At 45.2% G+C, this 115,343-nt stretch carries 101 protein-coding genes and 5 pseudogenes (2 of these 106 only partly in view); 37 read left to right on the plus strand and 69 right to left on the minus strand.

What is annotated here, in order from left to right; translation table 11 throughout:
- The 24 genes from fliP to LIX84_RS07515 form a co-directional block, all read right to left on the minus strand.
- Nucleotides 1–208 carry the 5' portion of a flagellar type III secretion system pore protein FliP gene (fliP, locus tag LIX84_RS07400; protein ID WP_006741704.1) on the minus strand. Its footprint begins 662 nt before the window's first position, so only the first 208 of its 870 coding nucleotides appear in the window; its start codon is at nt 206–208; its stop codon lies off the left edge, out of view.
- The gene (fliO, locus tag LIX84_RS07405) at nt 195–608 is read right to left on the minus strand and encodes a flagellar biosynthetic protein FliO (RefSeq protein WP_226421006.1); all 414 of its coding nucleotides are present in this window, start codon (nt 606–608) and stop codon (nt 195–197) included. Before fliO ends, fliP begins: the two co-directional genes overlap by 14 nt.
- 1 nt (nt 609) lies before the next feature.
- On the minus strand, nt 610–1,020 hold the full coding sequence (fliN, locus tag LIX84_RS07410; RefSeq protein WP_012841530.1) for a flagellar motor switch protein FliN: 411 nt from the start codon (nt 1,018–1,020) through the stop codon (nt 610–612).
- A gap of 59 nt (nt 1,021–1,079) precedes the next feature.
- Nucleotides 1,080–2,126, minus strand: a complete 1,047-nt coding sequence (fliM, locus tag LIX84_RS07415; RefSeq protein WP_006741703.1) for a flagellar motor switch protein FliM — start codon at nt 2,124–2,126, stop codon at nt 1,080–1,082.
- Between the two features lie 7 nt (nt 2,127–2,133).
- The gene (gene fliL, locus LIX84_RS07420; protein ID WP_012841529.1) at nt 2,134–2,637 is read right to left on the minus strand and encodes a flagellar basal body-associated protein FliL; all 504 of its coding nucleotides are present in this window, start codon (nt 2,635–2,637) and stop codon (nt 2,134–2,136) included.
- A gap of 85 nt (nt 2,638–2,722) precedes the next feature.
- Nucleotides 2,723–4,606, minus strand: a complete 1,884-nt coding sequence (locus tag LIX84_RS07425) for a flagellar hook-length control protein FliK (RefSeq protein ID WP_226421007.1) — start codon at nt 4,604–4,606, stop codon at nt 2,723–2,725.
- A gap of 182 nt (nt 4,607–4,788) precedes the next feature.
- A complete protein-coding gene (gene fliJ / locus LIX84_RS07430; protein WP_012841527.1) occupies nt 4,789–5,232 on the minus strand; it encodes a flagellar export protein FliJ in 444 nt (147 codons plus the stop codon).
- A 6-nt stretch (nt 5,233–5,238) separates the two neighbouring features.
- Nucleotides 5,239–6,558, minus strand: coding sequence for a flagellar protein export ATPase FliI (fliI, locus tag LIX84_RS07435; RefSeq protein ID WP_006741701.1), 1,320 nt, complete (start codon nt 6,556–6,558; stop codon nt 5,239–5,241).
- Nucleotides 6,559–6,561: 3 nt separating this feature from the next.
- On the minus strand, nt 6,562–7,362 hold the full coding sequence (gene fliH / locus LIX84_RS07440; protein ID WP_065645190.1) for a flagellar assembly protein FliH: 801 nt from the start codon (nt 7,360–7,362) through the stop codon (nt 6,562–6,564).
- 71 nt (nt 7,363–7,433) lie between these two features.
- Entirely contained in the window at nt 7,434–8,489 is a 1,056-nt protein-coding gene (gene fliG / locus LIX84_RS07445) for a flagellar motor switch protein FliG (protein ID WP_012841526.1), read from the minus strand.
- Nucleotides 8,482–10,224: a flagellar basal-body MS-ring/collar protein FliF gene (gene fliF, locus LIX84_RS07450; protein ID WP_006741698.1), complete on the minus strand. Its 1,743-nt coding sequence runs from the start codon at nt 10,222–10,224 to the stop codon at nt 8,482–8,484. Before fliF ends, fliG begins: the two co-directional genes overlap by 8 nt.
- Before the next feature lie 14 nt (nt 10,225–10,238).
- Nucleotides 10,239–10,550, minus strand: coding sequence for a flagellar hook-basal body complex protein FliE (gene fliE / locus LIX84_RS07455; protein ID WP_012841525.1), 312 nt, complete (start codon nt 10,548–10,550; stop codon nt 10,239–10,241).
- Nucleotides 10,551–10,672: 122 nt separating this feature from the next.
- Nucleotides 10,673–12,082: a sigma-54-dependent transcriptional regulator gene (locus LIX84_RS07460; protein ID WP_226421008.1), complete on the minus strand. Its 1,410-nt coding sequence runs from the start codon at nt 12,080–12,082 to the stop codon at nt 10,673–10,675.
- A 36-nt stretch (nt 12,083–12,118) separates the two neighbouring features.
- Nucleotides 12,119–13,150, minus strand: a complete 1,032-nt coding sequence (locus tag LIX84_RS07465) for a sensor histidine kinase (RefSeq protein ID WP_226421009.1) — start codon at nt 13,148–13,150, stop codon at nt 12,119–12,121.
- Nucleotides 13,151–13,346: 196 nt separating this feature from the next.
- Nucleotides 13,347–14,813, minus strand: a complete 1,467-nt coding sequence (locus LIX84_RS07470; RefSeq protein WP_226421010.1) for a sigma-54 dependent transcriptional regulator — start codon at nt 14,811–14,813, stop codon at nt 13,347–13,349.
- A 289-nt stretch (nt 14,814–15,102) separates the two neighbouring features.
- The gene (gene fliS, locus LIX84_RS07475) at nt 15,103–15,513 is read right to left on the minus strand and encodes a flagellar export chaperone FliS (RefSeq protein ID WP_012841524.1); all 411 of its coding nucleotides are present in this window, start codon (nt 15,511–15,513) and stop codon (nt 15,103–15,105) included.
- A 12-nt stretch (nt 15,514–15,525) separates the two neighbouring features.
- The gene (locus tag LIX84_RS07480; protein ID WP_226421011.1) at nt 15,526–15,831 is read right to left on the minus strand and encodes a flagellar protein FliT; all 306 of its coding nucleotides are present in this window, start codon (nt 15,829–15,831) and stop codon (nt 15,526–15,528) included.
- Between the two features lie 3 nt (nt 15,832–15,834).
- Nucleotides 15,835–17,826: a flagellar filament capping protein FliD gene (fliD, locus tag LIX84_RS07485; RefSeq protein WP_170903164.1), complete on the minus strand. Its 1,992-nt coding sequence runs from the start codon at nt 17,824–17,826 to the stop codon at nt 15,835–15,837.
- 21 nt (nt 17,827–17,847) lie between these two features.
- Nucleotides 17,848–18,282, minus strand: coding sequence for a flagellar protein FlaG (gene flaG, locus LIX84_RS07490; protein ID WP_047008849.1), 435 nt, complete (start codon nt 18,280–18,282; stop codon nt 17,848–17,850).
- A gap of 92 nt (nt 18,283–18,374) precedes the next feature.
- Nucleotides 18,375–19,505 carry a flagellin gene (locus tag LIX84_RS07495; RefSeq protein WP_006741693.1) on the minus strand — a complete coding sequence of 377 codons (1,131 nt, stop codon included), beginning with the start codon at nt 19,503–19,505 and terminating at the stop codon, nt 18,375–18,377.
- A gap of 288 nt (nt 19,506–19,793) precedes the next feature.
- Nucleotides 19,794–20,927, minus strand: coding sequence for a flagellin (locus LIX84_RS07500; protein WP_005393103.1), 1,134 nt, complete (start codon nt 20,925–20,927; stop codon nt 19,794–19,796).
- 263 nt (nt 20,928–21,190) lie between these two features.
- Entirely contained in the window at nt 21,191–22,324 is a 1,134-nt protein-coding gene (locus tag LIX84_RS07505; RefSeq protein WP_226421012.1) for a flagellin, read from the minus strand.
- Between the two features lie 149 nt (nt 22,325–22,473).
- Nucleotides 22,474–23,376 carry a Dyp-type peroxidase gene (locus LIX84_RS07510; RefSeq protein WP_226421013.1) on the minus strand — a complete coding sequence of 301 codons (903 nt, stop codon included), beginning with the start codon at nt 23,374–23,376 and terminating at the stop codon, nt 22,474–22,476.
- Nucleotides 23,377–23,421: 45 nt separating this feature from the next.
- A complete protein-coding gene (locus LIX84_RS07515) occupies nt 23,422–23,907 on the minus strand; it encodes a DUF2919 domain-containing protein (protein ID WP_012841521.1) in 486 nt (161 codons plus the stop codon).
- A gap of 143 nt (nt 23,908–24,050) precedes the next feature.
- Between LIX84_RS07515 and LIX84_RS07520 the strand changes: the two genes are divergently transcribed.
- Together LIX84_RS07520 and LIX84_RS07525 are read left to right on the plus strand one after the other, a co-directional pair.
- Nucleotides 24,051–24,404 (plus strand): DUF2956 domain-containing protein, encoded by a 354-nt coding sequence (locus LIX84_RS07520; RefSeq protein WP_226421014.1) that lies wholly within the window; start codon nt 24,051–24,053, stop codon nt 24,402–24,404.
- A 3-nt stretch (nt 24,405–24,407) separates the two neighbouring features.
- Nucleotides 24,408–24,740: a DUF4156 domain-containing protein gene (locus LIX84_RS07525; RefSeq protein ID WP_081441201.1), complete on the plus strand. Its 333-nt coding sequence runs from the start codon at nt 24,408–24,410 to the stop codon at nt 24,738–24,740.
- Nucleotides 24,741–24,774: 34 nt separating this feature from the next.
- Here LIX84_RS07525 and LIX84_RS07530 read toward each other — a convergent pair whose 3' ends face one another.
- Nucleotides 24,775–25,062 carry a winged helix-turn-helix domain-containing protein gene (locus LIX84_RS07530; RefSeq protein WP_005380433.1) on the minus strand — a complete coding sequence of 96 codons (288 nt, stop codon included), beginning with the start codon at nt 25,060–25,062 and terminating at the stop codon, nt 24,775–24,777.
- Between the two features lie 292 nt (nt 25,063–25,354).
- Between LIX84_RS07530 and LIX84_RS07535 the strand changes: the two genes are divergently transcribed.
- Genes LIX84_RS07535 through LIX84_RS07550 form a run of 4 tightly spaced genes read left to right on the plus strand, consistent with a single transcriptional unit; the run spans nt 25,355 to nt 27,773 of the window.
- Nucleotides 25,355–25,705 carry an ArsC family reductase gene (locus tag LIX84_RS07535; RefSeq protein ID WP_048625863.1) on the plus strand — a complete coding sequence of 117 codons (351 nt, stop codon included), beginning with the start codon at nt 25,355–25,357 and terminating at the stop codon, nt 25,703–25,705.
- Nucleotides 25,706–25,723: 18 nt separating this feature from the next.
- Nucleotides 25,724–26,860: a succinyl-diaminopimelate desuccinylase gene (dapE, locus tag LIX84_RS07540; protein WP_182037251.1), complete on the plus strand. Its 1,137-nt coding sequence runs from the start codon at nt 25,724–25,726 to the stop codon at nt 26,858–26,860.
- A 14-nt stretch (nt 26,861–26,874) separates the two neighbouring features.
- The gene (locus LIX84_RS07545) at nt 26,875–27,573 is read left to right on the plus strand and encodes a M15 family metallopeptidase (RefSeq protein WP_226421015.1); all 699 of its coding nucleotides are present in this window, start codon (nt 26,875–26,877) and stop codon (nt 27,571–27,573) included.
- Entirely contained in the window at nt 27,570–27,773 is a 204-nt protein-coding gene (locus LIX84_RS07550) for a DUF2897 family protein (RefSeq protein ID WP_012841517.1), read from the plus strand. The genes LIX84_RS07545 and LIX84_RS07550 overlap by 4 nt, the downstream gene beginning before the upstream one ends.
- Before the next feature lie 105 nt (nt 27,774–27,878).
- Here LIX84_RS07550 and bamC read toward each other — a convergent pair whose 3' ends face one another.
- Together bamC and dapA are read right to left on the minus strand one after the other, a co-directional pair.
- Nucleotides 27,879–28,898, minus strand: a complete 1,020-nt coding sequence (bamC, locus tag LIX84_RS07555; protein WP_006741687.1) for an outer membrane protein assembly factor BamC — start codon at nt 28,896–28,898, stop codon at nt 27,879–27,881.
- A gap of 80 nt (nt 28,899–28,978) precedes the next feature.
- The gene (dapA, locus tag LIX84_RS07560; RefSeq protein ID WP_012841516.1) at nt 28,979–29,857 is read right to left on the minus strand and encodes a 4-hydroxy-tetrahydrodipicolinate synthase; all 879 of its coding nucleotides are present in this window, start codon (nt 29,855–29,857) and stop codon (nt 28,979–28,981) included.
- A gap of 477 nt (nt 29,858–30,334) precedes the next feature.
- On the opposite strand from dapA, the gene LIX84_RS07565 reads away from it, so the two are divergent.
- The 8 genes and pseudogenes from LIX84_RS07565 (at nt 30,335) to LIX84_RS07600 (ending at nt 39,074) form a co-directional block, all read left to right on the plus strand.
- The gene (locus tag LIX84_RS07565; RefSeq protein WP_012841515.1) at nt 30,335–30,877 is read left to right on the plus strand and encodes a glycine cleavage system protein R; all 543 of its coding nucleotides are present in this window, start codon (nt 30,335–30,337) and stop codon (nt 30,875–30,877) included.
- Nucleotides 30,878–30,893: 16 nt separating this feature from the next.
- Nucleotides 30,894–31,226: pseudogene (bcp, locus tag LIX84_RS07570) on the plus strand (thioredoxin-dependent thiol peroxidase); the annotation flags it as partial.
- Nucleotides 31,227–31,317: 91 nt separating this feature from the next.
- Nucleotides 31,318–32,721: a tyrosine-type recombinase/integrase gene (locus LIX84_RS07575; protein WP_226421016.1), complete on the plus strand. Its 1,404-nt coding sequence runs from the start codon at nt 31,318–31,320 to the stop codon at nt 32,719–32,721.
- Complete coding sequence (locus tag LIX84_RS07580) at nt 32,721–35,048, plus strand: hypothetical protein (RefSeq protein ID WP_226421017.1); 2,328 nt, start codon at nt 32,721–32,723, stop codon at nt 35,046–35,048. The genes LIX84_RS07575 and LIX84_RS07580 overlap by 1 nt, the downstream gene beginning before the upstream one ends.
- Before the next feature lie 14 nt (nt 35,049–35,062).
- Nucleotides 35,063–37,220, plus strand: a pseudogene (locus LIX84_RS07585) (site-specific integrase).
- A 38-nt stretch (nt 37,221–37,258) separates the two neighbouring features.
- Nucleotides 37,259–37,762 carry a bacterioferritin comigratory protein gene (locus tag LIX84_RS07590; RefSeq protein ID WP_226421018.1) on the plus strand — a complete coding sequence of 168 codons (504 nt, stop codon included), beginning with the start codon at nt 37,259–37,261 and terminating at the stop codon, nt 37,760–37,762.
- A gap of 164 nt (nt 37,763–37,926) precedes the next feature.
- Nucleotides 37,927–38,391 carry a thioredoxin-dependent thiol peroxidase gene (bcp, locus tag LIX84_RS07595; RefSeq protein ID WP_226421019.1) on the plus strand — a complete coding sequence of 155 codons (465 nt, stop codon included), beginning with the start codon at nt 37,927–37,929 and terminating at the stop codon, nt 38,389–38,391.
- A gap of 38 nt (nt 38,392–38,429) precedes the next feature.
- Nucleotides 38,430–39,074 carry a recombinase family protein gene (locus tag LIX84_RS07600; protein WP_226421020.1) on the plus strand — a complete coding sequence of 215 codons (645 nt, stop codon included), beginning with the start codon at nt 38,430–38,432 and terminating at the stop codon, nt 39,072–39,074.
- A gap of 417 nt (nt 39,075–39,491) precedes the next feature.
- Here LIX84_RS07600 and LIX84_RS07605 read toward each other — a convergent pair whose 3' ends face one another.
- Nucleotides 39,492–40,226 carry a Crp/Fnr family transcriptional regulator gene (locus tag LIX84_RS07605; protein ID WP_053307296.1) on the minus strand — a complete coding sequence of 245 codons (735 nt, stop codon included), beginning with the start codon at nt 40,224–40,226 and terminating at the stop codon, nt 39,492–39,494.
- 1,041 nt (nt 40,227–41,267) lie between these two features.
- Between LIX84_RS07605 and LIX84_RS07610 the strand changes: the two genes are divergently transcribed.
- Together LIX84_RS07610 and LIX84_RS07615 are read left to right on the plus strand one after the other, a co-directional pair.
- Nucleotides 41,268–49,859 carry a GH36-type glycosyl hydrolase domain-containing protein gene (locus LIX84_RS07610; RefSeq protein ID WP_226421021.1) on the plus strand — a complete coding sequence of 2,864 codons (8,592 nt, stop codon included), beginning with the start codon at nt 41,268–41,270 and terminating at the stop codon, nt 49,857–49,859.
- A 65-nt stretch (nt 49,860–49,924) separates the two neighbouring features.
- A pseudogene (locus tag LIX84_RS07615) lies at nt 49,925–50,864 on the plus strand (IS5 family transposase).
- 633 nt (nt 50,865–51,497) lie between these two features.
- On the opposite strand, the pseudogene LIX84_RS07620 reads toward LIX84_RS07615, so the two are convergent.
- A pseudogene (locus tag LIX84_RS07620) lies at nt 51,498–51,792 on the minus strand (IS21 family transposase); the annotation flags it as partial.
- Nucleotides 51,793–51,999: 207 nt separating this feature from the next.
- Between LIX84_RS07620 and LIX84_RS07625 the strand changes: the two are divergent.
- The gene (locus tag LIX84_RS07625; RefSeq protein WP_170902622.1) at nt 52,000–53,556 is read left to right on the plus strand and encodes an EAL domain-containing protein; all 1,557 of its coding nucleotides are present in this window, start codon (nt 52,000–52,002) and stop codon (nt 53,554–53,556) included.
- Nucleotides 53,557–54,078: 522 nt separating this feature from the next.
- Here LIX84_RS07625 and LIX84_RS07630 read toward each other — a convergent pair.
- From LIX84_RS07630 to LIX84_RS07645, 4 genes are all read right to left on the minus strand, one after another.
- Nucleotides 54,079–54,303 carry a hypothetical protein gene (locus LIX84_RS07630; RefSeq protein ID WP_226421022.1) on the minus strand — a complete coding sequence of 75 codons (225 nt, stop codon included), beginning with the start codon at nt 54,301–54,303 and terminating at the stop codon, nt 54,079–54,081.
- A 111-nt stretch (nt 54,304–54,414) separates the two neighbouring features.
- On the minus strand, nt 54,415–54,651 hold the full coding sequence (locus LIX84_RS07635; protein WP_031812766.1) for a hypothetical protein: 237 nt from the start codon (nt 54,649–54,651) through the stop codon (nt 54,415–54,417).
- A 2-nt stretch (nt 54,652–54,653) separates the two neighbouring features.
- The gene (locus LIX84_RS07640) at nt 54,654–57,200 is read right to left on the minus strand and encodes an S-type pyocin domain-containing protein (RefSeq protein ID WP_226421023.1); all 2,547 of its coding nucleotides are present in this window, start codon (nt 57,198–57,200) and stop codon (nt 54,654–54,656) included.
- A gap of 537 nt (nt 57,201–57,737) precedes the next feature.
- Complete coding sequence (locus tag LIX84_RS07645; protein ID WP_102508044.1) at nt 57,738–58,046, minus strand: ArsR/SmtB family transcription factor; 309 nt, start codon at nt 58,044–58,046, stop codon at nt 57,738–57,740.
- Between the two features lie 252 nt (nt 58,047–58,298).
- On the opposite strand from LIX84_RS07645, the gene LIX84_RS07650 reads away from it, so the two are divergent.
- Nucleotides 58,299–59,348 carry a permease gene (locus LIX84_RS07650; RefSeq protein WP_226421024.1) on the plus strand — a complete coding sequence of 350 codons (1,050 nt, stop codon included), beginning with the start codon at nt 58,299–58,301 and terminating at the stop codon, nt 59,346–59,348.
- Nucleotides 59,349–59,839: 491 nt separating this feature from the next.
- Nucleotides 59,840–59,977, plus strand: a pseudogene (locus LIX84_RS07655) (thioredoxin-dependent thiol peroxidase); the annotation flags it as partial.
- Between the two features lie 76 nt (nt 59,978–60,053).
- Here LIX84_RS07655 and LIX84_RS07660 read toward each other — a convergent pair.
- Nucleotides 60,054–61,127, minus strand: a complete 1,074-nt coding sequence (locus LIX84_RS07660) for an AI-2E family transporter (protein ID WP_006741685.1) — start codon at nt 61,125–61,127, stop codon at nt 60,054–60,056.
- Nucleotide 61,128: 1 nt separating this feature from the next.
- Entirely contained in the window at nt 61,129–61,365 is a 237-nt protein-coding gene (locus LIX84_RS07665; RefSeq protein ID WP_046875522.1) for a sulfurtransferase TusA family protein, read from the minus strand.
- Nucleotides 61,366–61,622: 257 nt separating this feature from the next.
- On the opposite strand from LIX84_RS07665, the gene LIX84_RS07670 reads away from it, so the two are divergent.
- The 4 genes from LIX84_RS07670 to LIX84_RS07685 are packed head-to-tail and all read left to right on the plus strand — an operon-like array spanning nt 61,623 to nt 64,474.
- Nucleotides 61,623–63,074 carry a beta-barrel assembly-enhancing protease gene (locus LIX84_RS07670; RefSeq protein ID WP_012841513.1) on the plus strand — a complete coding sequence of 484 codons (1,452 nt, stop codon included), beginning with the start codon at nt 61,623–61,625 and terminating at the stop codon, nt 63,072–63,074.
- A gap of 16 nt (nt 63,075–63,090) precedes the next feature.
- On the plus strand, nt 63,091–63,441 hold the full coding sequence (gene arsC, locus LIX84_RS07675) for an arsenate reductase (glutaredoxin) (RefSeq protein ID WP_005380410.1): 351 nt from the start codon (nt 63,091–63,093) through the stop codon (nt 63,439–63,441).
- The gene (gene wrbA / locus LIX84_RS07680) at nt 63,442–64,011 is read left to right on the plus strand and encodes an NAD(P)H:quinone oxidoreductase (RefSeq protein WP_012841512.1); all 570 of its coding nucleotides are present in this window, start codon (nt 63,442–63,444) and stop codon (nt 64,009–64,011) included.
- Between the two features lie 22 nt (nt 64,012–64,033).
- The gene (locus tag LIX84_RS07685) at nt 64,034–64,474 is read left to right on the plus strand and encodes a DUF2069 domain-containing protein (RefSeq protein ID WP_012841511.1); all 441 of its coding nucleotides are present in this window, start codon (nt 64,034–64,036) and stop codon (nt 64,472–64,474) included.
- A gap of 140 nt (nt 64,475–64,614) precedes the next feature.
- Here the strand turns inward: LIX84_RS07685 and LIX84_RS07690 are convergent, their stop codons facing one another.
- Nucleotides 64,615–65,823 carry a DUF2066 domain-containing protein gene (locus LIX84_RS07690; protein WP_226421025.1) on the minus strand — a complete coding sequence of 403 codons (1,209 nt, stop codon included), beginning with the start codon at nt 65,821–65,823 and terminating at the stop codon, nt 64,615–64,617.
- Between the two features lie 365 nt (nt 65,824–66,188).
- Here LIX84_RS07690 and LIX84_RS07695 point away from each other — a divergent pair, with 365 nt between their 5' ends.
- Nucleotides 66,189–67,442 carry a uracil-xanthine permease family protein gene (locus tag LIX84_RS07695; protein WP_226421026.1) on the plus strand — a complete coding sequence of 418 codons (1,254 nt, stop codon included), beginning with the start codon at nt 66,189–66,191 and terminating at the stop codon, nt 67,440–67,442.
- A 121-nt stretch (nt 67,443–67,563) separates the two neighbouring features.
- Here the strand turns inward: LIX84_RS07695 and upp are convergent, their stop codons facing one another.
- Nucleotides 67,564–68,190 (minus strand): uracil phosphoribosyltransferase, encoded by a 627-nt coding sequence (gene upp, locus LIX84_RS07700; protein WP_041852906.1) that lies wholly within the window; start codon nt 68,188–68,190, stop codon nt 67,564–67,566.
- 179 nt (nt 68,191–68,369) lie between these two features.
- Here upp and purM point away from each other — a divergent pair, with 179 nt between their 5' ends.
- Both purM and purN read left to right on the plus strand, forming a co-directional pair.
- Complete coding sequence (gene purM, locus LIX84_RS07705) at nt 68,370–69,410, plus strand: phosphoribosylformylglycinamidine cyclo-ligase (RefSeq protein ID WP_109169633.1); 1,041 nt, start codon at nt 68,370–68,372, stop codon at nt 69,408–69,410.
- Between the two features lie 151 nt (nt 69,411–69,561).
- Complete coding sequence (gene purN / locus LIX84_RS07710; RefSeq protein WP_226421027.1) at nt 69,562–70,218, plus strand: phosphoribosylglycinamide formyltransferase; 657 nt, start codon at nt 69,562–69,564, stop codon at nt 70,216–70,218.
- A gap of 370 nt (nt 70,219–70,588) precedes the next feature.
- Here purN and LIX84_RS07715 read toward each other — a convergent pair whose 3' ends face one another.
- Both LIX84_RS07715 and lpcA read right to left on the minus strand, forming a co-directional pair.
- Nucleotides 70,589–71,434, minus strand: coding sequence for a class II glutamine amidotransferase (locus tag LIX84_RS07715; protein ID WP_006741678.1), 846 nt, complete (start codon nt 71,432–71,434; stop codon nt 70,589–70,591).
- A gap of 51 nt (nt 71,435–71,485) precedes the next feature.
- A complete protein-coding gene (gene lpcA, locus LIX84_RS07720) occupies nt 71,486–72,061 on the minus strand; it encodes a D-sedoheptulose 7-phosphate isomerase (RefSeq protein ID WP_005380392.1) in 576 nt (191 codons plus the stop codon).
- A 376-nt stretch (nt 72,062–72,437) separates the two neighbouring features.
- On the opposite strand from lpcA, the gene fadE reads away from it, so the two are divergent.
- Both fadE and LIX84_RS07730 read left to right on the plus strand, forming a co-directional pair.
- Nucleotides 72,438–74,882: an acyl-CoA dehydrogenase FadE gene (gene fadE / locus LIX84_RS07725; RefSeq protein ID WP_226421028.1), complete on the plus strand. Its 2,445-nt coding sequence runs from the start codon at nt 72,438–72,440 to the stop codon at nt 74,880–74,882.
- 212 nt (nt 74,883–75,094) lie between these two features.
- On the plus strand, nt 75,095–76,870 hold the full coding sequence (locus LIX84_RS07730; protein ID WP_226421029.1) for a SulP family inorganic anion transporter: 1,776 nt from the start codon (nt 75,095–75,097) through the stop codon (nt 76,868–76,870).
- A 73-nt stretch (nt 76,871–76,943) separates the two neighbouring features.
- Here LIX84_RS07730 and LIX84_RS07735 read toward each other — a convergent pair whose 3' ends face one another.
- The 5 genes from LIX84_RS07735 to dnaQ form a co-directional block, all read right to left on the minus strand.
- Nucleotides 76,944–77,354, minus strand: coding sequence for a GNAT family N-acetyltransferase (locus LIX84_RS07735; RefSeq protein ID WP_226421030.1), 411 nt, complete (start codon nt 77,352–77,354; stop codon nt 76,944–76,946).
- 83 nt (nt 77,355–77,437) lie between these two features.
- Nucleotides 77,438–77,830: a DUF1353 domain-containing protein gene (locus LIX84_RS07740; RefSeq protein ID WP_226421031.1), complete on the minus strand. Its 393-nt coding sequence runs from the start codon at nt 77,828–77,830 to the stop codon at nt 77,438–77,440.
- Nucleotides 77,831–77,881: 51 nt separating this feature from the next.
- Complete coding sequence (locus tag LIX84_RS07745) at nt 77,882–78,439, minus strand: hypothetical protein (RefSeq protein ID WP_226421032.1); 558 nt, start codon at nt 78,437–78,439, stop codon at nt 77,882–77,884.
- A 203-nt stretch (nt 78,440–78,642) separates the two neighbouring features.
- On the minus strand, nt 78,643–79,893 hold the full coding sequence (locus LIX84_RS07750; RefSeq protein ID WP_226421033.1) for a TIGR03503 family protein: 1,251 nt from the start codon (nt 79,891–79,893) through the stop codon (nt 78,643–78,645).
- A gap of 8 nt (nt 79,894–79,901) precedes the next feature.
- A complete protein-coding gene (dnaQ, locus tag LIX84_RS07755) occupies nt 79,902–80,624 on the minus strand; it encodes a DNA polymerase III subunit epsilon (RefSeq protein WP_005380385.1) in 723 nt (240 codons plus the stop codon).
- A gap of 59 nt (nt 80,625–80,683) precedes the next feature.
- Between dnaQ and rnhA the strand changes: the two genes are divergently transcribed.
- Nucleotides 80,684–81,148, plus strand: coding sequence for a ribonuclease HI (rnhA, locus tag LIX84_RS07760; RefSeq protein WP_170903185.1), 465 nt, complete (start codon nt 80,684–80,686; stop codon nt 81,146–81,148).
- Here the strand turns inward: rnhA and LIX84_RS07765 are convergent.
- A complete protein-coding gene (locus LIX84_RS07765; protein ID WP_012841508.1) occupies nt 81,145–81,891 on the minus strand; it encodes a class I SAM-dependent methyltransferase in 747 nt (248 codons plus the stop codon). The two genes, rnhA and LIX84_RS07765, sit on opposite strands and share 4 nt — an antisense overlap.
- Nucleotides 81,892–81,928: 37 nt before the next feature.
- Between LIX84_RS07765 and gloB the strand changes: the two genes are divergently transcribed.
- The 3 genes from gloB (at nt 81,929) to LIX84_RS07780 (ending at nt 85,210) form a co-directional block, all read left to right on the plus strand.
- A complete protein-coding gene (gloB, locus tag LIX84_RS07770) occupies nt 81,929–82,687 on the plus strand; it encodes a hydroxyacylglutathione hydrolase (RefSeq protein WP_006741673.1) in 759 nt (252 codons plus the stop codon).
- Nucleotides 82,688–82,943: 256 nt separating this feature from the next.
- Entirely contained in the window at nt 82,944–84,527 is a 1,584-nt protein-coding gene (locus LIX84_RS07775; protein WP_226421034.1) for a lytic transglycosylase, read from the plus strand.
- Nucleotides 84,524–85,210 (plus strand): YIP1 family protein, encoded by a 687-nt coding sequence (locus LIX84_RS07780; protein ID WP_226421035.1) that lies wholly within the window; start codon nt 84,524–84,526, stop codon nt 85,208–85,210. The genes LIX84_RS07775 and LIX84_RS07780 overlap by 4 nt, the downstream gene beginning before the upstream one ends.
- A gap of 1 nt (nt 85,211) precedes the next feature.
- Here the strand turns inward: LIX84_RS07780 and LIX84_RS07785 are convergent, their stop codons facing one another.
- The 21 genes from LIX84_RS07785 to rpsB form a co-directional block, all read right to left on the minus strand.
- On the minus strand, nt 85,212–86,057 hold the full coding sequence (locus tag LIX84_RS07785) for an endonuclease/exonuclease/phosphatase family protein (protein WP_226421036.1): 846 nt from the start codon (nt 86,055–86,057) through the stop codon (nt 85,212–85,214).
- A 141-nt stretch (nt 86,058–86,198) separates the two neighbouring features.
- Nucleotides 86,199–86,537, minus strand: a complete 339-nt coding sequence (glnB, locus tag LIX84_RS07790) for a nitrogen regulatory protein P-II (protein WP_005436810.1) — start codon at nt 86,535–86,537, stop codon at nt 86,199–86,201.
- A 187-nt stretch (nt 86,538–86,724) separates the two neighbouring features.
- On the minus strand, nt 86,725–87,039 hold the full coding sequence (locus LIX84_RS07795; protein WP_012841507.1) for a c-type cytochrome: 315 nt from the start codon (nt 87,037–87,039) through the stop codon (nt 86,725–86,727).
- Between the two features lie 70 nt (nt 87,040–87,109).
- Nucleotides 87,110–88,420, minus strand: coding sequence for a tRNA lysidine(34) synthetase TilS (gene tilS / locus LIX84_RS07800; protein ID WP_167426316.1), 1,311 nt, complete (start codon nt 88,418–88,420; stop codon nt 87,110–87,112).
- Between the two features lie 106 nt (nt 88,421–88,526).
- The gene (gene accA, locus LIX84_RS07805; RefSeq protein WP_005380365.1) at nt 88,527–89,486 is read right to left on the minus strand and encodes an acetyl-CoA carboxylase carboxyl transferase subunit alpha; all 960 of its coding nucleotides are present in this window, start codon (nt 89,484–89,486) and stop codon (nt 88,527–88,529) included.
- 46 nt (nt 89,487–89,532) lie between these two features.
- Nucleotides 89,533–93,012 (minus strand): DNA polymerase III subunit alpha, encoded by a 3,480-nt coding sequence (gene dnaE / locus LIX84_RS07810; protein ID WP_145532695.1) that lies wholly within the window; start codon nt 93,010–93,012, stop codon nt 89,533–89,535.
- Between the two features lie 81 nt (nt 93,013–93,093).
- Nucleotides 93,094–93,729, minus strand: coding sequence for a ribonuclease HII (gene rnhB / locus LIX84_RS07815; RefSeq protein WP_053809796.1), 636 nt, complete (start codon nt 93,727–93,729; stop codon nt 93,094–93,096).
- A gap of 9 nt (nt 93,730–93,738) precedes the next feature.
- The gene (gene lpxB / locus LIX84_RS07820) at nt 93,739–94,878 is read right to left on the minus strand and encodes a lipid-A-disaccharide synthase (RefSeq protein ID WP_226421037.1); all 1,140 of its coding nucleotides are present in this window, start codon (nt 94,876–94,878) and stop codon (nt 93,739–93,741) included.
- A 119-nt stretch (nt 94,879–94,997) separates the two neighbouring features.
- A complete protein-coding gene (lpxA, locus tag LIX84_RS07825; RefSeq protein ID WP_145473568.1) occupies nt 94,998–95,786 on the minus strand; it encodes an acyl-ACP--UDP-N-acetylglucosamine O-acyltransferase in 789 nt (262 codons plus the stop codon).
- A gap of 1 nt (nt 95,787) precedes the next feature.
- Nucleotides 95,788–96,240: a 3-hydroxyacyl-ACP dehydratase FabZ gene (fabZ, locus tag LIX84_RS07830; RefSeq protein WP_005380349.1), complete on the minus strand. Its 453-nt coding sequence runs from the start codon at nt 96,238–96,240 to the stop codon at nt 95,788–95,790.
- Nucleotides 96,241–96,472: 232 nt separating this feature from the next.
- The gene (gene lpxD / locus LIX84_RS07835; RefSeq protein WP_226421038.1) at nt 96,473–97,504 is read right to left on the minus strand and encodes a UDP-3-O-(3-hydroxymyristoyl)glucosamine N-acyltransferase; all 1,032 of its coding nucleotides are present in this window, start codon (nt 97,502–97,504) and stop codon (nt 96,473–96,475) included.
- 6 nt (nt 97,505–97,510) lie between these two features.
- Nucleotides 97,511–98,020 (minus strand): OmpH family outer membrane protein, encoded by a 510-nt coding sequence (locus tag LIX84_RS07840; RefSeq protein ID WP_046875560.1) that lies wholly within the window; start codon nt 98,018–98,020, stop codon nt 97,511–97,513.
- 13 nt (nt 98,021–98,033) lie between these two features.
- The gene (gene bamA, locus LIX84_RS07845; protein ID WP_226421039.1) at nt 98,034–100,448 is read right to left on the minus strand and encodes an outer membrane protein assembly factor BamA; all 2,415 of its coding nucleotides are present in this window, start codon (nt 100,446–100,448) and stop codon (nt 98,034–98,036) included.
- A gap of 44 nt (nt 100,449–100,492) precedes the next feature.
- The gene (rseP, locus tag LIX84_RS07850; protein ID WP_226421040.1) at nt 100,493–101,851 is read right to left on the minus strand and encodes a sigma E protease regulator RseP; all 1,359 of its coding nucleotides are present in this window, start codon (nt 101,849–101,851) and stop codon (nt 100,493–100,495) included.
- Complete coding sequence (gene ispC / locus LIX84_RS07855; protein WP_047008882.1) at nt 101,851–103,056, minus strand: 1-deoxy-D-xylulose-5-phosphate reductoisomerase; 1,206 nt, start codon at nt 103,054–103,056, stop codon at nt 101,851–101,853. The genes rseP and ispC overlap by 1 nt, the downstream gene beginning before the upstream one ends.
- A 50-nt stretch (nt 103,057–103,106) precedes the next feature.
- A complete protein-coding gene (locus tag LIX84_RS07860; RefSeq protein ID WP_226421041.1) occupies nt 103,107–103,949 on the minus strand; it encodes a phosphatidate cytidylyltransferase in 843 nt (280 codons plus the stop codon).
- 12 nt (nt 103,950–103,961) lie between these two features.
- Complete coding sequence (locus LIX84_RS07865; RefSeq protein WP_006741661.1) at nt 103,962–104,717, minus strand: isoprenyl transferase; 756 nt, start codon at nt 104,715–104,717, stop codon at nt 103,962–103,964.
- Nucleotides 104,718–104,813: 96 nt separating this feature from the next.
- Nucleotides 104,814–105,371 (minus strand): ribosome recycling factor, encoded by a 558-nt coding sequence (gene frr / locus LIX84_RS07870; RefSeq protein ID WP_005380330.1) that lies wholly within the window; start codon nt 105,369–105,371, stop codon nt 104,814–104,816.
- 99 nt (nt 105,372–105,470) lie between these two features.
- A complete protein-coding gene (pyrH, locus tag LIX84_RS07875; protein WP_005380329.1) occupies nt 105,471–106,196 on the minus strand; it encodes a UMP kinase in 726 nt (241 codons plus the stop codon).
- Between the two features lie 147 nt (nt 106,197–106,343).
- Nucleotides 106,344–107,189: a translation elongation factor Ts gene (gene tsf / locus LIX84_RS07880; RefSeq protein ID WP_012841502.1), complete on the minus strand. Its 846-nt coding sequence runs from the start codon at nt 107,187–107,189 to the stop codon at nt 106,344–106,346.
- Between the two features lie 132 nt (nt 107,190–107,321).
- Nucleotides 107,322–108,050 (minus strand): 30S ribosomal protein S2, encoded by a 729-nt coding sequence (gene rpsB, locus LIX84_RS07885; protein ID WP_012841501.1) that lies wholly within the window; start codon nt 108,048–108,050, stop codon nt 107,322–107,324.
- Nucleotides 108,051–108,434: 384 nt separating this feature from the next.
- On the opposite strand from rpsB, the gene map reads away from it, so the two are divergent.
- From map to LIX84_RS07900, 3 genes are all read left to right on the plus strand, one after another.
- Complete coding sequence (gene map, locus LIX84_RS07890) at nt 108,435–109,313, plus strand: type I methionyl aminopeptidase (RefSeq protein WP_226421042.1); 879 nt, start codon at nt 108,435–108,437, stop codon at nt 109,311–109,313.
- Nucleotides 109,314–109,421: 108 nt separating this feature from the next.
- Entirely contained in the window at nt 109,422–112,046 is a 2,625-nt protein-coding gene (gene glnD / locus LIX84_RS07895) for a bifunctional uridylyltransferase/uridylyl-removing protein GlnD (protein WP_012841500.1), read from the plus strand.
- A gap of 142 nt (nt 112,047–112,188) precedes the next feature.
- Entirely contained in the window at nt 112,189–112,572 is a 384-nt protein-coding gene (locus LIX84_RS07900; protein ID WP_005380322.1) for a DUF3461 family protein, read from the plus strand.
- Between the two features lie 91 nt (nt 112,573–112,663).
- On the opposite strand, the gene truC is transcribed toward LIX84_RS07900, so the two are convergent.
- Both truC and LIX84_RS07910 read right to left on the minus strand, forming a co-directional pair.
- Entirely contained in the window at nt 112,664–113,434 is a 771-nt protein-coding gene (truC, locus tag LIX84_RS07905) for a tRNA pseudouridine(65) synthase TruC (RefSeq protein ID WP_046874970.1), read from the minus strand.
- Between the two features lie 4 nt (nt 113,435–113,438).
- Nucleotides 113,439–113,753 (minus strand): YqcC family protein, encoded by a 315-nt coding sequence (locus LIX84_RS07910; protein WP_005391784.1) that lies wholly within the window; start codon nt 113,751–113,753, stop codon nt 113,439–113,441.
- 76 nt (nt 113,754–113,829) lie between these two features.
- Here LIX84_RS07910 and LIX84_RS07915 point away from each other — a divergent pair, with 76 nt between their 5' ends.
- The gene (locus LIX84_RS07915; RefSeq protein ID WP_226421043.1) at nt 113,830–114,867 is read left to right on the plus strand and encodes a DUF3549 family protein; all 1,038 of its coding nucleotides are present in this window, start codon (nt 113,830–113,832) and stop codon (nt 114,865–114,867) included.
- Nucleotides 114,868–114,880: 13 nt separating this feature from the next.
- Nucleotides 114,881–115,180 carry a DUF3301 domain-containing protein gene (locus LIX84_RS07920; protein WP_012841498.1) on the plus strand — a complete coding sequence of 100 codons (300 nt, stop codon included), beginning with the start codon at nt 114,881–114,883 and terminating at the stop codon, nt 115,178–115,180.
- Here LIX84_RS07920 and LIX84_RS07925 read toward each other — a convergent pair.
- Nucleotides 115,140–115,343: the 3' end of a GNAT family N-acetyltransferase gene (locus LIX84_RS07925; RefSeq protein ID WP_080936742.1), read on the minus strand. The gene runs 282 nt beyond the window's last position; 204 of the gene's 486 nt are visible here — the last part of the coding sequence; the start codon falls outside the window, past its right edge — the gene reads right to left on this strand; it ends in the stop codon at nt 115,140–115,142. The two genes, LIX84_RS07920 and LIX84_RS07925, sit on opposite strands and share 41 nt — an antisense overlap.

The following is a 115,343-nucleotide window of genomic DNA, read 5'->3' on the forward strand; positions in this document are numbered from 1 at the left end:
CAGGGATGCCACCACCACTAGAAACGGACATAGCACGACTGGCGCCAGTATCACTTTGCATCGCCTGAACAGTGACGCTACTTCCATCAGCCAAGTTGTCAGGCAGAGCAGACTCCTCTGCCTCAGCAAACGAAAATGAAGAAAACAGCACGCCGACGAAAAGCAACAACGTGCTCAGGAGCAAACGAATCGGGTTACCCTTTGTCATGTTTTTTGATCAGTTGGCTAAATTGAGTCGCAAAAGCATTGGTCGCCAACTCTTCCTCTTTCAGTGGCTTATCTAACTTGGCTAACGTTTGGATTGATTGGCTGGTAATTCCAACCAAAAACTGCTCTTCACACACTTGAACTACGGCGATTCTTTCTTTGGTGCCCACTGGCAACTGACTCACAATACGCAAGCCTTTTTGTTGTCCCATCGCCGGCACTTGCATACGTTTAAGTAGCCAAGCCAACAAAAGAATCACGCCGATCACAAGCACAAGCGAGCCCAGTGTCGTCGCAAGATCCAGATTATTTGGTGCGGCAGCAAATGCATAAGGAGCACTCAGCATTAAGCTCAGTGCTCCAGTGATTTGCGTCAATCGCGTTTTGATTGAGCGGCTCATCTTAACGTAGCTTCTTAATTCGTTCAGTTTGGCTGATCACATCCGTCAAACGGATACCAAACTTATCGTTCACGACCACGACTTCGCCATGTGCAATCAGTGTACCGTTGACTAATACGTCCAATGACTCGCCCGCTAGACGATCCAACTCAACAACCGAACCTTGGTTCAACTGCAATAAGTTCCGAATGCTGATTTGTGAACGACCGACTTCCATCGAAATCGTCACCGGAATATCCATGATGGTGTCGAGTTTACGGCGCTCATCTTCGGTAATTGGGCTTGAAGTGTCTTTTAGCTCTTCCAGTGGCGCGGCCAATACTTCATCTACATCAACAGAAGGTGCAGACGGGTCTTCGCCAAGAGCGGCTGCCCATTCATCTGCTAGCTTTTGATCGTCACTTGGTTCCATTTTTCTATCCTGTGTTAAGCCTTATTTAATGCCAAAGCATGTCTGTTCAATAAGGTATCTTAATCGTCTATATCGTCTTCATTCTCAAGCTCAGACATGATGTCTTTGCCCAAGAAAGCTAAATCTGTTTTGACTACATGTGGGCGCTCAATTTCCTCAGAAATTTGCACCGCTAATTTGTCTTCCGAACGGCCCATTTTTACGCGATAGGTCGGCAGGTCTTCCACAAACATTGTCGCATGTTCTGGCATTTCAATCGGAATGATGTCACCCGGTTGCAATTCCATGAGGTCACGCAAAGAGATGTCTTTTTCAAGCAAGTTAACGCGAAAGTTAACCGGACAATCCATAATCTCTTCACGTAATGCTGAGCTCCAACGGACGTCTGTCTCCATCTTGTCGGACTGAACACCTGCATCCAACAGTTCACGGATCGGCTCAACCATGGAGTAAGGCATAACGACATGAAAATCGCCGCCGCCACCATCGACCTCAATGTGGAAAGAACTCACGACAATCACTTCTGTCGGGCTGACAATGTTAGCCATACTTGGGTTTACTTCAGAGTCGAGATATTCGAACTCCACCCCCATCACTGGCGACCACGCTTCTTTGTAGTCTTCAAATACAATCTTCAGCAGCAGCTGAATGATGCGGCGTTCCGTTGGGGTAAATTCGCGCCCTTCGATTTTGGCATGGAATCGACCATCCCCACCAAAGAAGTTTTCTACTAGAATAAAGACTAAGCGAGCCTCCATGGTGATCAACGCTGTACCTTTTAACGGACGAAAACGCACCATGTTCAAACTGGTTGGCACGTACAATGTGTTTTGGTATTCGCCAAACTTCATCATCTGCACGCCATTGATCGACACTTCTGCCGTTTTACGCAGCATATTAAACAGACTAATACGCATGTGTCGTGCAAAGCGCTCGTTGATAAGTTCGAGCGTCGGCATTCGACCACGTACAATCCTGTCTTGCGACGAGAAATCAAAATTGACGGCACCTTCGTTGTCGTTTTCTATCGGTTCATCGACGTCATCAACATCGTCAACCCCGTGCAATAGCGCATCAATTTCGTCTTGGCTTAATAGATCGGTCACGTTTTACCTATTGAATAACAAAATCTGTAAACAGTACTTTTTCAATCACTGGCTTACCGACCGCAGCGTTTAGCGCTGCTTTGATATCTTCGGAAGCACGATCGCGCAATTCCACTCGTCCCGTTGGAGAACGCAACTGATCAACCGTCGCCGAAGCAAACGTTGATAACAAAGAGCTCTCAATCAGTGGCGAATGGTACCGCGCCAACTCTTCATTCTCTGCGCCGCGAACCATTAACTGCGCTTTAATTTGTACCAGTCTGTCGCGACGGTCCCCAGTAACGTTAAATACAAATGCCTGAGGAAGATTCACGTAGGCAATGGGCGAGGCATCTGATGCCTTCGCTTGAACCTGTTGAGACGCTTCAGCCTGAGCTGGTTCATCAGAGCCCATGAGAAAGAATGCTGCTGCACCACCGCCAAGTAGCAATACCACAACAGCGATTATGATGATAAGTAACTTACCTTTTCCTTTCGGCGCATCGGCCCCTTGTAACTGTTCTTCTGCCATTGTTGTCTCTTATTGTTCTTTTAGGTTACCGAGATGCTTAAGGAAGTCGTTTGGTAACCTTGTATTATTGCCTTTAAACGGCCTGTTATGCGTAAAAACTAATTCCATCACGCTTTGAAGCCACATTCAAATCCAGATTGACGTCAGCATCAAAGCTCTCTTCTGATTGTCCAGAAAAACCGCTGCCTTGAGCACTTTGACCATGTTGCTCAGCAGTATACCTACCTTGCTGCTGCCCGCTGTTTTGTTGCTGAACAGAAGAATCAGCCAGTTGCATGCCCTGCTGCGCCAACATCTCTCTCAAGCGAGGAAGCGTCTGTTCAATGATGTCACGCGCTTGCGGGTTGTTCACCGTAAAATGCACATTAGCCACATCGTTGTTCATCGTCATACGAATTTGCATACGACCTAATTCTGGTGGATCAAGACGAATATCGAGGTTTTTTAGGTTCTTCGACATCATCATTTGCACTTTTTCCGCCACTTGCTCATTGGCCAACTCTTTGGTCAGTTGCAACGGAAGCTGAGCTTGCTGCGCGGCATCAATACGCGCTTGTTGCTGCACGTTTGTTCCTTGTTGACCCGCCATCGCCTGAAGCTGCCCTGCTAAACCATGTTGAAGTTCTGGTTTATCTTGCTTATCCGCTGTCGCTTTAAGTGCACCAGCAGTCAATGCGGCATTCACAACTTTCTGGTTAACCTCTCCGTCCTTTACGCCTTGAAGCGCCGTCGGAAAATGAGCTGCGGCCAACGCATCTGGCATCGGAGACAATGCGACTTTATCTGTACTCTGAACAGCTTGTGGCTGAGCTGATTGAGGCGCAAAATTAAGGGCTTGCTGAGACATCCCCATAGGTGTAGCCTGGCGAGCCAAATGCTGTTGTCCTTGCTGTTCGGCGAGAACCTGTTTAACGTCAGTAGGAAGCGCAACAAACTGGGCAAGATCTTGCTCAGGAATATCGGCAATGACCGTCCCTTTTTTCAACCCTTCTATGATCTCAGTTTCTTGCTGAGTCAGTGGTTTTCCCTGCGCCAGTTTGGTATCTATGAGTTCGAGTTCATCCAAGGAAACACGCTGAAGCGCATCAATTTTAGAGCCATCCAAACCCACCTCCAGTGGCGATAGTTCATTGGCAACGTCACCACTGACCATGCCCTTCTCGGTTGGGTGACTGACTTGTTTAGCCATACCTTGCCAAGTAGCAAACTCAGACGAGAGCTTATCGACATCGATAGGTTGACCATTCTTATCTAAAATTGGCTCTAAGCCTTGCCCAGCCATTGCCTGCACTTGTTCAAGCGATTGAGCTAATGGCATGTCATTCAAAGCAAGTTCATCAATGTCTGTTGTTTGCCCGTTGAACGAGTGTTCTAAACCCGCTCGTTGAGGCAAAACTTTGCCACTATCGATGGATGCATTATTCGCTTTCAAGGTTTGACTCGCTTGTTCAATACGACCAAGCAGCTGTTGTCCTTCACCCATCGCGCTTTTTGCGCCATTAGCAGCTGAAGGGGCGTTCGAGAGTGAACCGACTTTCTCAGTAACATCAGCATCATTTTGCGAGTGCGCGCCTTGTTTGGCTTCCAGTAGGCTTGCTTCATCACTTTGAATGGTGTTCGCATGCTCTGTCAGCATGTCACCAGAGCGGCTTTGCTCTTGAATAGCAGTTTCTTGGCTTTCTTGCGCCAGCAACTCCTCGGCATCGTTACTGCTCGCTTGAGCCACGTCTGTGACCGCTTCTTGACTATCAGCTTTGCCAGACGAAAGCTTGTTAATCTCGGCACTGTTTTGGTCTTCACCGTTTAGTGATTTCGTTGCTACTTTTTCTGACTTTTGTGAACCTGAAAACGCATCCGTCAAGGTTTCTAAAAATCCCTTGTTCTCCGCGTTTTCTGTAGGTGCTTGTGCGGCAGAGTCAGACACTGACGTCTTGCTCGTCGCAGAAACATTGGACAAATTCACATTCATATAGAAATTCTCATTATCAGCAGCTTCGAGCGCTAGGCCGCTGCTAATTGCACACGGTGGCAAATTTAGGTTATTGGGATGATCATCTACAGAGTTATCTGCAAAAATTACGCCAATAACAAGCTCATTGCTGCAGTGACAAAACGAGTGTTATAAGTGGAAGCAACATCAACTTTTAAACATTAAAAAGGCTTCGCTCGACGGCTGTAAAGCAACGTTGAAAACTCGTCCATTTGCTTTTGTTCCCGTTTGGCTTCAGCAAGCTGTTTCTCTTTCTCACGCTTTTCGATCATCCACTCATAGGATTTGCGTTCTTTGCGTACTGTTAACCAGTATTCTTGACAGTTTTCTACCTGTTCTTTGAAATGACTTTCTGCTTGTTTCTGCTTAGATAACGTTTCGTCTAGCTGAGTGAGAAAGCGATTTAAATGCCCATATTCGCTTGCCGTTAAGCCCGCCTGCCCACGGTCGATAAGCTGTTGGCAATAATCAAGGCGATACTTTTCGATTTGCTCAACCTGACGGTAATAATCTTCAAGTTCAGAGCGCGCTTTGTTCAGTGCAAGTACGGCTTGATCTTCACGCTCTTTAGTCTGCTCAAGTAGGAACTCCATCGCATTGTTCATGCGCTATCACCCGCCTAAAATGTTTCTAAGCATGTTGACGCACATATCGTATGGCACCGATTCTTTCATGCTCTGCTGTAAGTATTCGTCTAACTTTGGCTTCAATGTAAACGCGCCATCGATAGCAGGATCGGTGCCCGGCTTGTACGCCCCAATCGACACCAAATCTTGGTTCTTGCGGCAAATCGACAAGACCTGACGTACCGCTTTCGACATCAGAACATGTTCTTCAGTGGTGATTTGCGGCATAACACGGCTAACCGACTTTTCGACGTCAATCGCAGGATAATGGCCTGCATCCGCCATTTCACGGGACAGCACAATGTGACCATCAAGAATTGCCCGCGATGCATCCGCAATCGGGTCTTGTAAATCATCGCCCTCGGTCAACACGGTAAAGAACGCCGTAATTGAGCCTTGTTCGGCGCTTCCGTTACCCGCACGCTCAACCAAAGCAGGTAGCTTGGCGAACACAGATGGCGGATAGCCTTTTGTCGCTGGCGGCTCACCAACAGAAAGGGCGATTTCACGCTGTGCTTGCGCAAAACGCGTCAAGGAATCCATCAATAACAGAACGTCCAAACCTTGATCGCGAAAGTACTCTGCAATGGTTAAGGCGGTTTGACAGCCTTTCAAACGCATCAATGGTGAAGCATCGGCAGGCGCAGCCACCACGACAGAGCGACGTCGTCCATCCTCACCTAAAATCTCTTCGATAAACTCTTTAACTTCGCGTCCACGCTCACCTATCAGACCGACCACAACAACTTGTGCGGTTGTACCTCGCGTCATCATGCCAAGCGTGACCGATTTACCCACACCAGAGCCGGCAAACAGACCGATACGCTGACCTTTACCTACCGTCAATAATCCGTTAATCGCTTTCAAGCCCACATCAAGTGGCTCTGAAATTGGCTTTCGAGCCAGCGGGTTGATTGGCTCAGCATTAAAAGAGGCGCGATGATCGGTATACAACGGGCCAAGTCCATCAAGCGGATTACCAACCCCGTCAATCACTCGACCAAGCAACTCCATGCCAACAGGCAAGCCAGCGTCACTGGTTAATGGCGTCACTCTAGCGCCAGGCAAAATGCCCGTAATTTGCTCGCTTGGCATCAAAAATAGGTTATCACCTGAAAAACCGACGACCTCGGCTTCCATCTGACCGGACATGGTTTCCACTAAGCATAAACTGCCAATTGGCGCGCGACAGCCTGTCGCTTCCAACGTTAACCCAACCACTCGAACCAGTTTGCCAGAGGCAACTGGGCGCGTCGTTAAGCCTTCAACTTTGTAGTTTCTTAAACGGTCAGCCAATGCTTGCATGGACTACTCACCCTCTTGATGACGGTTTGCACCACAAAAACTGTGCAACACGCTTTTGACGCGCTCTTCCATACGGTAGTTAATGCTTGATTCACCTGCCTCAATCTGGACGTCGCCTCGATTGAGTGATGGCTCAGCAACCAACGTCCAGTTGCGGCAATCAAGGTCTGCTTCGCCGTAAGCTGAGCGAATAATCGCAACGTCTTCTGGATTCAGGTGCAAGGTAATGGGATGACCTGATATTGGCAGCGCTTCAACCGACTGCTTAACCGTGTCCAAAATAATTTGAGGGTTGGTTTGTACTTCGACATGCACGACTTCTTTTACTAAACAGAGCACCATGTCTACCAGCTGCTTTTCAACCTGAGCATTCATTAGCTCTAACGGCTGAGCAAACTGGTTCGCTAAGTTCATAAAGGTTTCGACTTGCTGTTGAATATATTCTTGACCTGCGGTCACGCCTTCGGCTTTTCCAAGCTCCAGCCCTTCAGCATGGCCCGCTTGCAGGCCTTCTTCTTTGCCTTTGTCGTAACCTTGCTTAAAGCCGGCTTCTTGACCTTGATACAAACCTTCCTGATAAGCGCCTTGCTTGATCAGCTCTATCTGCTCTTCGGTTAGCTCAAGTGCTTGCTCTTCTTCTGGCTCTTCAAGATTCGGTACCCAACCCGGGTCATAGTTAAACGCGGTTTGTTTTGCTTGCTTGGCTTTGGGCTCGCCGTAATCAGGCAACCCCCAACGTTGTGGTTCGATCATCGAATCATCTTCATCAGGACGGATAAATCCACGTTTTCTTTCGCCAGCCATGGGTTACCTATTATGTATTCGATTAAGAAGTGAGGGCGCTCCGCAATAGGATAATCGCGGAGCAATAGAGATTATAAGAATTCGTCCGCACCGCCAGACAACATGAGTTCGCCTGCATCGGCCATGCGACGAGCGATCGCCAGGATTTCTTTCTGTGCCGCTTCGACATCCGCCACGCGAACTGGCGGCATCGCTTCGATGTCATCACGCATCATCTCAGCCGCTCGTTTCGACATGTTCTTAAATACCTTCTCACGCAGAGAATCGTCGGCACCTTTAAGTGCTTTTTGCAACACGTCTTGTGGTACATCACGCAGCAATTTCTGAATACCTTGATCGTCCACTTCGACTAAGTTTTCGAAGACAAACATCAAGTCTTGAATTTGCGTCGCCATGTCTTCGTCTTGATCGCGAATCTGTTCCATCAACAAACCTTCGACGTTGTTGTCTAGATAGTTCATGATCTCCGCTGCCGCTTTCAGGCCACCAATCTTGGCTGCTTGAGCGCCAGCTTGACCCGCGAACTGTTTCTCCATGATTTCGTTCAGCTCTGCCAGTGCCGATGGCTGAACTTCTTCAAGGTTGGCAATACGCATCATCAGATCCAAACGCACGCGCTCAGGGAACTGAGACAAAATCTCCGCGGATTGGTCTGCTTCTAAATAAGACAATACGATGGTTTGGATCTGCGGGTGTTCGTTGACAATGATGCTCGCCACTTGTCGTGGGTCCATCCATTTCAAAGAATCCAGGCCTTTTGAACCCGTACCAAGTAGGATCTGGTCAACCAAGTTGTTGGCTTTGTCTTCCCCAAGAGCCGCCACCAGCGCATTACGCATGAAGTCTTCGCTGCCCATGCCGATGTTGGTGTATTTCTGGATGTCCTCCAAAAACGCACGGTGAACGGCTGACACCTTGTCTTGGCTGAGATCTTTCGCCTTAGCCATCGCACTACCCACACGCTGGACCTGTTTTGGCTCTAGGTGACGAATAATGCCAGCGGCATCTTGTTCATTGAGGCTCAGTAGCAAAATTGCTGCTTTTTCTTCGCCAGTAATGGTTGAGACATCCAGCTCAACTGGCATTCCCGCGGCGTTGTCATCTTGAGGTACGATATCGTTAGCCATTGTCATTCATCCAGTTTTTCACTACTTGAGCAGCAAGTTCAGGTTCATTCGCAACCAGAGCGCGAACCGCTTTCAATACATCTTCATCTTTATGAAGGTTTGGCAAATCAATACTTGAACCAAACTCAAACAGTTCGCTGCTTTCAATGTCGCTGCCAATCAGGCTAGTTTCACCATCCGCACCAATCGGCAAGCCGTCTGGTCCGTACATTTCGTCTTCGTCATCACTGGTAGGGTTAAGCAATTTCTTCATTGCTGGGCGAACCAGAACCAACACAACAACGATGATCACTAATGCACTTGCGAACCAACGAACCCAGTCGCTGAAGTTAGGGTGCTCCCAAATTGGTGGTTCTTCCAGCTGTTCAGCCTCAGGCTCTGCAAACTTCACACTCAGTACATTCAACAAATCACCACGGCCTTGGTCAAAACCGACCGTACCAATTAAGACTTGGCGAATAGCATTAATTTCCGATTCGGACATCGGGGTATAGGTCACTTCTCCCGTATCTGGGTTGACCTGACGACGGTCCTTAATCGCAACAGAAACTGTCTGACGAGCAACCGTCCCCGTCTGCTTACGCTCATGGCTGATGGTGGTATCAAGCTCAAAGTTACGCGTGGATTCTTTACGCACCGAACCCTGTCCCATGACAGAACCGTCTTTCATCTGAGCCACATCTTGCGGAATAGAGGCATCCGCTGGAGGCTGATTACTTAACGCCCCCGGAATACCCGCTACCATATTGCCGTTATTGTAATCTTCTAATGCGTACTCACTGCGGGTTGCAGGGGTATTGGGATCAAAGCGTTTGCGAGTTTGTTCAACCGCGCTGAAATCCATTTGGATATCGACCTGCGCCGTGTAGTTGCCATAACCTAAAATAGGTAATAGCACTGAATCAATTTTTTCACGCAGCGCTTGTTCCTGGCTACGCTCTAATTCTTGTTCTTTGCGTCGCGCAGCAGAAGCAGGGTCTTGAGAGCCTGAACTGAGCAAACGACCATGCTGATCTGTGACGGTAATGCGGGAAGTTTTCATTCCCGGAACGGCACTCGCCACCATGTCGACGATAGAATCAACTTCTTGCTGTTTGAGGTTCGTACCAGTCGACAGTGTCAAAAATACGGAGGCTGATGCTTCTTGGTTATGACGCACAAAAACACTGTGCTTTGGTAGCGCCAATAAGACTCGCGCTTTACGAACTTGCTTCATTTCCTCAATCGCTTGAGCCAATTGACGTTCTCGACTGAGTTTAAGGCGCTCTTGCTCTAAACGTTGTGATACGCCAAAGCCCATATCTTGCAGCAAAATATCATCGCCCGCTTCTGTGGCTTGGTTTACGCCTGAGCGAACCATGCCAAGTTTGATCGAGTTGTATTCGCTCGATTCAACAGAAATGGTATTACCATCAAGCTTGTAATTGATTTTTTGCTGGTCCAGATAATCCAAAACGGGGATCAACTCTTCGGTCTCATACGCTCCAAGCGGGCGCATCTCCGGCTCTTTGACCCAAAAGAACAGCATCACGATCAATGCAACACAGATGGAGATTGACAGCACAAGTACAACTTGACGAAGTAAATCAAGGTCACCCACTGCCATATCAAATTTTGACGCACTGCGCTCCTCTAGATCTGGATTTTGACTCTCCACATCTACGTCGGAACTTGCTACCAGTGCACCATCTGAGCCGCCTTCAGTGACGGTTAAATCTGTAGACTTGTCTGCCACACTTATTACCTAAATTACACTGGCATGTTCATGAGGTCTTTATACGCCTCAACGAGTTTATTGCGAATTTGAACCGTCGCATCAAAAGCGACACTAGACTTGTTACGAGCAATCATAACGTCAGAAAGGGAAACATCGGCATCACCACGATCAAAACGGGTTTGTAAATCACCGGATGCTTTTTGAAGTGTGTTCACGTTATTGATGGCTTTAGTTAGGAGATCATTAAAATCTGCTCCAACTTTCGCCCCACTTGCAGTAGGAGCAGTATTGGTTGCTTCTACCATCATGGCGCGCATTTCTGCCTGAATACCATCAACTTTCATTAGCACCTCTAAGCCAAAAGATTGACTATTAACAAAACTGATTATTAACACAGCAATTAACGTGCCATAAGACATTAGTTAGCGGTTTGCTTACACTTTTTGTCTTATGGCGATTGCACATGTTAATTTGGGATATCTATACCAGCATCACGCATTTTGGCAAGTTTGTAGCGCAAGGTTCGTGGGCTTATGCCCAGTTTCTCCGCCATTTCTTTGCGTCGGCCGTTACACTCCACCAAGGTTTCCAAAATAATGGCGTATTCTTGGTCACGCAGCTCGCTGCCCAAGCCTTCCCCGCCAGATACCGGACGGTTCACACTCTCAGGTTGAGCGACTGGCTTAACACTAGGTACCACCATCTCTGTATTTTGCACCACATGCTGCAAGCTGTTGGCATCTTGCCAATCCACCCCTTCTAGCAAGATGTGCTCAGCGTCGATATCACCATTCTCACTTAAAATAAGAGCTCGTTGCACCACGTTATCCAGCTCACGAACGTTACCTGGCCAAGGGTATTGCAGCAGTTTTTCTACCGCAACGGCTGAAAATTGAGGCACTGGCATCCCCATCTTGCTGCAATGACGCTCAGCAAGATGCTTGGCAAGTGGCGCAATATCGCCTTTGCGTTCGTTCAGTGCTGGCCACGCAATTGGGAACACATTCAGGCGGTAGTATAAATCTTCACGGAAGTTGCCTTCTGAGACGTACTGCTTGAGATCACGGTTACTGGTCGCGAGCACGCGTACATCCAGCTTGATGCTCTTACGACTGCCAAGGCGCTCCACTTCCCGCTCTTGCAAAACACGTAATAGTTTCGCTTGCAGGTTTAAGTCCATTTCGCTGATTTCATCCAGCAAGATTGTGCCGCCTTGCGCTTGTTCAAACTTACCCGGACACGCTTGAACAGCGCCAGTGAACGCGCCTTTCTCATAACCAAATAGTGTCGCTTCCAGCATGTTGTCTGGAATCGCCGCACAGTTGATCGCAACGAATGGACCATCTTTACGGTTTGATGCGTTGTGAATATAACGCGACATCACTTCTTTACCTGAGCCACTCGGACCTAGCACCATGACATTCGCATCTGTACGTGCCACTTTATCGGCCAAAGCAAGTAGACGCAGACTTTTTTCATCTGCCACGACCGCGTCACCATTGTCATCGCTTTTGATCGGTGCATATCGACTGACCATATTTAGCAATACTTCTGGTGCAAATGGTTTCGCCATGTAGTCAATCGCGCCGTCTTTCATTGCCGACACGGCATCTTCAATGTTGGCGTACGCCGTCATTAACAGTACTGGTAAGTTAGGCCAATTCTGCTTGATGTTTTTGAGCAGAGCCAACCCGCCCATACCTGCCATTTGCACGTCAGAAACGACGATATCGACAGTATTCGATTTGAGTTTTAGTAGTGCGTCTTCCGCACAGTCAGCTTCTAACCACTCATACCCTGCCAGAGCCAGAGTATCCACTAGGGCTTCACGAAGACCTTCATCGTCTTCTACGATCAGCACTTTGCTTTGCGCCATTCTGATTCTCCAGTAATTGTTATTACCAGAAGCTGCTTATTGCGCTTCTGGTTGCACTCGCTCTAGCGGAATGCACATGGTAAAGCAGGCTCCATCACCCTGCTCTGAAATAAGTTCCAATCGACCGTCATGGGCACGGCAAACCATTTGAACAACAGCCAGCCCTAACCCGGTTCCTTGAGAACGCGTGGTAAAAAATGGCTCCATAATTTTGGCTTGTTGTTCTTCAGGTACACCCGGTCCGCTGTCTTGCACTGAAATGCGCAACTCGCCATTTACCGGGCGGAAAAAAATATCGACTTGCGACTCTTTACCAGACATCTGAATCGCATTCATGACAAGGTTGCTCAACGCGGATGCAATCGCATTCGCATTGCCTAGCAACTCAGTTTGTTCTTCTTCCACTTCTAGGCAGTAATCAATACCGTTATTTTTTAGCGCGGTTTCGACCATCGGCTGATATTCCGCCACCAACTGAGCAATCGTAAATGGCTTAATGACTTTATTATCACCACCTTTAGCAAAAAGCAGCATATCATTAACCTGCTTTTCCAAATCGTGCAGTCGATCCATTAATTTGGTTTGAAAGCGATCCCTTGTCGCTGGTGGAAGGTTTGGCGCTCCCAAATTGGATGCATATAGCATGGCGCTCGATAGCGGCGTTCTTACCTGATGAGCAAGCGACGCTACCATACGCCCTAACGACGACAAGCGTTGTAAATCACTCACACGAGCTTGAAGTAAGCGAGTTTCGGTTAAATCGGTAATCAGGATCAATTGACCTGTCGTAGAAGCCGAAATGGCTAATCGAACTTTACGACCATTCCGCAGGGAAACTTCGTGACCATCATCCTCACGAGGATCAAACACCGCCTGAATAATGTTGAACCATTTTTCATTAACCAGTGGAATCTCAAGAATTCGGTGCGCCTCTGGGTTTGCTTCACGCACTATGCCGTACGTGTCGAGCAGAATCACTCCGGCAGGCATCACATCAAGCACCTGCTTATAGCGCTCAACCTGATTTTCTACGGAATCTAAATGGGATTGGTTGGTGTTGTTATCCATTACTGCCTGTCGAAATATCGCCGCTAAAACTAAAATAGCTTGGTAAGCAATTAGCGTACCAAGCTATTTTTTATATTTATCATGACGTTAAGTCATTGACAATAAGTTGACACCCTCAGATAACGGTTTTTGGTGTCAGAAAAACGATGCTAAATAGCCCAAATGATTTAGATATCGTCTTAAATCTCAACGTTGCCTAGCGTTGTAAGTTGTACTTACGCATTTTTTCCACCAACGTTGTGCGTCGCATACCCAGCATATCAGCGGCTCGTGCCACGACCCCACCTTGTGCTTCTAACGCTTGGCTGATCATATTAACTTCTAAATCAGCCAACAGCTCTTTCAGATTTACACCTTCAGGCGGCAGCGCTTGCGGAGCGTTCATGCTGTGGTCAAGATCGTCTTGATCATCAAAGCTAAAGTCTTCTGAGAAGATGTCTTGGAACACATCACGCTCTTGTTCTTCAACCGAAATAAACGGATTACTTTCTGGTTGGAACTCCGGGATATCACTGTAGCGATATTTGGTTGGTAAGTGGTTTACATCGACCAAGCTATTTGGGTACAGAATGATCATTCGCTCAACAAGGTTCGCTAACTCACGCACGTTACCCGGCCAGTTGTGCTCCATCAATGAATTGATCGCACGAGGGGTAAAACAGATAGGCTGGCCACCCTCCGCTTCCAGACGCGTCATCAACTCTTGCAGCAGCAATGGAATATCTTGTTTGCGCTCTTTCAGCGCAGGCATCTCGATTGGAAACACGTTCAAACGATAGAACAAGTCTTCTCGGAACGTGCCTTCTTCAATCATACTTTCTAGATTACGGTGTGTTGCCGCGACAACTCGAACATTGACCTTGATGGTGCTATTGCCACCCACACGTTCGAAACAGCGCTCTTGCAATACGCGAAGCAACTTTACTTGCATCGACATCGGCATATCGCCAATCTCATCAAGAAAGATCGTGCCACCGTCTGCGAGCTCAAATCGACCTTTACGTGCCGTTAACGCACCAGTAAACGCGCCTTTTTCGTGGCCAAACAATTCACTTTCTAGAAGCTCCGGTGGAATGGCACCACAGTTAATGGGCACAAAGGCACCACTGCTGTACGACGAATGATAGTGAATGTTACGCGCAACGACTTCTTTACCGGTACCAGATTCACCCAAGATCAACACGTTTGCCTCAGTGTCTGAGACTTGCTCGATCAGGTGACGAACTTCTTGAATACCTCTGCTTTGACCAACTAAGCTGCGAAAAAGCGTGTTTTTTCGTGCACTGGCAACGACATTGACCCCTTTTCGACCCAGAAAATCTTTGCAGTGGCGTAATGCCTCACTAAGCTGTGGGTAATTAAGAGGTAGTTCTAGCTCACCTACAAAATTTGGAAGATCATCCACGGGCAACGGAAATCGGCCCATGACTAAAAGTGGGATGTGGTAGGCGCTGTTTAAATGAGAGATAACCGTATTCGCCGCTTGACCTGCTGGAATGTTACCAACAATACAGCACGACCATACGCTAGACCAATCAATATCGCTGAGCTGATCAGAACTGACCGCTTCGCAATTTTCTCCAACAAATTCCAATATATTGCTTAAATTTAAACGACTTGATGCGTCATCATCAATTACAAGCAGCTTTGCCAAACCTTGCATAAGTAAGAATGATTGCCTTTATTTTAGGTGCGTTGCGGCCAAACCTTGATTTGCGCAATTGGGTGCTAAAAGAAGGCAGAACCACCACACTCAATTTACGATAGACAAAATAGGAAAATCAGCAACAAAAAAAGCCATTAGGGCTACTAATGGCTTCTATTTTATTTGAATATAAAAATAAGGCAACCAAGCAATAAAGAGGTGTGAGCTTGATAGAAACTTTGCTACACAACTCGTTGCGCAATTGACAAATATATTCCTCTAATATCTTAACGCGTTGTTTTGGTTATTAAATACCGACTTCAGCTGCTGTAAGATTATGAAACTCTGTCGGGATTTGGTCCCAAGCGGATTTGATCTCACGGATAATGTCGATAACGTCGTCGATCAGTTGAGGATCATTTTGATGGTTAGCAGCTGAAATTTGCGTGATCATAAACTCATAGAGTGAATCTAAGTTTGAAGCAATATCACCACCGTCATCCATCGATAGACAGCTACGTAGCGCAATGATGATGTCTAGCGCTTTACCTAAACGCTCACCTTTTGCTGGAATATTGCCTGCTTGCATGGCCGCTTTACCTTGAATAAGGCGCTCAATCGCACCAGCCATAAGCATTTGAATGACTTTGTGCGGAGAAGCCGCGCTTAGCTGGCTGTCGACTGATACCTTTTTGTATGCTTGCAAAGAACCGCGCATAGTAATCCTCTTTTAAATAAATTTTTTGTACTGCTGAAGCGAACGCTGGCCATAACGAAACTTATGAAGTTCTTTTCCGACCTTTGACGTTTCCGATTGCATCAGCTCGACAATTCTTTTGGTACGAGTAAGCAACGCTTGCCACTCTGCATCCTGCTTAACCAAAGGATTTTGATGAATAATTGGTAACAGGTTTTGCAATAACCGTTCCCTGATATCGACCAAGCGAAGAATTTCTTCAGTACTAAAGTCGACTTTTTCCAATTCTTGCGTAATTAGTTGATCTATATCATTAATATCTATGAGTTCTTTTTGCATTTATTAACCCAACGCACTCATTAAGGCACCTAACTGACCTTGCATTTTGCCAGTCGCATCTTGCATGGCGGTAAACTTCGCGTGAGTGCGTTTTTCTAGGCTTTCCATGCGGCGATCTAATGCCGCTTGATCATCACTCAAACGATAATTTTGTTCTGTGAGACTTTTTTCTCGAGTACGAATGCTGCCTGTAATGCCTGTAATACCATGAATCGCATCTTCGACTCGTTTAGCAAAACCTGTGTTGCCACCGAAGAACTTTTCTAGCTCGTTGAAGTTGTTGTTCAACTGACGATCTAACATGTCATAGTTGATTTCTAAGGTACCTTGACGCGTGGTAGTAATGCCAAATTCAGTTAATGACTTTAGGTTTTCAGGCGCTTTATCAATTTGAGTGGAAAATACCGATTTTAATCGTGAGTCTGCGCTGCGTACGGTACTGTCACCCGACAACGGTCCTTTTTGACCAGTGACCGGATCCACACTCGCCAACGCTTGAGACGTTTGATAAAACGAGTTGTACGCCGCAACAAAGTTTTCGATGTCGTTACGCACACTCTGACGGTCGTATTCGACGCCAATTTCAGCAGGTGGCTTGTTCGGTTCTGATTTGCCTTTAAGTGTTAAATCAACACCTTCTATGGCATCTTCAATCACATTGTTGTGACTAGATAGCTTTGCTACTCCATCAAGCAGAACTTCTGAATCTTGCCCTGCTTGTACCTCTGTCATACCAAGGTATTCTTCAAAAGCAGATTGCGCTTTTGCGATTTTCGCTTCTGCTTCATCAATTTTTTCTAAACGTTCACGCTCTTGAGGATCCAGCTTAGCGCGATGAATTTGTTTCGCTTGCTCTTCGGTCAATTCACCACGTTCAACTTTTGCGTCTAGCGCTTGTTTTTCACTCGCAATTTTTTGCTCAATTTCAGCTTTTTCTTGCTCAAGAAGCTGCTTGGCCTCTTTCGTCGTAACGTAAGAGTCGGTTAATGTGCCTGATGCCGCATTACTCCAACCCGGTACATCTGGTGCCTTCTCTATTGCTTTCTCGTCGAGTTCGAGCTCTGGCTCTTCATAAGAATCCAGCAAAGTGCCTGACGCAGTTTCTGTCCATCCTGGAATTCGGTCTTCAGGGCGTAAACTCGCACGTCGGTTGGCTTCATCAATCGCTTCCTGCCCAGCTTTAGCAGCTTCTGCACCCGCAGCATAGATTGGCTCTTGGGAGCCATCATCTTGTCCATTTTCTGCCGCTTTTTGCTCTTCTGGAGGTAGAGGATTGCCGTTTGCATCCAGTTCCACTGGTTGCTCGGGGAATTGAAGAGGACCTAACACTTCTTCCGCCGCTGAACGAGCTTCTTCAAGCGCGTTAACACGGTCTTCAAGTGTTTGATATTCGAAATATTTTAGAGGGTTGCCTTTGTCGGCCTCCACACTGACTCTGATTTGATGATCCTTACCAGAGAGGTTAGAAGCAAGGATAAGGCGTGGACCTTCAACGTCGTTAATGAGAGATGCTCGAACACCGGGATTGTCTTTTGAGCCGTTGATGCCGCGTACGACATCTGCGAGCTTGGAGCTCGAACGAACGTTCACGTTGAAGGTGTCATCACCAAGCGAAATCTGCAGCTTACCAGGGCCAAACTTTGCCTCTTCTGGCAGTACGTCAGAAGCGACTTTGTGGCTCTGGGCAAGCTGCAACACATCGATAGCATATTTGCCAGCGATAGCATCTGTAGTTGCAGTAGCAGATACGATATTGTCGTCTGTCGTTTCAACAGTACGAACGGCAAACGCTTTCTCTTGACGAAAGTTCGCCATGAGATTTTTCATCGTATCCAGTGACTCTCTGAGTCGCCCATAGGCACTGATACTGGCATTAATTGTCGTGCGCTCGTTGTCAATGCGTTGCTGCTTTGGTACGCGTTCGGCATCCACAATTTTGCTGACCATGGAATTGATATCCATGCCGCCAGACATCCCCAAAGGGCCTAAACTCATCAAATCACCTCTAAAAACGACTTACACTTTTTCAGTCAACAACCCGCTGTTGGCTGTGTGCTCAGCTAGGCGACGCAATACCACTAGCATCTCTTCATCAGGAATTTGACGAATCACGTCGCCCGTTTTGGCTTCGTAAATCGTCACCACATCTCTCCCGGATTCCTCATCCACTCGAAACGCGACTCCTTTGTTTATGGACGTCACAAACTCATTCATTTGCGCGACCAATTTTTCACGTTCTTCTTTGTTCAGCTCTTGACGGCTTTCTGCCATCTCGATCGCTGCTTGAACAGAGAAGTCGTATTCGGTGTCTTTCGCTTTTTGCGGCGAAACCTCACCATTTGAATTTGCTGGGCTAGACGTGCCTATATCATTGCCATTTTTATTTGCAAACTTTGTGCCACTTGGCGTGCCGTAAGGCTGGATGTTCGATGCGTAGGAGGATATATCCATTACAATCTCCCTTCCACCTTATGGGCTAACGATAGAACCTATCGCTTTGGTGCCCCAGCACTAAGGTGTTTACCTCAGGCTGGGTCAACCACTTAGCCCAACAAGCTTAGCGCTGCAGATGGAGACTGCTTCGCTTGAGCCAGGATTGAAGTACTTGCTTGCTGAAGAATTTGCGACTTAGTCATCGCAGTGGTTTCTTTCGCGTAATCAGTATCTTTAATACGGCTGTTAGACGCATTAACGTTCTCGTTAATGTTGTCTAGGTTGCTGATTGCGTGGTTGAAGCGGTTTTGGAAAGCACCAAGTGACGCACGTTGGCTGTCTACTGACTTAAGCGCACCGTCGATAACAGCCACGGCTTCTTGAGAGCCTGCTACTGTTGTTACGTCGATGTCTTTCACTGTTACGTCTTTCGGGCCGCCAAAGCCGATCTCGTCCGCTAGGTTGCCAGAGAACTCAACATCACCTTGAACTTTTTGAGAAGAAGCAAATACTTGTAGCTTGCCATCTTCACCAACAGACGCTTTTACATCATCGTTTTGACCGTTGATGTACGTTGCTAGCTGCTCAATGTCGTCGCCTTGTTTTGCGCTGATCGATAGCTCTTTCTCTTCACCTTGTTTGTTGGTGTAGCTCATTTTGAACTCAGTTTTCTCACCAACAGTCCAAGATGCATCTTTACCCTCTTCTGCTGCGTAGCTTTTGCCACCCATTGCAGAAGTGTCTGAGCGCAAGCTACCCATAGAAAGCATCACTGCTTCACCTGAATCTGCACCGATTTGGAAAGATTGCGTACCGTATGTACCGTTCAGCAACTTGTTACCACCGAAAGAGGTAGTTTCAGCAATACGGTTTAGCTCGTCATTTAGCGCTGTTACTTCTTCTTGGATCGCAACACGTTCTGCTTTTGAGTTAGAACCGTTCGCAGATTGAAGCGATAGGTCACGCATACGTTGTAGGATGTTGGTAGATTCATTCATTGCACCTTCAGCAACCTGTGCAATAGAAATACCGTCGTTTGCGTTTTTCACCGCCATGTCTAGGCCACGGCTTTGTGCATTCAAGCGGTTTGAAATCTGTAGACCTGCAGCATCGTCTTTCGCGCTATTGATTTTATAACCCGAAGACAAACGCTCCATTGATTTTTGTTGACCGTCAGCTGCCTGGTTTAGGTAACGCTGTGCAGTCATCGCAGAAACGTTAGTATTAACGTTAATCGCCATAATTGATCTCCTTAAGGCTTTAGTGAATGTACCGTCGTGTCTCTCACCTCACTTAGGTACATCTCATTTCTCTCAGTCCCTTTAACGGCGACCGATGAATATCCTTTAGAAGAAATTTTCAATTTTTTGCGATTATTTTCTTTGGCTTACTGAAATGTGATGAAGCTCTAATGTCGTGATTCGCAGAAATCCTGAGTCCCCAAAAGACAGAAAAAAACCCAGCCGAAGCTGGGTTTACTCGCTCATCTCTCACCACGAGCCAATGAGGTTCTCGTCTTAGGTTTGAAATTAACCTAGCAGACTTAGCGCTGAGTTTGGCGCTTGTTTCGCTTGCGCAAGGATTGAGCTTGACGCTTGCGATAGAATTTGTGACTTGGTCATTTGAGTCGTTTCTTTCGCGAAGTCAGTATCTTTGATACGGCTCTTCGACGCATTCACGTTCTCGTTGATGTTGTCCAAGTTGCTGATTGCATGGTTGAAACGGTTCTGGAATGCCCCCAGCTCTGCGCGGTGGCTGTCGACGTATTTCAGTGCCGCATCGATGATAGCAACAGATTCTTGTGCGCCACCAACTGAGGTTACGTCGATAGTATCTACCGTTACTTTTTTACCTTCGCCCAAACCTAGCTCGCCAGATAGGCCGCCTGAAAACTCGACTTCGCCTTCGACTTTGTTGTTGCCAGCAAAGATTTGCAGTTTACCGTCTTGGTCTACTGAGGCTTTCACGAGGTCAGTTTGACCGTTAATGTAAGTCGCAAGCTCTTCGATATCATCACCCGCTTTTGCGCTGATGTTGATTTCTTGCTCTTGGCCGTAGCTGTCCGTTAGGTTGATTTTTAGGTCGTTCTTACCTTCAGCAACGTTCCAGTCTTTACCTTTACCACTTTCAGCTTGGTAGCTCACACCGCCCATCATTTTATTGTCTGAACGCATGTCTTTTAGCTCAAGCATCACGGCTTCACCGTTATCCGCACCGATTTGGAACGATTTCGCACCGTGTGTGCCGTTTAGTAGCTTGTTACCACCGAAAGAAGTGGTTTCTGCGATACGGTTTAGTTCGTCATTTAGCGCGGTCACTTCTTCTTGAATTGCCACACGCTCTGACTTCGAGTTTGAACCGTTTGCTGATTGTAGAGACAAATCACGCATACGTTGAAGAATGTTAGTGGTCTCGTTCATTGCACCTTCAGCGGTTTGTGCAATTGAGATACCGTCGTTCGCGTTGCGAACCGCCACATCCAAACCACGGCTTTGTACGTTCAAACGGTTCGAAATTTGCAGACCCGCAGCGTCATCTTTTGCGCTGTTGATTTTGAAACCCGAAGACAAACGCTCCATAGAAGTTTGTTGAGCTGAGTTTGCGTTGTTTAGGTAACGCTGAGCGGTCATCGCTGATACGTTAGTGTTTACATTCACTGCCATGGTGATTTCTCCAATTGATTTTCCGGTATAGCGGTTTCCGACGTCTCGGAAAACCAAGTAGTTCTCTCAAAGTTACTTTTATTAACGGCGCTCAAACTGATTTCTTTAGGGAATTCTTTGGATTTTTTTGAAAAAAGTTCATTTGGAGAAGGAATCGTGATGAAGCAGATAAAAAAGCAAAAAAACGTCAAACTTTCGCTAAAGCTTCTTTTCGAGCTGTCGATACAGGCAGGTTTTGCGTTAAATTCGAGCGAGGTCGATCATTAGCCAAGTAAGGTTAATGCTAGGTTTGGCGCTTGTTTTGCTTGTGCAAGAATAGAAGTACTGACCTGCTGCAAGATCTGCTGCTTCACCATTTGCGTGGTTTCTTTCGCGTAGTCAGTATCTTGGATACGACTGTTGGAAGCGGCTAAATTTTCGTGGATGTTATCGAGATTATTGATCGCGTGATTAAAGCGGTTTTGATACGCGCCTAACTCAGCACGATGGCTATCAACGTACTTCATCGCAGTATCTAGGACGGCCACGGCTTGTTGCGCACCACCGACAGACGTAATGTCGATGTTATCAACCGCATCGTAACCTTTTAGCTGTAACCCCAGTTCACTCGCTAAGTCACCTGAAAACGATAAAGTGCCTGAAGTTTCTTCTCCAGCCATAAATAGCTGTAACTGACCTTCTTCATTCACCGATGCCGTGACTTTGTCAGTTTGACCATTGATATAAGTCGCAAGCTCTTCGATATCATCGCCAGCTTTGGCATTAATTTGAATGGTTTCCATCTCACCAAAACGATTCGTAAATGACATACTAAGATCATTCGCACCGTCTTTTACTTTCCAATCAGAGCTTGCACGTCCGTTTGCAATGTAACTAAAACCACCCATATCAATGCCATCACTGCGCATCGACTTTAATTCAACTTGCACAGCTTCACCTGACGCTGCACCGATTTGAAATGCCGACTTACCAAAGCTGCCATTGAGCAGTTTACGCCCACCAAAGGAGGTCGTTTCGGCAATGCGGTTTAGCTCATCGTTAAGTGCCGTCACTTCTTCTTGCAGTGCAGTGCGTTCCGCTTTGCTGTTTGAACCATTGGCTGACTGTAGCGACAAATCACGCATACGTTGCATGATATTGGTCACCTCATTCATCGCGCCTTCCGCAGTTTGCATGATGGAAATGCCGTCATTCGCGTTGCGAACCGCAACATCTAAACCACGCATTTGTGATTGCAAGCGGTTGGAGATTTGCAGACCCGCAGCGTCATCCTTTGCGCTGTTAATACGCTTCCCTGAAGACAAACGCTCCATGGATTGGTTCAGCATATCCGTTGCACTGGTCAAATGACGTTGTGCGACAAGTGCTGCCACATTGGTATTAACGGTGATAGCCAAGAGACACAGACTCCAAATAAATTAAGGCTTTGGATACTTATCGACCAAATAATCGAAAGGTTTAGTCTTTTTTGAAAAAGTCTGTGGAATAGAAAAGAAGAAAATAAAAGCCCTCCAATTGGAGGGCTTAAGAAATGAAGTCTGAGAACTTACTTGATGGCTAGCTCTGCGAGCATTTCTTGCGAAGGCGCGAAGAAGTACGCACCAGTTACCGCTGTTGTGAAACGAAGCATTTGGTCTGTTTTACCATCTGTCACGCCGTACATACTTTCTAGCATCACTTTAATGTTATGAAGTGTATTGCAGTAAGAAATAAACAGCAGGCCATGAGGCCCTGTCACCGTCCCGTATGGCAAGCTATGACGAACAATCTTGAGACCTTTTCCTTCTTCTTTAATATCAACGCGACCAACGTGTGATGCAACAGGAACGTCTTCTAGCTCGATAGAATCTGGTTTGGTACGACCAATCACTTTTTCTTGCGCTTTGACATTCAAGCGATTCCAAGCGGCAAGGTTATGTTCAAAGCGTTGAGCCATGACATAACTACCTCCAGCAAATGGGCCCTCTTTTACTAGAGCCACATCAGCGCGAGCCTCCCCTTTCGGGTTTTCTGTCCCATCAATAAAGTCTGTCATATCACGAGCATCAAGGTAACGGTACCCATACGTTTCGTCCACAATGGTGACATCTTGTGCCGTCTCTTCTAGAAACTTACGCAGAACATAAAAGTGCAAGTCGTGACGAGTAGAGTGACAGTGAATCAGCACATCAACATCCGTTGCAGGCGCTACGATGTCTCCTTCGCCAAGTTGAGTAAAATCAATAAGCTCTTCTGGCGCGTCTACATTGAGGTGTTGCCAAAACGATTTTGTGAATGCGATAGAAAGGGTCAGCGCCGCGCCTGGCTGGGTAATATTTAACTCTTCCACTAACTTTGGTAGTGCTTTCAGCTTATCCAATACGTTTTCACGGTTTTGGTTCACTTTAAGTTGAGTGTACAGTGCAAATGGCCCTGCTTCTGGCACGATCGCCGTTTGAGCTTGTGACATTGAGGTTTCCTCTATACTTTGCCCCGGTGTGGGAAGTTATTGTTTTTAATTCTTCGAAGGCTGCTCTTCATTGCGCTCCAATTGTGGCACATGAAAACAGTCTTTTACCCATCTTCCATTTAGAAGATAGATCATAAACCAAGCTAATAAGGTAATGGTAAGGGCGTTTGCCCAGTTGAATACACCATGTTCCAGATACACATGATACATGGTCTGAGCCAGTTGGATACCGCACAAGATCAAAGTGATCTCTCGACCATAGCGAGTAATTCTGTTTACCCATCCTCTATCGGGGTGACGGAGCCCCATCAACCACATGAGAAGCAGGCTTGGAATGCCCATCGCCAAACCCAAATACAGCGTACTTGAGTCTGGATAAACAATAGCGAGTAGCTTACTGCCACTATCACGACTTACGCCTGCCATCGCAAACACAACCCATGAACGTACAAGAAACATCCATCCAAACCATAAAATAATCGGCGCTTTTAAAAATCCATGGGCGTCATATTGGTCAAACGAGTAGCGCACAACATCTTCTTCTTAATGTGATAAAGCGCCACTTTAACCTATCATTTCAGAGTTGCAAGCCAGCAAAGATGAGAACTAAAGTTCATTTCATCATCTTACACAGGTAAACTAAACAAAGAATTACAATGACGTTGATGAGAAACATGAAAAAAAGAACTCCAGCTACCCCAGCGCCTTCTCAAGAAACTCAAGCCGAAGCGATGAGAATTGCCAAATCCACACAGAAACCGGGGCAAACCAAAGAGCAAACCAAGCTGGTCGCTCAAGGTATCGAAAAAGGCATCGCTCAATATAAGAAGCAGCAAAAAGAGCGCAATCGTCAAGCCGATAAAGCGAAGAAAAAACAGCAACGTGAAAAGCAACGTCAGCATGAAGAGACTATCGAACAAGACAACATCACCGACGATGCGCCAAACCATGTATCAAGCAAACTGCCTTGGATACTGCTCGCTCTGAGCTGGATTGGCTTTGCTGCTTACATAGTATTGGGGAAATAGCTGATGAGACGCCTGTTACTTGGACTTTTTGTCGTACTTCTCTCTGGTTGCACGATGCCTTCTCACCTTACTCATGCTCAAAGCCAAGATGTTCATATTCGCATTGACGCTCAGTTCAACCCTGATCGATGCGAATACAAAGGCGAAGTCACCGGAAGCGAGGGTCATTGGTATAACTACATTTTCATGACCAATGACGCGATGATGCAAGGCGCGATGAATGATTTAAAAAACAATGCAGCGGCTATCGATGCGGATACCGTTTTTATGGTCTCCCCGCAAGATTTTATCACCTCATTTAGCGTGCTGGGCTCCGCTTACCGCTGCAATGGATGACGCCTGAATATGAAAAAAGCCAGCAATTGCTGGCTTATGCACGAAATCCAAGACTGCTAGCGATATCTCTCTCCCGCTCTAGAACCCATTGGCTATCAAAAGGCCCCCAATCTGAAAGTTGATAATAGCCGTCATTATGACGTCGGCCATCTTGAACGAATATGAGTTCAATGCCGATCCCAGGTAACGCCTTGAGTACATCTTGAATTGTACGACGAGGCCACCCCGTTTTTTCGATCAACTTTGGCACATTCGGCCTTTCTAGGTTTTCCACCAACAAGGCCAAATATAGCCGCCTTGCAAAAACAGGACTCAATTCCATTGACACCTCCTAAAATTGTGCTGATTCATTATTTCGTTTTTGCTCAGCGAGATGTTGCGTTTGATCAATAACTCGACTTTTCCATTTGATTTAGACGATTTTTTATTCGATTTATAGTGCATTCATCGTAAATAAGTTACGTAACATCAGTTATCTCAATCTATCTGAAAATATTTTCCACCGCATTTTGTCAGTTTGATTGCTTCTTGATAGGATGCTATAGCAGCCCAAATCACTTAAGTGCGTCTTAACCGCGCCAGTGAAAAATAGAACAAAGAAAAAAGGAAACACTATGTCGATTACCATGTTTGGTATTCCCAACTGCGATACGATCAAAAAAGCCAAAAAATGGTTAGAAGCTGAGGATATTACTTACGACTTCCATGACTACCGTAAGCAAGGCGTTGATGTAGCTATGGTAAGCGAATTTTGTCGCGCTTTAGGTTGGGAACAGGTGCTCAACAAACGTGGCACGACCTACCGCCAACTGACACAAGAACAGAAAGACACGCTTAACGAAGAAAACGCGATCGCTCTTTTGGTAGAAAATCCGGCGATGATCAAGCGCCCAATTTTAAAAGTGAATGATCAACTTCATATCGGTTTTAAAGCTGATCAATACGCTACCATTTTCAACTCTTAAATAAAGGAATACTCAAGGATGACAGACAGTCCAGTATTGGCACTTGCTAAAGATCTGATCAGTAGACAATCTGTAACGCCGGAAGACGCAGGTTGTCAGGATTTGATGATCGAGCGCTTAAAAGCACTCGGGTTTGAAATTGAAGTGATGGTGTTTGAAGATACCACGAACTTCTGGGCTCGACGTGGTTCAGAAGCGCCACTATTTGCGTTTGCTGGCCACACCGATGTGGTACCTGCTGGCAAACTGGAGCACTGGGATACACATCCGTTTGAACCAACGATTATTGATGGTTACCTACACGGTCGCGGTGCAGCGGACATGAAAGGGTCGCTAGCTGCTATGGTCGTTGCTGTCGAACGCTTCATTGCAGAGAACCCAGACCACAAAGGCTCAATCGGCTTTCTAATTACGTCGGATGAAGAAGGACCATTTATCAATGGTACCGTTCGTGTTGTAGAAACGTTGATGGCACGTGGCGAAAATATCGACATGTGTATCGTTGGTGAACCATCCAGCACCGAAGTGGTTGGCGATGTGGTGAAAAATGGACGTCGCGGCTCTATCACGGGCGATTTGACGGTAAAAGGAACACAAGGCCACGTGGCCTATCCTCACCTAGCCAATAACCCTGTGCACGAGTCTCTACTCGCGATTCATGAACTCGCAACAACCGAGTGGGACAAAGGAAATGATTATTTCCCACCAACCAGCTTCCAGATCCCGAACGTATCGGCTGGCACTGGTGCGTCTAACGTCATTCCTGGCGAGTTTCATGTTCAGTTCAACCTACGTTTTAGTACTGAGCTGAACAATGACGCAATTGTTCAGCGTGTTACCGAAACATTGGACAAGCATGAGCTGGACTACGAACTAAAATGGACATTCAACGGCGACCCATTCCTGACCGATACAGGCGCGCTGCTAGATGCAGTTGTTGCTGCTGTTGCCGAAGTGAATGATACGAAGCCAGCACTACTTACAACTGGCGGTACGTCTGATGGTCGCTTTATCGCTCGAATGGGTGGCCAAGTAGTAGAGTTAGGCCCTGTTAATGCTACGATTCATAAAGTGAACGAATGCGTGAAAGTGGACGATCTAGAAAAGTTGACTGACATGTACGAGAACACGTTGAAACACCTGTTAGCGAAGTAATCAGCGAGAACACCATGACACCAGAGCAACTCACCGGCACCACAGATTCTCATCTGCAATCCACTTTAGTGGGTCAAAAAGCGTTTCTACTCCACCCTGAAGTAGCTGACGATCTGCTAAAGATGATTGAAGCGGCAACAGAAGCAGGTTTTAAAATGGAAATCGCCAGTGGTTTTCGTGACTTCAACCGCCAAAAAGCGATCTGGAACGGGAAGTTTTCTGGTGAGTTGCCAATTCTCGACGTCAACTCCCGCCCTTTAAACAAAGCAGAGTTAAATGACGAAGAGAAGTTGATGGCCATTTTGCGCTGGTCGGCACTGCCTGGAGGAAGTCGTCATCATTGGGGTTGTGATTTTGATGTCTATGCGCGCAATTTATTGCCTACTGACACCAAACTCAAGCTGGAACCTTGGGAGTACATTGAAGGCCACCAGCAAGCGTTCTACCAATGGTTAAAAGCCAACCTTGGTCGATTCGGCTTCTTCTTCCCTTATCAGCAAGATTTAGGTGGCGTTTCGATTGAGCCTTGGCACATTAGCCACCGCACTGTCGGGCAACAGTGCCTCGAGCAGTTGACGCTTGATGTACTCAGAAGCCAGTTGATTCAGCAGAATCAGACCGACAACATTGCAGGGATTGACGTCATACTGAATAATTTAGATAACGTCGTTGCCAAATTTATTCACAATATCACGCCGCCGGAGGCTCTATGATAGAAATACTCACCAATCCTTGGGTCATTATCATTGTAGTGTTGAGCGTGGTCATTGGTAACATTGCCGCACTCAAATACACCGCAAAAATGAAGTTTGGTCAGATGGATAAAAGCCGTAAGAACGATTTAGATAAGCTGAACACGTTGGATAAACAACGCTCCGCTGACGAGGAGAGTAACAAAGACGAGCCTCGTTAGTTAAACACCTACTTTATCTCGACACGCCGAATATAAGCATCAAAAAGGGACCACTGGGTCCCTTTTCAATTATTGTGTAAACGTATCGCGTTAAGTTCGCTTTGGTTACTGCTTCACCGTCGCAGCCAATACAGGCGCTAGTGATTTCAAAAACTCTTCTTCTACTGGCTTACCAGAGGAATCCGTAATATTGATAGACGTACGGTTGCCTAAATCGCCAAGTAAGAATGTGTACTTACCAGCGTCTAACTCCACTGGTTTAACGCCGATATCGTTCCAGAATTCATCATCCGGAGACGCATATTTCGCAGTGATTGTGCCCTGAGACTGGCTACGCTCTTCAATCTTAAAGCCCATCTTAGGTAGAATATTAGGCAGACGTTGCCAAAGCATGTTGTATTGCGCGCGCGCGACAATCACAGGAAGCCCACTACGGTCTTTACCCATTGTAATTGGGATCTGTTTAACCAACTCTTGCGCTTTACGTTGTGCTTCTTCACGTACTTCTTGATCGTAGCGAGCGGTTACCAAGTTCGTCATGAACACATTGTAGCGCTCACGGTTGGTCGCCGTTACTTCTTTCACTTGATTGCCTTCACGCCAGTCAATAAGACTCACTTTAAAGCCGTGTCGACCATTTGCTTCAGCACGTACGATCTCATATCGGCTACCAATTTCTAGCTCTTCGTCTGGCGAATCCCACGTCACCCAACCTGTCTCGATACGAGAATCTGTTTGGCTTTCAACTGGAATCTCGTTGGCCGCGACCATGTTTTGTACCGTTTGCCAAACTTTATCTAGTTCATCTTTACGAAGTAGCCAAAGGGTCACTTCACCATCACTACTACGGTCAAGACGTGCACCAGGAATAAGCTCTAGGACTTGTTGAGGTGGACGAATGTCGACATCTTTACCTACACCACCAGCGTAGTTACCCTGAGGGATCTCATAGTTCGGGTAAAACTGTGGCTGTGCGCCTTGTGGGACATTCCACTCACCCAAATTGGGGGAGTTCAAATACTCGAAGTCATCTTTTGCTTGACGACGTTGATTGGCACCACCTGAACAGGCAGTCAATACGAATACAGCTAATGAACTTAACACTAACTGGCTTGAAAGCTTCATCTATACTCCTAAAACACCGAGGGCGCTTTGGCCCCCAGTATGAACTTCAATCCTAGTAACTCAATCTTAATAGCTCAATTTTAATAAATACCGGCGTCGGTTAACGCCTGTTCAACGATCGGCTGCGATTTTTCAGAAAGTGTGGTTAAAGGAAGACGCAAACCACCTTCTTCAATCAAACCAAGCTTTTGCGCTGCCCATTTTACTGGGATAGGGCTTGCTTCAATGAAAAGGTTTTTGTGTAGAGTCATCAAGCGTTGGTTAATCGCTTCTGCTTCTTCATACTTACCTTCACTTGCCAAATGGAACATGTCTGCCATGTCTTTAGCTGCAATATTGTTCGTTACCGAGATAACACCATTGCCACCAAGTTTCACAAAATCGAGACCCGTCGCATCATCGCCACTTAGTAAGATAAAATCTTCGCCACAAAGTTCACGGTGAATTGCAATTCGGTCCAAATCGCCCGTTGCATCTTTTAAAGCCACGATATTATCAAGCTTTGACAAGCGTGCCACTGTTTCTGGCTGCATATCAACAGCAGTACGGCCTGGTACGTTGTATAAAATTAGAGGCACATCACTCGCTTCAGCAATTGCCTTGTAGTGCAAGAACAAACCTTCTTGAGTTGGTTTGTTGTAATACGGTGTCACACTCAGGAAGCCAGCAATACCAGAATCAGCCAGTAATTTGCTAAATGTTACTGCCTCGTGGGTTGCATTTGCACCCGTGCCAGCAATCACAGGGATGCGACCGTCGGCAAACTCAACAGTTTTATTAACGACCTTTACATGCTCTTCAATGGTCAGTGTCGCTGACTCACCTGTTGTGCCTACCGCCACAATACCGTCTGTACCCGCTTCAACGTGGTACTCTACTAGCTTTTGCAGACTGTCAAAGTCTACTTCGCCATCTGCTTTGAATGGCGTAATCAGCGCTACGATACTTCCTGAAAACATGTTTATCTCCCTCATTTAACTCTTTCTGCATGGTACTGTAATGCGATTGAAAAACACAAGAGCGTAAACTCGCTTACAAAGTACAAATGAATGAATAATTATCAGTTGTTAGAGGTCTAGCAACTTAATTGCTCTATTTGGTTTGATTAGCGGCAATATTGATAATCGTGTTGGGCTTTCGAGTGACTTTAGAATCTATCAGTGATTTGGAAAATACTGAAGTGCACAAGCCAGGAAAATATACTCTTTGGTCGTGCTCACCAAGTCAGACCTGAGTGAATAAAAAGACCAAACAACACGCAAGCACATCATGCAAACGTTTTATTCCCTCAACTCCCTCGTTTACTGCTTGCCTCCAATCGTTCACCTCAAGAGCCAACCTGCTTTTTTGTAAACTAAAAAAAGAACTGACTCGATATTTCTCCACAATATCTGTGCTAACATCTCTCTATTGAAGAAAGGACAAGAAGCTCATTTATGAAGCAACATCTGGTACTTACAGCAGTTGGAACGGACCGTCCAGGCATTTGTAACCAAGTCGTACACCTCGTTACTCAAGCCGGTTGTAACATAGTCGATAGCCGTATCGCTATCTTTGGAAGTGAATTTACGCTGATCATGCTCCTAACTGGGAACGCCAGTAGCGTGACTCGAGTAGAAACGCAATTGCCTCTACTTGGCCAAGAGCATGACCTGATTACGATTATGAAGCGTACGTCGGCGCACGAATTGCTCGACAACAGCTACACAATGGAAGTGTTTATTGAGTCTGAAGACCGCCCAGGTCTGACTGAAAAGTTTACTAAGTTCTTCGCGGATCAACAGATTGGTTTGGACTCTCTTAGCGCCCAAACTATCAGTAAGTCGAAAATTCAACTTGATGCGGACCAATTCCACATTGCGATTACCGCATCAGTAAGTGCGGATTGTAACTTAATGCAATTACAAGAAGATTTCGATGAACTTTGTCAGTCGCTCAACGTACAAGGTTCTCTGAATTTCATTAAAAACACACTATAAAGTAAAGGAAATCACCATGAATACGCTGACAGCAGGCTCGCCAGCGCCAGCCTTCTCTTTGCTCGACCAAGACGGAAATACAGTTTCTCTCGAAGACTTTAAAGGCAAGAAAGTACTTTTCTACTTTTACCCTAAGGCGATGACGCCGGGTTGTACTACACAAGCAAAAGGTCTACGTGACATCAAAGCTGAATTAGATGCGCACAACGTGGTTGTACTTGGCGTAAGCATCGACCCTGTAAAACGCCTAGGCAAATTCATCGAGCGTGATGATTTAAACTTCACCCTACTTTCTGACGAAGATCATGCCGTTGCAGACCAATTTGGCGTTTGGGGCGAAAAGAAATTTACCCTTAGAAATTTTTTATGACAAAAACCCTTGGTGTATTTTTATGACTAATCTATCTTTGATATGTGGGTAACATATCGAGGGTTGCTTTGTGATAGAAACACATGAAGAAAAATATTCTGATGTTTATGATGACTACCGACTGCTTTCCGTCGAAGTCGATACATTAGCAAAGCTGAAAATTTCAGAGAGTACCGATACCGAATCTGGAGAGGTGACACATTCTCCCAACCTTTCCCCTTCCAATCTGGAATCACGCCTAAAGAAAACAGGTATTATTATTGCCCCTGATGGTACGGTTGTTTATCCACAGTCTCTATACCTCGTATCCAAGTTGCGTGGCAAAGACGCTGTCAAAGACACAGGTTCAATCGCAAAAGGTTTGCTAGCTTTCACTCGTTATTTGGATTCGACTCACCACTCTCAAGTTGATGAAGATGGTCATGAAATACCATGTGAATACCTAACGTATAAAACCCTATCGAAGTACGAAGAAGAAGGTGCTCCTTGGCGATTTGCTGAGTTCCTGCTTGCGAACTGCAATGATATTGAAGGCTCTAATGGCAGCGAGGCTTTTAGTTTATCTACAGCTCGCACCTATATGGGTGTGGTTATTGGATTCTATAAGTGGATGCAAAAAAACGGCTACGTCAAAAATAATGATGAAAATATCGTTACGCACTACACCACAGAAACAGTGCATCAGGAGTTAAACCAACACGATATGCTGGCTCACACAAAATCTGGCTCTCAGTGTACTTATGAAACTTCCAATATCATGAAGAAGTTTCCTAAAAAGCAAAATACGCCAGCCCACAAAAAACTCAAGCCCATGCACCCCGAGCACAAAGCTTTATTCAATGAGCATATAACATCACTCCCAAAGACAACAAAACTCATATTTCAGCTATGTGCAGAAGCAGGACTTAGAATAGATGAAGCCATTCACTTCCCCGCTCATGACATCGGAAACGCTGACTACAGTGATTTAGATGCTGTACCAATCAAAATCACTCACACTAAAGGCAGTAAAGAGCGTACCGTAGAAATCCCTATCGAGCTGTACGAAGAGCTAGAGATACATAAAGAAAGTTACACGCAACTTAAATACCTAAGTAAGCGCAATGTTCTTATTCAGGCAGGCAACGAAATGGATACCGTTGCGTACCTATTTCTCTCAAACAAAGGTGTGCCTTACTCCGTCAATACTTTAGAAACGCACTTTTCAAACCTTAGAAAGCAGATTCGGGAAGTCGACTCTTCTTGGTATTACCGAATTCATGATTTACGTTCTACCTTTGCTACTCACTGGCTTTGGGAAGAGTCAAAAGAGCGTAATGTTAGCTATGACTACCTTATGGGTGACTTAGCGGTATTGATGGGGCACGCCAGTACATCGACCACTGAAAAATACATTCAATACATGAATAAACTGGACGACCAAATCAACACGGCTAAAGCCAAAAACCGCAAAATAAACGGAGGTTGGTCGTAATGGCGAAAAGTAAAATCGCAAAACAGTCCAAAGCCGTCAAGCATGTGCGGAACAATCAAAATGTTGTTCCTTTGAATCTAGATATTCCTTATAAAGACGCTAGTTCAACTCAAGCAAAGCCATTCGATGTTTCTCACCTATTGTATTTTGGGACTAACAAAGGAAGTGAAAAAATAAGCAGCCGAACCGTATTTATTAGGTCTTTTTGCAAAAAAGCTCATCAATATGTCAGCAATGGCAAGTCTGCCCAAAGCGTCACAAGATACTATGAGACCTTACGCGCTTACCTTGCTTTTTGTGATGCACTAAATGTTGACCCATTCTCCGAAAGTGGCTATTTGAAGTATGCAGGCAACGATGGCGAATTAAGGCATCGTATCAAGATGCTTAACCCTTCAAAACGCCTATGGGAATTCAATCATGGCGATGAGTTAGGCATTAAAGAATCGACTGCTGCGAAAGCGCGTTCAAGCATTCGTACTGCACTTGAATGGTGTGGCCTGCCTATTTCCGATTGGGCTAGGCATCACCGAGGGTTTGCAGGAGAAAAAATGCCATTTAAGGGCTACTCAGATGAAGAAGAAAAACTTCTGGTCACACGATTAGAGGCATTGTTTTTCACTCTTGCGCCACAGCTCATTGCTGCTAAAGAAAACAACACGCCTTTACCCGAAACTCTGCCTCTTGTCATTAATCTTGGTTTACATGAGGAAACAATTCAAATTCCGACATCATTGGAAACGCGAGTTGCAGGCACAAGCAAAAATGGCACCGCTGTTAATGCTGGCGCAGCCTTTAACCTTACAATGGGTGCCGCCTATCATTTAATGTGCTTTTTTACCTCACTGAACGACACCAACATTCGACATATCGCCCACCCAATTGATGTTAAAACAGGGGAGCGAGATAAGAGTATGCAAGTGGTCAAGGTCTTAAGCTATAAGCCTCGCTCAAGCAGCGAAGTCGATGCTCTGCTCGTAGGTGAGCCGTTTGACGTTGATAAGCGCGATGGCGTAAAGTTTATAAAGCTACTAGAACGATTATCCAAACTCTACGGCAATGGTGAAGATGGCTCTGTGCTGCTTTTTACTCTCAATAATTACTCAGAAGTCAGTGATACCTTTCATTTGAGAGAGCTAAATAAAACCCTCGTTAACAAACTACACCTGTTATCTCCCCATCGGGCGGGTAATCTACCTTGGTTTAAAGAGCTGTTTTACACCTACCGAAACCAACAAATCATCACGTTAAAAAAGGTCACTAACCATTTAGGTCGCACGGTTGTTCATAAAGAAGTGCAGGAAACGTCCAAAACTAAGGCAGGACAAGGAGCGACCAACAGTGCCTACTGCATTTTATCTTGTTACACAGACCTTCCACTTAAAGGGATTTTACTTCCGATCACCTATTCCGAAGTTGATAGCGATGGCAATGTTACCGTTTCTTATAACTATAGAAGTGGCGAAACAGGATACTTCAAATTCCCTGCTTGTGATTTAACGCTTATTAAAGATATAGAGCAATATGCGAAAGAAAAAGCAGACAAACAGCCGAAGAAATACGAACGACTGCTTTTAACAAGAACCTCCCAACATGGTCCTTCTGATTGGGAAGGTGTTAGCCCTATTTCAGCCAATCTCATGAGACCATGGTCTGTTCAACCCAACCATTACTACCTCTCTCTTCAATCAAGTCGCTGGCGAGAAATGAGCAGTAATCAAGCCTATGCGGAGGGAGGGATTCAAGGCGTTCAAAGCTTGCTCCAAAACAAGCGAGACACAATAGAGAGAAGTTACATAAACGGATTTCCATCACTTAATAAAGTCATCCTTTCTCAGGGTATCGAAGTCATCGAAAACCTCTTTGATAATGACTTAGAGCAAGCAAAAGATGCTGTTGCTAAAAGGCGCGGTATTCCGATGCTGACATACGAGGAAGGTGATAAAAAGCGTAAAACCAATCCCAACGGAATAGCTTGTGATGGGAAGCAAGTCATGATTGATGGTAAGAACACACAACGTGAAACGAACTATGCGCTAGGCGTAGACTTACCTTGCGCCGAGTTTGATGTGTGCCACAAGTGCCAATCTGCCAAAGCGGTAGATGAAGTTGATGCTGTTTATAAGCTTATTTCATACATCGATGTTTTTAAGGAAGGGCTTGATATGTTCCCTGATTCGAAAGGGGGTGCTCTAGAAAAAATCGAAGCATTTGAGTGTACGCTGGATAGTGCAAGTGATGATGTATTCGATGAAGCCATGAAAAAATTCAATACCCAAGGTCGTCACCCAAGAGTGTCCATCGACCATGCAATTCTATCTATGTAGTTACGGGGGCTCACATGATAAAACTCTCTGACCTAGAGCACCAAAACAAGCTTCTTAAAGCGCAACAAAACGTTGGCGCTCATACTAATTACTTAATGGATGTATTAAAACCAGCGATTGAGCGCGGCGATTGGGATGAACTCGAAGCTCTTGATATAGGCTTTACGGTAACAGGTGAATCATTAGGTAAAATTGCCGATGATGAGGCTTGGAGAAATTTGCAGCCTCATACAGAGCCACAAGCAAAGGAGGTCTACACCCTAGAGTTTACTAACGATGGTAGAGTGATTGAGCGCAACCTTAAGAATGAGCTTAAAGCGCTCATACTTAAAATGATGTGGCTTTCACCTCATGACCAATCCTTTGCCACTCTTTATAAGACGATAACTGTCCTTAAAAAAACTCATCAACCCGCTTTTAAATGAAGGACTTAACACTTTATCAGCGCTTAACTTTGACCGACTCGAAACTTGGGTGCTAACGGACTTTACCGATATCGATTTTGAAAGAGGGAGAACTTACAGCGGGTTAAATCGCCTTTATTTAGAAGCTAGGGGGTTGCCCTTTAAGGTAAACCTAAATAAAAAACTTAACGCCTCGGATTTTGGTTTAACTCTTAAAGAAGCTGAGCAATTTACTGTCGTTCCACAAAGGCTCTACTACATGGGGCTTCAAAAGTCGGAAGAGGTGATTGATGAAGCTTACGCTCTTCGTCATGAACTAGAGCAACTGATAGATTACATTACCACCTATTTTGAAAAAGCCTATGTCGGTTATGCTAAGTATCTGATCAGTGGTGACGGTAGAAAAAAAAACGGTGGTATTAAATGGTACTTAGGCAAGACAACTAAAGGAAATAAAAAGCGCACCATTGCTTTTCAACAAGCTTTCACAGCACTTCACTCTCCAAATGAAGAAGAGGCACTGGCTCTCGCACGCCTCCATAAACCAGAGATACACGCCGAATATTTAGATAAATACCACACCGAGCGAAAACTGACGATTGGGCAGTGGACAATTAGTAATCTAAGAGAGGCTTATTCACTTTTTAAAATGCTTAATGGTGCCTGCTTATGGGGATTAATGGCTCGTACAGGAATGAGAAGCGATGAAATGTATAGTCTGAACACTGCTCAGGGCTGCACCGAAGATATCATTGACCGCCAGAATATATACGTTATCCATGCCAACCTCTCAAAGACAACAAAAGGCTCTCAATCAATACAAGATGAGTTTGTCACTACCGAGACTGGTATGAAAGCTTATAAAGTCCTTCAAGTGCTGCATACACCACTTAGAAAAAGGCACCCTAGCTCACAATCCTTCTTCCATAAAATAAAAGAGGATTTCAGTGAAATAAGCAAAAAAGTAATAGGAGCACACTCTATAGCTTGGTTCAGAGGGGCCATGGGTGAAGAGCTTGCGCTGACCAATGAAGACCTAATTAACCTAAAAGTATCTGATCCCAATTTATCTTTTGAATTGGGTAGTAATTATGAGTTTACGCCACACCAACTTCGCCGCTCTTTTGCTTACTACTTAATTGGTTACGAGCTTTGTAACTTCCCACAACTCAAACAACAATTCAGTCATGTGTCTATGGCAATGACACGACACTACGCTAAAAATGCCAGTAAATTTCAAAAAATCAGGCACAAGAAAAAAACACTTGCGAACGAAATTGATGAAGAGCGAATCAACCAAAAAGCCCGTGTCTATTTGAATATCTATGAGAAATTGGCAAACAAGGAAAGAGTTGCAGGCGGTAAAGGCAAAGAGTTTGCTAAAAGCATGACCAAAGCAGACCGTAACTTATTCACAGACAAAGTGGATAATGACATGCTTTCTCTTAATTTCTGGAAAAAGCAAATTCGATATAAAAAACGACACCTTCATGCGGTTGCACCTGGGATATATTGCACGTCAACCAGTTGTGGCTTAAGAACACTTGTTAACCTCATTGAATGCGTAGATTGCAAGAATGACTACATCGTGGATACCGTATTTGCTGAAGCAAAACGTAAAGAAGCTGAAATTCACATGCTTTACGATATTGAAAATAATGAACTCTCCCCTCAAACTGCCTCTGAATCTTACATTAAAATTCAAGCGGCAGAACGTATTATGAATGATTTAGGTATCGACTATGAGCCTGTCGTTTTTCCTAATTAAGTTAGGGGTTTACTCATCCCATTTGGAGTTATTTCATAATGTCACAGACAACAAAAAAGAAGCTAATTGACGCATTAGAAAGGCTGCTGAGCGGTGATGTAGCAAAGTTAACATCGAGAGAGCTGCGTAATAAAGCGCGAAAAGGCAAGCTCAAAATCAACAACAGTAGCGTTGAAAAAGAAGCGGGGCTTTCTGCTGGCGCACTCAGAAGGCACAACGATGTCGTTCTGATGATAAAAAACAAATCATTAGAGGTACAAGTTGCTCAAGATGAGAATACAGACTCCCCTATTGAGGTGCTTCAAAAAGAAATAAAGGCGCTCAAAGGTGAACGAACGCAAGCCAATAAGAAGAAAAAAGAATATTACGATGAGGCTCAAAGCCATAAGGAGGCGTTGGCTACTCAAGCAGCCATTCATGTAAAAGTAGTTCAAGAGCTTATGGATATGCTGCATGAGAGTCAGCGAGAAAAAGCTATGGATAAAATCGTCTCGACTCGTTTAGACAATGTGGTTACACACCCATTTAGAAAACCAAAGTAGTTAGTACTGCCATTTAAATTTGTCCTGTTTGGAGTAAATCACTAGACAGGACTCTAAATTAACGATGAAAACGCACACTCAAACGTAATAAAAATACACTAAAAAGGACGTAGCGAATAACGCTACGCCACATACCATTAATTGAGAAAGTAAGGACAAAACCAATGGCAATCGAAGCTGGACAAATCGCACCAGATTTTACCCTAAATGACCAAGACAATAACCCAGTGACGCTATCTGAGTTTCAGGGAAAAAAGGTACTGCTCTATTTCTACCCACGCGCTTCAACACCCGGCTGCACAGTTCAGGCTAAAGGGTTACGAGATACTAAAGCTGAGTTAGGTGCCCACAATGTTGTTGTTCTTGGTGTCAGCCCAGACACACCACAAAAATTAACTAACTTTATCAACAAGCAAGAGCTTAACTTCACTTTGCTAGCCGATGAAGACCACACAGTTTGTGAAAAGTACAATGTTTGGCAACTCAAGAAATTTATGGGCCGCGAAAATATGGGGGTAGTACGAACAAGCTTCCTGATTGATGAGTCTGGTAACCTTGAGCATGTATTTAACAAGTTCAAGACCAAAGATCACCATGAAGTCGTATTGGACTACCTAAACAGCAAATAAGCTTCCATGAGCAATTAACTCTTAACTTGGGGACAGGCATGATTGGCTGCATTCGAGTATCAGATTCACAAAGAGCCGATGGCGAATCACAAAGAGAAGCTATCAAGGCGTACGCTGCTAAACGTGGCATACAAATAACGGATTGGATAGAAGAGCACGTGTCTGCCACCAAGACAGAGTTGAGTGAGCGGAAGTTATTTTCTCTCATCACCTCTCAACAAAGTATCATTGTATCGGATATCACTCGGTTGGGCCGCCATAAAGTTATGGAGCTAGTAGGTGCCATTGGTCAAATAGCCTCATACGGTGAGCTATATTTAGCATACTACGACACCATCATAAGCTCAGAGAACGTTGATAATGCTGAAATCATTTTTACAGTTATTGGGCAGTCTTTTGCCAGTGCTGTAGAAGCCCAGAAGCGCTCTGAGCGAGCTAAAGGTGGTCACGAGACCAAAGGGCTATCATTTGGCCGTCAGAGGGGGCAGAAGGTGAAATCAAGGCTTGATGAGCATACAGCGTTTATATTGAACCTTCTCGACACCAAGACCACCAAAGCTGAAATTCTTAGGCAACTAAGCGAACGTGGTGTATCGCTTTCTCGAAGTCGATTCTACTCTTGGTTGGAAGCCCGTGGGCTTCATAACAAAAAAGCTGAATTTCAGGTGGACATGTTCTCATAGCAAGCCTAGTTTGCCTGACGTCCCTCACTTCTTGCAAACTCGTTTTTGCCCCATTGTTACTTGGGGCTAGTACTAATCCAGTTATGGTCAGTATGACTTTTCCTTAATCAATCTTATTTAAACTTCCCCCCAAACTGGTGAGTTTATCGATGCAACTCTGCAACACTCATCGTGAAAACTAAATCCGAATCAGCATGATTTGAGTAGCTATGAGGGACATACGTTTTAGCTATAGCGGATTGACCTTCAAGTAGTTCTATTGCTTGCCCATAAATATCATCCAGATATTTATGAGCAGTCCTTGTTCAAAGAAATTACTGAAGCCTATGCGGTGCTCAAACAAGCAAACCATAGCCGCTTGCTAATGAATGATAATGTCATCACGTTAAAACACCATTTTAGATGAGTGAATCAGGCCTACTTTTTTAGTAACATATAAGGCAACAAGCGATCTGTCTCTGTTTTCACCACGGCGTAACATTCACAGCTCAATTCTTCGAGTTTCGACCTGTCTAGTACAGTGATATGACCACGGTGATAATCAATCACGCCGAGCTTTTGTAATTTACCAGCCGCTTCGGTGACACCTTCACGGCGCACGCCCAACATGTTGGCAATCAGTTCTTGGGTCATGATGATATGGTTATCGGGCAAACGATCAAGTGACAATAACAACCAACGGCATAATTGCTGGTCAATCGAATGATGACGATTACACACAGCGGTTTGCGACATTTGTGTGATCAAGGATTGTGTATAACGCAGCATCAACTCCAGTAGTTTACCGTGTCGATTAAATTCTTCCGTTAATTTGCTACCCTTTAGGCGATACGCATGTCCCGCGCTTTGCACTACGGCTCGGCTAGACGTACTTTCGCCGCCCATAAACAAGGCAACGCCAACCAAACCTTCGTAGCCAACCACAGAAATTTCGGCTGACGCGCCACTTTCCATCACGTAAAGCAGAGACACAATGGCATCGACAGGAAAGTGCACATAAGCCAACTTGTCTCCTGCTTCATATATTATATGCCCTAATTCCAGTTTTTCTAACTCAACAAAAGGAAATATACGGGTTTGCACTTCCTTAGGTAAGGCTGCTAAGAGATGGTTTTGGAATGGTGAAAAAGTCGTATCTATTGCATCATGCATAGGACAATCCTTAAATGTTTTCAAGTGAAAATCAGGTCGCAATAAGGCGATAGAAAAGCATACTTATCACTTAATTACTCAAAGTTCCGTATTACTCAAAGTTCCGTGCGCTAACGAACCACCAATCTTTATTTGGCAATTTACTCACTTAAATCATGGCCTAGATTCTAATTTAACGCATTAAATCCAGATAACTCTTCATCGATATCGCTTTGACCGTGCCAGCATCGAAGGTACAAAGATTTCTCTTATCGAGCGTTAAAGCTTAACGCGATATTTTTATCTCGTACTTATATTTAAGGCAGATGCAAAGAAGTGCACAAATGGCTGTCAGATTCAGGAATCAAAACACATAACAGTAATAGCCAAGACGATCCATTTCATTATGTCGAGAAACAGGCCTGTCGGCATTAATATCAGGGCTGTTTCAAACCAGTTCTTTGGTAATGGAAACCGACAATACTTTCTTTTAACACTTCACTTATAGTCGCACACTAGATGATATCTTCCCTTGGGGCTTGTCAGTTAACTAACTGCCTTAGCATAAATAACGTATGCCTCATCTCTCGATATCAATCAAAAAATAGATCATCTCGCCAATATTGCTACCTGTGCGGCAACTGTATATCTCTCTTAGTCGGTCATGCTGCGTAACATAATGAATCGTCCTATTTCTGCGTCGGTTTTGTAGAGCTCATCGTCACCTTGATCTTCCTGCTTCTGTATGTCTGTTCGCTTGCGCACAGACACCTATCCCAAGGCTTTACTAGTATAAAGCATAACTAAGAGGGTTGATTACAAGATTCCCTACCTAAGGGGCAGATGCTTATGTTACATACCGTTACTTCCTTATTTGGACGACTTGGGCAACAACACTCCCAAACAATATGGCGTAGCACTTCGCCCGTTCGCGAGGCTTTATTTGGTATAGCGCGGCTTGAAGAGCATGCAAAAAGTTTGGCTAAGGCTCAGCAGGTTCTCGACAAAAAAACGTCGGTCTTATCGTTACAAGTGAGGTTGGATGATAATGCTAGATCGTTGTTGAAGTCTTATCGAGGCTGTGCAACGGAGCTAGAACAAGGACGTAGTGTTGTTCCCGCAGCAGAATGGCTACTAGATAACTATCATTTAGTGGAAGAACAAATCCGCGAAATTCGAGACGATCTACCAGACAGTTATTATCGTCAATTACCCCAATTGGCTAGCGGACCTTTTGTCGGATATCCGCGAGTATTTGGGCTAGCCTGGGCGTTTGTAGCCCACACAGATAGTCATATTGATCCAGAGGCTCTCGTGCGTTTTATTCATGCTTATCAGACTGTGCAACCGCTTACCATCGGTGAATTATGGGCGGTGGCGATCACGCTGCGTATTGTATTGATTGAAAACTTGCGACGTTTAGCCGATCAAATTGCCGTTGGTAGAAAAGCACGCCAAGACGCAGATCATTTAGCAGCACGACTTTTAGTGGAAGGTTGTGCTTATTCGGCGTTACAAGAAGATATCGCCGCACGTTCATCGGGGCCTTTATCGGAAGTGTTTGCTGCGCAACTGGCAAAGAGATTACGTGACCAAGACCCGAAAACTACGCCCGCGCTTGACTGGCTAGAACAGCGTTTGCAGCTACAAGGTCTTTCTGTAGAAGAAGTGGTGCAGCATGCCCAGCAACGCCAAGGTGCATCGAACGTCACCATCCGCAATGTGATCACCAGTATGCGCTTGATTTCTGATGTTGATTGGTCGGAATTGTTTGAGAAAGTCAGTCTGGTCGATCAAGAATTTTACCGTTATGACCTATATGCCCAAATGGATTTTTCGACGCGTAACTTGTATCGCAGTGCCGTAGAGGAACTGGCACGAGGCTGTGATTATTCGGAAATAGACATTGCCCAGCGCGCCGTAGAAATGGCGAAAGACAGCGTAAAGTCTTTTGAGTCAAAGAGTGTTGAATCAAAGAATGAAGAGTCAGAGCAAGAAGCACTTTCTGAAGAAGCCAAGGTAGAAAGAAACCGCCTTGGGGACCCAGGTTATTATCTGATTGAACAAGGGCGTTTGGCTTTCGAAAAATCCATCGCCTATACACCGACCATGCAGTTAAGAGTTAGGCGTTTTCACGTACGCCTTGGCGTCGCGGGTTACTGCGGTACGATTGCCATTGCCGCCTTGGCTTTTCTTGCCATTAGTATTTTCTTCGCTGGATTCCTAGCGTTTCATGCACAACCTTGGTTGCTGTGGGCAGTGGTGGCCTTTATTCCTGCCACAGAAGTGGCGTTTGCCATCGTCAATCGTTTAGTGACATGGCGATTTGGTGCGGTGATGTTACCGGGGCTTGAGCTAAAAGCTGGCGTCCCGAGCTCGTTACGAACCTTAATCGCCGTGCCGACTTTGCTCACTTCAGAAGAGGATTTATTAGAACAAATTGAACGTCTAGAAGTGCATTATCTTAGCGGCATCGGCGGTGATGTGAGCTTTGCCTTATTAACTGATGGCAAAGATGCTGATTTGGAAGAATTAGAAAGCGATACGGTGTGGTTGGAACGGGCGGCATTTGAAATAGAGCAATTAAACCAGCGCTACGAAGAGGGTCCATCTGGTCCACGTTTTATCTTGCTGCATCGCCGTCGACTGTTTAATCCGAGTGAAAATGTATGGATGGGTTGGGAGCGAAAACGCGGTAAGTTGCATGAGCTTAATCGATTATTACGCGGCGCAACGGACACCACTTTTATTGCTATTCAGGGCAAAGCGCCTAGTGTGCCGAGTGATGTTCGTTACGTGATTACCCTTGATGCTGACACGCGTTTGCCACGAGAAACAGCGTTGCGATTGATCGGGAAAATGGCGCATCCGTTGAATCGTCCACGTTTGGATAAAGTCAAACAGCGAGTTGTCGCGGGTTACGGGATTCTTCAACCTCGTGTCACACCGTCTTTATCAGTCGGTACGGAAGGTTCTTTGTTCCAGCGTATATTTTCTGCTCCTGGCGGTATAGACCCATATGCGGCTGCGATTTCAGATGTGTATCAAGATCTTTTCGGCGAAGGCTCTTTTACTGGCAAAGGCATTTACGATGTCGATATGTTCGAAGCCGCGCTGGCGGATCGTGTGCCGAATAACACCATGCTGAGCCACGATTTGTTCGAAGGTATTTTTGCTCGTGCTGGTTTGGTCTCAGATGTGGAAGTGGTGGAAGAGTTTCCGGCCCGATACGATGTCGCCGCGAAACGCCAGCATCGTTGGATGCGAGGCGATTGGCAGCTGTTGCCGTGGATTATGAGTAAGCCAACAGATAAGGGGGTTTCCAGTCTGGGGCGTTGGAAGCTACTCGATAATTTAAGGCGGTCGCTGGTGGCTCCAACAACCTTGTTGTCCTTGGTGTTAAGTTGGCTGTTATTTCCGTCGTCGGTGCTGTTTTTTACGGCTGTGTTATTGGCTGTCATGGCTATTCCGCCTTTGCTGCCTTGTGTTTTTTCGATGATTCCTCATCGTTCTGGCGTGGACACCAGCAACCATTTTCGACTTTGGTTAGGGGATTTACGTCTTGCTTTGAGTCAGACTTTTTTGTCTATCACTTTTCTTCCTGATCAAAGCTGGCGCTCCTTGGATGCGATCGCACGCACCTTGTTGCGTTTAGGTGTGACGCATCGACGTTGTTTGGAATGGGAAACCGCGGCGCAGAGTCATGCGAGTCCGCGACTCAAGGTGACGGGTTTTTATCAAAGTATGGCCTGTGGCACCTTGCTTGCTTTGGCGGTTTGCTTGTTTGTCATCGTGGTGAATCCGGCAGTGTGGCTGCTGGTGTTCCCGTTTGCTTTGCTTTGGTGTCTTGCGCCTTTGGTCGCCCTGTTTGTTAGTCGATCACCGGAAGTGTTGCGACCAGATGAACTCGATGTTGGCGCGGTCACTTTACGCCTTACTGCGCGCAAAACGTGGCGCTATTTTGAAACCTTTGTGACAGAGGAAGACAATTTTTTACCGCCTGATAATTACCAAGAAGACCCAGAGCCTATGGTGGCGCATCGTACTTCGCCGACCAATATTGGTTTGTATCTGTTGTCTTCAGTGGCGGCGCGAGATTTTGGTTGGGCTGGGTTATTCGAAACGATTGACAGACTCGAAACGACCTTTGTTACACTGGAAAAACTACCAAAACACAACGGCCATTTTTTCAATTGGTACGGCACACAAAGCTTGCATACTTTGTTGCCGGAATACATTTCATCGGTGGACAGCGGCAATCTTGCTGGGCATTTGATAACGCTGGCAAATAGCTGCAAGCAATGGCGCGAAGAATTCGTGGCTGGGCCATCTCAAGACACTTTAACCGCTAATCTAAACTCAATGGTGCGCTCAGGTTTTATGGATAATATTGCGTTGGCTAGACAATCCTTAGTAGCTGAATCAAAACCACTAACTAACCCTGTTAGTCCGGATGTTAGAGATATTAGCATCTCCATAACGGATAGCTCGCATCCATTGCTTGCGACTTTGGACGATATAGAGAGTAAATTAAACAGCCGCCAGACTATCGAGACCTTAACGCCAATTTTAATTCGATTGACTAATAAAGCTACCAAGCTTGCACGTGAGCGACCATTAGGTTCTGGCGAAGAAATTGCACAGGGTCGTCATGCTGATTTCATTTATTGGATCGAAGCCGCAAATAAGCTGATGGTTGAGCAGGAGCGCGATACGCTTGAGCTGCGCAATTCTTCCGACTCTTTGCTGGCTAGATTAAATGTGCTCGCGAGCATAGCTCGTGACATGGCGTTAGCGATGGATTTTGCTTTTCTCATCGACCCTGAACGCAAACTTTTGTCGATTGGTTATTCTCTTGCCGAAAACTGTCTCGATCCAAGTTGCTACGATTTATTGGCTTCGGAAGCACGATTGGCGAGTTTGTTTGCTATCGCCAAAGGCGATGTGGCGACCAAGCATTGGTTTCGTCTTGGTCGCGCAGCAACACCCATGGGCAACGGCTCGGTTCTAATTTCTTGGTCGGGTTCCATGTTCGAATATTTGATGCCGTCGCTGGTTATGCGAGCGCCAACAGGCAGTTTACTTGAACAGACCAATCGGCTGATCGTTGGGCGTCAGCAGGAATACGGTAAACAACTTGGAATCCCTTGGGGCGTGTCGGAATCTTCTTATAATGCGCGTGATATCGAGTTTACTTATCAATATGCCAATTTTGGTGTGCCGGGACTTGGTCTAAAACGCGGCTTGGCGGAAAATAGAGTGATCGCACCTTATGCAACGGGGCTTGCCACCATGATTGACCCTCAGGCGGCGGTTGATAATTACGATCGCTTAACCAGCATGGGTGCTTGTGGCCGTTATGGTTTTTACGAGGCGTTGGACTTTACGCCAGCACGTTTGCCTACGGAAAGCCAAGTTGCCATTGTACGCAGTTTCATGGCACATCATCAGGGCATGACTATTGTGGCCATTGCCAATGCCTTACTGGAAGGCGTGTTTAGACAGCGTTTTCATCAAGAACCCATGATTCAGGCATGTGAGCTCTTATTACAAGAACGTATGCCAAGGGATGTTTGCATTAGTCATTCTAGGGCAGAAGAAGTGAAAACCTACGCGTCTTCTCTAATGGTGATTGCGCCGATAGTACGATGCCTAAGTCCAACAGCCGAAGGCTCGCCCATTACACATTTGTTATCGAATGGTCGATATGTGGTGATGTTAACCGCCACTGGCGCGGGCTACAGTCGTTGGCGCGACATTGCTGTGACGCGCTGGCAGGAGGACTCCACATGTGATGATTACGGTAGTTTCATTTTCTTGAGGGATAAAAATACAGGTCGGCTTTGGTCGAGTTCTGCTCAACCTCTGCAAGATGAAGGTCATTATCCGGCGGGAGTGTTTGAAGAAGATCATGCGGAATTTGTGCGCCATGATGGCGATTTCACCACGACGATGGATGTTTTGGTATCTGGTGAAGACGATGGTGAAGTGCGTCGTATCTCATTGAGCAATAATGGTCGCACAGCGCATGACATTGAACTAACGTCTTATCTTGAATTGGTGTTAACAACGCCAGCTACTGACAATGCTCATCCGGCCTTTGCTAAGCTGTTTGTGCAAACGGAATATGTCCCTGAATACAATGCGCTAATTGCGACCCGACGCAAACGTGCTCCACAAGAACCTTCAATTTGGGCTGCGCATTTTGCCATTGTCGAAGGGGAAGTGACAGCCGCTCCTCAATATGAGACTAACCGAGCCTTGTTTATTGGGCGAGGTAATTCCATTGCCACTGCGGCGGCGTTTGATTGTGACGATTCGTCGGTTGAGAGTGTCGTTCTCAATAATTCAATCGGAACTGTTCTAGATCCTATTTTCTCGTTGCGCTATGCCGTACATGTGCCAGCAGGCAGTGTGGTGAGAGTGTCGTTTTGGACAGTCGTTGCGTCTTCTCGTGAAGAATTAATGGATCTTGTTGATCGACATCATGACCGCAGCGCTTATGATCGAGCGAAAACCTTGGCGTGGACGTTGGCGCAAGTGCAATTGCGTCATTTGGATATTAGTCCAACCGAGGCGGATGATTTTCAACGACTAGCGGCACCGATTATTTACGCAGATCCGCGTTTTCGTGTTTCACCCGAATTCATTCATCGTGGCATGGCGGGTCAGTCTGTGTTGTGGCCGCACTCGATTAGTGGTGATTTACCCATTGTGCTGCTGCGTATTGATGACGTCAAAGATATTGAACAAGTGAAGCAATTATTGTGCGCCTATGAATACTGGCGTATGAAAAGGCTGGCGGTGGACCTTGTAATAATCAACGAGCACGCGTGTTCTTATTTACAAGACTTGCAAAGCGCCATTGAAGCCGCAGTGCGAAGTAGCCAGTCTCGTCCTCAGCATGTTGATAAATTCAATGGCGATCATGTGCAAGGTAATGTACATGTTCTGCGTGCAGATTTAGTGGATGTGTCGGTTTGCGATTTACTTAAATCTGTTGCTCGAGTCGTGCTTGTTGCACGTCGTGGCTCCATCAGTAAGCATATCCAACGCCTACCTTCATCGCCGATTTGGCCGCCTGCTTTGAAAGTCCCGTATGACGTCATTGATGGTGACAATATGTCGCTTGAATCGCGTAAATCAAGCGTAAAAGAACAGTTAGCTGAGCTGAAAGAAGGGCTCGAGTTTTTTAATGGTTTAGGTGGGTTTAGTTTAGGTGGGTGCGAGTATACTGTTATTCTCGAAAAAGGCGCGTTTACCCCTGTTCCTTGGATTAATGTTATTGCTAACCAACACTTTGGTTTTCATGTGGCAGCGGAAGGAGGGGGTTATACATGGGCAGAAAATAGCCGAGAGAATCAGCTAACTCCATGGAGCAATGATCCTGTTACTAATGCATCGGGCGAAGCGATTTACGTACGCGACGAAGACAGCTTAGCGTTGTTTAGCGCTACGGCAGACCCACTTCGATCGCATCTGAATGATCAGGAGGCGTATATTGCCCATCATGGATATGGTTACAGTCGCTTTGAACATCAAATCGATGGCTTGGGCTTAACGTTATTACAATATGTACCGCTCTCAGACCCTATTAAAATATCTCGCCTAACGCTACATAACCAATCAGGAAAGCACCGTCGTTTGTCGGTGACGTCCTATATCGAATGGGTATTAGGCACCGCCCGCGGAGCAACCGCACCTTTTATTACCACAGATTTAGATACAGCAGGGTCAAATGCATTATTCGCTTGCAATCGTTGGAGTGTAGCGTTCCCAGGGCGTGTTGCATTTACTGATATGAGCGGGATGCAATCGTCGTGGACGACTGATCGTTCGGAGTTTTTAGGACGTAATGGTCGGATGAGTGCGCCTGCCGCTTTGCTAAGAGATTCGCCGTTATCTGGTAGCACGGGCGGAGGGCAGGACCCCTGTAGTGCGCAACAATGTGTCGTTGAGCTAAAACCAAATGAATCGGTGGAGGTGGTGATCTTGATGGGGCAATGTGATTCGGTCGGCAAAGCTCGAGAGTTGATAGAGCAATATCGAAATGCTGATTTGGATCAGGTTCTGGCGGAAGTAACCGGGTACTGGGAAACCTTGTTAGGCGCGGTTCAGGTGAAAACACCAGATCGAGCGATGGATATCATGCTCAATGGTTGGCTGCTATATCAAACAGTCGCATGCCGTATGTGGGCTCGTTCGGCGTTTTACCAAGCCAGTGGGTCTTATGGATTTAGGGATCAATTGCAAGATGGTATGTCGATGACTTTTCGTCGCCCCGATATGACTCGAGAACATATTTTGCGTGCAGCGGGCCGTCAATTTATTGAAGGGGATGTACAGCATTGGTGGTTGCCTCACACAGGTCAGGGCGTACGTACGCATATATCTGACGATAGAGTCTGGCTAGCGTATGCCACCGCGATTTACATTGAAACTTCGGGTGATATGTCCATCTTGGATGAGAGAATAGCCTTTATAGAAGGGCCAATATTGGCTGCGAATCAGCATGATGCGTATTTCCATCCTGTTGAATCGGACGCGTCGGCAACCTTGTTTGAGCATTGTGCTCGCGGGTTGGATCAATGTATTGAACTGACGGGCGAAAATGGTCTGCCACTGATAGGCACAGGCGATTGGAATGATGGCATGAATCGTGTCGGCGAAGGCGGTAAAGGGGAAAGTGTTTGGTTAGGCTGGTTGCTGATTCGTACTATTAAGTTATTCTCACCTCTGGCGCAAATTCGTGACGAAGGAGAACGAGAACAACGCTGGGTGACGCATGCAACTAGAGTCAAAGAAGCTATTGAAGAAAAAGCGTGGGATGGTGAATGGTATCGCCGAGCGAGCTACGACGACAGCAGTTGGCTAGGATCTAAAGATAGTGATGAATGTCAAATCGACTCTATTGTGCAATCTTGGGCCGTGTTGTCTGAAGAGGGCGAACCAGAACGCGCAGAAAAAGCCATGGATTCGGTCGATCAATATTTGATTCAACCCGAGTCAAAATTATCTCTATTGTTTACACCGCCTTTTGATAAAACCAGTCACGACCCAGGTTATATCAAAGGCTATCCAATGGGGGTAAGGGAAAACGGTGGTCAATATACTCATGCTGCCATGTGGGCGATTCTAGCTTATGCAAAATTGGGGGATGGCAATAAAGCTAGCAGGTTGTTTAATTTACTAAACCCAATTAATCACACCCTGAATGCCGAAGGTACAGAGTGTTATAAAGTCGAACCTTATGTGGTTGCAGCGGATGTATATGCCGTCGCACCTCACACAGGGCGAGGCGGTTGGACTTGGTACACAGGATCAGCTGGATGGATGTATCAAGCAGGAATGGAAGGTATTCTGGGTATTAATCGAGAAGGCAAAGAACTGACTATTCAACCTTGCATTCCGTTGGATTGGCCGTGCTTTGAAGTCAGCGTAAAAATAGACAAGACCGAATACTTTATTGCCGTCGTGCAAGTGGTTGATCTTGTTGATTCCTCTAACGCTGGAGTTTCTGTAGAAGACTCTTTAATAGCGGAAAAAAATATCAGAGCAGTGATTGATGGCATGGATATTCAAATAACCAATAATATAGTGCGTGTGCCTCTGGATGGAAAGATTCATAAACTAAATATTAGTATTTGGATCTAGGGATGGCTTTGTTGCTTAAATCGATGGAACTAAATTAAGAAGCTACGATATGTTCGGCTACATCCATTAAACATCGTAGTCTCAGGCCGAAACCTCGTTACAAAACAACTAACTGGAAACAGTACAAAAAAGCGCTAATCAACCGTGGCTCTCTGACCTTTTTGGATTGATGAGGAAGCGATAGCCGAGTGAAAACAAAACAAACAAGGCAATCGAGGTAGACCGCGTCGATTCAGCGACTTGGTCATTACTACTGCATTGATGGTGAAACGAGTATTCTCTATGCCATTGAGAGCGCTGCAAGGATTTATTGACTCATTATTTAAACTGGCTAACATCCCGCTAGTTTGTGCGCATTACACCTGTATAAGTCGTCGAGCTAAAGAAGTTGAGGTTTCATTCAAAACGAAAACCAGAGGCGTGATACAGCATCTAGCTATTGATACCACTGGTCTTAAGGTCTATGGCGAAGGTGAATGGAAGGTCAAGAAGCATCGTACTGACGGGAAGCGTAGAGTTTGGCGTAAGCTACATTTAGCAGTAGATACCAGCACCCACGAAATAGTCGCAACAGAGTTGAGTTTATCAAACGTAACTGATGCTGAAGTGCTTCCTAACTTACTTAGGCAGACACGTCGTAAAATCATTGAGGTATCAGGTGACGGAGCTTATGACACAAGGCTGTATTACGAAGATATCCGCATCAAACAAGCGGTTGCGCTCATTCCGCCAAGGGAAGGGGCAGCCTTCTGGGAGAGAGGTCATCCCCGCAATTTAGCTGTAGGTTGTCAGAAGCTCAACTGGCCAAACAAGAAATGGAAAAAGCGGTATGGCTACCATAAGCGCTCTCTATCAGAAATAGCCATGTACCGAGTAAAGCAGTTACTAGGTGGGAAACTGCGTTTGAGAAACTACAATGCTCAGGTTGGTGAGACTTATACAATGATCAAAGTGCTGAACAAGCTTACAGTGCTTGGTATGCCTGAAATCCAGCACTTTGCATAAGAATTAATCAATATGGACAGTCAGGTCTTCTTACCGAATGAATTAAGCAACAAAGCCTAGCTGTATTGTTGAACTAGGATTTGACTTAATTCATTTGGGTTAGGTTTAAGTAACTGCAAGACATAAAAATGAATGAGACTAGTTCCTGTTGGCACAGCGGCGAACAAAGCTTACATTTGGCCGAAAGGACAGCTTGGAAGGTAGTAAGTGTCAGCCAGAACTTCTTGGAACATTCCTGCCCCAAGACGTGTTTAGTGCGCATGAAACCAACATGAGATTTATTTGTGCAACAAGCTGCTGCACAATTAGGAAATTGCCTGCTTCATCGAATGTCCAACAGGCTGTTGGACAAACTCCAACCCCAATTTTGCAACAGCCTGTTGCAAAAATCACTATGAAGCACTTCTGCCCCTTTTCGCTTTATGGGCAAACACCTACAGCACGCACTAGTTAACAGATTTTGCCCTATAAATTGTAATCCTCATCAGAAGTAAATGTGATTCCCAATGTGTTTCTATATCGAATGTCACCAATAACTTGGGTTATCTATTGCTTTCAAGCATGTTGGTTTGCCGACAACGTGAGGGAGCGCCTTCCAGAATAAAGATTGCATAATCCAGCCTTCATCCCCCAGAACTGAGTGTAAGCGTATGCTTGATCTCGTGATATCCCTTCCAGAGTAGCATCTTCGTCATGCCTTTACGTCTGAGTACGATAGCGTATTGCGTGAACTCTGGCATGACTTTATCCCGACTGGCTTTCTTGCCGTGATACAGTGCCTGAGTGAGTTCTGTGTCACTGCAACCTAAAGGCCAGCCAGCTTTGCTGAAAGCTAGTCAGGAGTTCCGAGTTTAAGGCAAAAAGCGATGCTGCGATTTGATAGGTCGCAGTTGTACCTAAGGCGTAATACCTCTTTGATTTTGTTCATTGGAGTTCTCTTTTAGCCATTGTCGCTTTCTTACGTTCTTGTTTAAGTAGTAAAAAATAGTGATTGATTTAAAAGAGATAAAGGAATGCTCCGAAATGTGCAGGTATGTAAGAAAATTAGGAGCAACAGAACAATTCAGATAATATTACAAACATTGCTACAACAAGTAACTAGATTAACTCGGATAGTAAGGGGTGAGGCAGCCAAATGATAGACTTCAGTAGAGTAAGACCACTGTTCGTTACTCTGGCGAGTGTCGCTCTTAGTTTAATAGTTTTGCAATTTTCGTATAAATATTTTGTGAGTTTGTTGCAAGAACAAGCGCTGAATAGGGCTGATAGTATCGTCCATAAGATTGACACCATATTCTTTTACGCTGAAAAAGCAAATGAGAAAACTTTAAGCTTAGCACTGAGTGGGAATAACTGTGATGAGGCATCTTATGAGCTAAGAAAGATTGCAGCATCAATGCCTTATGTTAGAACAACAAATATATCAGTTGACGGTTATATAAACTGCACTTCCCTTTGGGGAGACAGGATATTTGAGGATGATGACGAGAGGTATGTCTCGGATAAGTTACTGTTAATGCCTGGAAGTCAAGTGGCACAAAACCACCCACTTATCGTCCTGCGTACCAGTAAGGATAAGATAGCGGCATTAAGTGGAATTGACGCGCTTCATCTTAGACAAACTCTCTTTAGCTCAACAGTTGATTCTCACCTTACCTATTTCTCTTTGGGTAAGATATGGCTAGATCAAAACGGTGCTCTTTTAAATAGCGACCCAACGAAACAGCTTGTTGGGGTGGAGAGTTCTAAATCTGACTTTTTTCCCTATAGCGTCTCTGTTGGCTTTTCATACTCTTCACTACAGGAAGCGTTTTGGCACGAAAAAAAATTCTACATTCTATTAATTCTGTTAATACAACTTTCCTTCCTAGTTTACTATTGGTGGCATACAACTCGTCCCCAAAGTCTTGATGAAGAGTTAAAGAGAGCCATAAAAAAAGAGGAGTTTGTTCCTTATGCTCAGGCCGTTGTTAATGCTAAAACACGAGAAATAGAGGGAGTGGAAATCTTAATGCGTTGGCTGCATCCTATTCAAGGAGTGGTACGTCCAGACTTATTTATCCCCCAAGCTGAAGAATCAGGTCTAATAGTACCAATGACTCAGTTGCTGTTAAAGGAAACGGCAAAGCAACTATGTGCCTATAGTAGTCATCTAACGAAGCCATTTCACGTCGGCGTGAATATATCACCCCAGCATTGTCGTGGTATGGGTTTGGCGAATGAGTGTAAAGAATTTATTCAAACTGTAAATCAAGAAAATATCATGCTTGTTTTGGAGTTAACTGAGCGAGAAGTATTGGATTTTTCTGAGTCAACCGAAGTGCTGTTTAGCAACCTCAAAAAATTGGGGTGCAAAATCGCGATAGACGATTTTGGTACTGGGCATTCTAGTCTTGCTAACCTTCAAAAATTTCAAGTCAACTACATAAAAATAGACCAAATGTTTGTTCAAGGAGTTGAAAGTAACCCTACCTCCAGGCACTTAGTTGAAAATACGATAGAGTTAGCGAATCGACTATCTCTCGAGATTGTTGCTGAAGGTGTTGAAACGGAAGAACAGCAAGAATATTTGGCTAACTATCATGTCAAATACTTACAGGGTTTTCTTTTTTCCAAACCCATACCATTAGAAGAATTTTTGCAAGAGTACGGTAAAAAGAAAGGGCTTAAATTTGCAAGTTGTTTAAACTGACCTTAAGCCTCAACGAAGGAAGTATTCAAAAGATACTTGGTATGATTGTGGAGTGTCGATATTAAGTGGCATCGCCCACGGGGCTTGGACCTCTTTGCCTATGTATTGAATAACGTTCGCTTTGTCGATGGAGTGAGTTCAACTAACAAAGCGTTTAAGAATGATTCCCAACGCTTGGCACGTTGGGTTCAGTATTTACGGTGCTATAGTCAAGTTTGTGGTAGCGTAGCTCATACCTTAACACGGCGTTAATTTCCCATATATCAGCTAATCCGTTACATTCTAATTTAGTAATATAACTGACAAGGTTTTGTGTCCAAGGACTTCTCAGCGCGATCCGAGCTAACAAATTTCTGCCCCATTATAAGACAGAGTAAATACTCATTCATATCCTGTTAATTGGGTTTTGCCTTACTAAAAGTAATCCATTCTTCTAATGCTATTCGTTGTTAATCCTCGTGTTGTATTACGGGGGCTCTTAAGTTGTCAACATCGTACACAGAACCACCATGTTGTATTTATTCAACATGGTGCATTTAGAAAGAACGTCTTCCCCCCAACGGTATCCTTAAACCTTGCTCGAGGAGCTTTGCCACCCATCGTCCGTTTAAGGTTCGCAGGTATAAATTGACTTGAATCGGGAGTTTGCCAACTTGCTTCACCGTTTTTTTCTGGCGTCCAATTGATGGTTGGTACGTTATCTTCAATCGCGATGGACAAAATATTGAGTTCACCGAGAGCAGCCATAAGGTTCTGACAGAAGAGGACTTTGAGCGGTTTTTAGAACCGGTTGAGAAATGGGAATGAGAAAAGGCGTCCTTGTAACGCCTTATGTTTATAAGCAAAGTAAAGCTTATATTAAGCATCATCTTGAGCGTATTTGATGACTCGCTCGACAGTGATCTCGGGAACATCTTCAAATAATTCTTGCAGTATAAATACCTCTAAAAAGTAGTCATACCCTTCCGGTGAGCTTCCATCCTCTGGCTCTGCGCAAAGTAAAATATGGGATTCAGGATTCCATGCACTGTCAATGTAAATGGTTAAATCAGGATCCAAGCTTGCAACATCAAGCATTAACTCTCTTAATTTCATTTTTATTTCCCCCATATCGAGTAGCCCCCCTTGTTATCTGGATGAAGTACTTTCCACTCTTCACTACCAATTGTGTGTTGTTCTCTTGGGACTAAAACCATGCTGCCTTTTTCTCTTTCATGATGCCATGTCCAACCTTTTGGAGGTCGTCTAGGAGCTAGGCCTGTAGCTGTTCTCTCTAGTTTTATATTCAAGGATTCCATCTGAGATGCAAATTCTGGATCTGTTTCCATCATCTTCAAGAGGTTCTCATTAGCTTCTTGAAAGTGACGAGCTCTCGAAACACCAGGATATGAATTCGGTGACAAAAACGTTTTAAATCCTGATGAGTAAGCATTTTCACTATATACAATATAAAGAGGAACGATACCTGAGCTTTCAGGGAATACCAAGATCGCATCACGCCAGTCTTTCTCTTCAGGCGCAGGCGTAACGGTGACGTTCGCATCGCTATCCGAGTGGATTGGCGTGACCAGTATATCGTCTTTTTCAAACCCATCACTATGATCGGGGGTAGTTTGCCAACTTGCTTCACCGTTTTCTTCTGGAGTCCAATATATGGTTGGTCCGTTCTCTTCAATCGCAACGGACAACTGACCATTGTTCCCTTGTTTCACATATTTGATGGGGATTCGTGTGTCATCTACATGATAGCCCTGTACGTGCGGATAAAACTCACCATCTTGGGGCTCGGTAATGTGGACACGAACGCGGCTTTGCGCCGTGGTTACTTGGCGTAAATCTTGGTCTGTGTATTGGGTGTTATCGCCAAATAAGCTTTGCTGCATGGCAAACAAAGCGCCAATACCTTCGACCTGCCAGCAGTAGCCCTCGACGATTTTGTCTTTCAATGTGCCGGCCAGTTTATCTAACTGCATCGCTGCGGTTTGGGTTTGCTGCATTTGCTCTGGGGAACCGGCGACAGCTGCGGAACTGCCCATAGCCATTTGTGCTTGTGTCGCTTGAATGGCGGGTATGACAGCAGCTGGGTTTGCATTGGCTTGTGCAAAGAAGAATGACCAAGGACCAAAGTTACTTATTGACTCTTGTTGGTCGCCAATTTCAATACATCCCTCTGGTCTGGTGCAGGATTTAGCGAACACGAGCGAGCTTGTGGCGTCTTTTAAATTGAGGATTACCACATCGCCTTCTATACAATCGGCAGTGTTAATGGCTCTATATTTGGTCAACCCGAGCAATGGATCACTGTGCTGATAATGACTGTTGCGGATGTTGTTGTAAGTTTGTGGGCGCAGCGGCGGAAAGGTATTCTTTTTGTCCGGTGCTTGTTGTTGCTGTTTCTCAGAAACAATAATTTCATCACCTACCGCAAGTGACAGAGGGTCGGCCTCAAACACTGGGTTAAGCAAGAGCAAGGCTTTAGCTCCCATACCATATAGTTCAGCGATGCTTTGCCAGTTTTCCCCTACCGTTACGGTGTGCGTCGCTGCGGTTTGTTCCGCTTGCGTCTCATCGTTGTTACCTTCTGAGCGCGCTTCTTCCGGCTGTTTGACCGCATCAAACAATGCGGGGATATCCAACTTTATCCCGTTTTCACACAGCCAATCTTCACTGAGATTATCGAGCTCTTCACGCGTGATTTGTCGCTCAAGATAAATGATGTATTGATTTTCGATGATTTGATCGGCTAATTTCCAATACACCAAAATAGCGCTTTGGTCTTTAGTAAAACCACGCTCGTCATTGAGCTTGTCTTGTGTCGATTGCGTAGCGTAAAACGCCCATTTTTCTTCCCCAAGAATTTTGTATTCTTGGACAAGTTCACCATCATTAAAGTGGTAGTAATAGCCTTCTGTAGGCAAACCTAAACGTTCACCCAATCGCACTGCAGGGACAACAGGTATAAAACCTTCCTCAGCTTTATGGCTGCCGGCTTTTTGTAATGTGACGGCTTCCAATGGTGTCAGTCCGAGATTGTCATCAGCGATGTGGATATTTAAACGCTTTGGCTCATCAAACACACATAACGCTGTGTAGCGGGTGCCTTGCTCGGTATTGGCTTGCTCCCAACGGGTCACCGCGTTCTCTTTTTCAGTTTTCGCTAAAGCAAAGTCACTGTGCACCATTTTCTTTATGGTGGTATCCGAGCATCCGACTTCGAAGCTGTACTCAAACTCCTTGATTAGTTCCTCTTCACTTTCGGTTGCGATTGGCGGCAACGTGTAAACTTGTTCGGGCGTCGAGGTTTCCAAGATACAAGAGCGGTAACCTCCCGTTGTTCTGGTGGTTTTCGTTATTGCTAACAAATTATTAGCCGCATCATCCGAAAGTTCAGAGATAACCTCAGAATTCAGCCGCCAAGTTTTAGGACCTATTGGGTCGTTGTAACTAAGTAGAGCGGGAATTTGAGGCGTATCACTCACGAGTGCGAGATTACCTTCGTAGAGATGCTGCTTTAGCTGTTCAAAAGTAAGATGTGAAGGAATAGCAGAGGCGATATCCGCTTCCGAAATATTATGGAAGTTGCCCTCTATCAATCCAAATTCATGAGACATTACTTCCGACAGTGGAAGAACTTTATAGGACACACAAATACCTAAAGTGAATACTAGTTATCACGGCAATAAGCAGTAAGCATGCCATTAACTTTCTTCTGCAAAATCAGCTAGGTAGGATGATAGTAGTGTATGCCGATACAATTTTTTGTTTATCGAGCCAAAAAGTTGGGTATAAATCCAAAAAGTTGGTCGGTGTTGGCTGTAGTCTTTGTGTACGGTAGCTGTTTAGCTGAAGCGATACATATGGTGTTTTTACCCGTGAATACATTCGTAGTGGGCACGTTGTGGATGTAATAGTTCTAAGAAGGCTTTGCCCCGAAGTTTGCCAGCAAGATTTGAAGCCGATAAATTTTGTCCCTGATTTATCGGTACTGCCCGAGCGAACGGAAGCAAAGATTCGGTGAAAGGTTTCTCCCAGAAACAGTCACTTCTTAACATTTCTAGCCACCATTCATATTTGCATATCTATGCAAACCAGAAACACTAAGATATATCGAATAGATTTTATAGAGTCGCAGCGGTGTTCATCAGGTGTTTGATAGACTGGTAAACACTAACAATGTGCTATCAGGATTCATTATCGTATTGCCCCTCATTGAGACAACACTCATCGCGTAAGAAGCTAATTACAGTATTCAGGCATTCGTATTCCGCCACGCAGTACAAAGTACGACCTTCACGTCGCTGACTGATCAGCCCTGCTGAAGAAAGGCTCGAAACATGATGAGAAAGGGTTGATGCTGGAATACCGAGTATATTTTGAATACTACCTACGGCAATTCCCTGGTATCCAGCTTTCACCACCTCTTTATAGATGCACAAACGGGTAGGATGCCCAAGTTCTTTTAGCGCTTTTGCTATAGTTTCAAGTTCCATAAAGGCCACTTAGAATTACACTTGATAAATTTATTTCGATAATAATGGAAATAAACACAAATGGCAAATAATGAACCAGTAAGGCCGTAACATGTTGATAAATAGTGGAATTCTATTTATTTTGAATAATTTCGAAATATTTTCATTGACTCGATAAACTTTATTTCTATAATTCGAGAATAATGGAAATGAGGTGTTCAACCTCATTACGGTATTCACAGTTAGTGATAAAGCATCAATCGGAGAATCAATATGAACCCAGAAATCTTGAGCATGGCAAAGGAAACGCTTGATATGTTTGCTTTTCTGGCAACAGAGCTAATCATCCTGTTCCTAGCAATCAGCTATATTGTCGGTGTGTTACAAGACTTTCTTACACCAGAAAAAATTCAATCTATCCTGAGCTCGAAAAATGGTAAAGGATACTTTATCGCGGCTTTATTAGGCTCGATTACACCTTTCTGCTCATGTTCAACCATTCCTTTCCTTAAAGGTTTGTTGCGTGCAAAAGCGGGTTTTGGCCCAATGATGGTGTTCCTGTTTGCAAGCCCACTACTTAATCCAGTAATCATTGGTTTGTTTGTGGTGACCTTCGGATGGAAAATAGCAATATTCTATTTTTCTATCGCGATGACAGTATCAGTAGTTGCGGGCTACGTGCTTGAAAAACTTGGCTTTGAGCGTTACGTAAAACCAGAAGCGTACGAAGCAGTAGGCGCGTCTGCTTGCGGCACATCTTGTAGTGATTCAAGTGAGAAAAAAGCAGTAGATAAATCAGCACCATTAGCGGCAAAAAACTCTTGCTGTGGTGATAGTGAACCAAAAGTTGAAGTATCCTGCTGCTCAGCAGATGGCAGTGCGGCAGCGACGATCGTTGAGGAGAAGGAATCAGGCCGTTGGTTACGTATTTGGCATTCAACGTGGAAAGACTTCAAACAAGTATTCCCATATCTAATGCTAGGCATTGCAATCGGGTCTTTCATCTACGGATTTATCCCGACAGATCTGATTGCTGAATATGCAGGTGAAGCAACATGGTATGCGATTCCAGTCGCAGCAATCATTGGTATTCCATTGTACATACGTGCTGAAGCCGTTATTCCACTAAGTGCAGCACTGGTGAAAAAGGGTATGGCATTAGGCTCAGTAATGGCACTTATCATCGGTAGCGCAGGCGCAAGTCTTACAGAAGTGATTTTGTTGAAATCTATCTTTAAGAACCAAATGATTGCAGCTTTCCTGTTTGTCATACTGACTATGGCAATGGCAGCAGGTTATCTATATAGCTCTATCATCGCCTAAGCTAAGTAAAAAGCCTCATGTTGCTTCTTGTTGAGCTTTTCAAGAGGCAATAATTGCATGTTCTACGAACAATTCTGCATAAAGTAAATCCTAAACGACAGAGCACAGGTGAACGTTTCTGTCCATTTCCTGTAACGCCGACAACGGTGGTCTTTGACGTTTTAGGATGCCAGAAGCTATCAGAAGGGTAGAAATCAGCCCGTTGCCGTAACTCAGAAATGTCCAAAAGTGAGTTGGATGACAAGTGTATATGTGTGTGATCGCCAAGCGATCCCATCGTAATGACTATCAACCTATAGCAACACCTTAGTTTTTATGACAAGTTTACGCTTGGAAAAGCGTCAAAATCAGCCCGATTTACAAAAAATTATGACAACTGCTATAATTGAGGTTCAGTAAGAGAAATTATTAACCTAACTCACTGTTAAAGAGAGAGTTTGTTATAAATCGTCAGAAGTTGAGTCTGAAAAAATTTCCAAGGGTAAATTTGCATGGGTAAAGTATACGATGGTCTTCACCGCATTAGCTTCCTGATCAATGAAGAAGGCGTAATTGAACACGTGTTCAACAAGTTCAAAACCAAAGATCACCACGAAGTCGTATTAAATTACCTGAACGAAAACGCATAAGCGCGATCCGTTCTCAAATAACAAAAAGCCCAGCAAACTGCTGGGCTTTCTTTTGAGCATTGTACTTTGGTAACGCCTACTCTTGTTCGACTGGTTCGTTTTCTTCCGTACTTGGTAAGGCATGCCATACAGCTTTAACTAGTGTCGCCAACGGAATGGCGAAGAATACGCCCCAAAAACCCCACAAGCCACCGAAGACTAACACTGCCACAATGATGGCAACTGGGTGTAAATTTACCGCCTCAGAAAACAGAACAGGAACCAACACATTACCATCCAGCGCTTGGATAATACCGTAGGCAAGCAGCAACCAATAAAACGGAGGCGCAAGACCCCATTGGAACAGACCAACGATGGCGACAGGCACAGTTACAGCTGCCGCGCCGATATAAGGAATTAACACCGATAGACCGACTGCTACGGCAAGCAGCGCCGAATAGCGAAGATCTAAAATGGCAAAAGTCACGTAGCTCACGCCACCCACGATTAAAATCTCGAGCACTTTTCCGCGAATGTAATTAGAGATCTGCTCGTTCATTTCATGCCAAACTTTATTCGCGAGTTTACGGTTTTTCGGCAAAACACCACTCGCGATTCTTAGCATCTCTTCTTTGTCTTTCAGTAAGAAGAAGATAAGTAGTGGCACTAAAATCAGGTATACCGCTAGCGTCGCAATACTGACTAATGACGCAAGTGAGCCTTTTACTACACTCTCACCAAGTCCCAACGCTTGGTTTTTGGCATTTGTCACCACGGTTTCTACAATTTCTAAGTTTGCTAACTCAGGATGACGTTCTGGTAACGTGACAATAAACTTTTGTAACCCGTTGTACATGTTTGGAATATCGTTAATTAGATTACCGACCTGAGTCCAAATCGTCGGAACCAAACCAAACAAAGCGATCAACATCAATCCGACGAACATTAAGATCACGATGATGACCGACAAAGTGCGCGGCACGCCCATGCGACACATTTTTACGACTGGCCATTCAAGTAAATAAGCCAAAACGATCGCGACAAGCAATGGCGCAATCAAATGCCCAAAGAAGTAAATGGTGATAAAACCAAACAGCAAGATCGCGACGAGACTTACTGCATGAGGGTCTGAGAAACGTCGTTTATACCAACGACTAACCATTTCAAACATCTTATGCGGATTCCTTATTGAATACAGTCAATGTGTAGTGCTCTGATGTAGATTGGCAATCAACTGAGTACCCTTGGGCACTGAGATAGTTCACAATGTCTCGTTTAGAGCTGTTATCCACCACTTGAATAACAAGTTGATGATACTGCTGCGTTTCTCCTTGAAAGACTTCAGCAGCGTGACGCTTTGCAAGTAACAGTGCCATAGGGCAACGTTGTTCACGCAAATCAAGTAACATGGATTCCATTGTATTGCTCTGCACTTATGATAGGGTTGTATTGTAACGGCTTTTTGAGCTGGTGCTAGCACTTCTGACATGATTTAACCACATGCTGAAATGACTCGGATATAAAATAATTTACGAAACCAATTCATTTATTTCCGGTCTTATTGCTAGCTTATATCCTCGCGGATAACCAAAACGCATGTGGCGCTGTTGAGAGGTTCTCAGCCTCTAACCACATGCTTATGTATTTTGGAGAACCTTTTAAACGTATGTTAAAACGCACTCGCTCGCTAGTTTGCTTATGTCTTGCAGCTGCAATCAGTTCGCCGACAACTTATGCCAATAGCATTGACTTGCCAGACATTGGTACGGCTGCTGGTGGTACGCTCTCAATAGACCAAGAGTTAATTTACGGCGACGCCTATATGCGTATGCTCAGAGCCAGTAAACCTATCGTTAATGATCCTGTTATCAATGAGTATATTGATGCTCTCGGGCACAGATTAGTAGCCAATGCGAACGATGTAAAAACGCCGTTTCACTTCTTTATGATTCGCGACCGCAATATTAACGCGTTCGCGTTTTTTGGTGGTTACGTAGCGTTGCACTCTGGGTTGTTTCTTCATGCGCGTTCAGAAAGTGAGTTGGCCTCTGTTGTTGCTCACGAGATTGCGCACGTCACACAACGCCACCTTGCGCGCAGCATGGAAGAGCAAGCACGTCGCTCTCCGGCCACATTAGCTGCACTCGCTGGCGCATTACTGCTTTCGATTGCCTCACCAGAAGCGGGGATGGCTGCAATTACGGCGGCAACCGCAGGTAACATGCAAAGCCAAATCAACTACACTCGCGCGAATGAAAAAGAAGCGGATCGCTTTGGTATTTCAACACTGGCAAAAGCTGGTTTTGATGTTCAAGCAATGCCACGTTTTTTTGGCCGTCTTGCAGATGAATATCGTTATGCGAGTAAACCGCCGCCAATGCTACTGACTCACCCACTACCTGAAGATCGAATTACCGATAGCCGTGCACGAGCAAGGACCTATCCACCAATGCGAGTTGTGCCTTCAATAGACTATCACCTAGCGCGTGCGCGCATTGTTGCGCGGTACGCCGGCATTGACGGACAAGCTGCTTTAGGCTGGTTTGAGCGAACTCAAAAGAAAGCCTCTGCGGACATCACACCTGCTTTTGACTATGGGCGAGCACTCGTACATTTAGACAGCAAACGCTTGTCTCAAGCGGAACCTATTTTGAAAAAGTTGCTGGAGCAGGACCCAAGTAACCCGTTCTACCTGGATGCTATGACGGATTTATATATCGAGAAGAAGCAGCCAGAAAAAGCAACCGAGATGCTCCGTAAAGCGTTATCTCGGAACCCTCAAAATAAAGTATTGACCATTAACTATGCCAATGCGCTACTTGAGGACAATAAAAACGATCAAGCCACGCGAGTTCTTCAGCGATACACTCATGATTATCCTGAAGATACAAATGGCTGGCACCTAATATCGAAGAGCTACCACGCGCTAGGACGTAGTGATGAAGAGTTGGCTGCGCGAGCGGAAATTTTGGCGTTGCGAGCAAACTGGAATAAAGCGATTCAATATTATAGTGAAGCAAGTAAAATGGCCAAGTTGGGCAGCTTAGAGCAAGCTCGATACGATGCCCGTATTGACCAACTTATGATCCAAAGAGATCGATTCATGGCATTACAATAACGAAATGGAGAAAACCATGTCAGTCGTGATTTATCACAACCCTCGTTGCTCAAAGAGCCGTCAAACACTTGAACTGCTTGAGCAAAATGGTGTTACACCGGAAGTCGTCAAATACCTAGACACACCACTTAACGTAGATGAGCTAAAAGCGCTGTACGCACAACTTGGCTTTTCATCTGTACGTGAAATGATGCGCACCAAAGAAAGCGAATACAAAGAACTTGGCCTAGGCGAAGACTCTGTTAGCGATGAGCAATTGTTCGAAGCAATGGCGAAAAATCCAAAATTATTTGAGCGTCCGGTGGTAGTTGCCAACGGCAAAGCGAAAATTGGTCGACCACCAGAGCAAGTGTTGGATATTCTATAAATGGATTGCCAGATCCTTATTTTGTATTTCAGCCGTCACGGCTCGACAAAACAACTGGCAAGACAGATAGCAAGAGGAGTCGAATCGACTCCTCAATGCCAAGCAATTTTGCGTACAGTTGAAGAATTGTCACCTCACTCACACTCCCCTTCTGATCCAATTGTTACTCTAGAGGAACTGAAAACGTGCGACGGTCTAGCGTTTGGCAGTCCCGTCTGGTTTGGCAACATGGCTGCGCCTTTAAAGCACTTCTGGGATCAGACTACATCTTTATGGGTCAGTGGTGACTTAATCGATAAGCCAGCTTGTGTCTTTACCTCTTCCTCTTCGATGCATGGCGGTCAAGAAACAACGTTACAAAGCATGATGACCCCTTTATTGCATCACGGGATGATGGTTTTGGGCATTCCTTATGCCGAACCAGAGCTACACACTACGCAGTCCGGAGGCACTCCGTATGGCGCCAGCAGTGTAGGCCATGAGGCAACCCTCAGCAGTGAAGAGATTCGTCTGGCACAACAATTAGGCAAAAGGCTGGCAACTGCAGCGTTAAAACTAAAAGTCTGTTAGTAAAATCAAGGATAGTTAATCGATGTCTGACTCTTTAGACCAAACACCACTCGGTACACAGGCTAAAACCTATCGTTACCTGGCTTTATTTGGCAACTTAGCCTTATTAGCCTGGGTCGCTATTTGGCAGCTTGCGTTGTCCCCTCACCCTCACCTCAGCAGCACAACACTTGCTATTGCTTGGTGTATTCCGCTATTACTTCCGTTGCCTGGTATTTTGGCCGGCAAGCCTTACACTCATGCTTGGGCTAACTTTGTTCTTATGCTGTATTTCTTGCATGCGCTGACCATTCTTTATGTGGATGGTGGAGAACGTTGGCTTGCGGCAGTAGAGTTGCTCCTGACTTCACTCGGTTTCGCTGGCAATATTTTGTTTGCTAGAGCGAGAGGCAAAGAGCTAGGTCTTAAGTTGAAACGCCTCTCTCAAGTAGAAAAAGAAGAAAAAGCGAAATTCAATAAATAACGCCAATCGCAGTCAATCACTGAGCATTGGTTCGAATACGAATTTAGAAAACAAAAAGAGTCGCTATTGCGACTCTTTTTTACGCTTACCACATTGGTGTTTGATCCTTGCGCTTCACGCCTGGAAAGCTATCAATGCGATTACGATGCCGAGCGCCACTCGTAGATCAAGTCATACTGTTCTCGGACAGGCTCCACAATCATCGGCTGAGTTGGTTGCGTTTCGTCCTTTGCTTCCGCCGCGATATCCGCAGGCACTTCAGACTGCACTTTTTCTACCATAGCTGTATCTTTAGCTTCATTTATCGGAGCAATTGGCTCTGCTTCTTGAGTTAAAGCTGGTGCATCAACTTCACCCAAAGGATCTTCAAAAACCATTAATTGAGAAATAGAAGAAGCTTCTTTCTCAAAAGCTTGTTGAGATGCCAAAAGATGGATGTTGAGCGTCAGCTCATCACCTTGGACACGCTTAATTTCCGTACCAGCAACCGAATTAAGTTGTTTTAACGCATTCTCTAAACGGAAGAAGTCCGTGGCAGACGTTACATTAAGGACTTTCACCGCCAACGCTTTTGAAGATTTTCCAGATACTACTACTGCGCTCTTACTCGCGTAATAGTCAGCGATGCCATCAACCATCTCAGCAATGGCATTGGCGCCTGATGCGGAACCGTTACGCGGAGAGCGCTGTGCTTCAACAATTCTCATTGGTGATTGATCGTATAACGTCCAGCGAATTTGTTCACCTTGAGCGCGCACAACTAAAACGGCATCCGCTGGGTAGCGCTGGCTCGCTTGGCCAATTGGCTCAATAAAGCCGCCCCAAAGATCAGAAACATTAACACCAGTTACATCATCAAAATCACCAACCGGGATCGTGATCGGCAAGCCTCTCGATTTCGCAGCACTGCGAAGTGCTACAGCGTTTGAAGAGTCGGAATGCTCCCAAGCAATATTACGATCGTATCCCTGTTCTTCCACCATCCAAACCAAAATATTGGCACGATTTGGCGACCAAGATGGCAATTGAGCTTGTGTTAAAAGCGAGCTGATTTGGTCGCTGTTAAACAACATTTTTAAGCTCGCTTTTCCATCAACCTGCCCATAGCTCAGTTGGGAAATGTAACGCGCACTTGAACCAAGTGCCTTTTTTATCACTGGATTGCTTAAAGAGGATTGAGAACCGGTCGCTCGAACAATCACATCCTGCATACCTTGTTGACGAGCCAGAGACTCACCGTCGTTCTGCTCACTGTCGATAACCACTTCGGCACGATAGATATCCACCTGAGTTAATGCATATACTGGTAGGGACAACCAACCTATCAGTAAGAGAGCTAAATAGCGCATAGTTTTTATAATCCTCTGAACAAGAACCCGAATAATAAGCAACTATCAAATCTTGAGCAAGGCAAGTACTGAGTAAATTGTCTGTATTATGACCAGCTTTGTTAACTCGGGTCTCAATGAGCACTCTAGTGTTGTTTTTCATAATAAACTCATTGCTTATCCAGCTATCTCAACAAGTTAGACAGTTCGTTTTTCATCGTCACGCAAGACTCGTAAAAGAGGCCAATTTGCAAGCAACTAACTCTCAAAAACGCTATTTATGGGAAAGATTCAATCGAAAGTTTGATCCATGCAACGTTGCAAACGATTGCAGGATGATAGTATTCGCCGGATTTGTCTGCGTATCTTGAAAATAGGGAATTATTATGAAAAACGCGTTACAAGGCGCTCAAATGCTCTTTGTCGCTTTTGGTGCTTTGGTGCTTGTGCCGCTGCTAACTGGCCTTGATCCAAATGTCGCCCTCTTTGGTGCCGGTGTCGGTACTCTCCTCTTCCAATTAATGACTAAACGTTCTGTTCCCATCTTCCTTGCCTCTTCTTTTGCGTTTATTGCTCCTATTATGTTCGGTATCCAAACTTGGGGTATCGGCGCAACGATGGGCGGCTTAATGGCAGCGGGCCTGGTTTATGTGGCTCTAGGGGCGATGATCAAAGTGCGTGGTGTTGGATTTATCCATAAAATTCTCCCGCCTGTTGTCGTTGGCCCTGTGATCATGGTGATTGGTCTTGGCCTTGCTCCAACAGCAGTGAATATGGCGGTAGGTAAAACCGGTGATGGTGCTGCACAGCTTGTTAATGGTGATGCTGCGATCATCATCTCGGCGGTCTCACTGCTCACAACCATTGTACTAAGCGTGTTTGCAAAAGGCTTCTTGAAGCTCGTTCCTATTGTTGGTGGTATTCTTGCTGGTTACTCTGTTTCTCTATTCTATGGGGTGGTTGATTTCACTCCAGTAACACAAGCGGCTTGGCTAGCTATGCCAAACTTCACCGCGCCAGAGTTCAACATAAACGCAATCTTGTTCATGATTCCTGTCGCTATCGCACCTGCGGTAGAGCACGTAGGTGACATGCTTGCTATCTCAAACGTTACAGGTAAAAACTACCTGAAAAAACCTGGCCTTCATCGCACAATCGCAGGTGACGGGGTGGCAACTATCGCAGCCTCGATGGTGGGTGCTCCACCAAACACCACTTACAGTGAAGTTACAGGAGCGGTAATGCTAACCAAAGCATTTAACCCTGTGATCATGACTTGGGCTGCGATCACTGCAATCGTACTTGCATTGGTAGGTAAGCTAGGCGCGATTCTTCAAACGATTCCAGTTCCTGTCATGGGTGGCATCATGATTCTGCTGTTCGGCTCTATCGCCACGGTAGGACTTAATACACTGATCAAGAATAACGTTGATTTACATAAGTCTCGTAACCTAGTGATCGTTGCCGTAACACTTGTATTTGGTATTGGCGGTATGGCTTTCGGTATTGGCGAGTTCAGCCTACAAGGTGTGAGCCTATGCGGTATCGTGGCAATTATTCTTAACCTTGTGCTACCAAACGATTTAGGTGAAAACCACGTTGTAGATAACGCACAAATGGAAGAAGAGAACGCGAAATAGTGCGTCTGCGCTGCTTTACTGAGTGGCGCATTTTATTCTTCTCGTATTATAGATATAAAAAAGGCTTGGTTTTCACCAAGCCTTTGTTTTTTCTGTTCAGTCGTAGTAATACATTAAAGAATTACTTAGTACCGAAGATCTTATCACCTGCATCACCTAGACCCGGTACGATGTAGCCTTTGTCATTTAGCTTCTCATCGATTGCAGCAGTGTATAGCTCCACATCTGGGTGTGCTTTTTCTAGCGCTTCAATACCTTCTGGTGCAGCAACAAGTACTAACACTTTGATTTGGTTACAACCTTTCTCTTTTAGAAGATCGATCGTAGCAATCATAGAACCACCTGTTGCAAGCATTGGGTCAACAACAAGCGCAATACGCTCATCGATGTTAGAAGCAAGCTTGTTGAAGTAAGGAACTGGCTCAAGTGTTTCTTCATCACGGTAAATACCAACAACACTGATACGTGCGCTTGGCATGTGCTCAAGAACACCGTCCATCATGCCTAGACCTGCACGTAGGATTGGTACTACGGTTACTTTTTTACCTTTAATTTGGTCTACTTCTACCGGACCGTTCCAACCATCAATGGTCACTTTTTCTGTTTCAAAGTCTGACGTTGCTTCGTAAGTAAGTAGGCTACCGACCTCAGTCGCTAACTCACGAAAACGTTTTGTGCTGATGTCACCTTCTCTCATTAGACCAATTTTATGTTTTACTAGAGGGTGCTTTACTTCAACAACTTTCATGTCCATCTCCGGCTATAGTTGGCAATATTTAAACAAACCTTCAGATTATACATGATTTTTACAGGGATATCAGGATAAATCACTAAAGAAAAAAACACACGCAAACGTTTGCTATCTATGTTTAAGCACTGTTAGAATAGCGCCGTTTTCATATCCAACTTAATACCGAGGACTTCCCTGTGAGTGGTAATAACTCTTCTCTTAGCTATAAAGACGCTGGTGTAGATATTGATGCAGGCAACGCGCTTGTGGATCGTATTAAGGGTGCGGTAAAACGTACTCGTCGCCCTGAAGTTATGGGTGGTATCGGTGGTTTTGGCGCGCTATGCGAATTGCCAACCAAATACAAACAACCTGTACTGGTTTCTGGTACTGATGGCGTAGGTACTAAGCTTCGCCTAGCACTGGATATGAACAAGCACGACACTATCGGCATCGACCTTGTTGCGATGTGTGTAAATGATCTTATCGTGCAAGGCGCAGAGCCACTGTTCTTCCTAGATTATTACGCAACTGGCAAGCTAGACGTTGATACCGCTGCGGATGTTGTTTCAGGTATCGCGGAAGGCTGTATTCAAGCAGGTTGTGCCCTAATTGGTGGCGAAACTGCGGAGATGCCTGGCATGTATGAAGGCGAAGACTACGACGTAGCTGGTTTCTGTGTTGGCGTAGTCGAAAAAGAAGACGTGATCGACGGCACGAAAGTCGCTGCTGGTGATGCACTTATCGCTGTTGGCTCAAGCGGCCCACACTCAAACGGTTACTCCCTTATCCGTAAAATCCTAGAAGTATCTGGTGCAGATAAGAACGAAGAACTAGCAGGTCGCACTATCGGTGAGCACCTACTAGAACCAACGAAGATTTACATCAAATCAGCACTTAAGATGATTGAGAAACACGACATCCATGCGATTTCTCATATCACTGGTGGTGGTTTCTGGGAAAACATCCCACGTGTGCTGCCTGAAGGCACAAAAGCAGTTATCGATGGTAACAGCTGGGAATGGCCAGTGATCTTCAAGTGGCTACAAGAGAAAGGCAATGTCGACACACACGAAATGTACCGTACATTCAACTGTGGTGTGGGTCTAATCGTTGCACTACCTAAAGACCAAGCGGAAGCCGCGGTTGCTCTTCTTCAAGAAGAAGGTGAAAACGCATGGGTGATTGGTCAAATCGCGCAAGCAGACGCGAATGAAGAGCAAGTTAAAATCCAATAATTTGCAAATCGAGCTCACAAGATAAAAAGAATGAGGACACTAGATGACTAGGTCCTCATTTTGCTATCTAGAACAATAAAAACCATTCTATTAGTAGGTAGTTTAGAAGCTACATAACTCCAACCTACAATACCAAGGCACTCTCGACATCATGAAAAACCATACCCTAAAAAACATTGCGGTCCTCATCTCGGGTAACGGAAGTAACCTGCAAGCTATCTTGGAAGCTTGCGAAAACAGCATGCCAAATGCACGAGTGGCTGCCGTGTTCTCTAACAAAGCCGATGCTTTGGGTTTAGAACGTGCAAAAAAGTTTGATGTAGACGGTCACTTTGTCGACCCTAAAGCATTCGACTCGCGTGAAAGCTTTGATGCAGAGCTAATGAGTCAAATCGATGAATACCAACCAGACGTGATTATTCTGGCGGGCTACATGCGTATTCTGAGCAGCGAGTTTGTTTCTCATTACATGGGTAAGATGATCAATATCCACCCTTCTCTTCTACCAAAATATCCTGGGCTACACACACACCAGAGAGCAATTGATGCTGGCGACAAAGAACATGGTACGAGTGTGCACTTTGTAACGGAAGAGCTTGATGGTGGCCCTGTCATACTGCAAGCAAAAGTTCCGGTGTTCGAAGACGATAATGCTAGTGTACTTGCAGCGCGTGTTCAGGCTCAGGAACACCGAATCTACCCTATGGTGGCTAAGTGGTTAGTAGATGAGCGCTTAATCATGAAGGATGGTAAAGCCTATTTAGATGGCGCAGAGCTTGGCACACACGGCTACGCCTCCGATGAGTAGTCCTGAACACCAAACTCCAAACACAAAAGAGCAGCCTGAGAGCTGCCTTTTGTTATTTTGAAACATATAAACTTGATTCAAGAAAGCCGTAGTGAGACTAGAAACCTAAAACCCAACATTCTAAAAAATCCCATAACCACTTGAGTAACACGACACTCGGAAAGTAGATTCTGAATCTGGTTCGTTCCTCACCGTTCAGAATGACGTGGTGTTTTATGAGAAATTTCTATCAGTTACGTCTTTCCAGCAAGCCTTAGCGAGACTAGGAGGCTAGAAAGTATGAGAGTTCACCAGTATCCGCATTCGGTTAAAAACGTATAAAATAAAGCTCGCGATTAAGCGAGCTTTACGAGTTGTTCCGAATTAACCGCTATTCTAACGGCTCAGTTGGCGCCTGATTGCCCGGTTTCGCCGCTGCAAACGGCACATTCACCAGTTCAGAGGCATTGTTTTTCACAAGTTCACCTAGGTGAAACAAGCCGTATTCGCCAGGCTTCATCCGCTGCCAAGCTTCATTGCCCGTTAAAGGTTGAGTCGCGATCACAGACACAATGTCGTGTGGCGTTGTTTCTTCTTGGAAGTTAATTTCCACATCTTCATCAAGCAAAGCGGCTTTACCAAACGGTGCGCGTCTCGTGATCCAATACAAGTGATTGGTGCAATACGTCATTACATACTCACCATCACTCAGAAGCATGTTAAATACACCCTTCTCTCTTAGCTCATCACAACATTTAGCAACATATAAGAATACCGATTCCATGTCCTTTGGCGGCTCAGGATATCGATCTTCCATTTGCTTCAGTAACCAACAAAAGGCCAGTTCGCTATCTGTCTCGCCGACAGGTCGGTGTCGACCCGTATGTAAGTCTTGATAGCCTGAGAGCTGACCGTTGTGCGCAAACGTCCAATACCTCCCCCACAGCTCACGTGTAAAAGGGTGAGTATTTTCTAAATTAACGCCGCCACGATTCGCCTGTCGGATATGGCTAACGACAGCGCGACTTTTGATGGGATAATTTTGCACTAACTCTGCAATTTGCGACTCACAACTTGGCTTGGGATCTTTGAAAGTTCGAAAACCTTTCCCTTCGTAGAAGGTAATTCCCCATCCGTCACGGTGTGGGCCAGTTCGACCTCCACGCTGCATGAGCCCGGTAAAACTGAAACAAATATCCGTCGGAACATTAGCGCTCATACCGAGCAATTCACACATGATTTAAAAAACTCCCTAACAACACAGCTCGAAAAGGTGGCTGTGAAACGACTATTCCATCTCTTTTTCAATCAACTGAATGATGATATGAATAATCTTAATATGAATTTCCTGAATGCGGTCCGCATAACCAAAGTGTGGCACGCGGATTTCAATATCGGCAAGCCCTGCCATTTTGCCGCCATCTTTGCCTGTTAGCGCAATCGTCTTCATGCCTTTCGCTTGCGCCGCTTCAATCGCTTTCAGGATGTTACCTGAGTTACCTGAAGTCGACAGACCAAACAGTACGTCACCTTTTCGGCCTACCGCTTCTACATAACGGGAAAACACGAAGTCATAACCAAAGTCATTACTCACGCAAGAAAGGTGGCTTGGATCTGAAATAGCAATACCAGCATAGCCAGGACGGTTTTCTCGGTAACGGCCTGTTAACTCTTCGGCAAAGTGCATCGAATCACAGTGAGAACCACCGTTACCACATGACAGTACTTTACCATCTTGCTTGAATGAGTCAGCAATCATTTTCGCCGCTGCTTCGATTTGCGCAATGTTATGGTCATCGCTTAAAAATTTGTTGAGCACTTCAGCAGCTTCGTTTAATTCACTTCTAATCAGATCATGGTACATAAGACGTTCTCTTTATTATTTCGGCTTCAGTCAGTCCTAGATTCACTGAGCAAATTGTTCTGATACCAATTTGGTATCGGACATTTCATAAACCTGAACTCGGGTTTGATTACTCTGAGTTTACCCACAAACGAGAATTAGTGTCGATAGTGAACCAACAGATTTAGATTGGTGATGGTAATAAACTTGTCAACTTGCTCATGAAACCATCACTCAAATCGCAACTTTAGAACTTTAACTCTACTTAGATCACTTTTTATCCAATCTTATGTTTTACATTTCCTTAATATTTTGATTACACTTAAACCAACTGGTTAGACCTCTTACCTAACATACAGACGTACAACACTTATAAAGTCTGAAAAGGAAAATACATATGGACATCTTGCTCTCAATCATCACGATGACGGTCGTGTTAGGCATTACGCTCTACCACCGCATGTCTCTCGTGAAATCTATTAGTTTACTCACAGCAGCTATGTTAGCGCTTACAGTAACAGGCGCGGTTGGCGTTACTGGTTGGACGATTTACGTTCTTGCTGCCGCTGTATTCGCGGTTCCTGGCGTACGTCAGTCTTTGATAAGTCGCAAAGCATTAGCGCTTTTCAAGAAAGTGCTGCCAGCTATGTCTCAAACCGAAAAAGAAGCGTTAGACGCAGGTACCGTCTGGTGGGAAGCCGAGCTATTTAAAGGCAAACCAGAGTGGCAAAAGCTTCACGCAATTCAAGCACCTAAATTAAGTGCAGAAGAACAAGCCTTTTTAGACGGTCCAGTGAATGAAGTGTGTGCCATGGTGAGCGATTTCCAAGTGACTCACGAACTCGCAGACTTACCGCCAGAAGTATGGCAATACCTGAAAGATCACAAATTCTTCGCCATGATCATTAAGAAAAAGTACGGTGGTCTGGAATTCTCAGCATACGCGCAATCACTAGTACTACAAAAACTAACGGGTGTTTCTGGCGTTCTATCGTCTACCGTTGGTGTTCCTAACTCTTTGGGTCCTGGTGAGCTACTGCAACACTACGGTACTGAAGATCAGAAAAACCATTACTTACCGCGCCTAGCTGAAGGTAAGGAAATCCCTTGTTTCGCCTTAACGAGTCCAGAAGCAGGCTCTGACGCTGGCTCTATTCCAGATTACGGTGTGGTTTGTAAAGGCGAATGGGAAGGAAAAGAAGTACTGGGTATGCGCCTGACTTGGAACAAGCGCTACATCACCCTAGCGCCAGTCGCAACGGTACTAGGCTTAGCATTTAAACTTCGCGATCCTGAAGGTTTGCTAGGCGACAAAGAAGATCTTGGCATCACTTGTGCGCTTATCCCAACTGATGTCAAAGGTGTTGAGATTGGTAACCGACACTTCCCGCTCAATGTACCATTCCAAAATGGTCCAACGCGCGGTAAAGACATCTTTGTTCCTATCGATTTCATTATCGGTGGTGAAAAAATGGCGGGCCAAGGTTGGCGTATGCTGGTTGAGTGTCTGTCGGTTGGACGTGGTATCACGCTACCTTCAAACTCAACAGGTGGCATCAAAACTGCGGCAATGGCTACGGGCGCTTACTCACGCATTCGTCGTCAGTTCAAACAACCTATCGGTCACATGGAAGGCGTAGAAGAGCCATTAGCGCGTCTAGGTGGTAATGCTTACGTGATGGATGCAGCAAGCAACTTAACCGTGGCAGGTATCGACTTAGGTGAAAAGCCATCAGTAATCTCAGCCATCGTGAAGTACCACTGTACTCATCGCGGTCAGCAAAGCATCATCGACGCAATGGACATCGTAGGCGGTAAAGGTATCTGTATGGGACCTTCTAACTTCCTAGCGCGTGGTTACCAAGGTGCGCCAATCGCGGTAACGGTTGAGGGTGCAAACATCCTAACTCGTTCAATGATCATCTTTGGTCAAGGTGCGATTCGCTGTCACCCTTACGTTCTTGAAGAAATGAACGCAGCGTACTCTGATGCCAGTGGCTCTGTAGAGAAGTTTGATAAAGCGCTTGCTGGTCACGTGAGCTTTACAATGAGTAACCTCGTGCGCAGTATCTGGTTTGGTTTAAGTGACGGTCTGGGTTCTTCATCACCAACCAAAGATGCGACAAAACGTTACTACCAACAATTGAACCGTTACAGTGCAAACCTTGCTCTGCTATCGGATATCTCAATGGCAGTGCTAGGTGGCTCTTTGAAGCGTAAAGAGCGTCTATCAGCGCGTCTTGGTGACATTCTAAGCCAGCTATATTTGAGCTCTGCGACGTTGAAACGTTTTGAGCAAGATGGCCGCCCAGTCGAAGATTTACCATTAGTACACTGGGGTCTACAAGACAGTTTGAAACAAGCGGAAGTGGCGGTAGACGAATTCTTAGCAAACTTCCCGAACAAAGTGATTGGTCGTGCACTGCGCGTGTTAATCATGCCATTTGGTCGCGTACGCAAAGCACCAAGCGATAAACTAGACAGCAAAGTGGCGCGCATTCTACAAACGCCAAGTGCAACACGTTCACGCATTGGTCGAGGTCAGTACCTAGAGCCAACAGAACACAACGCAGCAGGTAAGATTGAGCTTGCGCTGTCTGTGATTCTTCAAGCTGAGCCTGTGTTTGACAAGGTATGTAAAGCGCAAGGCAAACGTCGTCCATTCCTACGTTTGGATATGATTGCTCAGGAAGGGCTAGAGCAAGGCTTGATCACGCAAGAAGAAGCCGACCTACTAAGAGAAGCTGAACAGCATCGTCTGGATACAATCAACGTTGACGACTTTGAGCCGGAATTGCTCGCCGCAAAGCCGCTATACCCTCAGATGGATAGCGTTGCCTAACTTTCTAATCTGAAACCATACAACGGGAGTGACAACTCCCGTTTTTTTATTGCTACCAGAATAGCGTTCATAACACCTCACACCACGAAGAACCTCTGCGCAAGCGCAATAAAATCCACGCACTCCGACCCTTCCCCCCGATTTCCAGTGATAACTAACTCACAGACGTTCCAAGCAAGCGGTGTATACTTTTAAGTAACTCACTCACATATATGGTAAATCCGTTGGCTAAAATATTATTCGCACAGTGGTTCCCAGGGCTTGTTCAGCTTAAGCATTATCAAAAAGAATGGTTTGTTAACGACTTTAGAGCTGCCTTTTCTGTTGTCGCGGTTGCCCTGCCAGTTGCCATTGCTTATGCACAATTAACCGGGGTATCCGCAATTGTCGGTCTGTACTCGTGTGTACTGCCAATGTTGGTGTACGCCATGATGGGCACATCTCGACAACTCATTGTCGGACCCGATGCAGCAACTTGTGCAGTGATCGCTGCTGTTGTGACACCACTTGCCGCAGGTGACCCCACAAAACATTGGCAGTTAGTCATGACCATGACAGCGATGACTGGTATTTGGTGTGTACTGGCAAGTCGTTTTAAGTTAGGGGTGTTTGCAGACTTCCTTTCTCGCCCGATTCTTTTGGGTCTACTCAACGGTGTCGCTCTCACGATTATCGTTGGTCAGTTTGCCAAAGTGGTCGGTTTGAAATACGAACAACGTTATTTGCTGGAACGCTTATGGGAGGCTCCCCAACGATTAACCGAGCTTCATTGGCCTACCGTAACTCTGAGTATCGTGACGGTTGTCGTTTATTTACTCACCAAACGCTACCGACCAACTTGGCCTGCTGCCATGCTGGCGATACTCGTAACTACCGCGTCAGTTTGGTTTTTCCATTTACAAGAGATGGGCGTATCCGTGGTTGGACTCACTCAAGGTGGTTTCCCTCAGTTTCAAACGCCGGAGTTTGAACTAGGTGAAGTTCGTGAGCTAGTGGTCCCGGCGCTCAACCTTGCGATTGTCAGCTTTGTTAGCATGATGCTCACCGCGCGCAGTTTCGCTGCCAAAAACGGTTATGATATTGATGCAAATAAAGAGTTTCAGGCGTTGGGCTTTGCCAACATTGCCTCAGCGTTTTCGCAAGGTTTCGCGATAAGCGGAGCTGACTCACGCACAGCGGTAAATGATGCCAATGGTGGTAAATCTCAATTAGTTTCGATTGTCGCCGCAATCACCATTGCCATTATTGCGATATTTATTTATGAGCCTTTACAGTTTATTCCCATCGCATCACTTGGTGTCGTGTTGATCATCGCATCCTTGTCTCTGCTCGATCTCAAAGCCATTTGGAAATTAAAATCTCGTGACAAAGATGCGTTCTATCTAGCAATCATCACTTTTATTTCTGTTTTGATCGTAGGCGTAATACCGGGGATCACTTTGGCGGTACTGCTAGGGCTGTTTCAATTTTTACGTATTGTCATGCGACCGAGTGATCAGCTACTTGGCTTGGATGAAAAAGGCACCATTCGGACCATCGACGACTCAGGAAAAGCTTCGCCTATTCCAGGAATGGTGATTTACCGCTTTAACTCGCCGCTGACTTACTTCAACGCACCTTACTTTAAACGCCGAGTGTTAGAGCAAGTAGAACATCACAAAGACGCAAGTTGCGTTGTCATCGACGCCGTATCGAGCTTTACTCACTTAGATCTCAGTGTGATGGCAACACTGTCAGATATTCACAATACTTTAAAAAAGAGAGGCGTACGCTTAATCCTCGCAGGAAGGAAACGACGCTTACGTCAATGGTGTGAGCTTACTGGTATCAGCACCAGTGAAGGAGGTATCTTACTGCGAGCCGATATGTACCTTGCCATTAAACTTAGTGGCTGTTACATCAGTGCTGTGGGTGAGGGACAAATTCCTACTGTTCAAAAAGAGCCTGATTTAGAGCAGCCACCCAAACCAATTCCAGAAGTGGCTTAAATGGAAATTTAATATAGAAAACAGGAGATTAAACTCCTGTTTTCTATTGCTTATTTGCACAGCTGAATACGTGTTACACCTTCGGCTTAAACTTTTTTGTCATCCCTTGGCTTTTAGGAGCCACCAGCCTATAACCAAGCTTTTCGTAAAAGACCGGCTCATCAGCAATCATAGAAACGTAAGAGCCTTCAAGTGCAACAGAAGAAAGATAACCGTCGATGTATTCCATGACTTTTCTACCTAACCCGTTACCTTGATAATCAGGGGCAACGGCAACGTCGACAATTTCGAAGTTACACGCCCCGTCACCAACAATCCGGCCCATTGCAATGAGCTTTCCTTCATCCCGGACAGATACGCCATACAACGAATTGGGTAGACCAATTTCAGCAGCTTTCAACGATTTGGGTGATAGCCCGGCTTTGACGCGCATATCACAGTATTCTTTCGGGCTTGGCACATGCTCTTCATATCTTATGGTCATTATGTACTACTCCTTTGTATCACCTTGGAGCTTACATAACCAAACTGTATAAATAAACAGTTAAAATTGGAAAGATGTTCCCATTAAGCACACAAAGTGTCGGGTCTGGAAAAGAAGCCACCGACAACTCTGACGCCATAATAGATATAAGTCGCTCTGAAGCTAGACATTCCTTTTTCTAAACATGTTTCTCTCAGCAACATATCCGCATGCTTTCGAACACTTTGAGGCAACACCTCTTCCCTCATGAGTTGGTAAAGAGCATCATGCACTAAAGAAGCTTTCATAATGTTTTTTGTGTCTAATGCTGGCCCACTCGCTCCATCCCAAGCATAGCCCTTTTTAATCGTTAACACGCCTTGTTTGGACAAACTAAGAAAAGGACTGTCATACGCCTGACTCACTGAAATGTGAGTCTCAATTTTTTCTTCAGAATGGAGAGTGTATTTGTACTTCTGACGCTTTTTGTATTTCATAACCTAACAGCCTAGCTAACTTCAGTGGGAGGAACGGAGATGACTCTCAAATTAGAGTTTCTCAGAGAGTTTTTTCAAGTAGGACTTAGCAAGATCATGGTTATCTCTGCTCAACCACTTAATGCAATCAAAGAGTTCCCAAATCAGGCCTTGATCACCACTGGTATAAACTGGGAAATCTTCATGCTTTGGCGCAGGTTCCTCAGTAACCATGCCAGCAATCACATCAGCTTTATCAAATAAAACCTTAAATGGCTTAGAAAGTTTGAAAGGCTCACAGAGATCTAAACAATGAATCTCTGCACTGGTTAGGTCATTAAAAATGTATTTTTTGAAGCACGCATTTTCGTTGTGCTCTCCCTCAAGTCGATAAAAAATGTCTTTATTAGCTTCAAACTGGGTAAAGCAAGGCTCTGAGGCTTTATGGAAGTTGTTTTGAGTAAAGACAACAACATCAGCGTCCGAAATACGGTCACCTTTTCCTGATGACAATGAACCAAGCGATACCGCAGCAACAACGTCTTTTTCAGAATAAAAGGCATCATAAGCAGACTCAACCAAGGCCTTTTGTCGTGGTAGATGTTCTAGTTCTAACGCTCCAATTGTCATAACTCACTCCGTCGATACGCACTAAAATCAAGTCGAAACGTAAAGAGTATCATGCGAGCTTTATTATGATTAATCAACGTTAAATCATGGTGTTACTTTAAAATAAAATGATTAATGACCATTAGAAACATCAAATTCTGTCTCAAACTTAAACTGAAAAAAACGGAGCCGATTGGCTCCGTTTCTCGCTTCATGTGTTACTACTATTTCTTTGGCACTTCTAACTGCATCTCTGGCATGGCATCGCGCTTCGCTTTAATTTTGCGCCAGACTATCCATGCAATGATCACAATCAGCAGCATTATCACGTTACCCACCGCGATAATAATCATGCTGCGCTTACGCTCAGCCTCCCGCTCAGCGATAATTTGCTTTTCCATTTCAATACGGCGCTGCTCGGCTAATTCAGCTTCTTTTGCAATTCGAGCGGCTTCTAGATCAACTTCATCAACAACACTGAAGGTTTGCTCTGGAATAGGAAACACCAGTGGACGTTGAGTCGCAAAATCAGTGGCAAAGATCTCGCCACGCCATGCGTACTTACCTAGCTCAGCATCGTTATTGAGGTTCAGCGTGGTTCTCATTCCATCTTCAGACACCTGCCCTTGGCTGTAGCTAACGAAGCCATCGGGTGCATCTTGTTCCACCGTGACTGCGATTGAGCCTGGCGCGATCATACCTTGCTCACCACTCACCACCAATTGGTGTGGTTTGTCAGGATTGCGCGCCTGAATAAAAGTACGAGAAATGGGGTTCGGATAAACCAAGATGACTTGCTCTTGCGCTCGTAAGAATACGCCATTACCAGAGGTGATTCGCGCACGGTACTTACCGGGCTCAACGTCTATTGGTAGTTGGACAGTGAACACACCATCCCCTGCTTTTTCATCCAAGCCGCGGCCATCATCAGCAAACTCACCCACAACCATCGGCACTGGACGTGCTTCTTTGATCAACTCATCTTCATTTTCGACAAACTTGGTAAATGTCACGCGTAGATTCACGCGGTCAAGGAAGTCGCGCAGTACAAGAGGTTTGTCGTCGGAGGTTAGGCGAGCTGTAAACTTAAGCCCTTCCCCATTATATAATCGGTTTGGGAACACATCCGTGCTGAGCTTTAAGTGAGAAATTAAGCGGATGTTATTTTTAGGTGTGACTTTCCCCACAGCCTGCCATGGGCCTGGCATAGGGTTATCAACGGAGATAATATCGAGTGAGGCTTCTTGGTACCAACGTACATTGTCGTAGGCGTCCCAAGCATAGTACTTTTTACCGTCAGGACGGACTAAAACAACTGGCTGAGAACTTTGCTCACGATAAACTAAAAAAGTGATCTGCTCGATGGTTGGATCCACTCGAAAGCGATTGTCTAACAAAGACATAGCAGATTCACTCGATGCACTCGAGAGACTACTCCATATCGCTAAAAACGCGACCAACAAAGCCCTCAGCATAGCTTCTCCTATTGATGCCAAATACAGTCGTTCACCAACTCTAATCTTTTTTGGTGAGCTTCTAGTTCATCGGCACTTGCGCGCAAAACCTTTAGCGCTTTTCTTCCTTCAATACGGCGAATGGTTTCTACCCCACCCTCTTGTTTATTCGCGTTAAACTCTAGACTCGTTTGACCACCCGTCATAAAGAGGTAAACATCGGCTAGAATCTCCGCATCGAGCAAAGCTCCGTGGAGTGTACGGTGCGAGTTATCAATACCGTAGCGTTCACATAAGATATCAAGGTTGTTTCGCTTGCCAGGGAAGATTTTCTTCGCCATAGCAAGGGTGTCGGTCACCTTGCAGTAGTCGTCCGTTTTGCCGATGTTAGGATCGAGCATGCCAAACTCGTAATCCATAAAGCCCGTATCGAAGGGCGCATTGTGGGCAACAAGTTCGGCGCCTTTAATAAACTCAAGAAACTCTTGGTGCACGCTCGCGTATTCCGGTTTATCAACCAAGAATTCATCCGTAATACCGTGAACTTCAACCGCTTCTGGTTGGATTTCACGATCGGGTTTTAAATAAACGTGGAAGTGACGACCAGTCAGCTTACGGTTGATGATCTCCACGGCACCGATTTCAATAATGCGGTGTCCCATGTAGTGAGGACCACCCTCGCGGTTCATACCTGTGGTTTCGGTATCGAGAACGACAATGCGGTTATATTCAGAATTGCTGCTGGTATTCATAAGGTTATGTATGTCAGACTATGCTTTATTAAATGTTTCGGCTAATAGTACCAAAAAATATGACCAAACACGTTGAGATTTTCACTGACGGTTCTTGTTTAGGTAACCCAGGACCAGGTGGTTACGGCATTGTATTGCGTTACAAAGACGTAGAAAAGACGCTTTCCAAAGGCTACACGCTAACCACCAACAACCGCATGGAAATGTTGGCGGCTGTCGTCGCGCTGCAGACGTTAAAACAACCTTGTAAAGTCACTTTAACGACTGACAGTCAATATGTGCGCCAAGGTATTACTCAGTGGATCCATAACTGGAAGAAGCGTGGCTGGAAAACAGCGGATAAAAAACCCGTGAAGAATGCCGATCTATGGCAAGCTCTAGACAAAGAAACCGCACGCCATCAAGTTGAATGGCACTGGGTAAAAGGCCACGCGGGCCATCGTGAGAATGAAATTTGTGATGAGTTAGCCCGTGCCGCCGCAGAAAACCCAACCGAGGAAGATACTGGTTACCAACCCTCTTAACGAGATTCTTTCCTCATAGTATTACCCTCTCGATTCATCACCCCTAGTGGTGTGAGCTTTTTCTTCAAACGCCAATGCGGTTTGATAGGCTTGAGAGGGTATGTTCGTTTCCGTGCCACAATGTAATACAAACTCCCTGCAGGTGACGCCCAATCACCGAGACTGTTTTCCAACCATGTCCACATCGTGCGGTAGCGCTTCATCGGAAACAGCGCGTAACGGTCGCAATGAATCACTTGATAATTAAGTAACCCTAACCAGTCGTTGATGCGGTTCGACGTAAACATTCGTCCACTCCAAGGCAAATTATGTTTACGCCATGGAAGCAAACTCGCTAATCCAGTCAAACTTAGTGGGTTAAATCCAGTGATTATCAAATAACCATCATCCATCATCACTCTATCGACTTCCCGTAGCAAACGGTGTGGATCGCTTGCATAGTCGAGCTGATGAGCGAGTATCACAACATCAAAGCTTTTTTCCAAAAAGGGCAATTCGTAACCATCTGCAATCACATTATGCAACGGGTTCTGGATATCTACGTTGACTTGGTGTTGAATGTTACAATTACAGCTGGTTAGCTCACAGCTCAACCCGCCCAGTTTGAGCATATGGTAGCCGAAGAGTTTCGGGCACCATTCATCAAGTCGGGTCTGGATTGACTCAAGCACCCACGGACCGTTGTTCATTGCTGACCAAGTCGACGGGTGTGGTATAGTTTTGTTGCTGAGTGCTGGTTTCATTAACCACCTGACTAAAATGGGTGACGGAGAACGAATCGTGTTAGAGATCAAAAGCATACCCGCATTTAATGATAATTACATCTGGCTGATACAAAATAGCGATAAACGTTGCGCAGTCGTTGATCCGGGCGATGCGAAGCCAGTGTTAGAATACTTGCAGGCTAACGAATTAACTTTAGAAGCGATTTTAATTACGCACCACCACAACGATCACATTGGTGGCGTTCCAGACTTAGTGCGTGCCTTTCCTGAAGTCGCCGTTGTGGGCCCGAAATCTGAGCCAATTCCAACCCTAACCACCCCCATGGAAGAAGGCGACAAACTGGAGTTATTTGGCGAAATCTTTTTGGTGCTAGGTTTACCAGGCCATACCTTAGGTCATATCGGTTACGTTGGAGACGGAAAACTGTTTTGCGGTGACGTGTTGTTTTCCGCAGGCTGCGGTCGTATTTTTGAAGGTACGCCAGAGCAAATGTTTGAGTCACTAAACAAGCTAACGTCTCTACCAGAAGAAACTCAAGTCTTCTGCGCGCATGAATACACCGCGAGTAACGTGGCGTTTGCTTTAGCGGTTGAGCCTGATAATGAGCAGCTCCGTCAATATCGCGATGATGTAAACCGACTGCGAGCCCTAAACATTCCGACACTTCCAACAACAATACGCAAAGAAAAGTGGATTAATCCGTTCTTGCGAACCACCAATCCTGACGTGGTTCAATCTGTTGCTAGTCGCATTAAAAATAGCGATCCATGCTCGGTTTTTACGGCTTTGCGTGAGTGGAAGAACGAATTTTAACCATTTTCTGCTTGTAAGTTTGCAAGACCCCAGTATTATCAGGGGCTGATTTTTCGAGAAGCGCCACTGGCGCTTCTCTTACGTTTGGGGTTGATATAAATCTATTTGAATTTCTCCCCATTGCATAATTTAGAAGCTCTTTGCCTCTATTAATTAGTTAGTGTTTAAAAAGATGTCTATTATCTTGCGACTGCCACGCACATTGTGTTGCGCGACAGGCAGGTGAAGATAAAAAGGCCCTAAATAGGCTGAATCCATGCGTTTGAAGTATACCTGGGCGTTGGCGTTGTTATTATCTGGCTGTCAATTGACTCAGTCAGACTCAACGTCTTCTACACCAGAAACCAATAAATCTGAGCAGACTGCAAAACAAAATGCAGCGAAGGCTCAACCGGGCAACACATCGTCTTTAGCAAAAAAATCCGCTAACGACGCGCCTAAAGTTCTTTCCCCTCAGGAACAAGAAGATGTATGGCAACGTATCGCCATGCAACTTGAAATGGATATCCCAAACCATAAGAAAGTGGACTACTACCGTACGTGGTATCTAAAGCACCCGAATCACCTTTACACGGTGTCTAAGCGTGCGACTCCTTTTCTATACATGATCACAAAACGTATCGAAGAGCGTGGACTCCCAATGGAGCTTGCTTTGCTTCCTGTGGTGGAAAGCTCATTCGATGCCTTTGCCTACTCACACGGTAGCGCGGCTGGATTGTGGCAATTTGTCCCTGGCACCGGAAAGATGATGGGACTAGAGCAAAACTACTGGTATGACGGTCGCCGAGATGTGGCAGCAGCAACGGATGCCGCACTGGACTACCTTGTACAACTAAACGAGCGTTTTGATGGTAGCTGGGAGCATGCAATTGCTGCTTACAACAGTGGTGGTGGCCGTGTTTCTAGCGCAATTCGTAAGAATAAAAAGCTCGGTAAACCTATCGATTTCTTCTCATTGGACTTACCAAAAGAGACCAGCAGTTACGTTCCTAAGCTGCTAGCTTTGGCTGATGTCATCGCAAATCAAGACAAGTACGGACTTAATATTCCTGCGATTCCAAACAAACCTGTTCTAACGCTTGTCGATCCGAAAGAACAGCTTGATCTGGCCATTGCAGCAGATTATGCCGGCATTGGTGTGAAAGAGTTACAAAGTTACAACCCTGCATACAACCAATGGTCAACGGCGCCTGAAGGTCCGCACCAACTTTTGATTCCGGTAGAGAAAAAAGAGACTTTTCTCACTAAGGTGGAGAAAAACCGTGGTAAAGGTATGAAGGTCGCTCGCTACAAGGTGAAGTCTGGTGACTCTTTAAGTGTGCTAGCTAATAAATACGGCACAACCACAAAAGTGATTCGACGTGCAAACGGTCTGTCGAATAACAATATTCGTATTGGCCAATACCTACTGATTCCGACGTCAACAAAAGACGATGCGAAATACGCACTAACGGCACAAAATCGATTAAGCAAGACTCAATCACGTGCTCGTGGACAACTCAAGCTCACTCATGTCGTTCAGTCTGGAGAAAGTTTGTGGTCAATCGCACGTGAAAATAAAGTGTCGTATAAATCGTTAGCAAAATGGAATGGCATGGGCCCTAAAGATCCATTGCGCGTTGGTCAAAAGCTCGTGATTTGGAAGGAATCAGACAAAGGTGCTGTGATTCGTACCGTTTTCTACAACGTTCGCTCCGGTGACACCATTAGCGGCATTGCAAGCAAGTTCAAAGTAAAAATGAACGACATCGTGAAATGGAACTCGCTACACAAGAAAAAATACTTACAACCAGGTCAAAAACTTAAGTTGTACGTTGACGTAACGAAGGTAAGTGTATGAACCCATCAAGCAACCCACTTGTGATGCTGTTGGACATTTTTCGTTCTCCAACATCTTGCTTTCTAGCACTTTACCAACGCGGCGGATGGGGATGGCAACCGTTCATCTTCTTGATGCTTAGTCCGTTTTTATTCTGGGGCGCTTACTTTTCGAATGTCGATTTCACGTGGCTCAGTGGCCAACTTGCCGCGCAGTTTCAGCAAATCGACCCAAAGCAGATTGAGCTATTAGAGCCAAACACGCTAATGGCCAGTGCGATCATCAATGCTGTATTCAACCGCTTTGCCACCTTACTGTTGCTTGCGCTTTGGTTCTTTCTTGCAACGAAGGCAAGCAAGCAACAATATGGTTACTGGAAGTGGTTTGCCGCGTCGTGTGCAATCTTATTCCCAGCAGTACTAGGCGATATAGCAAGCTACGCGAGCCTGTTACTCAAGCATGGCCAGGTGATGACTTACGCAGCAGATTTAAACAGCCTCAATGGTCTATTAAAACTGCCGCTTACCAGTGAGTGGTCTCAGTTCGCTAGCTCATTGCCTTTGCTTCTACCTTGGTACATTGTACTCGGCTACGGTGTTGTGCTTACTTGGACTGAGTTTGAACGTGGGCAAGCCTTGGTGATTGCAAGCCTGCCATGGGTATTCTTCTACGTTATTTGGGCGCTTTATATTGTGGTGACCTAAGCTAGTCATCTAACGTAAATGACAGTAACAATGGGTTATGATCGGAAGCGTCGCTCTGCGGCGCTTTCGCGTATTTGAGGGTCAGTCCTCGGTAAAATACGTGATCCAACGGTAATCCCGTTATAAACTGGACTCGATGATCAGGCGAGAACGTCACTTCTTGCAAGTCCGCGGCTTTTAAGGCCTGTCGCATCGCATTAACGCGAGATTCACTCCAACTATTGAAGTCTCCAGCGAATAGGATCGGCCCTGTATGATGCTTTAAAAGCATTTCAAGAGCCGTTAACTGAGAGACATACTCTTGCGTGCCAACCGTGAAGTTAATCGCATGTACATTCACCACAGCGAGTCTCTCGCCATTGCTTAATTGATATTGGCTGTATAGTGCAGACTTGGGTAAACGCAGCCAAGGCTCTTTAGACGTATAAGCACAGGCTTTTTCTGGTTGCCCTTGAGCGATACTAATCACACCCGCACCGCTGCCCAGCGCCTTAAAGGCACTCACTTGATTGCTGACCCAGTTGCCATCCACCAACCATTGCTTAAAAGATGGTGTCATGCTGGCTTCTTGCAATAACAGCAGCTGCTTATCAGCAGAGAATTCATTGAGTGCGCTTTGCCAATTCGTCCGGTTCTGTTTGTAGATATTCCAGACAAGTACATTGATTTCACCGCCCTGATCCAGAGCTTTTGAGCCGCTAAATTCGATACACCTAATACCCTGCGTCAGCTCTGAGCCTGTTTGAGTAATGATTTGCGGCTGATCTGGTACGGTGAAAATAACCTGGAAGCCGACCAATACCGCCATAATAAGAAAAACTAACGCCAGAAAAAAACGCTTAAACATACGACAAACCTGAATATACGCACCCTAAAACTGGAACAACCAACCTCGGGTTATTTGATTTCACTGAAAGTAAAAAAACAAAAAAAGGAGCCACTTGGCTCCCTTTTAGCATAATAAATACGAGACAGGTAACAAGAAACCTTAGATCGCGTCTTCGTCTTCTTCACCAGTACGGATACGAACCACACGCTCAACATCAGTAACAAAGATTTTACCATCACCAATTTTGCCGGTTTGCGCGGTTTCAATGATCGTCTCTACGCATTTATCAGCCACATCTTCCGTTACAACGATTTCGAGCTTCACTTTAGGCAGAAAGTCCACCATGTACTCTGCACCACGGTAAAGCTCGGTGTGACCTTTTTGGCGACCAAAGCCTTTCACTTCAGAGACGGTCATCCCTGTAATACCCACTTCAGCTAGCGCTTCTCGAACATCATCCAATTTAAATGGCTTGATAATCGCTTCAATTTTTTTCATGTTCATCCCTTAAGCTTCAATCGATTGCGCTTATTATCGTTTAGCGTTTCGCAACATTCAATGTTTGTCTCTGATCCACCAGCGAAAATCCAGATAGAGCAAATTAACATGGCGAATATCGTGAGTTGATAAAACCCCGATGAGGACTGCTCAATGCCCAATCGTCCAAGCTTTTTCAGACTCGCGTTTACTTCAAACTTGCGTAGTAAGCCGCTAGATTAGCGATGTCTTCATCAGACAACAATGAAGCTTGAGCTTGCATAACAGCAGCAAGACCACCTGTTCGCTCTTTGTTTTTATAGGCTTTAATTGAACTGATAATGTATTGCTCGTTTTGCCCTTTCAGGTTTGGGTAACCCGGAATGACAGCAATGCCGTCGGCGCCATGACACGCAGCGCATACTCCTGCCTTTGCTTGACCTGCTGTGGCATCTCCCGCAGCTAGAGCCTGCCCACTGAGCATGGTTAGCGCCACCATTGCGCCCATGATTGTTTTCTTCATTGCTTCACCTAATCAATTATTATTTAAGGATTTTTATATTTTATAATCGACATTGTGGCATGAATTTTCATTACCTGCGCCAAATAAGTTCACAATCTTGACCATTAAACGCCTGATCAACGAACAGATCTGCCACAGCAACGACTCGGTCTTGGTACATCAAAATCGGAATTTGACGACGCAGCCAGCTTGGCACATTGTATTCTTGGAACAACTTCTTCAGCTTTCGACTGTGATTACGCGTGGTTGGATGCGCTGATAAGCCTTCCGGATTGAAGGTCACGCGAAGCAATTCTGGCTGACTCGGAAGCGCAATCGTTGCGTTGCTAGAACTCGTCGTTAAGGTCAGCTCCCCTAGCCGCTCTGGAAGCGATAAAACGGTATCGACTTGAATCCTACTTTGCCACTCAGTGACGTCAGCTATTTCCGTTACCCAATAGAGACGATTTCGAAAACGGCGCACTTCACCTTGTTTAAGTTGTAGTTTGGGGTTGGCATCTTGCTGAGCTAATGCGACTTCATTCCAGATAAGATTGAGTTGTACCTGAGTCGGCATACTAGTATTAAGCTTAGCCAGCCACATACGAATCAAGCGCGCACGCGCTAATTCACTGTGCTTAGCCAGTTCTTTAATACTTAAACTTAGATCCGTTTGTAAAGCGTGTTCAAACACCGCGCTCAATAGTTCATCCAATAGCGCTTCTTGTTGAGCACATAAGCTTGCACTGCGCTGAACCGCTTGATGGATACTCGGCCAGCGACCAGACAATTCAGGAATAACACAATGACGAAGAAAGTTACGATCATAACGGGTATCTTGGTTGCTTTCGTCTTCCACCCACTCCAAGCCTAATTTAGTAGCCGCGTCTTCGATGGTCTTCCGCTTGATAGTAAGCAATGGTCGAACTAGGGATCCGCCAGAAAACGGCATACTCTCCGCCATCGAAGATAACCCTTTTGGCCCGCTGCCTCGCTTAAGAGCAAGGAGAAAAGTCTCTAGTTGATCATCAGCATGTTGGCCGGTCAACAGTATATCGCCTTCTTGAATGTACTTAGTTAAGGCTTGATAGCGAGCTTCACGAGCAAGAAGTTCAATACTTTCACCATTGCTGATGTCTAAGCTCACTCGCTCAATCGAGCATGATATGCCCACTTGTTTTGCCCAAAGTAAGCATTTATCGGCCCAATCATCGGCATTAGAGCTCAAACCATGGTGCACATACACAGCGTGACACTCTATCGAATGCGCTTGTTGATAGCGACTGAGTAATTCGAGTAAAAGACGTGAATCCACTCCTCCGCTAAACGCCAAGACAACCTTAGTGCCTGATTGATAGTAGCGGCCGAGAACTTGAGCAAAATGCGGGTAAAGCGATTCCATAAGCGATCCGATAGGTACAAAAAAGGGCTGGACTCTCATCCAACCCTTTCTATTTTAACTGTTATCACTTGAGATATCAGCTAACGCTTAATAGCAATCACCGAAATTAACAGTAACCGTAGCTCATTAGGCGCTGGTAACGACGTTCACGCAGCGTCTCTTCATCCAATTGCTCTAGATCTTCTAGTTGACGAAGTAGTGTCGCTTTCATATTCGCTGCCATTTGAACATGATCGCGATGAGCGCCGCCTAGTGGCTCTTCAATGATTTCGTCGATCAGTTCAAGCTCTTTAAGACGAGGAGCAGTTAGACCCATCGCTTCTGCCGCTTGCGGCGCTTTGTCAGAATCACGCCATAGGATTGAAGCACAACCTTCAGGAGAGATTACTGAGTACGTAGAGTACTGAAGCATGTTCACGTAGTCGCCTACACCAATTGCTAGTGCGCCGCCTGAACCACCTTCACCAACAACGTTACAGATTACTGGCACTTTAAGACCAGACATCACTTTTAGGTTTTTCGCGATAGCTTCAGATTGACCACGTTCTTCTGCGCCCACACCTGGATACGCGCCAGCCGTGTCGATAAATGTGATGATTGGCATATTGAAACGCTCTGCCATTTCCATCAAGCGTAGCGCTTTGCGATAGCCTTCTGGTTTTGGCATACCAAAGTTACGTTTCACTTTCTCTTTGGTTTCACGACCTTTTTGATGACCGATGATCATCACAGGACGGCCTTCAAGGCGAGCCATACCACCCACAATCGCTTTGTCATCTGCAAACGCGCGGTCACCCGCTAATTCATCAAATTCCTCAAAAGCATGTTGGATGTAATCCAGTGTGTACGGACGTAATGGGTGACGAGCCAGTTGAGCTGTTTCCCATGCGCCTAGGTCGCTGAAGGTTTTTTTCTTCAGCTCTAAGCTTTTCTTCTCAAGCTGTTCGATTTCTTTATCCAGGTCAATTGCAGAATCACCACCGTGACGAGAGACATCACGTAATGCTTCAATTTTCGCTTCTAGTTCTGCAATTGGCTTTTCAAATTCAAGAAAGTTTAGGCTCATCTATGAATCCTTGTTTACTCAGCGTCTAACATATTGCGCTGAATTTTTAGTTAAATTCGAGTTCTACCTGGCTTTTGCCAAGTAACTGTTTTAAATCGTCGAGTAATGTATCACTTGGCGTTACTCGCCACTCGGTGCCCAATGTTAACCGCGCTCTGGCGTCGGCACGCTGGTAGTATACATTGACGGGTACGGTTCCGGCTTTGTGCGGTTCTAAAATACGACTGAACTGCTCAAAAAACTGATCGTTGATCTGAGTTTCATCTATCGATACCGACAAACCACGAGCGTATTTCTCGCGCGCACTGCCGAGATCCATAACTTCACGCGCCGACATTTTAAGGCCACCGTTGAAGTCATCAAAGCTGACCTGTCCAGAAACGACCAAAATTCTGTCTTTTTCGAGAAGTTCAGCGTATCGATCCAGCGCATCGGAGAACAACATCACTTCCATACGACCACTTCGGTCATCCAGTGTCATAATACCAATTCGTGTACCACGCTTGGTCGTCATTACACGAGCGGCAATAACCAGACCTGCCACCGTGACAGATTGGTCGCGACGCGTTGGCGTTGCGTCTTTTAGTCGACAACTGGTGTATTTGTTTAGTTCCTTTACGTAGGCGTTAATTGGGTGCCCTGTCAAATATAGACCTAGGGTATCACGCTCGCCCTCTAACCACACTTTTTCTGGCCAAGGCGGAACCTGCGTATACTTATGCTCTACTTCTTCAGGCGCATCCGTTAACACACCAAACATATCCGTTTGACCAAACGCCTCAGCTTGGTGATGTTGACTTGCTGCTTTTACCGCATCATTGAGTGACGCCATCATCGCCGCGCGGTGTGGACCTAGTCGATCTAACGCGCCCGCGTAGATCAGCTTCTCTATCACTCGTTTATTGACGCGTTTTAGATCAACTCGAGCACAGAAATCAAATAGGTCTTTAAAGTGACCACCTTTATTTCTCGCTTCAAGAATCGCATCGATAGGGCCTTCACCTACCCCTTTTATCGCACCAATACCGTAAACAATTGCGCCATTTTCATCAACATTAAAGCGATATAGGCCAGAGTTGATGTCTGGTGGCAGCACGGTGAGCTTCATACGGAAACACTCATCGACCAAGCCAACGACTTTTTCCGTGTTATCCATATCGGCTGTCATTACCGCGGCCATAAATTCGGCAGGATAATGGGTTTTCAGCCAAAGAGTCTGATAAGAAACCAATGCATAAGCAGCCGAGTGCGATTTGTTAAAACCATAACCAGCGAACTTCTCTACCAAGTCGAAGATTTTCATCGCCAACTCGCCATCGATACCGTTCTTTATCGCACCTTCTTCAAAGATAGCACGTTGTTTTGCCATCTCTTCTGGCTTTTTCTTACCCATTGCACGACGGAGCATGTCCGCACCACCTAGCGTGTAACCCGCTAAGATCTGCGCAATCTGCATTACCTGCTCTTGGTACAGGATGATGCCGTAGGTTGGATCAAGCGTCTCTTTTAGCGACTCGTGTTGCCACTTTTCATCTGGATAAGAGATCGCCTCTCGACCATGTTTACGGTCGATAAAGTTATCTACCATGCCCGATTGCAAAGGACCCGGACGGAAGAGTGCTACCAATGCGATAATGTCTTCGAAACAGTCTGGCTGAAGTCGCTTGATCAGCTCTTTCATACCTCGAGATTCAAGCTGGAATACTGCTGTCGTTTCAGAGTTTTGCAACAAACGGAAAGAGGCTGGGTCTTCTAACGGTATGGATTCAATTTGAACCGGTTCTTTACCTTCTCGCTCTAGACGTGGGTTAATCAGCCCTAACGCCCAGTCAATAATGGTTAAGGTACGTAAACCCAAGAAGTCAAACTTAACTAGGCCAGCGGTCTCAACATCGTTTTTATCAAATTGAGTAACCGGAAAGTGACCTTCAGCGTCTGCATAAATTGGCGCAAAATCGGTAATTGTTGTAGGTGAAATTACAACGCCACCAGCGTGTTTACCAGCGTTTCGCGTACAACCTTCCAAAATATGACACATGTCGATGAGTTCTTTAACTTCCTCATCGGCCTCATACAATTCAGGTAGTGCAGGTTCAGCTTTAAACGCCTTATCTAGCGTCATGCCTGGATCGGGCGGGATCAGCTTTGAAATGCGATCAACAAAACCAAATGGATGACCCAATACGCGACCAACGTCACGGATTACCGCTTTTGCCGCCATGGTACCAAACGTGATGATCTGAGACACCGCGTCGCGACCGTACATTTCCGCAACGTGGTCAATAACCTGGTCACGTTTATCCATACAGAAATCGACGTCGAAATCGGGCATCGAGACACGTTCTGGGTTCAAGAAACGTTCGAACAGTAAGTCGTATTCTAGTGGATCCAGATCGGTGATTTTTAGTGCGTAAGCCACCAAAGAACCTGCACCGGAACCACGTCCAGGACCTACAGGAATTCCATTATCTTTTGACCACTGGATGAACTCCATTACGATCAAGAAGTAACCAGGAAATCCCATTTGGTTGATAACATCTAGCTCTATCTGAAGACGTTCATCATATTCAGGGCGGCGACGTTTTCTCTCTTCCTCATCTGGAAATAGGAACTCTAAACGCTCTTCCAACCCCTCTCGGGATTTCATGACTAGGAACTCAGTCTCTTTCATCCCTTCGGTTGGGAAGGCTGGTAGGAAGTACTCCCCTAAGCGCACAGTCACGTTACAACGCTTCGCTATCTCGACACTGTTTTCTAACGCTTCAGGAATATCAGCAAACAGTTCGCACATTTCTTCTTCTGTACGAAGATATTGCTGCGGACTGTAGTTTTTTGGCCTGCGCGGATCTTCTAATGTGTAACCATCGTGAATCGCTACGCGTATTTCATGAGCATCAAATAGGTCTGGACTCAGGAATACAACTTCATTGGTCGCCACTACTGGCAAGTCTTGCTGCTCTGCCAATTCAACTGCAAAGTGAAGATAAGTTTCTTCATCTGGACGACCGGTACGAAGTAACTCAAGATAAAAACGATCTGGAAAATGCTGTTTATAAAAATCAACACACCCTTGCACTATTTGACGGTTGCCTTTCAAAAGGCCGCGACCAATTTCCCCGCTTTTACCGCCGGATAATACAATCAAGCCTTCAGACATTTCAGCCAACCAGGCTTTATCAATCACTGGGTGGTGTTGAACATGTCCGCGTAAGTACGCTTTTGATATCAATAACGTCAGGTTCTTATAACCCACATTATCCGCCGCAAGCAAAGTCACTTGTGTCAGCTCTTCACCAAACTCGTCCGACTGCATTTTAAAGTCAGCACCAATGATCGGTTTAACACCACTCCCATGCGCCGTACCGTAAAACTTCACCAAACCACATAGGTTGGTAAAGTCGGTCAACGCCATTGCGGGCATGCCGAGCTCAGCAACTTTCTTTACGATTGGCGGAACTTTGTTGAGGCCATCCACCATCGAGAAGTCACTATGAACACGCAGGTGGATGAATTTGGGATCTGACATTAACAGGTACCGTGTAACTCTATTTTGTTGGGGATTCTAACCTAAAGAGGTTGGGTTTATAACACCAATTAGATCGTTTGATTATTCTATGCCTAACGCTTTTTTTACTGGCTTGAAACTCTTTCGGTGTTCACTGATCACTCCGTGTTGCTCAATCGCTTCAAAGTGCGCTTTAGTTGGATAACCTTTGTGCTTGGCGAAGCCAAATTGTGGATGAAGTTTATCCAACTCTTCCATCTCTTGGTCACGCACGACTTTGGCAACAATGGAAGCCGCACTGATTTCGGCAACGCGTAGATCGCCTTTTACTACAGCTTGCGCATCCATTGGCAGCTCTGGACAACGGTTACCATCAATCAACACCAAGTCAGGTTGAACCTTTAACCCCGCCACTGCACGCTGCATCGCAACCATGGTCGCCTGCAAAATATTCAGTTGATCGATTTCTTCAGGAGAACAACGCCCGACCGCCCACGCCAATGCTTTTTCTTTGATTTCAGGAAGCAGCGCCATGCGTTTCTTTTCGGTCAATTTTTTCGAGTCGTTCAAACCTTCAATAGGATTGTTAGGATCAAGGATAACCGCAGCGGTGACGACATCTCCCACCAAAGGGCCACGTCCTACCTCGTCGACTCCGGCCACAAGCTGATAACCTTGCGGGTATTCAAACGGAGGGAGTTCAACTTTGGTTTTGGTCGCTTTTGGTTTAACAGCCATGATAAATCTCTATTTTTCAATCAGTTTTAGAACCGCGTTTGCGGCTTGTTGATCCGCATCTTTACGGATCCAATGATGCATTTCCGTAAACTTATCTAACATCGGTTTATTGTCGCTTTCCAATAAGCGAGAAACCTCAATAAACAAATTGTCTGGTGTGCACTCATCTTGTAGATATTCTTTGACGAGCTCATCATCCGCCAAGATATTCGGCAATGACACATACTTCGTTTTCAATAGACGTTTAGCTAAGAAAGCGGTAAATGCATTCACACGATAACCCACCACCATTGGACGCTTGAGAAGCATACACTCCAACGCTACGGTACCAGAGGCCAGCATCACGGCATCGGATGCGGTGATGACGTTGCGTGCGGTGTCATCAACTAACTTGAAGTCCAACTCTGGTGCGAGTTCTTTCCAGGCTTGTTCAAACTGCTCACGGCGTTTTTGATTAACAAGCGCGACAACAAACCCCAGTTCTGGAAATTTTTTATGGAGTAACTTGCAGGTTTCAATAAATGGCTCTGAGAGCATTTTTAACTCGCTACCACGGCTGCCTGGCAGAACAGCAAGCCACTTTTTATCTTGTTCTAAACCAAGCAAGTCACGTGCAGGCGCTTGTTCTGATTCTAGTGGGATGGAATCAGCCAAGGTATGACCAATGAACTCGCAAGGTACATTAAATTTGTCGTAGAACGCTTTCTCAAACGGAAGAAATGCTAGCACCAAGTTCGTTGCCGCTTCTATTTTAAAGATTCGCTTCTGACGCCAAGCCCAAACAGACGGACTTACGTAATGAACGGTTTTAATACCCGCTTGCTTGAGGTCAAGTTCCAGACGTAAGTTGAAGTCAGGAGCATCGATCCCGATGAAAACATCAGGCGGATTCTGAGTAAAATACTGAACGAGCTCAGCTTTCACTTTAAGAAGTCTCGGTAAGCGGCCTAAAACCTCGACTAATCCCATCACCGCAAGCTCTTCCATATCAAACAGAGACTCGCAACCTTGGGCTATCATTTTCGGACCGCCAATGCCTACGAACTCTGCGTCTGGATATTGTTGCTTTACTGCTTTGATAAAGCCTTCACCTAGCGTATCGCCAGACAATTCTCCGGCAATGATGCCAATACGTAATGGTCTTTCCATATCTACTTCGCTATTTTTCCTGTGCGCTATGGATAACGGTTTGCCTTATCCATAAAACACAAAAAGATCGTAACCTCAAATTCGGTCACGATCTTTTTATTTATTGGTTCATTCGCCAATTAACGAATAATGCCACGTTCCGTCGTTTCCAGAATATCTGAGAAACGCTTCACAGCCGGCCACTCTTGAGCCATTTCAGCCAGAATAGGCTTCACTTCTTCTAGCGTCTTACCTGAACGATAGATTTCTTTATACGCTTTTTGCAGCGCACGAATCTCTGGTTTCTCAAAGCCGTTACGCTTCAAGCCAACAAGGTTCAAGCCGAAAGGAGTCGCGTGGTTACCTTGCGCGAGTACGTAAGCTGGGACATCTTGCACCACTGCTGAGCAGCCGCCAATGTACGCGTAGGCGCCCACTGTACAAAACGGATGAATCGCAGACAGTGCCATCACACCGGCATAATCTTCAACAGTAACGTGACCACCAAGAATCGAGTTATTACCGATATGAGTATGGTTACCAATAACAACATCGTGCGCAATGTGTGCATTCACACATAATAAGTTGTCATCACCAATGATCGTGGTTGCTTTGTCTTGCACTGTGCCGCGGTGAACTTGGACCGCTTCACGAATGACGTTACGATCACCGATAACCACAGTTGTGTCTTCACCACTATATTTTTTGTCTTGGTTTTCTTCGCCAATGACAGCATGAGGGAAAATACGGTTATCTTTGCCAATAGTCGTATGGCCTTTGATCACAACGTGAGACATCACTTCTGTGCCTTCACCAATTTCAACCGTAGAGGTGATGTACGTAAAAGGACCGACAGTTACGTTAGCACCAATTTTGGCGCCCTCTTCTACCACCGCTGCCGGGTGGATTTTAGCGGTTTCATGAATCATATTAAAACTCTCGACGAGCACACTTCAGTTCTGCAGAACATACCACTTCGCCGTCAACTTTTGCTACACCGCTAAATGCAGCAATGCCGCGACGTTCTTTCAGAAATTCTACCTCAATAACCAATTGGTCGCCCGGAACCACTGGTTTACGGAATTTCGCGCCGTCTACGCTTGCAAAGTAGTACAGTTCATTTTCTGTTGGTGCACCAAATGATTTAAATGCAAGTAAGCCTGTTGCCTGAGCCATTGCTTCTAAAATCAAAACACCTGGGAATACTGGTAGTTGAGGAAAGTGACCTGTGAACTGAGGTTCGTTAACCGACACGTTTTTAATCGCGTGAAGGTACTTCTCTTCTTGGAAGTCTATCACTCGGTCGATCAATAAGAATGGGTAGCGATGAGGTAGTAGCTCTTGAATTTCAGAGATGTTCATCGTTTTCTTTTCAGTAGTCAAAGTCGTCTTCCTATATCAATTTTTTACCGCCAGGATGGCAAACGTGGCAACAGGTCGTAAAGCCGAATCGCTTCGCAATATACTAGCAAAATACGCACCATCTTGGAGTTAAATCTACTTAGAGCGCGTCATTATAGAAGAAAAAGACCCGCATTTCGCGAGTCTTCGTACAGAATATGGAACTAGAGCCTGTTAGCTTTCACGTTAAATACAGAGCGAAAGATAACTTGTTCTAACTTTCTTCTTTCTGTTCCAGCTGTTTTTCAACCGCTTTTAGGCGCTTATTCATCTCATCAATACGGTGAACTCGAGTTGCGGTTTTACGCCACTCTCTGTTCGTTTGTAGTGGAATACCTGATGAGTAAAGGCCTTTTTCTTCGATACTGCGCATTACCATGCCCATACCTGTAATCGCCACACCATCTGCGATAGTGATATGGCCATTCAGAACAGACGCGCCGCCAATCTGACAGTACTTACCAATTTTTGTACTGCCCGCGACAATAGTACCACCAGGCATCACGGTACCATATCCGATCTGCACGTTGTGCGCGATTTGAAGTTGGTTATCCAGAATGACATTGTCTTCAATGATAGTATCTTCGAGTGCACCGCGGTCAATCGTAGTACAAGCACCAATCTCAACGCGGTTACCGATACGCACTGAACCAAGCTGAGGGATTTTGATCCACTCGCCTTTGTCATTCGCATAACCGAAGCCATCAGAGCCAATGACGGTACCCGATTGAACGAGACAGTCATCACCCAATGACACTTCATGATAGATAGTGACATTAGCCCAAAGCTTGGTGTTATTCCCTAGCTTGGCGTTCTTACCGATAAAACAACCAGCGCCAATGCTTACGTTGTCGCCGAGTTCCACGCCCGTTTCAATCACGGCGTTAGCGCCGATTGTAACGTTCTCACCCATCTTAACATCAGCGGCAATCACAGCACTTGGTGCAATATCGTCTGCCGGTTTTGGTGTGGTATCCATCGCTTGAACCACACGAGCAAATGCGACATAAGGGTCTGAAACCACTAGCGCATTTCCAACGCATTGATCTTTATGCTCAGCCTTTACCATAACAACGGTAGCTTGGCACTCAGAAAGGTGTTTTGCGTATTTTGGGTTAGACAAGAAGGTTACGTCACCTTCTTGCGCTTTATCCATTGGAGCAACACGGCTTACAACGAGAGACTCGTCACCAAACAGCTCACCCCCGGTAATTGTCGCCAATTCGGCTAATGTTAATGTCTTCATAACTTCTTATTTTAGAGCTTTAATTACGTCTTCAGAGATATTGAATTCTGGCTTGCCGTACTGCAAAGCAGAGATATCAATCACAAGATCGTAACCATTTTTGTCTGCGACTTTCTTAACTGCATCTTGAATCGTTTTGAAAAGCTTCGCTTTTTCTTCAGCTTCACGACGCGCACTTGCTTTTTCAAGTGCTTGTGCTTTCACTTTGTACTCGCTGTCTAGCTTCGCGATATCGATACGTAGCTTTTCAACTTCGTCTTGACCCAAAAGCTCACCGTCACGTTGTAGCTTCTCAATCTTTGTTTTAGCTTGTGCTTGGATTGACTTCAGTTCATCAGCTTTGCTTTTGAAGTCTTTCTGCATTTTTTGTAGTACAACTTCACGTTGAGGAAGAGCTTGGAAAACTTGAGCTGTATTTACGTAAGCAATTTTCTGTGCAGCTTCTGCCGCATTTGCAAACATTGAAGAGCTCAGTACAAGAAGGCCAATCCCAGCCGCTTTGATCATTTTATTCAAAATATTTTCCTCTTTAGAAAGTTCTACCGATAGTGAATGTGAAGAACTCTTCATCATCGCCATCAAATTTCTTAATTGGTTTCGCTAGTGAGAATACTAGTGGCCCCATTGGAGACATCCACTGCAACGCCGCACCGTAAGAAGAGCGGTAGTTGGTTGGATCTGAGTAATCGTAGTAGTAACGGTCACCATATTCCGCACCTGAATCGCGGTAGTCAAACTCCGTATCCCAAACACTTGCCATATCAAAGAAGATACTGGTACGAATTTGGTTTTGTACTTCTTCTGATGCAAATGGTGTTGGGACAATCAACTCAACACTTGCTAGCGCTACGGCGTTACCACCAACAGAGTCATCTGTTGCTGTATCTGCGCCATTGTTTGAACCAGATGTATCACGGTAAACCGCTTTAGGACCAACAGAGTTTGAGCCAAAGCCACGAAGCGATGTAAAGCCACCTGCGTAGTAGTTTTCGTAGAATGGGAACAAGTTATCGTTACCATCTGTTTGACCGTAACCATTACCGTAACCTAAGCGGCCACGGAACAAGAGGGTAAACTCGTGCTTTTTAGTCAATGGCACATACTGACGAACATCGTACTGCATTTTGAAGTATTGAACGTCAGAGCCAGGTACGGTCATTTTATAGAATGCACGCTGATGGTTACCTGCCGTAGGGAAGTAGCCACGGTTTAAGTTATTACGTGTCCAAGAGATATTGAAATCGAAGTCGTTCGTGTTCAACGCTCCACTAGAATCAATGTTGTCTGCTTGTGCTCGTAAGAACTGCTCTACCTGCAAGTAAGGCGATAAGTTACCGATCTTGTTGTGCGTATAACCGACACCGAATTCAAAACGGTTCAGCTCATCGAATGGGAAGCCCCACGTTAAGCTCGCACCATAGCTTTCGTTGGTATAGTCAACGATATTAGCTTCTTTCGCTTCAAATTCGTTGTAGAAGACCTTACCACCTAAGCTAACACCGTCTAAGTTCCAGTACGGGTCTCGGTAATCTAGACTGATGTTTTTCTGGTAGTCATTCATCATCGCGTTGATACCAACACGGTTACCGCTACCAATAAAGTTATCTTGTTGCAGGCCAACCTGGAAGCTCACACCCGATTCTGTACCGTAGCCAACACCGAAGTTAACGCTACCAGAGTTCGCTTCTTTGACAGAGTAAACTAGGTCAACTTGATCATCACTACCAGGAACTCGAACCGTCTGTACTTCAACATTTTCAAAGTAGCCCAAACGGTTTAGACGAGTTTTACCCGTTTCAATCGATTTCGAGTTTAACCAACTGCCTTCCATCTGACGCATTTCACGACGAAGGACTTCATCTTTGGTTGAGTTGTTACCCGTGAAGCGGATATCACGAACGTAAATTCGGTTACCTGGATCGACGTTAACGACCAAAGATACTTCTTGATTCTCATCGTCAAAGTCAGGAATGGTATTCACTTGAGGATAAGCGTAGCCGGACTCACCAAGCACACGTTTAATACCCTCTTCCATTGAAGTGACCAACGAGCCGTTGTACGTCTCATTGTCTTCAAATGGTACAAGTCGTTCGAACGTCGCTTCCTCACCAATCAAATCACCACGGAACTTTACGTCCTTGACGGTATAAACCTCTCCCTCTTCTAAGCCAAGAGTAATGTATACCCCTTTCTTGTCAGGAGAGATTGCAACTTGTGTCGAATCAACGTTAAATTTTAAGTAACCGCGGTCCAGATAGAATGATTTGAGCGCTTCAATATCACCTGCAAGCACTTGTTTTTGGTACTTTTCGTCAGACAGGAAATTCCACCACGGCACATCAACATTCAAGTTAAAACGAGAAAGAAGGTCCTCATCGCTGAAAACTTCATTGCCGATAAAATTGATTTGCTGAATTTTTGCCGACACGCCTTCAGTAAAGACAAACTTTAGGTCAGAACGGTTACGTGGCAGTGGAGTCACCACAGCTTTTACTGTGGCGTTGTATTTACCTACGCTGTAGTAAAAGTCTTCTAAGCCTTTTTCAATGTTGCTTAGCGTGGTGCGGTCAAGCGCTTCGCCTTCACGAACACCAGATGCGTTCAGGTTTTCTTGTAGCTGCTCGTCCTTGATTGCTTTGTTACCAGAAAATGAGATGCTGGCAATGGTAGGACGTTCTTTGACTTGAACCATCAGAACGCCGCCGTCACGTAACACTTTCACATCTTCAAAGTTACCAGATGCATACAGTGCACGGATAATCTCTGCAACATCGCCTTGGCCAATGGTATCACCGACACGTACAGGCATTTTCAACAACGCAGCACCCAGTGCTACACGCTGCAATCCATCGATTTCAATATCTTGAACTACGAAGTTCTCTGCTCCATTTGCAGATACACTGGTCGCCAGTAAACTTGCAAATAGAATTCGCTTAATCGCCATACTTGTTCTAATTATTCCTTGCTACTGCTTTTGTCTCTGAACTATCACAGACGAGTAAAATCATTAAATAGCGCTAACGCCATGAGCGAGAAGATGATCGCACCACCAATTCTAAAACCCATTTCCTGCACTCTCTCAGGAACGGGACGTCGAATGACTGCTTCAATTGCAAAAAACAACAAATGACCGCCATCCAACATTGGTAAAGGAACGAGATTAATAATACCTAGGTTAACACTAATTAGAGCGAGAAAACCTAAAAAGTAGACCAAGCCATAATCAGCCGTCGCACCTGCGCCTTTGGCTATTGATATTGGACCACTCAGATTATTCAGACCAACGTCACCAACAATCAGTTTCTTAAGCATGCTGATTGTCAAGCCAATGACTTGGCCGGTTTTGTCTACCGCCTTACCTACTGACTCGAATACACCAAACTGAAGGTCGAAGCGATAACTTTCTGGCCATTCTGCGACTTTAGGTGCAATACCTGCAAAACCAACGACTTCTTTGTTAGCTAGCTCACGGCTACCAGGCGTCAGCGTTAATGTTTGCTCATAGCCCTGACGCAATACCGTTAATTCAATCGGTGTATCAGGATTAGAGCGAACCGCTTCAACAACCTGCTTCCACTCCGTGACGCGTTGTTCACCAATAGCGACAATCTCATCACCTGGAAGCACCCCTGCTTTTTCCGCCGCTCCACCTTGCGAGACCTGTTCGATAACGCGATATATCTCCGGTGTATACGGCGCAAAACCTAACGACTGCATCGCAGACTGAGTCTCAGGATCGAACTCCCATTCGCGCAGATCGAGCGTTTTCGTTACTTCTGAACCAACTTCATTCGCTGACGTCAGTGTTACTGTCATCAAATCATCGCCAATATGAGAAATCAATCCCATATTTACCGATTCCCAATCCGGAGTTTTGATACCAGATATCGATTTAAGTTCCATTCCAGATTCAATTCCGGCTTCTGCGACGATCGAATTGGGCGTAACTTCACCAATTACTGGTTTAACTGCTGGGATACCAATAAGAAATACGAGCCAATAGGCGAAGATTGCGAAAAGGAAGTTAAAGATAGGGCCTGCCGCAACAATAGAGGTTCGCTTCCATAGCGGCTTCTTATCAAACGCTAAGTGCTTCTCATGTTCTGGCACCTCATCAACACGGCTATCAACCATTTTTACATAGCCGCCGAGAGGGATCATTGAGATGCTGTACTCCGTTCCGTCTTTGCCTACCTTACTCCAGATAGACTTACCGAAACCGATTGAAAACTTTTCAACTTTCACGCCGCAACGGCGAGCAACCCAAAAGTGCCCAAACTCGTGCACTGCGACAAGAATGCCCAGTGCGACGATAAAAGAAATGAGATTCCACAATATACCAGTCATCAGATACGCTCGCGTATGGTTTCTAGGGCAATAGTTCGTGCCATTCTATCTAGCTCTAACAAGCTTTCCAAGCTATTCGCATTCTCAGCTTTGCAGCTTGCATTGATTTTATTCAACACAGACTCATTGATGCGAGCGATATCCGTAAAACCTAGGCTGTTATTTAAAAATGCATCAACAGCGACTTCATTCGCTGCATTCAGTGCCGTTGTTGCATGTTGACCTTCATAACAAGCGTCAATTGCTAGTTTTAGACATGGGTAACGAGCAAAGTCAGGTTGCAAAAACGTCAATTCGCCAATTTGCGTGAAGTCTAGTGGCTTAACCCCAGCTTCAACCCTTGATGGGTATGACATAGTCAGTGCAATAGGGGTCGCCATATCCGGCTCACCCATTTGTGCCAAAACCGAACCATCGCGGTATTGAACCATTGAATGAATAACAGACTGCGGATGAATAATAACCTTTAGCTGCTCGCGAGCCGCATTAAACAACCATTTAGCTTCGATATACTCTAAGCCTTTGTTCATCATCGTGGCTGAGTCAACGGAAATCTTTGGTCCCATCGACCAGTTTGGATGGGCGATCGCCTGTTCAGGAGTCACCTTTTCCAGTTCTGCGATGTCAGTGTAACGGAAAGGACCACCAGAACCAGTCAGCAAAATATGAGAAATGCCATGTTCTTGTAAATTACAACGACCTAAATTGGTTTGTACTTGCTGTGGTAAGCACTGGAAAATAGCATTGTGTTCACTATCGACGGGAAGTAGCTCCGCACCAAACTCTTCTACGGCATCAATAAATAACTGGCCTGACATGACCAGTGCTTCTTTATTTGCCAACAATACTCGCTTACCAGCTTTCACAGCAGCCATGGTAGGCAGTAGACCAGCCGCTCCGACAATAGCAGCCATCACACTGTCAACTTCGTCCAATGAAGCAATATGGCATAGAGCATCCACACCACCTAATACTTCGGTGTTTGGCGAAACCAAATGTAACTCAGATTGGAGTTGAATCGCTGCGGCTTTGTCCGCCATTACCGCGTATTTAGGTTGCCACTGACGACATAGCCCGATCATCTTTTCAACGTTGGTGCTTGCCGCTAAGGCAACGACAGAAAACAGCTCTGGGTTTTGTTCGACCACTTTAAGCGTGCTTGCACCAATAGATCCAGTAGCACCAAGAATCGTTAACTTTTGCATGTTGTAAGACCGTTAGAAAGCTCAGGAGCGACAATGCCGCTCCTGATAAATTAGAATACGTAGTAAAGAAGAGCAAAAACTGGGAATGCTGCGGTTAGGCTGTCAATACGATCGAGCACACCGCCATGTCCTGGGATAATGTTGCTGCTGTCTTTAATGCTTGAGACACGCTTGAACATACTTTCCACCAGATCGCCGAGCACTGATATAACAACAGTAACCAACGTAATCAACACCATATGGACAGGACTGGAGAACTGAATATCAAACCAATCAGCAAATGCCCACGCCACGATCAATGCCGTGATAATGCCGCCAATAAGCCCCTCAATGGTTTTATTCGGACTGACATGTGGCGCCATTTTACGTTTGCCTAAGCTTTTGCCTGCAAAGTAAGCACCGCTATCTGCAGCCCATACCAAGAAACAAACGTATAACACGAGCTTTGCTCCGTGGTATGGATCTACCGTAATGTCATGAGCTCTAAGAATAACTACACTCCAAAGGAATGGAATTAATGTCAGAAAACCAAACACATGGCGTAAAACAAAATTATTTTGCCAAGATTTCGTTGTTTTGGGATAAGTAATCGCCATTAAGCTAGCAATAATCCACCAAACAAAACCAAGGCCCAGCACAACATAATGAGGCGTTGCTAAATGGTTGAGGCTATGTGCGTCAGGCGAAATATATAGAAAACTAAGTCCGGTAACAATGACTGCCGGAACGAGGGCAGCAAAGCGAGAGTTGCTTCCTGTAAATTGAGTCCACTCCCAAAAACCTAATAGGGTAATTGCAGTTAAAGCGGCAATAAAGCCCATTAGGGGTAATTTAAAAATGCCTAAAATAACCAGGGGAGCTAAAATTAGTGCTGTTATTATTCTCTGTTTCAAACTAACTAGTCCTTATTGAGCTGCCATCAATGCCTTTATTTGTTCACCTGTACAGCCAAAACGACGTTCTCGATTGATAAACCAAGTTACAGCTTCAACTAAGCTGTCTTCGTCGAATTCCGGCCAATACTCGGGTGTAAAGTACATTTCTGCATAAGCCATTTGCCACAACATAAAGTTGCTGATGCGACACTCTCCACTGGTACGAATCAAAAGATCCACTTCAGGTAAGTCTGCCATGGTCAAATGCTCAGTGATTAGCTGCTCATTGATATCCTCTACACGAATCTCACCGTTACGTGCTTTTAACGCTAACGTTTTGGCCGCTTCTGTGATGTCCCACTTACCGCCATAATTGGCTGCAATGTTGATCACCATCCCCGTGTTACCTGCCGTTAGATTTTCAGCTTCTACAATCTTCTTTTGTAGACGCTCACTAAATCGACTGGTATCACCGATCACGCGCAACCGTAAATTATTTTTGTGTAGTTTTTTTACTTCACTAGACAGGACCGTGATAAACAGTTCCATCAAAAGACCCACTTCTTCCTCCGGACGACGCCAGTTTTCACTACTAAAAGCAAATAGCGTCATGGCTTTAATGCCAAGCTTTGAAGCAGCAGCCACGGTCTTACGAACGGCATTAACGCCTTTTTTGTGACCAAATACGCGAGGTTTTCCTTTGGACTTAGCCCAACGGCCATTACCGTCCATAATGATGGCAATATGCTTAGGAAGGGAATCAGAGAAGGCTTGAGAATTTTGCATAGGGAGTTAATTGAGTTCCATCAGTTGGATAGACTAACATAAAAAAACGCTGAGCTGTGAGCACAGCGTTTTCCAACAGTGATGTGTGTGGGAGTATTAAACTTCCATCAACTCTTTTTCTTTTGCAGCAAGAACTTCATCGATCTTCTTAACTGCAACGTCAGTTAGTTTTTGAATTTCGTCTTGTGCTTTACGATCTTCATCTTCAGAGATTTCTTTATCTTTTAGAAGCGCTTTTAGATCGTTGTTTGCGTCACGACGGATGTTACGAACAGCAACACGACCACCTTCAGCTTCACCACGAACAATCTTAACTAGGTCTTTACGACGCTCTTCCGTTAGTGGTGGAAGTGGAACACGGATGATAGTACCAGCAGACATAGGATTTAGACCAAGATCAGACGTCATGATCGCTTTTTCTACTTTCGGAGTCAGCTCTTTATCGAAAACCGTGATTGCAAGTGTACGTGCATCTTCAGCAATAACGTTTGCTACTTGGTTTAGAGGTGTTGCTGCACCGTAGTATTCTACAGAAATACCAGATAGTAGGCTTGGGTGTGCACGACCTGTACGAATTTTAGAAAGGTTGTTCTTAAGCGCTTCAACGCTTTTATCCATGCGCTCTTGCGCGTCTTTTTTGATTTCGTTAATCACAGTTTCACCTTAAAAATGTCATCTTTCCTGAAGAAAGCCTAAAACGGTTGAGCAAAGCAAACGCCACCCTAACGCTTTGGGTGGCACCTTGGGACAAGCTTATTCGTTGATTAGCGTGCCTTCTGCTTCGCCCATAACCACGCGACGTAGTGCGCCTGGCTTGTTCATGTTAAATACGCGGATTGGCATTTTGTGGTCACGAGCTAGCGTAAACGCCGCCAAGTCCATCACTTTCAGCTCTTTATCCAGAACTTCTGCGTAAGATAGCTTATCATACAGCTCTGCGTCTGGGTTTGCTACAGGGTCAGCAGTAAATACACCATCAACTTTCGTCGCTTTTAGTACAACATCCGCTTCGATTTCAATACCACGTAGGCAAGCAGCAGAATCCGTTGTAAAGAACGGGTTACCCGTACCAGCAGAGAAGATGACAACACGGCCTTGGCGAAGCTCACGGATCGCATCAGCCCAATTATAGTCGTCACATACGCCTTTTAGAGGAATGGCAGACATAACGCGCGCATTCACGTATGCACGGTGAAGAGCATCGCGCATCGCTAGGCCATTCATTACTGTAGCAAGCATACCCATGTGGTCACCAACTACGCGGTTCATACCAGCTTCAGCAAGGCCTGCACCACGGAACAAGTTACCGCCACCGATAACTACACCAACCTGAACACCCAGTTCAACCAGTTCTTTAACTTCTTGTGCCATGCGATCAAGGACCGCAGGATCAATACCAAAACCGTCTTCACCTTGAAGAGCTTCACCACTCAGTTTTAATAGAATACGTTGATACGCTGGTTTAGGGTTCGTAGTCATGGAGTTTACCTTCCAAAGAGAGTTGTTGATTAACAGTCATGAATAGACACAAATTCAGTTATGGCTATTCATCACGGCTAATCGTTCACTGCTCATAAAAAGACCGCAGCCAAGGCTACGGTCTAATCTTTATACAGGCTCTAAGGATTAACCTTTTTGAGCTGCAGCAACTTCTTCAGCGAAGCTCATTTCTTCTTTCTTCTCGATACCTTCACCTACTTCTAGGCGAACGAATGTAGAAACTGAAGCGCCTTTTTCTTTCAGCATTTCACCTACAGTTTTCTTAGGTTCCATGATGAAAGCTTGACCTGTTAGAGAGATCTCGCCAGTGAATTTCTTCATGCGGCCAACAACCATCTTCTCAGCGATTTCAGCAGGCTTGCCTTCGTTCATTGCGATTTCAACTTGAACCGCTTTCTCTTTTTCTACTACGTCAGCTGGTACGTCTTCTGGGTTAACGAACTCAGGCTTGGAAGCAGCAACGTGCATTGCAACGTGCTTAAGAGTTTCTGCGTCGCCTTCACCAGCAACAACAACACCGATTTTCTCACCGTGACGGTAAGAAGCAATTGCAGTGCCTTGAACGTATTCTACGCGACGGATAGTGATGTTTTCACCGATTTTAGCTACAAGAGCTACACGTGCGTCTTCGAATTGTGCTTGTAGCTCTTCAACAGTCGCTTTTGAAGCTAGAGCTGCAGCTGCAACTTCTTCTGCGAATGCAGTGAAGTTACCGTCTTTAGCAACGAAGTCAGTTTGGCAGTTAACTTCAAGAAGAACAGCAACGCCGTTTTCTTCTTTGATGATGATTGCGCCTTCAGCTGCAACGTTACCAGCTTTCTTAGCTGCTTTCGCTGCGCCAGATTTACGCATGTTTTCAATTGCTAGTTCGATGTCAGCGTTTGCTTCTACAAGCGCTTTCTTACATTCCATCATGCCAGCGCCAGTACGCTCGCGAAGTTCTTTAACTAGAGCAGCAGTTACAGTTGCCATTCTGTATTCCTCGTTTGATTCGAAATAAGGTAAAAAACAGGGGCCTAACATTGTCGGCCCCCATTGCTAACTATAACTTAGTTTATGCTACACAAAGGTTTCACATAGACCAAGTGTGACACAGAGCCGCTATTATTCAGCTTCTACGAAACCGTCTTTTTCAGCAACTGCAGCTACGTCTTTGTTACGACCTTCAGATACTGCTGAAGCAGCAGCGTTCAGGTATAGCTGTACAGCGCGGATCGCGTCGTCGTTACCTGGGATTACGTAGTCAACGCCGTCTGGGTTAGAGTTAGTATCTACCACAGCGTATACTGGAATACCTAGGTTGTTAGCTTCTTTAATTGCAATGTGTTCGTGATCAGCGTCGATTACGAATAGAGCGTCTGGTAGGCCGCCCATGTCTTTGATACCACCAAGAGATTTCTCTAGCTTCTCCATTTCGCGAGTACGCATTAGAGCTTCTTTCTTAGTTAGTTTGTCAAAAGTACCGTCTTGAGATTGAGTCTCTAGATCTTTTAGACGCTTGATAGACTGACGAACTGTTTTGTAGTTTGTAAGCATACCGCCTAACCAGCGGTTGTTTACGTAAAACTGGTTGCTTGCGATTGCAGCTTCTTTAACAGCTTCAGATGCAGCGCGCTTAGTACCTACGAATAGAACTTTACCTTTCTTCTCGCCAACTTTAGCTAGTTCAGCTAGAGCGTCGTTGAACATTGGTACAGTTTTTTCTAGGTTGATGATATGAACTTTGTTACGAGCGCCAAAGATGAATGGCTTCATTTTTGGGTTCCAGTAACGAGTCTGGTGACCGAAGTGAACACCAGCTTTTAGCATATCGCGCATTGATACAGTTGCCATTTTAAATTCCTCTATGGGGTTAGGCCTCCACATTCCCCATAACTCCGACCAAGCTTCTGCTCAGCACCCCGGAATATGTGACGGAATGTGTGTGATTTAAAGATAAAAGGTTATTCGGATGAAGCTTGCTTCGCCGCTTAGCTTTGCTAAACGAAGAGAACAGTCCTCTATTCCGGCGCGCTTTATACCATATTTTAGTTCACTGTGGCTAGTAAAAATTATTTCTTCACCGTGCCACTTTCTCCTATTTATAAGCAAAACTTTAAACATACGATCGAATTAAGAATGATGCATATTCCTATCTAACTTGGGTTAACGCCCCGATGTCTGATAGAATGCGGCCATTCGCACGTTTACGTGCTTAGGAATAAGTAGAGAAAGCCAATGTCAATCAAGATTAAAACTGCTGAAGAAATAGAACGCATGCGCATTGCGGGCAAACTGGCCGCAGAGATTCTAGAAATGATCGAACCACACATCAAAGTTGGTGTGACGACAGAAGAGTTGAACAAAATCTGTCATGAGTACGCTCTAGAAAAAGGCGCATACTCTGCTCCACTTGATTACCATGGTTTCCCTAAGTCGATTTGTACTTCAATCAACCATATCGTATGCCACGGTATTCCAGCAGAAAAAGACGAAATCGGTAGCAACGGCCAAATGAAGCCAGCGGTACTAAAAGATGGCGACATCTTAAACGTTGATATTACCGTAATCGTTCCAAATGATGAGAATGCGGATCTGAGCGTGCGTCCTCAAGGTTACCATGGTGACACTTCTAAGATGTTCCTAGTCGGTGATGTTTCACCTGTAAACAAACGTCTATGCATGGTTGCTCAAGAAGCACTGTATGTTGGTATGCGTACCGTTAAGCCAGGTTCAACAGTTGGTGACATCGGTACAGCTATCGAGAAGTACATCAAAGAGAACAACAAAAACAACCCTCGCAATAAGTTTTCTATTGTGAAAGACTTCTGTGGCCACGGTATCGGCGATGAGTTCCATGAAGAACCACAAGTGGTTCATTACAAGAACAAAGACCGCCGCGTACTAAAAGAAGGCATGTGCTTTACTATTGAGCCGATGATTAACGCAGGTAAATTTGGTTGTTCTGTTGACGCTCAAGACGATTGGACCGTTTACACAGGCGACGGCAAGAACTCTGCGCAATGGGAACATACCATTGTTGTAACAAAAGAAGGTTGTGAAGTACTGACGCTTCGTAGCGACGATACGATTCCTCGCCTAATGAAAAACGCGTAAAGCTTACGACCACTCGTTGTTTACTATATCCCTGCTTCGGCGGGGATATTTTTTATCTGCCACAAATTTGTTAGATTGTAACTAGATTAGCTTGCACGGATGGCAAATATGACACTTCAGTCCCCTCTTACCTTTTCCGATGAACAAATCAATATCGGAGAACTCAAACAAGAGTTAGAGAAATTTAGCTCCGATCAAAACCAAGAGTTTCTCAATCATCATCCGGTAACAAGCTTGGTTTTAGCCAGGGCAGAATACATGGATCTGCTTCTGAATCGTTTGTGGCAACATTTTGGCTTCAAAGATATTTACAACATTTCTCTAGTTGCCGTGGGTGGCTATGGGCGTGGCGAGCTGCATCCGCTCTCCGATATCGATATTTTGATTCTGTCGAACAATAAGCTGCCGACCGCACTAGAAGCAAAAATCAGCGAATTCATTACGCTGTTGTGGGATTTAAAACTCGAGGTCGGACACGCAGTTCGCACCGTTAACGAATGTGCGGAAATTGGTAAAGCCGATCTGACCGTCGCGACAAATCTTCAAGAAGCGCGTCTACTGTGTGGCAGCGAGGATACCTTTCAGGCACTGAAGAAAGTTGTATTATCAGACTCCTTTTGGCCAAGTGAAACGTTTTACCGCGCTAAAATTCAAGAGCAGAGAGAACGCCATGCGCGTTACCATGATACGACCTACAACTTAGAACCAGACATTAAGTCGACCCCTGGCGGGCTGCGCGATATTCATACATTAAGCTGGGTCGCCCGACGTCACTTTGGTGCCACGTCATTGCTGGAAATGAGCCGATACGGATTTTTAACTGACGCAGAATACCGAGAATTGGTTGAATGTCAGGACTTCCTTTGGCGAGTGCGTTTCGCTCTGCACATGGAGCTTCGCCGCTATGACAACCGCTTGACCTTTGCCCATCAAGCTCAAGTTGCGGAAAATCTAGGCTACGTCGGTGAAGGCAACCGAGGCGTAGAAATGATGATGAAAGAGTTCTATCGCACACTTCGTCGTGTGGCAGAGCTCAATAAAATGCTACTCAAACTTTTTGATCAAGCGATCATTAATGGTGGTGCGACAGAAAGTGCCGAGATTCTCGATGCCGACTTCCAACGTCGTGGCTCTTTGATTGAAGCGCGGAAACCCGCATTGTTTCAAGCTCGCCCAGAAACTATTCTGGATATGTTCTTACATATCGCGAACGACTCAACCATTGAAGGGGTGAGCCCACCAACACTACGTCAGCTGCGCACCGCGCGCCGTCGACTCAACAAATTTTTGCACACCATTCCTGCTGCGCGTGAAAAATTCATGGCGTTATGTCGTCACCCTAATGCTCTGCATAAAGCATTCAGCCTAATGCACAGATTAGGGGTTATGGCGGCCTATTTACCGCAATGGAGCCAAATTGTTGGTCAAATGCAGTTTGACTTATTCCACGCCTACACCGTTGATGAACACAGTATTCGCTTACTGAAACACATCAACACCTTTAGTGACCCAGAAAATCATGCGAAGCACCCTATTTGTTGTGACGTCTACCCACGGATGCAAAAGAAAGAACTGCTGATTATTGCCGCTATTTTCCACGATATCGGTAAAGGACGTGGCGGCGATCACTCTGTTATAGGCGAAGGTGAGGCTTACGACTTCTGTATTGAGCATGGCTTATCAAAGCCCGAGGCCAAACTTGTCGCTTGGTTGGTAAGACATCATCTATTAATGTCTGTCACCGCACAGCGCCGAGATATTTATGATCCCGATGTCATTACCGAATTTGCCAAAAAAGTCAGAGACGAAGAATCTCTCGATTATCTTGTATGCCTGACAGTTGCAGATATTTGTGCAACCAACCCAGAACTTTGGAATGCTTGGAAACGAACTTTACTTGCGGAGCTGTATTACTCCACACAACGTGCTTTACGTAGAGGGTTAGAGAATCCTGTCGATGTGCGTGAGCGAATTCGCCACAATCAACAAATGGCCTCCGCAATGCTACGCAAAGAGGGCTTTGCCGCGCGCGAAATTGAAGTATTGTGGCAGCGCTTTAAAGCTGACTATTTCCTTCGTCATACCCATACGCAAATCGCGTGGCACTGCGAACACTTACTTCGCATGGAAGATCCAACTAAGCCTTTGGTCTTGATCAGCAAAAAAGCCACTCGCGGCGGCACTGAGGTGTTTGTATACACGAAAGATCAGCCCGCCTTATTTGCGACGGTCGTGGCGGAGTTAGATAGGCGTAATTTTAATGTACACGACGCGCAAATCATGACCAGCAAAGATGGGCATGTGATTGATACCTTTATGGTTCTTGATCAACATGGCGAAGCGATCGATGAGTCTCGTCACGCCGCGGTGATTAAGCACCTCACCCATGTACTGGAGGCGGGCCGACCAACCAAGATTAAAACGCGCCGTACTCCTAACAAACTTCAGCACTTTAATGTGAAAACCAAAGTCGACTTCTTACCAACCAAAGGTAAAAAACACACGTTGATGGAGTTTGTCGCGCTAGACACACCAGGGCTGTTAGCCAAAGTAGGCCGTACGTTTGCTGATTTAAATATCAACCTTCATGGTGCAAAAATCACCACCATTGGTGAGCGAGCAGAAGACTTGTTTATTTTAACCAGTGATGCAGGGGGAAGATTAAGTGAAGAACAGCAAGATGAGCTAAGAGAGAGATTGATCGAAAAGTTATCTGATGAGGTCGCTGCTTAGATCAAACCTGCCAATCTTTTCGGTTCAGGGCGAGAGCGATCTTGCCCACAAGTTAAGCATTTTGGCTAAATATCAGCTATCTAGCTCATACATAGGCTGCTACAGTTATATCAATATCAATTCGATGTAATAGAGGTAGCCTATGTATCCCCACCTCACTGGTTTGGGTATTCACGACCCTAAGCAGATTGAACGTTATTCCCTACGCCAAGAAGCACACAAAGACGTGCTCAAGATCTATTTCCACAAGCAAAAAGGCGAGCTGTTCGCCAAAAGCGTTAAATTCAAATACCCGCGCCAAATCAAAAATGTTCTTGTGGACAGTGGCAGTCACAAATATAAAGAAGTAACGGAAATCAACCGTAACCTCACATTGGTCATTGATGAACTGAATAAAATCACTAAGCCAACGAAACAACCTGAGGTTGATGTAAAAGAGAAAATTCTCTCAGACCTTCGTCATTTAGAAAAAGTCGTTTCGAGCAAGATCGCAGAGATCGAAGCAGATCTCGAAAAACTAAAGTAAAACGTTAAATCTTAAATATTAAAAAAGGGTTAGCATTGATGCTAACCCTTTTTATTTGTACTCAATCATTATCTAGATCTAACTAATCCCATTATCGATTGATCATTGATTCATCCCACTCAAATCGAGTAAACAATTGCTGCCAAGTCTCATCAATATTGGCCGTCATGACAATCTCTTGATCGGTAAATGGATGGACAAACCGTAACTCTGAAGCGTGCAGTAGCAAACGATGAGAATCAAACTCTGTGCGATACAGCTTGTTGTGCTTGCCATCTCCGTGCGTTGTATCACCCACAATAGGATGACGTAGATGCGCCATATGACGACGAAGTTGGTGCTTACGCCCCGTCTTGGGTTTCATCTCAACTAAGCAATAACGCGTTGTAGGAAATTTACCCGTCGAATAGGGAACTTCCACTTTAGCCAACGGTTTATATTCCGTCACCGCTTCTTGCGCTTCTTTTTCTTGTGAAGCGAACTTATCCGCAATCTTGTCTAACTCGACTTTGAGTGCGTAATCCAAGACGCCCTCTTCCTCAATCCAACCGCGTACTATCGCGTGGTATGTCTTTTCCATTTTATGTTCAGCAAACATCGGCATGACTTGTGATGCGACTTCACTCGACAACGCAAACACGAGCACACCAGATGTTGGACGATCCAGACGATGCAATGGGAACACATGCTGGCCAATTTGGTCGCGCAAAGTTTGCATGACAAACTGAGTTTCGTGTTTATCTAACCAACTGCGATGCACTAACATGCCTGCAGGCTTGTTGACCGCTACAAAATATTCATCCTGATAAACGATCTCCAGCTCAACTGGTTCTGAAGATCGCGCTATTTCTTGTTCTAGCATTCGTTTACTTACACAGTTCGTCAATGGTTCGGATTGTAACAAGCAGCTCTGCGAACTGCGGTTCCTGCTTCCACGCTTCTGAAAAATAGGGCTCGAGAGAAAACCCTCTTGGCAATGGTTGGTTGTTTTCCACTAGCACGTGCATTCTGTCTATAAAGATCCACTGCAACCACTCATGAGGATGCAATGTATCAATCGCAAATGGCTCCACGCTTTGTAAGGCTTGCTCTGAAGGCCTAGTGTGTTGCCACAACTTATGTTCTTTAAGCTGCGTTTCAAGTTGGTGAAGTAAGTCGACCAATTGAGTATTTGTTACCATTAATTCTATCTCGAACCTTGAATTAGCCGAGAATGATACCATTTCTTGTGAAAAGAACGTTAGGACGTCGTATTTAATGGAAAACATTCAAACCCTCACTCAACTGTTGAACAACAGCCACTGTGATTATCAAATCTTCGATCTTGGTCGTCGTATCAAAACCATCGCTAAGAAAGAGTTTACCGATGTAGAAAAAGGTCAAGCACCGTACCCATTCCCAATGCAGCGTAAAGCACACCTTGCCATCGCTTATTGGAATGAACAAAAGCAACCTTGGATTTGGTTTCTAAAGTTTGAATTGGACGAGCGCGGTTTGTTAAAGCAAGCGGATATCGGCAATTTCATTAAATACGTAGTGGAAGCCATGGGAACACGCCTCAATGATGATATCACTGAAGAGCAACAGCAAAAGCTGTCTAATAACCCATATACGTTCAAACCTTCCGAAGACAAAATGGCCGTGTTTCATAGCCAGGTCCGCGCGAACCTCGATCTTCCTACCAGCCAATATTATGAGCACACTCAGCATTACTTTTCAGGTGGTTTAGGCTGGGATAATTGGCAAACCGTAGGTCTGCAAGGGATCACCGACATGGCCGCTCGTTTGGACAAAGAGCAAAACGGGGTAATGATACGCAAAGCGTTGAACCACCTACCGAATGAACCACTTTATGCTCTGTTGGGTGCGCTTGAGCATGTAAAGTTACAAGAGCGTTTAGCTGAGCGTATCGCCGACAAAGCACAACAAGAAATCGCAAGTAGCGAACCGGATCTCTTCCTACTTTCAGCACTTATCCGAGCTTTGGCTGGCGCACCAACAGTCATTGCCTCGCCAGTGTTAGAAGCGATATTAAAAAGCCCTCGTTTAAGCCATCAGGAAGTACTGATTGGCGTGGCTGGCCGAGCTTGGCACTTACTAGCCAATGAAAAGGTAGCAGAACAGTTTTTGCTGCGTTTAGCTCAAACCGGTAATCAAGCTCTATTTAATCAGTTATTTGCCGATTTAGTGATGCTACCTGAGTTAAGAATGGTGTTATTGCCCCTGTTACATTCAAATCCATCTGAAGAACTAGCAAAGGCGCTAGTAAGCTTACAACAAGCAACAAAGGGATAATAAAGGTTCAGGGATGATTGGTGATCTTTTAGCAATTTTAGGGCTATGCTTTTTCTGTTATCTGTTTTGGCAACAACGTCGTCAAGCCGAACTCGCAAAAGTGGCAATCACGCGTAAATGTGAGCAATTGGATCTCCAATTAATCAGCATCGCCTTTGGTGCCCATAAACTAAAAACGCCAGACGGAGTCTGGCGTTGGCATACGGTGTATCAATTTGAGTTTTCATCGCTTGGTGACGATTGCTACCAAGGAGAGCTAACTATGGTCGGTTTCAGGCCGCAGAACTTTCACCTACCACCGCATCGCTTGTAAATTCCATTTCAAAGTAAGGACCATATAGATCCTTACTTTCTTTTGTTTCAACAAATCCCAGTTTTTTCAGCACCGCCATAGAAGCTTGATGGTTGCTATTCACGTTAGCTTTCACCTTATGTAGCCCCAGCTCACGGCACGCCTTGGGGAAAAACGCTTTTAG

Source organism: Vibrio sp. E14 (genome assembly GCF_020515785.1).
In the GTDB taxonomy this organism is placed as follows: Bacteria; Pseudomonadota; Gammaproteobacteria; order Enterobacterales; family Vibrionaceae; genus Vibrio; species Vibrio diabolicus.

Bases quoted from the DNA above. Each gene is read 5' to 3' on its own strand.
- bamC (WP_006741687.1), bottom strand. From the start codon at position 28,898: ATGAAGCTTTCAAGCCAGTTAGTGTTAAGTTCATTAGCTGTATTCGTA.
- LIX84_RS07775 (WP_226421034.1), top strand. From the start codon at position 82,944: ATGCGTTTGAAGTATACCTGGGCGTTGGCGTTGTTATTATCTGGCTGT.
- fliD (WP_170903164.1), bottom strand. From the start codon at position 17,826: ATGAGTTTAGGCCCTTTGGGGATGTCTGGCGGCATGGATATCAATTCC.
- ispC (WP_047008882.1), bottom strand. From the start codon at position 103,056: ATGCAAAAGTTAACGATTCTTGGTGCTACTGGATCTATTGGTGCAAGC.
- LIX84_RS07900 (WP_005380322.1), top strand. From the start codon at position 112,189: ATGTATCCCCACCTCACTGGTTTGGGTATTCACGACCCTAAGCAGATT.
- LIX84_RS07670 (WP_012841513.1), top strand. From the start codon at position 61,623: ATGTTAAAACGCACTCGCTCGCTAGTTTGCTTATGTCTTGCAGCTGCA.
- bamA (WP_226421039.1), bottom strand. From the start codon at position 100,448: ATGGCGATTAAGCGAATTCTATTTGCAAGTTTACTGGCGACCAGTGTA.
- LIX84_RS07685 (WP_012841511.1), top strand. From the start codon at position 64,034: ATGTCTGACTCTTTAGACCAAACACCACTCGGTACACAGGCTAAAACC.
- lpxA (WP_145473568.1), bottom strand. From the start codon at position 95,786: ATGATTCATGAAACCGCTAAAATCCACCCGGCAGCGGTGGTAGAAGAG.
- LIX84_RS07765 (WP_012841508.1), bottom strand. From the start codon at position 81,891: ATGAAACCAGCACTCAGCAACAAAACTATACCACACCCGTCGACTTGG.
- rseP (WP_226421040.1), bottom strand. From the start codon at position 101,851: ATGACTGGTATATTGTGGAATCTCATTTCTTTTATCGTCGCACTGGGC.
- LIX84_RS07635 (WP_031812766.1), bottom strand. From the start codon at position 54,651: ATGAAATTAAGAGAGTTAATGCTTGATGTTGCAAGCTTGGATCCTGAT.
- tilS (WP_167426316.1), bottom strand. From the start codon at position 88,420: ATGGAATCGCTTTACCCGCATTTTGCTCAAGTTCTCGGCCGCTACTAT.
- truC (WP_046874970.1), bottom strand. From the start codon at position 113,434: ATGCTAGAACAAGAAATAGCGCGATCTTCAGAACCAGTTGAGCTGGAG.
- LIX84_RS07695 (WP_226421026.1), top strand. From the start codon at position 66,189: ATGAAAAACGCGTTACAAGGCGCTCAAATGCTCTTTGTCGCTTTTGGT.
- LIX84_RS07785 (WP_226421036.1), bottom strand. From the start codon at position 86,057: ATGTTTAAGCGTTTTTTTCTGGCGTTAGTTTTTCTTATTATGGCGGTA.
- LIX84_RS07865 (WP_006741661.1), bottom strand. From the start codon at position 104,717: ATGCAAAATTCTCAAGCCTTCTCTGATTCCCTTCCTAAGCATATTGCC.
- LIX84_RS07795 (WP_012841507.1), bottom strand. From the start codon at position 87,039: ATGAAGAAAACAATCATGGGCGCAATGGTGGCGCTAACCATGCTCAGT.
- LIX84_RS07535 (WP_048625863.1), top strand. From the start codon at position 25,355: ATGTCGATTACCATGTTTGGTATTCCCAACTGCGATACGATCAAAAAA.
- LIX84_RS07645 (WP_102508044.1), bottom strand. From the start codon at position 58,046: ATGGAACTTGAAACTATAGCAAAAGCGCTAAAAGAACTTGGGCATCCT.
- accA (WP_005380365.1), bottom strand. From the start codon at position 89,486: ATGAGCCTAAACTTTCTTGAATTTGAAAAGCCAATTGCAGAACTAGAA.
- purN (WP_226421027.1), top strand. From the start codon at position 69,562: ATGAAAAACCATACCCTAAAAAACATTGCGGTCCTCATCTCGGGTAAC.
- dapA (WP_012841516.1), bottom strand. From the start codon at position 29,857: ATGTTTTCAGGAAGTATCGTAGCGCTGATTACGCCATTCAAAGCAGAT.
- dnaE (WP_145532695.1), bottom strand. From the start codon at position 93,012: ATGTCAGATCCCAAATTCATCCACCTGCGTGTTCATAGTGACTTCTCG.
- lpcA (WP_005380392.1), bottom strand. From the start codon at position 72,061: ATGTACCATGATCTGATTAGAAGTGAATTAAACGAAGCTGCTGAAGTG.
- LIX84_RS07510 (WP_226421013.1), bottom strand. From the start codon at position 23,376: ATGTCACAAGCTCAAACGGCGATCGTGCCAGAAGCAGGGCCATTTGCA.
- LIX84_RS07660 (WP_006741685.1), bottom strand. From the start codon at position 61,127: ATGTTTGAAATGGTTAGTCGTTGGTATAAACGACGTTTCTCAGACCCT.
- lpxD (WP_226421038.1), bottom strand. From the start codon at position 97,504: ATGAAGACATTAACATTAGCCGAATTGGCGACAATTACCGGGGGTGAG.
- LIX84_RS07690 (WP_226421025.1), bottom strand. From the start codon at position 65,823: ATGCGCTATTTAGCTCTCTTACTGATAGGTTGGTTGTCCCTACCAGTA.
- upp (WP_041852906.1), bottom strand. From the start codon at position 68,190: ATGAAAGTTGTTGAAGTAAAGCACCCTCTAGTAAAACATAAAATTGGT.
- lpxB (WP_226421037.1), bottom strand. From the start codon at position 94,878: ATGGAAAGACCATTACGTATTGGCATCATTGCCGGAGAATTGTCTGGC.
- glnB (WP_005436810.1), bottom strand. From the start codon at position 86,537: ATGAAAAAAATTGAAGCGATTATCAAGCCATTTAAATTGGATGATGTT.
- LIX84_RS07600 (WP_226421020.1), top strand. From the start codon at position 38,430: ATGATTGGCTGCATTCGAGTATCAGATTCACAAAGAGCCGATGGCGAA.
- LIX84_RS07425 (WP_226421007.1), bottom strand. From the start codon at position 4,606: ATGAATGTGAATTTGTCCAATGTTTCTGCGACGAGCAAGACGTCAGTG.
- rpsB (WP_012841501.1), bottom strand. From the start codon at position 108,050: ATGGCAACTGTATCAATGCGCGATATGCTAAAAGCTGGTGTTCACTTC.
- flaG (WP_047008849.1), bottom strand. From the start codon at position 18,282: ATGGATATATCCTCCTACGCATCGAACATCCAGCCTTACGGCACGCCA.
- fliJ (WP_012841527.1), bottom strand. From the start codon at position 5,232: ATGAACAATGCGATGGAGTTCCTACTTGAGCAGACTAAAGAGCGTGAA.
- LIX84_RS07625 (WP_170902622.1), top strand. From the start codon at position 52,000: ATGATAGACTTCAGTAGAGTAAGACCACTGTTCGTTACTCTGGCGAGT.
- fliO (WP_226421006.1), bottom strand. From the start codon at position 608: ATGAGCCGCTCAATCAAAACGCGATTGACGCAAATCACTGGAGCACTG.
- fliH (WP_065645190.1), bottom strand. From the start codon at position 7,362: ATGGCTGGCGAAAGAAAACGTGGATTTATCCGTCCTGATGAAGATGAT.
- LIX84_RS07630 (WP_226421022.1), bottom strand. From the start codon at position 54,303: ATGGCTGCTCTCGGTGAACTCAATATTTTGTCCATCGCGATTGAAGAT.
- map (WP_226421042.1), top strand. From the start codon at position 108,435: ATGTCAATCAAGATTAAAACTGCTGAAGAAATAGAACGCATGCGCATT.
- LIX84_RS07565 (WP_012841515.1), top strand. From the start codon at position 30,335: ATGAAGCAACATCTGGTACTTACAGCAGTTGGAACGGACCGTCCAGGC.
- LIX84_RS07910 (WP_005391784.1), bottom strand. From the start codon at position 113,753: ATGGTAACAAATACTCAATTGGTCGACTTACTTCACCAACTTGAAACG.
- pyrH (WP_005380329.1), bottom strand. From the start codon at position 106,196: ATGACTACGAACCCTAAACCAGCGTATCAACGTATTCTATTAAAACTG.
- fliG (WP_012841526.1), bottom strand. From the start codon at position 8,489: ATGGCTAACGATATCGTACCTCAAGATGACAACGCCGCGGGAATGCCA.
- LIX84_RS07650 (WP_226421024.1), top strand. From the start codon at position 58,299: ATGAACCCAGAAATCTTGAGCATGGCAAAGGAAACGCTTGATATGTTT.
- LIX84_RS07745 (WP_226421032.1), bottom strand. From the start codon at position 78,439: ATGACAATTGGAGCGTTAGAACTAGAACATCTACCACGACAAAAGGCC.
- LIX84_RS07525 (WP_081441201.1), top strand. From the start codon at position 24,408: ATGAGACGCCTGTTACTTGGACTTTTTGTCGTACTTCTCTCTGGTTGC.
- fliI (WP_006741701.1), bottom strand. From the start codon at position 6,558: ATGCAAGCATTGGCTGACCGTTTAAGAAACTACAAAGTTGAAGGCTTA.
- LIX84_RS07460 (WP_226421008.1), bottom strand. From the start codon at position 12,082: ATGGCGCAAAGCAAAGTGCTGATCGTAGAAGACGATGAAGGTCTTCGT.
- LIX84_RS07470 (WP_226421010.1), bottom strand. From the start codon at position 14,813: ATGCAAGGTTTGGCAAAGCTGCTTGTAATTGATGATGACGCATCAAGT.
- fliL (WP_012841529.1), bottom strand. From the start codon at position 2,637: ATGGCAGAAGAACAGTTACAAGGGGCCGATGCGCCGAAAGGAAAAGGT.
- arsC (WP_005380410.1), top strand. From the start codon at position 63,091: ATGTCAGTCGTGATTTATCACAACCCTCGTTGCTCAAAGAGCCGTCAA.
- bcp (WP_226421019.1), top strand. From the start codon at position 37,927: ATGGCAATCGAAGCTGGACAAATCGCACCAGATTTTACCCTAAATGAC.
- glnD (WP_012841500.1), top strand. From the start codon at position 109,422: ATGACACTTCAGTCCCCTCTTACCTTTTCCGATGAACAAATCAATATC.
- LIX84_RS07550 (WP_012841517.1), top strand. From the start codon at position 27,570: ATGATAGAAATACTCACCAATCCTTGGGTCATTATCATTGTAGTGTTG.
- LIX84_RS07530 (WP_005380433.1), bottom strand. From the start codon at position 25,062: ATGGAATTGAGTCCTGTTTTTGCAAGGCGGCTATATTTGGCCTTGTTG.
- LIX84_RS07590 (WP_226421018.1), top strand. From the start codon at position 37,259: ATGTCACAGACAACAAAAAAGAAGCTAATTGACGCATTAGAAAGGCTG.
- LIX84_RS07495 (WP_006741693.1), bottom strand. From the start codon at position 19,505: ATGGCGATTAACGTTAATACTAACGTTTCTGCGATGACTGCACAGCGT.
- LIX84_RS07520 (WP_226421014.1), top strand. From the start codon at position 24,051: ATGAAAAAAAGAACTCCAGCTACCCCAGCGCCTTCTCAAGAAACTCAA.
- rnhB (WP_053809796.1), bottom strand. From the start codon at position 93,729: ATGGCTGTTAAACCAAAAGCGACCAAAACCAAAGTTGAACTCCCTCCG.
- tsf (WP_012841502.1), bottom strand. From the start codon at position 107,189: ATGGCAACTGTAACTGCTGCTCTAGTTAAAGAACTTCGCGAGCGTACT.
- LIX84_RS07915 (WP_226421043.1), top strand. From the start codon at position 113,830: ATGGAAAACATTCAAACCCTCACTCAACTGTTGAACAACAGCCACTGT.
- rnhA (WP_170903185.1), top strand. From the start codon at position 80,684: ATGACCAAACACGTTGAGATTTTCACTGACGGTTCTTGTTTAGGTAAC.
- LIX84_RS07580 (WP_226421017.1), top strand. From the start codon at position 32,721: ATGGCGAAAAGTAAAATCGCAAAACAGTCCAAAGCCGTCAAGCATGTG.
- dnaQ (WP_005380385.1), bottom strand. From the start codon at position 80,624: ATGAATACCAGCAGCAATTCTGAATATAACCGCATTGTCGTTCTCGAT.
- LIX84_RS07500 (WP_005393103.1), bottom strand. From the start codon at position 20,927: ATGGCAGTGAATGTAAACACTAACGTATCAGCGATGACCGCTCAGCGT.
- LIX84_RS07480 (WP_226421011.1), bottom strand. From the start codon at position 15,831: ATGCAAAAAGAACTCATAGATATTAATGATATAGATCAACTAATTACG.
- LIX84_RS07715 (WP_006741678.1), bottom strand. From the start codon at position 71,434: ATGTGTGAATTGCTCGGTATGAGCGCTAATGTTCCGACGGATATTTGT.
- LIX84_RS07780 (WP_226421035.1), top strand. From the start codon at position 84,524: ATGAACCCATCAAGCAACCCACTTGTGATGCTGTTGGACATTTTTCGT.
- fliE (WP_012841525.1), bottom strand. From the start codon at position 10,550: ATGAAAGTTGATGGTATTCAGGCAGAAATGCGCGCCATGATGGTAGAA.
- LIX84_RS07465 (WP_226421009.1), bottom strand. From the start codon at position 13,150: ATGGATAACAACACCAACCAATCCCATTTAGATTCCGTAGAAAATCAG.
- LIX84_RS07730 (WP_226421029.1), top strand. From the start codon at position 75,095: ATGGTAAATCCGTTGGCTAAAATATTATTCGCACAGTGGTTCCCAGGG.
- LIX84_RS07545 (WP_226421015.1), top strand. From the start codon at position 26,875: ATGACACCAGAGCAACTCACCGGCACCACAGATTCTCATCTGCAATCC.
- LIX84_RS07735 (WP_226421030.1), bottom strand. From the start codon at position 77,354: ATGACCATAAGATATGAAGAGCATGTGCCAAGCCCGAAAGAATACTGT.
- wrbA (WP_012841512.1), top strand. From the start codon at position 63,442: ATGGATTGCCAGATCCTTATTTTGTATTTCAGCCGTCACGGCTCGACA.
- fliN (WP_012841530.1), bottom strand. From the start codon at position 1,020: ATGGAACCAAGTGACGATCAAAAGCTAGCAGATGAATGGGCAGCCGCT.
- LIX84_RS07605 (WP_053307296.1), bottom strand. From the start codon at position 40,226: ATGCATGATGCAATAGATACGACTTTTTCACCATTCCAAAACCATCTC.
- LIX84_RS07920 (WP_012841498.1), top strand. From the start codon at position 114,881: ATGATTGGTGATCTTTTAGCAATTTTAGGGCTATGCTTTTTCTGTTAT.
- LIX84_RS07665 (WP_046875522.1), bottom strand. From the start codon at position 61,365: ATGTTACTTGATTTGCGTGAACAACGTTGCCCTATGGCACTGTTACTT.
- fliS (WP_012841524.1), bottom strand. From the start codon at position 15,513: ATGCGCGGTTCTTTGCAAGCATACAAAAAGGTATCAGTCGACAGCCAG.
- dapE (WP_182037251.1), top strand. From the start codon at position 25,724: ATGACAGACAGTCCAGTATTGGCACTTGCTAAAGATCTGATCAGTAGA.
- fadE (WP_226421028.1), top strand. From the start codon at position 72,438: ATGGACATCTTGCTCTCAATCATCACGATGACGGTCGTGTTAGGCATT.
- LIX84_RS07750 (WP_226421033.1), bottom strand. From the start codon at position 79,893: ATGCTGAGGGCTTTGTTGGTCGCGTTTTTAGCGATATGGAGTAGTCTC.
- LIX84_RS07740 (WP_226421031.1), bottom strand. From the start codon at position 77,830: ATGAAATACAAAAAGCGTCAGAAGTACAAATACACTCTCCATTCTGAA.